Source organism: Plantibacter sp. Mn2098 (assembly GCF_049319745.1).
Lineage (GTDB): Bacteria > Actinomycetota > Actinomycetes > Actinomycetales > Microbacteriaceae > Plantibacter.
This window is the reverse complement of sequence record NZ_JBMOUH010000003.1, coordinates 226,223-341,565: the sequence shown is the minus strand read 5'-3', so window position 1 is coordinate 341,565 and position 115,343 is coordinate 226,223. Positions and strand designations below refer to the sequence as shown.

Sequence of the window (115,343 nt, the reverse complement as noted above, 5' to 3'; positions counted from 1 at the left end):
CCTCGCCATGCGCGAAAGAAGGAGACACCATGTCACTCGACTACCTCAAGGCCCAGATCAGCACCGTCCGTCAGGAAGCGGCACGCGCACAGACCTTCCACTCCGAGGAAGCCCAGCGCATCAGTCGCGACCCCAACTTCACAGATGCGTACAAGGACGAACTGACGAAGACCAACACGGAGACGGCAAAGACCAAGCTGCGGGATCTCCGCGAGAAGGAGAAGGCGCTTGTCGCCGACAAGGCCAAAGAGATCGAGAAGGCCCTCGACGCGAAGGCCGGCCACACTGGATCCGACATCATCGCGTTCCGTGACGCACAAGACCGGGCAGAGAAGATCTCTGACGCAGACGAAGCCGAACGCATCATCGCCCGCGCCCTCCGCAACAACGACGACACCCTCGCATACGCCGTCTTCCGCCGAGCACTCGAAGCGCGATGGGCCAAAGCCGTCAACCTCTTCGCCGACGAGAAGCCCGACGCAACCGAAGCAGCGAAGGACCTCGTCAACATCCGCGAAGAGCAGACCAACAACTTCGAACGAGCCATGCACTACGCCTACTTCGGCTGACACCCCAGCACCGGCGACTCGGGCCGGCACCCTCACACGGTGCCGGCCCTTTCCATATCCACACAGCAAGGACCACATGAACCCACAACGAACGCAGTCGACCAACGAGGGCCTGACCAGCATCGTCACGATCAACGAGCGCACCATCGAACTCCCGGAAGAGGAAGGACGAACACTGTTCCTCGCCGCAGCCGCACTCATCAGCCGACGCGGCGGCCCACTCGTCATCGACAACAACACAACCATCGTCGTGACCGCAGCAACCCAGGTCACCATCAGCATCAGCGGCGGCTTCACCGATCAGTACAACCCACAAGGTGCGCTCGACCAAGCGTTGCGCACACGCAGCGTGCACGTCGTCTGAGCGGGCGCACAGCGGGTGAGCTGTAGGGCATGACGAGCACGACCAAGCAAGTCCTCTCGAGTGCTCGATCGAGGCCCACAACGGACGAATGAGACCCCACCCCGGGGTACCCCCACCCCTCGAATAGATGGACCTCCGGGGCTAGGCGATATCTCTCCCCGTCTTTTTTTTCCACAAACTGAGCCCTCGCAGGGCACAGAAGCATCAGGGCCAAATCCGGTTTCTCCGCGTGGGGGCACCGGGTTTCGGTCGTTTCACGACGCGCTCCGCGTCGACAACTGAACACCAAACTCTCATATCCGGTGGCAGGAACGAGAAGTAGGAATGGCTGATCGGACTGTCAAGGTCACGCTCACCGCGCACGTAGCGCAATACATCGCCGGCATGGAGAAAGCGGCTCAGTCAACCCGTGAGACGGGTACTGAGGCGGAGAAGCTGGCGCAGAAGAAGGACGCGTTCGACATCCTCGGACGATCGCTGCTCACCGTTGGCACCGTTGCAGGCGTCGCCGTCGGTATCGCGGTGGCGAAGTTCGCCGAGTTCGACCAGGCGATGTCGAACGTGCAGGCCGCGACGCAGGAGTCTGCGTCGAACATGGACCTGCTGCGTGCGGCGGCCTTGGATGCGGGTGCATCGACGGTGTTCACGGCTACGGAGGCCGCGAACGCGATCGAGGAGCTCGGGAAGAACGGCCTCACGACGCAGCAGATCCTCTCCGGCGGGCTGAAGGGTGCGCTGTCTCTGGCGTCTGCAGGTCAGTTGGATGTTGCTCGCGCGGCTGAGATCGCATCGGTGTCGATGAAGCAGTTCGGTCTCGCCGGCGGGGACATCCCGCACGTCGCTGACCTGCTCGCTGCCGGTGCCGGTAAGGCTGCTGGTGACGTCGATGATCTCGCTCAGGCGCTTGCTCAGGCGGCTCTTGTGGCGCATCAGACGGGTCTGTCGATCGAGGACACCACTGGCGTGCTTGCTGCGTTCGCCGACCAGGGTCTGATCGGTTCTGACGCTGGTACGTCGTTGAAGACGATGCTGCAGCGCCTGACTCCTCAGTCGAAGGAAGCTGCTGACGAGATCAAACGCCTGAACGTCGAAGCGTATGACGCGAATGGTCAGTTCGTCGGCATCACGACGGTTGCTGGGAAGTATCAGGCGGCTCTGTCGAAGCTGACTCCGGAGCAGCGGAACGCGTCGTTGCAGATCATCTTCGGTTCCGATGCTGTGCGTGCTGCGAGCGTGTTGTACAGCGAGGGTGCTGATGGGATCCAGAAGTACATCGACCAGACGAACGATTCCGGGTACGCGGCCAAGGTCGCAGCGGACCGGCTGAACAACCTTGCCGGCGACGTGGAGAAGCTTGGCGGATCCTTCGACACTGTCCTGATCAAGAGTGGCAGTGCGGCCAACGACATGCTTCGCGGGATGGTCCAGGCCGTTACTGCCGTGGTCGACGCATACGGGAATCTGCCCGGGCCGGTGCAGGGCGCGGTTCTGGGAATTGGCGGCGTCGTCGCTGCGACAGCACTCGCTGGCGGCACCTTCCTCACCATGGTGCCCAAGGTCGCCGAGTTCCGTCTCGCGCTGGAAGAGCTCGGGCCGAGGGCGCAGGCAACAGGGCGCATCATCGGCGGGGTTTCGAAGGCCCTCGGTGCTGTCGCTACCGTCTCCACCGCGATCGTTCTCCTCGATGCGTGGCAGACGGCTGTAGAGAGCGCCGCTGTCTCGTCGGAAGAACTCGCGAACGCGCTCACGACGTCGACCAGCGCGGCCGATGTGTTCGCGAAGACCTTGACCAATAAGGGCTCCGCCGCGATGCCGGACTACAAGCCGTTCATCGAGGACATGGGACGACTCAAGGATGTCCTCGCCGAGAGCGCCCACTACAGCAAGGACTTCTTCGGCGAGGCTCTCAAGACGCTCGACCCGATGGTGAACGAGCTCGATGACTTCGCCGACGGCTGGGGAAAGCTCGGCAAGGAGATGGCAGCACTCGCAGGCTCGGGAGGCATGCCGACCGTCGCCGCGAACCTCAGCCGGATCAAGGAGGAAGGGAAGCTCACGCGAGACGAGCTCTACCAGCTGATTTCCGAATCGCCGGAACTGCTCGCAGCGCTCACCGCTCAGGCCACGAGCGCGGGACTTGCCGCGGACAAGAACAACATCCTCGCGATCGCACTCGGGAAGCTTGGACCGGCCGCTGAGGCGCCGAAGAAGTCTCTGGAGGAGATCGCGGGGGTGGCGGTTGATACGAACGAGGCGATCGACGAACTGGCGAAGCAGATCCGCGGTTTCGGGTCCGCTCAGTTCGATGTCGAGAAGTCCACGAACTCGTTCTATGACTCGCTCGACGCGCTCAAGGCGCTGATGGATGAGGGCGGCGGAAGTCTCAACCAGCTCACCGATCAGGGCCGCAGCACCAGCGATGCCATGCTCGCTGTGGCGTCCTCAGCGAACGATTCCGCCGGCGCGATTGCTGCAGTGGGTGGCTCGACGGAAGCGATCGCCGCCCGTCTCAATGAGGGCCGTCAGCGAATCATCGATACTCGGATCGCGCTTGGGGATAGCGCTGAGGCGGCTTCTGCTTACGCCGACCGTCTCATCGCGACGCCCACTGCGATTCAGACGCAAGTCACTCTCCTGGGCGCAGAGGACGCCAAAGCCAAGCTGCAGGACCTGCAGGCCGCCATCGGGAAGTTGCGCGATGTGTTCTTGTCGCTGCCTGTCCTCGGTGGCGGAGGTAGCGGGAGTGGCATGGCGAACGGTGGCACCCTCGACTTCTACGCCGATGGTGGCACTCGTGAGAACCATGTGGCGCAGATCGCGCCGGCTGGTTCGTGGCGGGTGTGGGCTGAACCGGAAACGGGTGGTGAGGCGTACATCCCTTTGTCGCCGTCGAAGCGTGTCCGGTCGTTGAACATCTGGCAGGAGACCGGGCGTCGTCTCGGTGCTCAAGGGTTCGGTTCCGGTGCCGTCGTTTCTGCTCCCCAGTACGCCAGCTCGTCGATGGCTCAGACGATCAACGTCTCTCCGACGATGGGCGACCGCCCGATCATGATGGACGGGAAGTTGTTCGGTGTTATGCGACAGATGGCGAACGGTGAAGCACAGATTGTCGTCCACGACGCCCTGAGTGCTGAGTCGGATCGCTCCCGCGCGGGCTCACGACGGATCTAGCGCTCAGCCCCGTCTGGGCTCACCTTCGGGTGAGTTCAGACGGGGCTGAAGCCTGACGGAAATTAGAGAGCAGATATGGATGACCGACTTATTTCGCCAAATCACATGTAGGTTTCTTCTCATGCCTAAAGACCCGACTAACGTCATCGTAGATTCCCTGACACTTCGCTTCGTTGGGAAAGGAGAGGACGGTTCCGACCTTCACGAGCTTCGCGCGTCTCACGTCGCTGAGGTTCTGCAGGGACTCGTGGGGCTAGCGAGCGATTTCGACAAAGCGGGCGTGTTCAATGACGAGGGGCCGGCGAATTCCGAGGTGCTCGTAAGACCGGCTCAAGAGGGATCGTTCCTCATGGAAGTTGTCCGGGTCGTTCAGGAGAACTGGGAGCTTGCTGCTGCTGTCGGTACTGGCCTCGGCGTACCGTCCCTTGCTCAGGTGATCTGGTGGTCCACCAAGTCTGCCCGCGCCGAAGTGCAAAACTTCGACCACCTGGCAAATGGCAATGTCAAGGTGACTTGGCAAGACAACAGCGCTGAGGAAATTCCAGTTGAGGCGTGGGACGAGCTACAGAAGCGCGACCGACGTCGTAAGAAGCAGCTGCGACAGATCATGGCGCCTCTCAGCGACTCACGAGTAACATCGCTGGACGTTGCGAGCGCGCCGACAGCGGCAGAACCGGACAAAGAGCTGTTCGTTCTTTCGCGGCCCGATTATGATGCGGTGAAACCAGATGACGACATCGACGAGAAGTCGGATACCGTCGACATCGAGGCTCAGATGTCAGCGATCGATTTTGATGACTCCACGCGGTGGAGAGTCAAGACGAAGAGCGGTACCCGAGCGGCGACCGTCGAAGACAAGGCGTTCCTCGCCCGCGTTGCAGGGGGACTTGCTATCCGCAAGGGTGATATTTTCAAACTGAAGATTCGCATCGACACGACCATCAAGAACGGCCAAAAGCGGACCACATGGACAGTGCTCCGCGTGGAGGATCACAGGAGGGCAGCGGGTGACGACGACTAACAGACACCACTCGCGCCGCCGGTTAGACGTAGCCAGCCTCCTGCTCTGCCTCTCAGGTGTGCTCTCTGGCGCCCTCTGCTATTGGCTCGTCACTCACCATGGAGTGAGTGTTTTGATCCTCGTTCCCTCCATCGTGGCTGCCACTATCGGTGCAACCCACCTCACCAAGCACGAAGCAAACCGCCACTGACCTGCCCTCAGCCCCTCTTCATCCTTCACGGGATGAAGAGGGGCTGTTTCGTCATTCCAGTCACCGGTTCTTGGGTGGTTCGGCGGTCCGTCGACCAGTCCGCTCTGCGGTACGTCGTACAGCACAACGTGTCGGCTTCTTCCAGCGACGGCTTCGACCCCATGAGGACTCGTTTCCCCGGGTCGAGGTCCCACGATAGAACGAAGTACACATCCTGTCCGCGTCGATCCTTGCGCCGTTCGATGATCGCCTTCGGCAGCACCGGGTCACCACGCATCACCAACCACGTGTTGACGTCGAAGCGAATAGGTCTCGGCTTGCTCACGGTAAGAGGCTAGTTAGTAGCTCCGACTTGCGTGTGTTCACACTATTGAGCGAGGACAGCTACCTCCCGAAAATCGTGGTGCACCTGCAACGGTTGGTCTCAGCCGAAGCCGCAAACCATCTCGATGGTCTGACTGAATTCGTTGAGAGCCGCCTCGCTCCCGAAAAGATCGGCCGGCCACATATGAGGTTCTTCCAATCCGATTCCAACGACGACTCATCAACCGTTGACGTGACCGACGCCGAGCTCGCAAACAGCTACATCTACGGCTACGCAGTCAAGGAGGACGAAGCCCACCGTGAGCTCATCCGGCTCCTGGGCGCGAATTCGCTGCCGACTCGCCTAGCAATTCTTTCGCAGGTGTCGTACCTAATGCAGACGGTGTTCGTTGTGCGAAAGCAGGTCGAGATGATGGCGGACAGCGCCGGCGTGGCCGTGACGGTCGAACATTAGATTGACGTTACGCGAGCTCGACGTGTGCGTTACCTCGAATACGACTGGCGCACTTGAGGTAACGCGGCAGAGGAACCAGCTCAACAGCAATCACCGCGGCCAGCGGCTACTTATTCGGGGATGACGCTCGGCTCAACGACGGGGGGGACTGCGGGCAAGTCGAGCTCGAGATTCATCGCTCCGGCCTGCGCGAGGAGGGCTTGGCGGCATAGGTCGTACAAAAGCTCTGCCCCCACCTCTTCAACCCAGCGGACGACGTTCGCCTCGCTTAGAGTTCCTTCTGGATAGCGATCCTTTTCGGGCAAGAAGGCAACTCCGAGCCCCTGCGCCCGTCCGCCGCGATTCTTCACGACCAGTCGCGCAAGCACCAATGCAGACCCGCGCTTGCTGTTCACCGTCACGAACGAGCGCCATTCCAGCGTTTCGTCGTCAACCTCTTGCTGGATTGCTTGGACGTCGATCCGACGAAGCTGCAAGTCGAACGAGATGTTCGTCATCCGAGTCTGGCCAATTCCGCGGCGTCTGTCTCGATGTCGGTCGCCTCGCCCTCGTCCCAAATCTGCTCCGCGAGGTGACTGACGTCATATGCTTCCACCGCGAAGTACGTCGACAGACGTGGCGTCACGCGGTAGGAAATGAGGGTGTCCATAGCAATAGAAAGATGCCTCAGCTCCGTGAGGTTCAGGTTCACCGAGCCCTCGAGGATGCTAGCGAGAGAATCGCTGTCGATGCCCATCTTGCGCGCTACCGCATCGATCTGGAGCCCAGAGACGTCGAAAGCGCGCCGGAGCGAGGCGAACAAGCCACGCTGCGCATTCAAGATGGAGTCCGCCGCGTAGCTCTTGCGTGCCGCGCCGTCGCTAACCGGCCCAAGCCACTGCTCAAGATCTGTCATGTGCGTGCCCTCCTCTTGGGCGAATATAGCAGGTGGTCATGACCAGGTGCCCGCACAAGCGCTACACCTCCTGCCAGACTTCCGCCCTGTCCGAAGCCTCCACAATGGCAGCATTCTGCTCAGCTGCGTCGTCTGGACCGTTGGGCTTGGTAGCCAAGTGGAGCGCGAGGAGCGAGGCGATCGGCAGGACAGGCTCAGCGAAGTACAGCCGCACGAGCCTCATGGTCTTGCCGAACACGGTCCCCGGCGCGGCTTCCATGAGGGGACGCAACTCAATGATGTGATCACGGAGCTCCATTACCTTCGCCTCCGGGTTCTTGCCTCCGAAGTTCAGCGTCCCGCACTGTGCGGACCACAGCAGGCCACGCAACTGAGCCCAATAGTCCTGGTGCTCGGTCTCAGTCATCTCAGGGTCGAGGTCGTTGTCGTGCATCAACTTTGCTTCTGCTCGAAACTCGGGCACCGAGAAATCCCATGTGTTGTGTTCGACCTCTTGGTCGTCGCTCATCCCGCACTGGCATCGGTGTCCGGTGGGCAAAGCAGCTCGGAACATCCACACTCCCGTCGCCAAATTTTCCCCAGTGTAGCTGTTGACTCGGCAATGACAGGGCACCATAGGTAGAGAAGAGGTTTTAATTAGCACTTGACAGGGACGAGCATCGCGACCTCTTTTTTGCCGGCCGATTCGAGCAGCCGCCGTTTGGCCGCTTCCCGGCTGTCTTGCGCCTGCGAGCGGAGCACCGCTGCGACGGGCGTGCCGCGTTCGAGCGCTCCGATGACCTGATCGGCGCATCTGGTGACCGGTACGCACGAGAGTCGTGCGTCCAGCGCTCGGAGCGCCACGGTGAAGGGCACACCCGTACGGACTTCGGCCGTCAACGTGCGGAACTCCCCACTCAGTTCGCCGCCTGCGATCCGGGAGACCCTGGCGATCGCATCGGTGATCGCCTCCCCCGCTGCGAGGCTGAGGCTCAAGAACTCGAGGATCGTGGGCAGTTCGTCCTCGACGCGGCGGATGCGCCGACGTGCGGCCTGTTGCAGCAGCTGGTCGCGCACGGCGACCCCGCAGACGGCGGCGACGATCGGCACCACAGCGGCGAGCGCCACGGGCAGCGTTCCGGCGAGGTACCCGCCGATTGTTCCCCCGGCGCCGATGACGAAACCGACGAGCCCGCAGCAGAGTTGCACAAGACGATACCGGCCGATGTCCGGCGTTCCCGCCTGCCCCAGCCGGAGCGCGAGCACAGCCGGGTTGCCGAACATCGCGCTCAGCAGCCGCCCGAGGCGGACGACCCCCGGAGACAGCAGGATGCCGAGCACTGGCAGCGGGTCGGCCGTGCGCTTCCGCGCGTGGGATCGTGCGGCAGCCGAGACGTCCACGAGATGCGGGCACACTCTGTCGATCAACCGAGGCGTCCGCAGCGGCGGCACAAGATGGGCCAGCGACCACAGTCCCAACCCGAGCAGTGCGCCGAGGCAGAGCGCCCAGCCGGAGAGGTCGCTCATCGGAACCACCGGCGTTCGGTGTCGAGACGGCCGACGCGGAGCATGATCCGGTAGGCGAACACCGACACCACCGCACCGGACACGATGAGCACAACGCCCGGCTGCGAGTTGTACGCCTCGGCCGTCTCGGGACGGGAGGCCAGGAGGAGCAGGATGATCCACGATGACGCGACGCCGAGCCGCGCAGCATTCCGCACCCACGACTGCCGCGCCTCCGCCTCGGCACGGACCGCCGCGTCATCACGCAGGTGGGCTGCGAGTGCTTGCAGGACGGCCGGCAGATCGGTGCCGCCCACATCGCGAGCCATCCGCAGCGTCTCGATGATGCGATCGGCCACGGGATCGGCGAGCGCGTGCTTCAAGGAATCGAGACTGGAGGCGAAGTTGCCGGTGGTCCGGCTCTCGACGACGAAGGCGGTGAAGGCGGGTCGCAGCACGATCGGCCCGACGCTCGCGAGGGTCGCGACGCTGTCCGGCAGCGCGAGTCCGGACCGGACGCCGGACACGAGGTGGTCGACGACGTCGGGCCACAACGTCCGCTGCATCCGGCGTCGGGCGACGGCGCGTGAGCGCAGCATCGCGATGGGCGCGAGCAACCCGGCGATGCCGACCGTGCACGTCAACGGCATGACCTGACACGCTCCGTGCGCCGCGCCAGCTGCGAGCACGGCCCCGAGCACGCTCACGGCGAGGAACGGCGCCCAGAAGCGGTCGGGCAGACCGGCGAGCTGCATCGTCTCACGGAGGGCCGCGATCGGGCCGAACCGCTCCACAATGCCGCGGATGCCGGTGGTTCGCGGCCACAGCCAGTGGCTGGCGACGAGGAGGACGCCGGCCGCGAAGACGGCGGAGACGATGGCGGTCAACGCGCCGCCCACCCGAGGAGAGCGGCAAGGTCGATGCCGACGGCCCGGTACTTGTCATCGCGGATCGGGTGCCGGCCGGTGGCGACGAGTTCACCGTCCCGTCGTTCGAACAGGGTCGAGGTCTCGATGAGCGTGCCGGTGGTCGTGCCGCTCACGGCGAGGACTTCGACGATCTGGCGCCTGCCGGTGCTGGCGAGTTCGCAGTGCACCACGAGGTCGATGCAGCTCGCGACCGTGGGAAGCACAAACGCGGAATCGATGTTGCGGCCGGCGAGCAACGGCAGCGTGCAGAGCTTCGTGAGGGCGTCCCGACCGGTGTTCGCATGGATGCTGCACATGCCGGGAAGCCCGCTGTTCAACGCGATGAGGAGGTCGAGGCTCTCGGCTTCCCGCACCTCCCCCACGACGATGCGGTCCGGCCGCATCCGCAGGGCTTCCTTGATGAGTCTGCGGAGCGTGATCTCCCCCGTTCCCTCAAGGCTCGGTTGTCTGCACTGCAGCGCAACGACGTCGCGATTCGGCGGGGCGAGTTCGAAGGTCTCCTCGACGGTCACAATGCGTGCGGCGGGTGGCGCGCTCGCGATGAGCGCGTTGAGCAGTGTGGTCTTCCCGGCCTGGGTGGCGCCGGAGACGAGGATGTTCGCACCCGCCAGGACGCTCGGGCGCAGGAAGTCCGCGGCGTCATAGCTGAGGGATCCGGCGGCCACGAGATGCCCGAGGTCCCGCACCCGGGCGGAGAACTTGCGAATGTTGACGGAAACATGCCGTCTTGTGACGTCCGGAATCGCGACGTGCAGCCGCGAACCGTCCGGGAGAGAGGCATCCACGAATGGGCTGGAGAGGTCGACACGACGACCCGTGGACTGCAGCATCCGTTCCACCAGATCCCGGACGGCGGTCTCGGTCAGCACCGTCTCGGTGAGTTCCGGGATACCGCCGCGGGCCACGAACACCCTCGTCGGCTCGTTGATCCAGATCTCCTCGATCGACGGATCATCCAAGTACCCCTGCAACGCCCCGAACCCGGCCACCGATGCCAGCACCTCGGACGCCAGCCCCGCTTCATCCGCAACGAGCGGACCCGAACCGCTCATCGCCCGCTCGTTGTAGCGTCGCACCTCATCGATCACGATGCGCCCGACGGCGCCATGAGCGTCGTGCGCGCCGCCGCCCGTCCGCCCGCCGGCCACACCCAGCGCATCGTTCCCCGACCGCACCCGCTCACGAACCCGACCCGTGATGTACTCCGCTGCAGAATCCATCCGAGCAGCATGCAGGAACCAGCCACTCCCCCGTCAAAGTTGTCCACAGGTGCTGGGAGCGGCGGTTTTGTGCACAATTCTCACGCGCCCGCATCGACGCGCTCTGAGCCTGCCTACGCTCGGGCCATGACATCTCAGGCATTGGCACGCTGGGGCACCGCTCGACGGGCGGCGCTCGACCGGCTCGAACGGGTCCACGCTGTGGTCACCGGCGGCCTCGCCGGGCGTCCACACGACGTGACGGAGCTCAATCACGCACTGTTCCTTCGCCTCGCGGCCGAGATTCAGGGCTTTTGTCGCGACATTCACGATGAAGCGTGCGATGTGATCTGCGCTCCACGGCACGTGCCGAACACCGATGTCAGGGCTGCGTTGAAGGCCCGGCTTGTCGCCGGTCGGAAGCTCGACACCGGTAACGCCGGTCCCGGGAACATCGGCAGCGACTGGGGGCGGTTCGGGATGACCTTGTGGCCGGGCTTGGCCGCAGCATATCCGGGGGTGCGCGGAGCCACGGATTGGAACGCACGACTCGAGTGGCTCAACACAGCTCGAAACGGGATCGCTCATAACGACCCGGCGAGGATCGCCGCGGCTCACGGAGAACACTCGCTGACGATGCACACGTTCCGTGTGACGCGTCGCCGACTGGACAGATTCACTTCTGCGCTCGACGCTGTAACAGAGGCATACTTGATGACAACGTTGAGCATCGCATCGTGGACACGAGGAGGAGCCGATGACGATCAAGCATCCTGAAGCGACCGAGTCCGTTGTCGCTGCACGGCGCGGAGAGTTAAAGCCCGGCGACCGCGTCACCGTGACGTTCGGTCGGCGCGACGCAAGTGGCATCGTCCTGTACAAGACGATCACCGGTAGCTACAACGTCAGTGTCACCGTCGAAGGCGCCGACGAGCCGATCACCACCGTCCACACCCGCGACGAGATTCGCGCCGCATAGCGTGACGACGTGAACGACTCGATCGAGGACGCACTCGCCGAGGTGCCGGAGCCGCAACGGGACGCGCTGCTGCGCGTCATCGGCATCGCCAGGGGCATCGCACCGGACGCCGTCGATGGCGTGAGCTACGGGATGCCGGCCCTCAAACTCCACGGCCGACCACTGATCGGCGTCGCCGCCACCGCGAAGCACCTGTCGGTGTTCCCGTTCTCGCCGGCGGTCGTGGAAGCCGTCGCCGACCGCCTCGCCGGCTACTCGCTCTCGAAGGGCACCATCCGCTTCACCGTGGACACGCCGCTTCCGGAGGACGTCATCAAAACGATCGTGCGGACCCGACTCGCCGAACTGGGCTGAGCCGACGCCGACGAACCGGACCGGCCGATACCGCCGGCCGACCCAGCCGATCCGGCGTCCGCTCCGAACTCCAGACATGACCAGCAGCCCGCACACCCCGACGACGAACCACCCCAGGCTCCACCTGCGCCTGCGCCGGGCGGCGATGGCCGTCGTCGCCGCGACGATGCTCGGCGTCGGGCTGGCGGGGTGCACCACGGCGACGTCCTCCGCGATCCCCATCGGCTCGAATCGCGAAACGCCGCTCGTCGCGTTCTACGGCGACTCGTACACACTCGGCACCGGTGCGAGTTCGCCGGCGAAACGCTGGTCGACCATCATCTGCGAGGAACGCGGTTGGGAGGAGTTCAACCCCAGCGTGAACGGGCTCGGATTCGTCAACAACCGCAACGGTTCCGGCCCAGGCAGCGGAGACCTCCCCTCGCTCATCATCAACGAGCAGCCCGACATCGTGTTCATCACGATGGGCCTCAACGACAACTTCAGCTACGACTTCGCCGCTGCGAGCATCCACGCCCAGATCAACACCGATCTCACTCGGCTGCACAAGGCGCTCCCCCACGCCCGCTTCATCGTGGTCGAACCGTTCTGGTACACCGACGAACGCCCGGCATCGCTGCAGGTCATCATCGGCTGGGTGGCGGACGCCGCGAAGGACATCGGAGCCGACACGATCCCGGGAGCCTCGCACTGGATCGAGGGACACCCGGAATGGATGGCGGACGACGGGCTGCATCCGAACGACGCCGGCTACGCGCACATGGCCTTGGAGATGGATGCGGCATTGAAGACGCTCGGACTGTGACCGCCGCGCGCGCCACGGATCAGGCGCAGATCAGGCTCGGATCGGGCACGGACTGACCGTCTCCGGGCCCAACTCAAGGGTCGCCGACGAGCGCGATGACCGGACCTGGGTGGATTCGACCGGCCGCTTCGACGTGCCCTACAGTACCGTTCATGGCAATGATTCTCAATAAGGCGATGATCCCCCTCGTCGCCTCCGCTCTTGTGCTCACCGCGTGCGCATCTCCGGCGGCCGGCACATCCTCCCCTTCAGCGGCAGCAGCGCACATCGACAGCTGCGGCATCACCCTCGACGTCACCACTCCGCCGACCCGAGCCATCACGATGGACCAGGGCGCCACCGAGATGCTCCTCGCCCTCGGCCTCCGCGACCGCATGATCGGCACCGCCTACCGGACCGATGTGATCGGCGCCGAATTCGCCGACGACTACAAGCAGGTGCCGGTGCTCTCGCCCCAGTACCCGACGACCGAGCAGGTCCGCGAGCAGAACCCGGACCTCGTCTACTCGATGCGGTCCTCGGCGTTCGGCCCAGATGCGGCCGGGAGCCGCAAGGACCTCGTCGCCCTGGGCGTGCCCGCCTACCTGTCGTCGAACGACTGCGAAGACCAGTCGCTCATCGCACCGGCCGGCTTCGACCAGATCAGCCACGAGATCACCGAGCTGGCGACAATCTTCGGTGTCCAGGAGCGCGGCGCCGCGCTCGTCGCGAAGCAGCAGCAGGTCCTCGACGACCTCGCCGCCGCGAAACCGCTGCCCAAGGCGCCCTCCATCGTGTGGCTCTACTCCACGATCAACGGCTCCCCCATCGTCGCGGGCTCGACCGGACTCGCGAACGTCATGACGACCCTCGCCGGCGGCACGAACGCGTTCTCCGATCTGAAGAGTCAATGGAGCGAAGTGAGTTGGGACGACATCGCCCAGCGCAACCCCGACGTCCTCGTGATCGCCGATTCGACACGAGGCATCGCCGGCGACAGCGCAGCGGACAAGCGCGCGTTCCTGACCTCCGACGCCGTCACCTCGAAGATGAGCGCGGTGCTCGACGACCGCATCATCCCGCTTCCGGCGACCGAACTGGATCCGTCCGTCCGCAGCATCCAAGCGCTCCAGCAGCTCTCGACGAGCCTGCACGCCTTCGCGGGAGCACAGCAGTGAGCGGCGCATCGAACACCACGGCCGGCGGAGCAGCACCGTCCACGTCCGAGCTGGCACAGCCATCACTCGTCACGCGCAGCAGGGACCTCCTGACCGCGTGGGATGCGCAACAGGCGGCGTACATCACCGGCCGCGAGGCGCGTTTTACGATGATGCTCGACATCCTCGAACACGTCCTCCCGCCCGACGGCGTCGTCCTCGACCTCGCGTGCGGCCCCGGCTCCATCACGGCCCGGGTCCTGGACCGGTTCCCCGACGTCACCTGCATCGCCGCCGACTACGACCCGGTGCTCCTCGAACTCGGCCGGAACGCCCTGGCACACCACGGCGACCGCGTCCGGTTCGTCGACGTCGACCTGTGGGACGCGGAGTGGACCTCAGCGCTCGGCGATGCGCGGCCCGACGCCGTCCTCAGCTCGACCGCACTGCACTGGCTCCCGGCCGATGTCCTGGCGCGTGTGTACGGCGACCTCGCCGCGACCGTCGCACCGGGCGGAGTTGTGCTGAACGCCGACCACTTGCGACACCTCGACGGTCGACCGCTCTTCGAGGAGCTGAGCCGCCTGGACGACGAACGAACCCAGCAGCGCGATCGCGCGGCCGGCGCGAAGGACTGGGACGGCTGGTGGGCCGACGTGACCTCCGTCGCCGAGTACGCGGCCCTCGCGGTGGAACGGGACCGTCGCTTCGCGCACCGTCCGCCGAACCCGGAGCTGAGCCTCACGTTCCACGTCGAGGCCCTGCGCATGGCGGGCTTCGCAGAAGCGGGCCCCGTCTGGCAGCACTTCGATGATTACATCGTCCTCGCTCGCCGCTGAGGCCAGAGCGACGTCTCCCGGTCCGCCCGTCTCCACGGTGGCGGGCCGGGAGGCTTCTGGTGAGCACCTGGGCGGTCGCGGTCGGCCGCAGAGGCTGCGTCGGCGCACGGACCGCGTCGGAGGCGCTTGGCTCCCCCTCGCCCTCGTCGCCCTCGTGCTCCTGGTCGCATTCGCCGCGGTCACGATCGGCGGCACGGTGACGCCAGCGCAGACGCTCAGCTCCATCGCCGGCCACCTCGGCCTCCCGGTCGCACCGCTCTCCCGCCTGACGGATTCGATCGTGTGGGAGCTCCGACTCCCGCGTGTGCTGCTCGCCGCGATCGCCGGCGCCGGACTCGCCTGCTGCGGCCTCGTCCTGCAGGCCGTCACCCGCAACGCCCTGGCGGAACCGTATCTGCTGGGCATCTCCTCCGGCGCCTCGACGGGAGCGGTCGTTGTGCTCGTCCTGGGCCTCGGCGGCGGCGCGATCTCACTCGCCGGCGGCGCGCTCGTGGGAGGCCTGGCGGCCTTCGCACTCGTGTTCGGGCTGATGGGCGGCCGATCCGCCGGCGCCGGGCGGATCGTGCTGGTCGGCGTTGTGGTCGGCCAGTTCTGCTCGGCCGTGACCTCCCTCATCCTCATGGCGTGGGGAGACGCGGATTCCACGCGCGGACTCACGTACTGGCTGCTCGGCTCGCTCGCCGCCGCCAGGTGGTCATCGGTCCTCCTGTGCGCTGTGGTGGTCGGCATCGTGATCATCGTCCTGCAGTCACGGGCGTCCTCGCTCGACGCCTTCGCGTTCGGACGCGATGCGGCAGCATCCCTCGGTGTCGATGTCGGCACCACCAGGATCGTGGTCCTCGTCTGTGCGGCGCTCGCGACGGCGGCGATCGTCTCATCGGTTGGCGCCATCGGCTTCGTCGGGCTCATCGTCCCGCACGCGGCCCGCCTCCTCGTCGGCGGAGCGCATCGGGTCCTCGTCCCGACGTCGGCACTCGCCGGCGCCGTGTTCCTGATGCTCGCCGATGCGGTCGGTCGGCTCCTCTTCGCGCCGCAGCAGATCCCGGCGGGTGTCATCACGGCGCTGCTCGGCGTCCCCGTGTTCATCATGATCCTGAGCAGAAGGGAGCGGGCGTGAACGCAGCGCACCTCACTGCGACGGGCGTCGGCGTCGCCATCGAGGGCCGCCCCATTGTGCAGCAGGTCGACCTCGATGCGGAACCTGGATGCACCGTGGGCATCATCGGTCCGAATGGCTCCGGCAAGTCGACCCTCCTCCGCGTCCTCGCCGGGCTCACGACACCGACGACCGGGCGGGTCCGACTCGACGGGCGAACGGTCGGCGGAGGAGGCGGGCTCGGGCGACGCGACGTCGCCAGACGGCTGGCCTACGTCGAGCAGTCCGCCGACACGGACGTCGACCTGCGGGTCGAGGAGGTCGTCGCCCTCGGCCGGCTGCCGTTCCGCCCGCGGATGGCCGGACCGACCGCTGACGACACCGACCGATGCTCCGCAGCACTCGCGCAGGTCGGCCTGGCCGGATTCGAGCACCGCCGCTGGCGATCGCTGTCGGGTGGTGAACGCCAGCGGGTCCAACTGGCCAGGGCGTTCGCGCAGGATCCGGCCGCGATCCTCCTCGACGAACCGACCAACCATCTCGACCTGCATCATCGCTTCCTCCTGATGGACCTCCTCCGCGAGTGCGGCGCGACGGTCGTCATCGTCCTGCACGAGCTCGACGCAGCCGCCAGGCACTGCGACGACCTCGTGCTCCTGGACGGCGGACGCGTCGTTGGCGCCGGGAGCCCGGGCGACGTGCTCACCGCTGAGAGCATCGAGCGCGTCTTCCGGGTGCGCGCCGAAGTCGACCGACGCCCGGACGGACTCGCCCTCCGCTTCCTCGGCAGGTCGGGCGCCTGAACGCAAACCGCTCGGATTCCGGCTAGCGTGGCGCATGTGATCGATCTCCAACGCATCCCCGTGAGCTCCCCGGCCGGCGTGGCCGTCTTCCGCACCGTCCTCGGGCACGGACCGATCGCGCGCGTCGACATCGCGAGGCGCACCGGGTTGTCGCAAGCGGCCGTCACCAAGGCCGTCACGCCGCTGCTCGCAGCCGGGTACCTCGCCGAGTCCGGCGGCGGCCGGCAGGAGAACGTCGTCGGGCGGCCCGTGAATCCGCTCGTCGTGCGGAGCGAGCGGGCCAACATCGTCGGCGTCAAGATCACCGCCGACCGCATCTACGGCGTACTGACGGATCTCACCGCAGGGACGATCGCGGCGGCCTCGGCCGTGAGCGCATCGCTGTCGGTCGAGGACGTCGTCGACACGATCACGGCCCTGGTCGACGAGCTCGCGCAGGCGGTGCCCGCCGCAGAGATCGCCGGCGTCGGGGTGAGCGCCTCCGGCGACGTCGACTCGGCGCACGGGGTCGTGCGGGACTCTCCGAGGACCACCTGGCACCACGTGCCGCTGCAAGCCCTGCTCGAGGAACGCCTCGACCTGCCGGTCGTCGTCGACAACGACGTGCGCGCACTCGCGCGAGCCGAGCAGGTGTTCGGGCTCGGTGTCGGCTCCTCGTCCTTCGCCCTCGTGACGATCGGTTCCGGGATCGGCTGCGGTCTCTACGTCAACGGCGACCTCGTCGAAGGGGCGAACGGGGTGTCCGGTGAGATCGGTCATCTCCCTCTCGCTTCAGGCGGTCTCGTCTGCAGCTGCGGCCGTCGTGGCTGCGTCGAGACCGTCGCGTCGTCGTCCGCCATCCTCGAACGTGTGCGTCGCGGCACCGGCCGTCCGGATCTCACGCTCGCCGAGGCGTTCGCCCTCGCCCACGCCGGTGATGAGGTCGCGACCGCGGCGTTCGCGGCCGCCGGCGACGTCATCGGCGCCGCCCTCGCCGTGCTCGTGAACCTCATCGGTCCGGAGATGGTCATCATCGCGGGCGAGGGAGTCGCGGAATTCGACCTGTACAGCGACCGCATCAGGCGCACCTTCGCCGAGCACGCCTTCGGCGCAGCGGCCGACTGCGAGATCGTGCTCCGTTCGCACACCTTCGACGATTGGGCGAGGGGTGCGGCCGTGAGCGTCATCCGCCAGATCGCGTCGGGTGGTCGGGCGGACCGGACGGACGAGAGTTGACGACATGATCGACGGATACGCAGCAGCCCAGGTCCGAGCAGCAGAAGCGCCGCTCATCGCGGCCGGAGTGCCGCTTATGCAGCGCGCGGCGGCCGGGCTCGCCGTCGAACTGCGTGAGCTCCTCGTCAAACGGCTGCGCGATCGGGATGCGGCGGACGGCGATTCCGGCCGCATCGTGCTCCTGGTCGGCTCTGGCGACAACGGCGGCGATGCGCTCTACGCCGGGGCTACCCTCGCGTCGGGCGGCGCCGAGGTGATCGTCGTCCGCACGAGTGCGAGGGTCCACGCAGACGCGCTCTCGGCCGCGCTTTCAGCCGGCGCACGTCAAGCGGCCGGCGCTCCAGCCGACCCGGAGGTCGCGCTGGCGGCAACGACGGGCGCCGACATCGTGGTCGACGGCATCATCGGCACCGGGACCAGTCCGGACCCGACACTGCGCGGAGCCGCGCGCGAGATCGTCGAGGCACTCCTGCCCGTCGTCCAGTCGCCGCACGGTCCGCTCGTCGTCGCCGTCGACCTGCCGAGCGGGATCGACGCCGACGAGGGCACGGTCCCCGACGGCGCCGTCCTGCCGGCCGAGGTCACGGTGACGTTCGGCGCGGTCAAGGCCGGCCTGCTCATCCCGCCTGGCGCGGGCTTCGCCGGGGACGTGCGGCTCGTCGACATCGGGCTCGGCCCATCGCTCGCAGACGTCGAGCCCCTCGTGCGCGTCGCCCGCGAGCTCTGATCGGGCGACGCGCGACACCGGCCTCTGGCGGCCGACAGCGGCCGCCGACGCTCAGACGGACGCGGCCGTCCCAACGAGCGCGTGGCTCGCGAGCGATTCGAGCGCCAGAAGGCCGTCACGCGACAGCACGGACTCCAGGTGTCCCTGGACCGATGCGAAGCCATTGCCGCGCGTCGCGAACACGTCTCCGGTGGCGGCGTCGAGCGCGAACTCGACCGGGCGCGCCAGATCGGCGCCTCCGTCGACACCGGCGTCGACACGCGCCGTGAAGGTGTTGTAGAAGCCGATGAGCGTCGGCTCGCCGAACAGGTCCACCTCCAGTTGCAGCCCCTGACGCGGTGCACCGAGCGGCACGATCGGGAGTCCCAACTGGTGCGCAAGGACCTGGTGGCTGAGACAGACGGCGAGCAGCGGGCTCCCCGCGCCGAGACGGGCCGCCACGATCTCCTGCATCCGGGCGATGCGCGGCTCTGCGAGATCCAGCGGGTCGCCCGGGCCCGGCCCTGCGACGAGGAGGTCGACGTCGTTGTGCTCGACCGCGGCCGCCGACCACGGCACCACGTCGACGCTCATCCCGAAGTGGCGCAACTGGTGGGCGAGCATCGCCGTGAACTCGTCTTCGGCGTCGATGATGCGCGCCGTGCGTCCCGCGAGCGCGCCGCTCGGCGCCGGGTGCTGCGGCTGCAGCCAGAACTGGGCGAGCCGGGCGTTCCGCGCGTTGAGCGCCTCGGCGACGCCGTCCTGCGCGGCGAGTTCGATCGCCTCACCGGCCGGCTGCGACGCGATCACGCCGAGTGCAGTCAGGATGCCTGATGCCTTCGCGGCCGTCTCCGCAACCTCCGACACCGGGTCGGAGTGGCGTACGAGGGTCGCGCCGGACGGCACCCGGACCTGCCCCTCCCCGTCGATGTACGCCGTGCGGATCAGGATCGGCGCGTCCAGTTCATATGCGCCATCGGCACTCGGGGTGAACCGGGCGAGGACGCCGGAGTAGTACCCGCGGGCGCCGCGTTCGTGCCTCGCGATGACCGAGCACGCGTTCTGCATCGGCGACCCGGTGACGGTCGGTGCGAACATCGTCAGGCGGAGCACCTCCCGGACGTCGAGGTCGCTCGTGCCCGCGAGCAGGTACTCGGTGTGCGTGAGCCGCGACATCTGGGCCAGGAACGGGCCGAGGATGCGACCGCCGGATGAGCACACGCGACTCATCATCTTCATCTCCTCGTCGACGACCATAAAGAGTTCCTCGGTCTCCTTCACGTCATCGAGGAACGCGCGGAAGGCGTCGGCGGTGAGTCCGGAGGCCGGGTGCCGGTAGGTGCCGCTGATCGGGTTCATGGTGACGGTGCGCTCACCGGAGTCCGCGTCGACGGCGACGCCGACGTGACGCTCCGGCGTCGCCCCGGCCATCGACACGTCCGGCGTGTGCACGGCGAAGGTCCAATACGCGCCTGACTCCCCGACGAGCAAGGCCCGCAACCAGGACAGCACAGCGGTCGATGCCTGCACACCGGCCACGGCCCGGTACTCGCGTCGGATGACGAAGTTCGCGCCCTCTCCTCGACCGATCTCATCGCGGATCACGGTGCGCACGATGTCGGCGTACTCCTCGTCCGAGACGTCGAACGCGCCGTCCGCGAGCGGCACCGGGGCGTCCGGAAGCGATGCGACGACCTGTTCGAGCGGCAGCACCTCGCGCTCACGCACGATGAGGCAGCGCAGCGGGGCGCCGTCGTCGATCGCGGCGAAGCCGCGCTCGCGCACCTGGCGGTAGGGGACGATCGTGAGGATCTCAGGGCGCTCGGGGTCGCCCTCGGCGCCGAGCGGGATGTCGGCCAGCCGATCGACGTCGACGACGTCACCCGAGAGGATGTCGACCGTCGCGCTCGCCTGCCGACGGATGATCGCGAACGGCACGTCCTCGCCGCCGACGATGCGCTGAAGGAGGCCGGACACCGCGACACCCTGATCCGGGGTGCCTGGCGCCGAAGTCTGCTGCGCTGACGAGATCTGCATGATTGGTCCTCTGGGTGTGGACCGCCGCCGCACGGCCGCCGAACGCGAAACGACCACCCTGCGGGGCGGTCGTTTCGTCGTGTGGGTACGAGCGATGTCCGCCTAGGAGGCGGGCCACCAGCTTCGGACGCACGGGGTTTGCATGGCGATGATCCTACACGGAAGCGCCGCCCGACCGCACGTCGTCCGGCGACGCCGCGTTACCAACCGAGCCTGGGAAGAACCTTACGAAGCTCAGGGAATCCTCAATGCGTGTGGGGTGCGCTCCCGTAGACTGATGCCACCCGCGGGAGTGGTGGAATTGGCAGACACGCAGGATTTAGGTTCCTGTGCTTTCGAGCGTGAGGGTTCAAGTCCCTTCTCCCGTACGTGAGCGACACTGTTCACCGTTCGTCGCGGACGCCTGACCTCCAGCAGGCCGATGCCGGCCGAGATCCGATCCACCTCGGCCGACCGACCTCCACGGCCCACCCGTCGGGCCCATCGAACTTCAGGAGCAGCAGCCAATGGTCCACACCGCACTCATCCCGTGGCTCGACCCGGAGGGCATCATCACGTCCGTCGGGCCGTGGGCGCTCGTCGTCGTCTGCGCGATCGTCTTCGCCGAGACCGGTCTCCTCGTCGGCTTCCTCCTCCCGGGCGACACCCTGCTCGTCATCACCGGACTGCTCACCTTCGGGCCGAACGCCATCATCCACATCGACATCTGGTGGGTCTGCCTGGCAATCGGTTTCGCGGCGTTCCTGGGCGGTGAGGTCGGCTATCTGATCGGACACAAACTCGGACCGAGGGTGTTCGAGAAGAAGGAATCGGGACTCTTCAGCATCAAGAACGTCGAGCGGACGAACGCGTTCTTCGAACGCTTCGGCGCCCTCGCCGTCATCCTGGCCCGCTTCGTGCCGATCGTGCGCACCTTCGCACCGGTCGCCGCCGGCATCGGCCACATGAACTACAAGAAGTACTCGCTCTACAACCTCATCGGCGCACTCATCTGGGGTGCCGGTCTGACGTTCTTCGGCTACCTCCTCGGGTACATCCCGCCGGTCGCCACGTTTGTGCAGAACTACATCGACGTCATCCTCATCGGCGCCGTCGTCGTCACCCTCATCCCGACGATCTGGCACTACATCCAGTCCACTCGGAAGGCGAAGCAGCTCCAGGGCAGCGTCACCGACGAGGAGCGTCAGGCCGCTGCGGCCAAGCTCGCGAACGAGGACGTCTTCGGCAAGCGCGACGCCGACAACGCCTAACCCCACACCCGCCGAGTCCTCCGTCCTGAGGAGTGGCTCGTCGCCGAGAGCGTTCTGCTGCCGGCCACGAGTTCTCCTCGGAACGGAGGGCTTCGTCGTTAAGCGTGGTGGGTGTCCTCGTGCGCTGCGTGCTCTTCGGGCTCCAGTTGGAACGTCGAGTGCTCGACGTCGAAGTGGTCGTGGAGGCACGAACCGAGCCGATCCAACAGGGCGCCGGTCGCCCCGTCCTCGAACACGCGCTTCTCGACGACCACATGAGCCGAGAAGACCGGGTGGCCGGAGGTGATCTGCCAGACGTGCACGTCGTGGACGGCCACGACCCCCTCGGTCCCGAGGAGGTGCTCGCGGATCTCCTTGACGTCCGTGTCGGCCGGTGCGGACTCGCTGAGCACCCGGACGACGTCCCGCAGCAACGACAGCGCGCGCGGCACGATCATGGCGGCGATGGCGAGCGAGGCGATCGCGTCGGCCTGGACGAATCCGGTCGCCATGATGACCACGGCTGCGATGATGACGGCGATCGAGCCGAGCATGTCGCCGAGCACCTCGAGGTAGGCGCCGCGCATGTTGATCGACGTCCCCTTGCCGCCGCGGAGCACGAGCAGTGCGCAGACGTTCGCGACGAGGCCGATGATCGCGACCACGAGCATCGTGCCGCTCTGCACCTCCGCCTCACTCGGCGTGATGAGTCGCGAGATGCCCTCGACGAGCACCGAGATGGCGACGGCCACGAGGATGAGGCCGTTGATCAGTGCTCCGAACACCTCGGCCCGCTGGTACCCGAACGTCTGGCGGTCGGTGGCCGGGCGTGCTGCGACGATCGTGGCGACGAGTGCGATCACGAGACCGGTGAGATCCGAGAACATGTGGCCGGCGTCGGCCAGCAGCGAAAGCGATCCGCTGAGCCAGGCGCCGACGAGTTCGACGATGAGTACCGTCCCGATGATCGCGATGGCGATCGTCAATCTGGTGCGGTTCGCTTGGTTGGTGTGTGCGTGATCGTGTGCCATGTCACTCTCACCGTACGAGGATCGCCCGGGGCACGCCAGGGGGTCGGGCAAGATAGGAATGATGCGCATGATCAACAAGGATCCGCATCCGCCCCCACCCCGAATCCCTTTGGAGGAATCACGGCATGCGCGTACTCGGAATGATCTCCGGCACGTCCCACGACGGCATCGATGCGGCGATCGTCGACTTCGAGCTGGTCGACGGCCGGCTGACCGGCACGGTCGAGTTCACCGACAGCACGCCATACCCGGAGGAGCTCCGCTCACGCCTCGTCGCAGCGCTCCCGCCCGCGCCGACGACGTTCGCGGAGGTCTGCGAACTGGACACGCTCATCGGCCAGGCGTTCGCGGCAGCGGCAGCCGACGCGATCGAGGCGGCCGGTCAGGTCGATCTCGTCACCACCCACGGGCAGACCGTCTTCCACTGGGTCGACGGCGGACACGCCAAGGGCACGCTCCAGATCGGTCAGCCGGCTTGGATCGCGGAGCGCACGGGCACGGTTGTCCTGTCGGATGTCCGGATCCGTGACATCACCGCCGGCGGCCACGGCGCGCCGCTCATCTCCTACATGGACAAACTGCTGCTCGCCGACGTGGACGGCACTCCGGCCGCGCTCAACCTCGGCGGCATCTCGAACATCACGATCGTCTCCCCCGACCGCGACCTCCAGGCGTACGACATCGGACCGGCCAACGCCCTCATCGACTCGGTCATCGTCTCGGCCGGCCTCAATGACCTCGGCTACGACGAGAACGGACGGATCGCCGCATCCGGCACGATCGACGAGGCGCTGCTCGCGGTGCTGCTCGCGGATCCGTACTACGCCGTCAGCGCTCCGAAGAGCACCGGCAAGGAACACTTCCACGGCACGTACATCACGGATGCGATCGCCGCCTCCGGCTCCACGCCGGCACCTGCCGACCTCGTGGCGACCCTCACCGAGCTGACCGTGCGAACGGTCGCGGCCGATGTCACAGCGGCGGGGGTGACCACCCTGGTCGTCTCCGGCGGCGGCTGCCGCAATCCGCTGCTCCTCGGCGGTCTGCGGTCGGCTCTGCCGGACGTGGACGTGGTCCTGTCGGATTCGTTCGGAGCGCCGGCAGACGACAAGGAGGCCATCGCGTTCGCACTCATCGGGTGGTGCTCCGCCCACGGACTCGCCGGAACGACGCCGGTCGGCACCGGCGCGCGGGAACCACGCATCCTCGGCACGTTCACACCGGGTTCAGGGCCGCTCACGCTGCCGACACCGCTCATCGAGCAGCCGCGATCCCTGTCGCTGCAGACGCGCGACTGACCGTCGACGCACAACGGGAACGGCGCCGGATCACTCCGGCGCCGTTCCCGTTGCAGCGCTCGCGCTCGATGCGGTGCGACCGCGTCGGGCACTCAGTTCAGCAGGGCTCTGCTCAGAGGAGCTTGCGCAACACCGGGACGAGATCGGCGAACGCGAGCGCCCGGTGGCTGACCTCGTTCTTCTCCTCCGGGGAGAGTTCGGCCGCCGTCCTGGTGTCCCCAGCAGGCACGAAGATCGGGTCGTAGCCGAAACCGTCCGCTCCCCTGGGCTCCGTTGTGAGGTCGCCGCGCCACTCGCCGATCGAGACGTGCTCGAATCCGCCGTCACCAGGGACGACGAGCGCGATGTGGCTGGAGAACATCGCACCGCGGTGCTCTGCGTGCACGTCGGTCAGCTGGTCGAGCAGGAGCGCGAGGTTCGCCGCGGCATCGTGCTGCGAACCGGCCCACCGCGCCGAGAAGATGCCCGGAGCGCCGCCGAGGATGTCGACGCTCAGCCCGGAGTCGTCCGCGAGGGCGATCTTCCCGGTGTGCTCGGCAGCAACCCGCGCCTTGATGAACGCGTTTTCGGTGAACGTCGTGCCGTCCTCGACCGGCTCCGGCCCGTCGTAGGCGACGACCACGAGGCCGGGGACGTCGCGCGAGAGCAACCGCTGGAACTCATCGACCTTGTGCTGGTTGTGCGTCGCCAGCACGACCTCGAGCGTCATCGGGCGCCGAGCGCCGAGCGCTGGATGTCCGCGAGCGATGCCGCGCCGCCGACCGCGAGGTCGAGCAGTGAGTTCAGCTCGTCGCGGTCGAACGGCGCACCCTCCGCCGTGCCCTGCACCTCGACGAACGCGCCACGACCGGTCACGACGACGTTCATGTCGGTCTCGGCGCGCACGTCCTCGACGTATGCCAGATCGAGCATGGGCACGCCGTCGATGATGCCGACCGAGACCGCGGAGACGCTGTCCGTCAGCGGCGTGGCCTTCTGCGCGATGAACTTCTGCTCACGAGCCCACTCGATCGCGTCCGCGAGGGCGACGTACGCTCCCGTGATCGCCGCCGTGCGGGTGCCGCCGTCGGCCTGGAGGACATCGCAGTCGATCACGATGGTGTTCTCACCGAGCGCCTTCGTGTCGATGATCGCACGCAGGCTCCGTCCGACGAGGCGCGAGATCTCGTGGGTGCGCCCTCCGACACGTCCCTTGACCGACTCGCGATCCATCCGCTCGTTCGTGGATCGAGGCAGCATCGAGTACTCGGCCGTGACCCAGCCGGTGCCCTTGCCCTTGAGCCAGCGCGGGACGCCGTTGGTGAACGACGCCGTGCACAGCACCTTGGTCCGGCCGTAGGAGATGAGCGCCGATCCCTCGGCCTGGTCGCTCCATCCGCGCTCGATCGTGATCTCGCGCAGCTGGTCGTTCGTGCGCCCGTCGGCGCGCAGGGTGTCGGTCATGGTCACTCCTCAGTGATCGTGGATGGCAGTTCGATGACGCCCGTCTGTACGAGCGAAACGGCTTGGATCTCGCGGCCCATGAGCCGGTTGGCGAGACTGATGAAGTCCTCGGCACTCGTGCCGGTGGCCTCGTAGCTGTGCGAGGGCGACAGCGGCGAGGTGCGGAGCAGGTCGCGCGTCACGAGCGTGCGGTAGACGTCGTTCGCGGTCTCGGTGTCGCTTGAGACGAGGGAGACGTCCGGGCCGAGCACGTAGCTGATCGCGCCCTTCAGGAAGGGGTAGTGGGTGCAGCCGAGGACCACGGTGTCGACGCCGGCGTGGCGCAGCGGTGCGAGGTATTCCTCTGCCGAGGCGAGGAGATCGCTCCCCGTGGTGATCCCGGCTTCGACGAACTCGACGAATCGCGGGCACGCCTGACCGTAGACCGTGAGGTCCGGGTGCACCTCGAACATGTCCTGGTAGGCGCGGGAGTTGATCGTCCCGACAGTGCCGATGACGCCGATGCGGCCGTTGCGGGTGCTCCTGATGGCCGTGCGGACGGCGGGCTGGATGACCTCCACCACGGGCACGGAGTAGCGCTCGCGTGCATCGCGCAGCATCGCGGCGGATGCCGTGTTGCAGGCGATCACGAGCATCTTGACGCCCTGGTCGACGAGGGAGTCGAGGACTTCCAGCGAGTACCGCCGGACGTCTGCGATGGGTTTGGGGCCGTACGGCGAGTGCGCGGTGTCGCCGATGTAGATGGTGGATTCTCCGGGCAACTGGTCGTTGATCGCGCGCGCAACGGTGAGCCCGCCGACGCCGGAGTCGAAGATGCCGATGGGTGCGTCGTTCACGATGTCCAAGCCTACCCTCGCAACCCGATCGTCCGGTTTCTGGCACGGCAGGGTCGCCTTGGCGGGGGCCGACGATAGGCTGACGGGGTGCACGAGTCATCAGCTCTCCTCACCGACCGATACGAACTCACCATGCTCGACGCCGCTCTGGCGCGGGGCACGGCGGATCGCGAGTGCCTCTTCGAACTCTTCGCCAGACGCCTCTCCGGCGGTCGGCGGTACGGGGTCGTCGCCGGCACGGGACGGTTCCTGGAACTCCTCAAACACTTCCGCTTCGGCGATGCTGAACTCGATTGGCTGCGCGAGGAGCGGGTCGTCAGCCAGACTGCGCTGGACTGGCTCGCGAACTACCGGTTCTCCGGCTCGATCTGGGGGTACCAGGAGGGCGAGGTCTTCTTCCCCGGCTCCCCCATCCTGGTGGTGGAAGGCACGTTCGCCGAAGCCGTCATTCTCGAAACCCTCGCCCTCAGCGTCTTCAACTACGACAGCGCCGTTGCGACCGCCGCCGCCCGCATGACCTCCGCCGCCGGGACCCGCCCACTCGCCGAGATGGGTTCCAGGCGGACGGGGGAACGTTCGGCCGTCGCCGCTGCACGCGCCGCGTTCATCGCCGGCTTCAGCGCCACCTCCAACCTCGAGGCCGGCCGCACCTGGGGCATCCCGACCATGGGGACCGCGGCGCACTCGTTCACGCTCCTGCACGACACCGAGGCCGATGCGTTCCGCGCGCAGATCGACTCGATGGGCGCTGGCACCACGCTGCTCGTCGACACCTACGACATCGATGCGGCGGTCCGCCTCGGCGTCGAGCTGGCCGGTCCTGAGCTGGGCGCCGTCCGGATCGACTCAGGCGACCTGCCGATCGTGGTGGCCGAGGTCCGCTCCCTGCTCGATTCGCTCGGCGCGGTGAACACCAAGATCACGGTCACGAACGACCTGGACGAGCATGCGGTCGCCGCCCTCGCGGCGTCGCCCGTCGACTCCTACGGCGTCGGGACCTCCGTCGTCACGGGGTCCGGCTCGCCCGCCATGGGCATGGTCTACAAGCTCGTCGCGCATCGAGGCGACGACGGCGAATGGGTCAGCGTCGCCAAGAAGTCGGCCAAGAAAGCCACGGTCGGCGGGCGGAAGAGCGCTGCACGGGCGTACGACCGGCACGGCGTGGCCCGCGAAGAACGGGTGTACCTGGGCGACGGCCCCGGCGGCGCACCCGAGACGGCGAGCGACGGCGCCACGGAGCGCCGTCTGGTCGTGCCGCTCGTCGAGGGCGGCGAGATCAACGAACGCTACCTCGGTCAGGCAGGCACCCTGCTCGCGCGAGAGCATCGTGCAGCATCGGTGGCCGAGCTGCCGCCCCGCGCGGTCAGCCTCACGCGCGGCGATCCGGTCATCCCGACGGTCTACCTGGAGTCCTGAACGCGACGACCTCCGTGTGTGGAGGAGACGAGGCATCGATGCCAGTCGTCTCCGCCGCACACGGAGGTCGTGCGCCTGACGAGGGGTGCTCGATCAGTCGCGCAGGAGCTTCTCGTAGATCTCCTTGCACTGCGGGCACACCGGGAACTTCTCCGGGTCGCGACCCGGCGTCCACTTCTTGCCGCACAGCGCCTTGACGGGCTTGCCGCTCAGCGCGGACTCGAGAATCTTCTCCTTCTTGACGTAGTGGGAGAAGCGCTCGTGGTCGCCCGGCTCGATGCTCTCGTTCTCGAGCAGCTCCTGGAGCTCGCGGTCGAGGGTCGCTGTTCCGCCGCCTGTGGGGATCGGTCCTGGTTCGCTGATGCTCATGCTGTGGTCCACCATGCCTCCATGGTACCGCCGACGAGCGCTCCGCCTCCCGTGAGCGCAACCCGAGGGCAGGGCGTCAGGGCGAGCCGGCAGAGCAGGGCGTCAGTGCGCCGTGGCGAAACCGACGATCTCCGGCCCGCGCCGATCGAACACACGACCGCCGGCCAGTACACCGACGACCAGCACGATCACACCGACGCCGGCACCGGCGACGAGCGACGCGATGTGCCAGTTCGGGTTGCCGGCGAGGCCGAGCCCGGCGAACACCACGGCCGGAATCGTGAAGACGATGGAGCCCAGCAGGCTGAACAGCTGCACGACGGCACCGGTTCCGCCCGACGCCTGCGGCTGCACGAACGCGCTGTCGCCCGGCAGGCTGGTCGGGTACGGGAACATCGCCGAGGTGAAGCTCGAGATGCCCACGCCCGCGAACAGCAGGCTCGTGCTCACCCCGATCATCGACGGCAGTGCATCCCAATCGCCGAAGAAGAGGATGCTGACCGTCGAGCCGATGATGATCAGCGGGATGCCGACGAGCAGGACGGGGAAGAGACGTCCGATGCGGTCAGCGGTGCCCTTCACGCCCGTAGCGACATGCAACCAGATGGCGGTCGAGTCGGAGGCCAGGTCGTTGTGGATGGCCCAGCCGAGGAAGACGCACATCACGGGCAGTGGCAGGAGCGCGAGCACATTCGTGGGCACACCGGCGAAGGCGAGCGGCACGAACATCAGGAACGGCGCGATGGGGATCATGATGAGCGAGACGAGGTAGCGGGGGTCCCGCAACCAGTACGTCACGCTCCGGGCCGAGATCGCACCGGCCGGACGGCCGGGCAGGACGTCGAACCAGCCGAGTCCGCCGTACTCCTTCGAGACGCCGGCCCGCTCCTGGGTGACGAGCATCCTGGCGACGATCCACTCCCAGAGCAGCCACAGCAGTCCCAGCGTCACCAGCACGAGCAGGAGCTTCACGAATGCGGCCCCGACGTTGCCGACGGCCGCGTCTCCCGGGAAGGACCAGACCGCGCCGAGCGGCGTCCAACTGAGCACGTCCGCGATGCGGGCGAGGACGGCGAACCCGTCACGCTGCCAGTTCACAGTCGTGAGGGCGACGATCGCCGGGCTCACCGCGACGAGCAGCACGATGCCGACGACGCCGACGGCTTCCTTGGCACGCCTCGTGGACAGCAGGACGGCGGCGAGCGACGTGGTCACTCTTGCGAGCAGGACACACGTCGCGACCGCCAGGATCGCGGAGATCACGGCGAGGATCACCGGCAGGGCGCCTCTGGACCACGTGACGACGGTCATCACGCTGAGGACGGCGAGGACGATCGACGGCACACCGATGAGCGCCGCGGCGAAGAGCCCGGCCGAGAGTGTGCGGTTCTTCAGCCCGAACAGGGAGAACGACCGAGGGTCGAGCTGATCGTCGACACCGAAGATCAACGGGAGCACGAGGAAACCGAGCACCACGAGCGAACCGCCGACGACCATCGTGTTCCTGGCGATCTCATCGTTGACGAGGCGCAGCGCAACGAGGCCGGTGCCCGCGAGCACGATGACCCACAGGCCGGCCACCACCGCGAGCACCAGGCCGACGACCTGCCACGCACTCCGGCGGAAGGTGTTCAGCGTGAGCTGCAGTTTCAGTCGGAGAAGCTGTGCAACCATTCCATTCCTTCTGCCGACTTGCGGCCACCGGCGAGTTCCACGAACCGCTCTTCGAGCGTCCCGGATCCGCGGACGTCGTCCACGGATCCCGAAGCGAGCACCTTGCCCTGAACGATGATGGCGACGTGGTCGCACACCCTCTGGATGAAGTCCATCCCGTGGCTCGACAGCACGACGGTGCCGCCGTTCGCCACGTACTTCTGCAGGATCTCGATGACGTTCGCCGCGGACACGGGGTCGACGGATTCGAACGGCTCGTCGAGGATGAGCAGGCGCGGCGAGTGGATGAGGGCCGCGGCGAGCGCGATCTTCTTGGTCATGCCGGCCGAGTAGTCGGTCACAAGACGGCCGAGGGCGTCATCGAGCCCGAACGCGGTCGCGAGGTCGTTGGTCCGCGAGCGGACGGTGGCCGGGTCGAGTCCGCGCAGCACGCCGGAGTAGTAGAGGAGCTGGTTGCCCGTCAGGCGGTCGAAGAGGCGCAACCGGTCCGGGAGAACGCCGATCGAGCGCTTCGCGGCCTCCGGCTCCTGCCAGACGTCGATCCCCTGGACCGTGATCGAGCCGGCGTCCGGACGCAGCAGGCCCGTCACCATGGACAGCGTTGTGGTCTTTCCTGCGCCGTTCGGGCCGACGATGCCGTAGAACGAACCGCGACGGACTTCGAGGTCGATGCCGTCCACGGCGCGCGTCTCGCCGAACTGCTTGACGAGGCCGGTGAGCGAGAGGACGACCGGGGCTTCCCCGGTGTTCTCGGTCTGCGCTGCCGACGGTGCGGCGCCCGGTTCGCGTTCGATCACGGGTTCGGGGGAACGGGTGGACGCCGGACGCCGGACTGGGCGAGCCTTCGGCTTCGTCGGTGCGGCGGGAGCTTCGGGTGTGGCTTCGACGGATGCCGATGCCTCCCCCGGCGCCTCCTCCGGCGCCTCTGCCTCGTCAACCGGTTCGGCCGATGCGGGTGCGGCGGGGGCCTCAACGACGGCGTCTGCCACGACGGGTGCTTCGGCGGCGACGGCCTCGTCGACGACAGCATCGGTCGTCGCCGTTCCGGTCGATGCCGCAGCAACGGTATCGACCGTTGGCGTCTCGGACGCCGACGTCGTGGCGGTGGGCTCTTCCGTCGCGGGCGCGCGCACCTCGTCGAGGACTGCCGCGTTGGCTGCTGCGACGTCGACCTTCTTGGTGGTGCGCGGCGTCGCCGGATGCTTCGCCGGCGTCCGCGGCGCTGCCTTCGTCGCTCCGGTCCCGCTCGATGCGGTCTTGGATGCGGCCGCCTTGCTCGCGGCCGTGGTCCGAGCGGTGGTCGTCTTCGCCGTCGTGGTGCGCGGGGTCGTGGTGCGCGCACGCGATGCCGTGGTCTTTGGGGTGGTCTCACCGCTTGCCGCTGCGGCGTCGTCACCGGCGGGTTTCGCGGCCGCCCGGCTGCGCGTCGCAGCCGGCTTCGCCGCGGTCGACTTGGCTGCAGTGCTCTTCGACGCGGCCGTCTTGGAGGCAGCCGTGGTCTTCGCTGCGGCCGCCGTCTTGGGAACAGCAGCCGACTTCGCCGGGGTCTTCGCGGCTGTCGTGCGTGTCGTCGTCCGCTTCACCGGGGTCTTGGCCGTCGGCGCGCTCGAAGCTGCGCCTGTCGAGCCGCCCGTCGAGGCAGCATCATCCGCACCATCCTGCGCAGCGGTCTGCGAAGTGGTGCGAGAGGCTGTGGTCGCACGCGGAGTGCGCGGACTCGTCGGCTTCTTGTCAGCTGGGTCTGGCGGAGTCGCGGAAGTCACCAAGCAAACCTACCAAGAAGCGCTGACGATGCCGACAGAAGTGACCGCGGATGGCGAAACCGAAGCTGTGTAAACGCCGGGTGCCCGATCACGAATGCACAACAGACGCTGTGAACTCACGATTTCCACGGCACACCCCGGCTAGCCTGGATTCTGGCATAACGGAGTGTCTTTCTACATACGTCTTGGTTAAGCGCTGGTGAACTCCCACTGAGGGGCGTTCCGATGTGCTTCCATACTTTCAAGAGGAGAACATCGTGACCACGCAGGTAGTGATCCTTGCCGCAGGCATGGGCAGCCGTCTCGGCCGCTCGCTCCCCAAGCCGCTCACCGAGCTGAGCGATGGCCGCACCATCATGCAGCAGCAGTTCGACAACATCCACCACGCGTTCGGTTCGAGCGCCAAGGTCACGATCGTCGTCGGCTACAAGCTCGAGCACATCATCGAAGCCTTCCCGGACGCATCGTTCGTCTACAACGAGCAGTACGACCAGACCAACACCTCCAAGTCGCTCATGCGCGCCCTCGCGGCATCCCAGGGCGGCGGCGTCCTGTGGATGAACGGCGACGTCGTCTTCGACCCCCGCGTCCTCGACCGCGCAGCGGCCATGATCGCCAAGGACCAGTCCTTCGTCACCGTCAACACCTCCAAGGTGTCGGATGAAGAGGTCAAGTACACCACGAGCGCCGAGGGCTACATCAAGGAGCTCTCCAAGACCGTCGTCGGCGGACTCGGCGAGGCCGTCGGCATCAACTACATCTCCTCCGCGGACAAGGCCATGCTGCACCGCTACCTCACCAAGGTCGGCGACCAGGACTACTTCGAGCGCGGCATCGAGCTCGCCATCGAGAACGAGGGCCTGCTCGTGGAGCCGGTCGACATCTCCGATCTGTACGCCGTCGAAGTCGACTTCGCCGAGGACCTCGTCCGCGCGAACCTCTTCGTCTGATCGATACTCGCCTCCCGTTCGCGGGTCACGGACCGCGCGCGGCCGTGAATGCGATTATGTTTATCCCGTGAGTTCATCTGCCGACGTGCGACCCCGGATGTCGCCGGCCGGACGATACCGCCACGCACTGTGGCTCCTGACCAAGCGCGATCTCCGTGTGCGGTACTCCACCAGTGCACTCGGATACGTGTGGTCGATCCTCGACCCGCTGCTGATGAGCGGCATCTACTGGTTCGTGTTCACCCAGGTCTTCAAGCGCAATGTGGGCGAGAACCCCTACATCGTGTTTCTGCTGGCCGCCCTCCTACCCTGGATGTGGTTCAGCGGGGCGGTGTCGGACAGCACGCGCGCGTTCATTCGTGAAGCGAAGCTCGTCCGTTCGACCACGATCCCCCGCACCATCTGGGTCAACCGGATCGTGCTGTCGAAGGGGATCGAGTTCGTCGCGGCACTGCCCGTCCTGGCGCTCTTCGCGATCATCGGCGGCGCGCATCTGACGGGTTATGCCGTCCTGTTCCCCGTCGCGATCCTGATGCAGGTCGTCCTCACGATGGGCGTCGGCCTGCTCGTCGCCCCGCTCGTGGTGTTCTTCCGCGATCTCGAGCGCGCGGTCAAGCTGCTCATGCGCTTCCTGTTCTACGCATCCCCCATCATCTACAGCGCGAGGGACCTGCCGAGCGGTTTCCACGTCATCGGCGCTTTCAACCCGCTGTCCGGCATCTTCAGCCTCTACCGGTCCGCGTTCTTCGAGAAGGAACTCAACTGGGGTCTCGTCGGCGTCTCGGCCGGGATGACCGCCCTCATCTTCTGCATCGGTCTGACCGTGTTCCGTCGGTGCGAGCGTTCCGTGCTGAAGGAGATCTGATGACGAACCGCAATCCGACCACCGCGACGATCGGCACCACGGTCGCGCCGGCCATCCGCGTGGACGGCGTCGGCATCCGGTTCCGCCGCAATCGCGGCGGACGACGCAGCTTCAAGGACCTGTTCGCCTCCCGCGACCGCCGCTCGCGGCCGGGAGAGTTCTGGCCGCTGCGCAACGTGTCGTTCACCGTGCAGCCAGGCGAGTCGATCGGCGTCGTCGGCCGCAACGGCCAGGGCAAATCCACCCTCCTGAAGCTCGTGGCCGGCGTGGTCCTGCCCGACGAGGGAAGTGTGAAGGTCAACGGCGGCGTCGCCCCCCTCATCGAGATCACCGGCGGATTCGTCAACGACCTGACCGTGCGGGACAACGTCTACCTGACCGCAGGCCTGCACGGCATGACGAAGCGGCAGATCGATGCGCGCTTCGACGAGATCATCGACTTCGCCGAGATCGGCGACTTCATCGACACGCCGTACAAGCACCTGTCGAGCGGTATGAAGGTGCGCATCGCGTTCTCCGTGATCGCACAGCTCGAAGAGCCGGTCGTCCTCGTGGACGAGGTCCTGGCCGTCGGCGACCGCGCCTTCCGGGAGAAGTGCTATCGCCGCATCGAGCAGATGCTCGACGGCGGACGCACTCTGTTCTTCGTCTCGCACAACGAGAAGGACCTGCGTCGCTTCTGCAGCCGCGGCCTCTACCTCGACAAGGGCAAGCTCGTCCTGGACGCCTCCATCGAGGACGTGCTCGACCAGTACAACGCCGACTACAACAACGGCTGAGGCGGCGGCGAACCGGTATCGCCGGTACCGAACAGCTGAGCATCGGCCGGACTCCCGGGTCGCGGACGTAGACTGTCTGCGATTCCAGGAGGTGGCCGGTATGTCCGATCCACGTGAGGGTGCCCGCCGGGTCGATCCCGGTCGGACCCAGCAACCGCAGTTCCGCGAGCCGGGCTGGCTGCGCGCCCTCGACCGGGTGCTGTGGGTGCAACGGCCGGTCGTGGTCGCCCACATCAGGGCGATCCGACGTGCGCACCCGAACGCGAATGCCGATCAACTCATCCGGATGCTCGAACGTCGCTACCTCGCGACGGTGACCACCACGGGTGCCGCTGTCGGTGCAACCGCGGTCATCCCCGCCGTCGGGACCGCGACGACCCTCGCGCTCTCCGGGGTGGAGACCGCCGGCTTCCTCGAAGCGACGGCCCTGTTCGCGCAGTCCGTCACCGAGGTCCACGGCATCGCCCTGGCCGACCCTGTGCGCTCCCGCGCGCTCGTGATGACGATGATGCTCGGCAAGGCAGGTACGGACCTCTTGCGGAACCTCGGGACGCAGGCACTCGGGCAGGGTGCGCCGCGGAAGGTGTTCTGGGGCGAGATGATCGCGCAGAACGTGCCGCAGGTGCTGATGGGGCCGGTGGCGGATCAGCTCCGCATCCGTTTTGTGAAGCACTTCGCGGCCAGCGGCAGTGCGGGCTTCATCGGGAAGGCGCTCCCGTTCGGTGTCGGAGCGGCCGTCGGCGGCATCGGCAACCACGTCCTCGGGCGTCAGGTCGTCCGGGCGGCCCGCGAGGCGTTCGGTCCCCCGCCGTTCGTCGTCCCGCTGGATCTGGAGCCGCGCATGCGCATCGTCGCCCCGAAGAAGTCCATGCGCGAGCTGCGCGACCAGGTCCTGCGTCGCGGCCGGAAGCCGGTCGAGGCGCCCATCGATCCTCCCGTCGACCAGTAGCCGCGACGCGGGCGCGGGCACAGAGCCGACGGAAAGCAAACGCTCAGCTTCACCAGATAACGTCCAGTCGGTGCAGCTCAGGTTCCCACGTCGGCAGGTCCGACTCCCAGATGGCCACCACTTCGCCGTGACCTGGGGCATCCCAGACGACTTCGGCGGCATGACCAACGCGATGCTGCATCGCTCGCGTGCGTTCGTCCGGCTGGGCGGTGCACTCGTCGACATCCTGACGTTCGACACCCGCCCCGACTACCCGCACCTCGAAGCCGAGCTGCGCAAGCAGGGGCAGCTCATCGACGGCATGCGTCTCGTGAACCTGTGGGACTGGCTGCGCCAGAACCCACTCCCTGGCGGCTCCTACAAACCGCTCGTCCACCCCTTCACCCCCATGGAGGCGACCGAACCGTCGAAGACGCGCGAGCGCAACGGCGTGGTCCTCACCAGGACGAGGTACGCGGACGACGGCACGACCGTGCTCCAGATCGACCACTACCGGGTCGACGGCACCCTGCTCCTGAGCGACCGCCGCGACGTCACCCGCCGAGGGAGCCTGGGTGGCCGCTCGGTCGTCCTCTGCGACCCGACCGGCGCTCCGGTGCGCTCCTGGCGCGGCATCTGGCAGTTGTACCGCGCATGGCTCGATGCGCTCACGGGCGGCGAGCAGAGCTGGATGATCGTCGACAGTAAGACCATCGCGACGTTTATGCTGACCTACCGACGCAGGAGCGTCGTCACCGCGCACGTGGTGCACGCCTCGCACCTGAGCGGGACGGAACGCCCGCACGGCACCCTTCGGGAGACGCGTCGGGCGGTCTTCGAACAGCTGGACAAGTACGACGTGGTCGTGGTCCTGAGCGAGCGCCAACGGCAGGACGTCGAAGCCCTCCTCGGCAAGCACAAGAACGTCAGGGTGGTCCCGAACTCCCGCGATCTCCCCGAGCTGGCGGCCGACGCGACGCCGCGCACGCAGAACCGGGGCATCTTCCTCGGCTCGCTGACCGCCAGGAAGCGTCCGGAGCACGCGCTCCGCGCGATCGTCGCGAGCCGGAACGACGGCATGTCCCCCGCCACCCTCGACGTCTACGGCACCGGCGAGTTGCAGGGTTCGGCCGAACGCCTCATCGCGGAAGCCGGGGCCGGCGAGTACATCCGCCTGCACGGCCACGACCCGCACGCACGCGACCGTCTCGCCGAAGCGTCCTTCCTCCTGATGACGTCGACGTCGGAGGGCTTCCCGCTCGTCCTCGTCGAGTCGCTCGCCGCCGCGTGCCTGCCCATCGTCTACGACGTCCCATACGGCCCGGCCGACATCGTGCGCGACGGCTGGAACGGTTTCCTCGTCCCACCCGGCGACGAGCAGGCGCTGCAGGCAGCCGTCCAGCGTCTCCTCGCCCTTCCGCCTGCTGAGATCGAACGTATGCGCACGAACGCGAGAGCATCCGCGGAGCGGTTCGACGACGACGCGGTCACACGCGACTGGTCCTCGGAGCTGCGCCTCGCGGCCAAGCGCAAACGGCGGCGTCCGAGCCTGCGCCGGTAGTCCGGCGGCGACAGGCTGGCGCACCGTCAAGCCGACGCCGCGTCGGGCTTGCGTGGCGTCGGGCTCAGCGGTCAGCCGAGCTCCCGACGAGCATCGATCCGCTCTCCGGGCGCACGTCCTGCGCAACGGCGTCCGCCTGCTTCTGAGCGGCCCTTCCCCGGATCTGGTCGAGGCGTGCAGTGGCGGCAGCACCGAGCCACTTCGCGATGCGGTGGGACGGACGCTCCACAACAGCATGGAACCCCGCAGCGACCGCGACGCTGAGCGGAATACCGACGACGCCGACGAGCCACCAACGGTCGTCACCGAACGCGAAGGCGAGTGTGGCGAGGATCGGCGCGTGCACGAGGTACAGGCTGAACGACACCTTGCCGAGCCACTGCGGCCACGACCATTCGAGCATTCTCGCGGCGCTCGAGCAGCCGATCGAGAGCAGGATGAGGCCCGCCGCCCCCGCTCCCGAGAGCCCCCACAGCGCGCTGCTGCCGATCGAACCGGACGGGACGACGGGGCGGGCGATCCAACTCGCGACCAGCAGGAGCGATGAGAGGACGGCCACCCCGCTCCACAACCACGGTCGCGGACGGGCCGACCAGGCACGGATGTCGTCGAGGCGGACCGCCATGAGCGATCCGAGCAGGAACGCCGGAAGGTACACGAGCGCTTCGTTCCCGATCACCCGGCCGACGACCATCGCGACGATGCACAGCACGGCCGCGGCCCACGCCCATCGGCGAACGAGGACGACGATCGCGACGCCGATGGGCAGCAACGCCGAGAAAATGAGCTCCCAGCGCAGCGACCAGAGCGTGTTGACGATGTTGTAGCTGGCGGGGGTGAGCGTCGCTTCACGCAGGAATGCGAGCGGTGTGACCGTTGTGGCGTTCGCGTCGGCGATCCAGGCGCCGGAGGTGACACTCGACGGATCGCGTTCGAACACGATGATGAGCAGCGTTGCGAACACGAGCGCACCCCACACGGGCAGATACAGGCGCACGAACCGAGACAGGAGGAACCCGGTCCAATCCGTGCCGCCCCGCAGCAGCGGAAGGGCGACGACGAGGCCGCTCAGCACGAAGAACACCTGGACGGCCTCTGTGCCGGCGAACGCCAGCTTGAGTGGTGTCTCTGTCGCGATCGTCCACGCCGCAGCGGACGTGCCGGAGTGCGTGAAGGGCCTTGCGAGGAGCGACACGTGGTACAGGACGACCACAAGGGCTGCGACTCCGCGCATGCCGTCGAGGGCGCGCAGGCGACCGGTGGGGACTGGACTCATCGTCCACACGCTACCCAGTCAGCCTGGACGAACCCTCCGTAGCCGCCCCGCACATGGGGGGCTTGCGCTCAGCTGTCCTCGTCTGATTCGTCTTCGTGGTCGTGCCCGGGAGCGGCGTCGTCCGCGTGGATGACCGCGAATCGCTGCCACTCGTCCATAAGCGTCTGCACGGCGCCGTGGAACCGCGCTGTCGCTGCACCGGGGGTGGTGTCGCCGAAGTAGTGGCGCACCCAGTGCTGCAGTCGCGCGACCGTCTCGGGGTCCTTGAGCAGGCGGTCCGTCGCAGGCACGATGTCGGCGACCTCACCGGCATCGAGCCACTCGCACGCGGAGAGGTAGCCTGCCGTGTCGACCTCGGCCTTCTGGTTGACCGGCCTCGTGATCATCAGCGGCTTCCCGCTCGCGAGACGGTCGTAGACCATGGCCGAGATGTCGACGATGGCCGCATCGGCGGCGGCGAGCTGCCAGCCGAGCTCTGAACCGGTGTCGTGCACGTGCTGCGCGGTCGGGTCTGCCCGGTTCGCCGCGTGCAGCATCGAGACGATGGTGCGGTTCGCCGCAGCGTACGCGGGGTCGAGCACACCGCTGCGCGGGTGCGGCCGGTAGATCACCCGGTGACGGCCGGACGCGATGAGGCCTTCGACGATGCCGACTCCGTGCGAGGCGATCGAACCGTAGGCGGCCGCGGGGCGGTCACCCTCCCAGGTCGGTGCGTACAGGACGACCGTGCGCTCGTCCGGCGTGTACGGCAGATCGCCGGAGTAGTGATCCGCCTGCGGACGGCCGATCTGGATGGCACGCTTGTCGAAGTCGTAGTCCCACAGCACCCGATCGAGCCGTTCGCGCGCGGCGTCGCCGGCGATGAGACTGTAGTCGTAGGCCTTGAACTGGTTCGTGGCCATGTACATCTTGTCGCTCTCACCATGGTTGATGAAGACGTGCCACCGTGAGCCGTACCGGAACATCTGGAAGTTCTTCGCGTTCTGGTTCACGTAGAACACGATGCGGATGTCCTGCTCGTCGAGCGTGCGTTCGAGCGCCGCGACCGTCCTGACGTAGGCGGTCGGGATCGGGGACTCCTCGAAGAGTTCCGTGGCTGCGGTCGCCCCACGACTCAGGATGACGACGGGCCACGTCTTCGAGAGCTCCTCGAGCGGCTTGTACCACTGTCGGATCTGATACAGGTTCACGGCGCCGTCCGCGAAGTACACGGCGATCTTGAACCGACCCTTGGGGATCGCGGGGGCCGCAGCGATCTTCTGCGCCAGCACACCCCGCGCCTTGCGATTCGCAAACAGGTCCTTGGCGAGCGAGAAGGCCCGCCGTCCGTCTTTCAGTATTCCCATGTCAGTCCCAGCACCCGTACAGCGTAGCCGCGCCACATCACGGTCCGATCACGCCCGGTCGTGCATGCCCTGTGCACACGCACGCGACTGCCCTCAGATGACGGGTGGTCTGCCCGCGCGCGTCATCCGCCACACGGTTCGCCAGCGCATCGGACGACGACCGCCCGGCGATGTGCGCCATCCCTCGCGCCAGCCGCCGAACCACGGACGCAGCGCTTCTGGCTTCCGCCACCAGCGGAGGATCTGCACCCCGGTCCAGGATCCGACGTAGATCGGGACGAGCAGCAGCGGCAGGTTGCGTTTCGCAAGCCACACGCGGTTGCGGGCGTTGAGGCGGTAGTACTCGCGATGGCGGGTGGGCTCGGTCGCCGGGTGGTCCGCCTCGAGCTCGCCGTCGTACCAGGCGTAGCGACCCTGATCCCAGACCCGCCACACGAGTTCGATGCCCTCGTGGGCGTAGAAGAACGGGTCGGCCCAGCCGTCGACGGCGTCGAACACGGACCTCGGCAGCAGCACGGCGGCTTCCAGACACGAGAACACGACGCTCGAGACGGTGGCGTCCTTGTCCTTGGTCCGCGGCACCCATCTGGACGGCGCCGGCTTCCCGGTCGGGTCCGCGAGCCGGGGCTGGAGCAGGCCGATCATCGGGTCGGCGTCGAGTCGACCGATCGCATCCAGCAGGAAGGTGTCGCTCGGCAGGAACGCGTCGTCGTCGAGGAAGAAGATGAACTCGCCCTCGACCAGCGCCGCGCCGCGGTTGCGTCCAGCCGGGATGCCGAGATTCTCTCGCAGTCCGAGTCCACGGACGCCCTCCGGCAGCCCGTCAGGCTCCCAGCCGTTGCCGACGACGACCACGTCGAGCGAAACCCCCTGCTGTGCGAGCAGGCTGCGCAGCCCGTGGTCGAGTTCGGTCGGTCGTGTGCCCTGCGTGAGCACAACGGCGCCGACCGTCCTGAGCCCTGCATCCAGCTCGGCCATCCGCCGCTACGCCTTCAACCGCTGCGACGTCATGATCGCGACGAAGTGCCCGATGAGCGTCACGAACGCGAGCGGGACCAGGATCAGGATCGTCCATCTCGCCGCCTCGACATCACCGATGAACAGTCCGACGACCGCGCCGACGAAGATCACCATCGTCAACTCGACGGAGTGGAGCAACCGGTGGAACGGCAGGAACTTGGCGATGCGCCTTGCGAACTGGAGGACGCCGGGTCGAGGCGCGGACTCGGCCTCGGAGTACGTGAGCTTCGGGGCGCCGTAATTGGCCCTGGCGACCCTGACCATGTCATTGAGCGCCTTGTTGAGCACGATGAGGAGCGCGAGCAGCAGTCCGAGGCTCGTCCAGCCGAAGTCCTCCGGAGCGCTCACCGGCCACCCTGCCGCGCGGATGCCGAGGGCGATCGCGACGAGCGACTCGGTCGAGTAGTGGCCGACCGCATCGAGGAACGCACCGGCGGGGCTCGACGTCCGCCGCCATCTGGCGACCTCGCCGTCGCAGCAGTCGACGAGCATCTGCGTCTGGCCGAGCACCAGGGCGAGCGCAGCTCCCCCGATGCCGGGGATGAGCAGGGCGGCTGCCGTCGCCCAACCCGTCAGGATCATCAGTCCCGTGACACCGTTCGCGCTGATGCTCGTGCGGAGCAGCAGCCAGGTGACGTAGGGCGAGAGGTCGCGCAGGTACAGGTTCGCGGTCCAGTGTTCCGCGTTGCGCCTCGCCCGGACCTCCGGCGGCTGGGCGACCGCGCGGAGCTCGGCGAGTGTGCGCGGGCGCGCCGGACGGTCAGGGAGCTGCTCGGACACCGGTGGGCCCTCCACGTTGGTTCTTCAATGCGGAGATGCTCCGCGCGAGCGTGAGATAGCCGAGGATGAACCCGACACCCCAGCAGAAATGGATGCACGGGAGCACAACGAGCATCCACAGACTCGTTTTCAGCCCGTCCCTGCCGGTCACGATGATGCTCGCGAGCACCACGATGAGCGCGTACAGGACCGGTGCGGCAAAGCCGATCAGGAGCCACGGCGCGGCACCGACGGCCGATTGGACGAGTCCGCCGATGCCGAGCAGGGTGCCGATCGTGACACCGAGGACGAGCACGGGCGGGACGAAGTAGCGGAGGGTGCCCCTCGTCGGGAAGCTCCGGCTGAGTTCTCCTCGCCAGAGCCCCGTGGAGAAGAACTGCCGCGCGAGGGCGCCGATGGTGCGACGCGGGCGGTAGACGACGCGCAGCGCGGGCGTGAACCACACCAGTCCGCCGGCCTGCTTGATCCGGCGGTTGAGCTCCCAGTCCTGGCCGCGCTTGACCCGCTCGTCGAACATGCCGACGCGACGGAGCATCTCCCGACGGAAGACGCCCAGGTACACGGTGTCCGCCGGGCCCTCGCTGCCTCCGACGTGGTGCGGGGTGCCGCCGAGGCCGACACGTGATCCGTAGGCGCGGGCGACGGCCTTCTCGAAACTCGTCCTGCCCTGCGCATCCATGATGCCGCCGACGTTGTCGGCTCCGGTGCGGAGCATCGCCTCGACCGCAGCGCTCACGTAGTCGGACGGAAGCTCGGAGTGCGCGTCGACCCGCACCACGATCGGATACGTGGACGCGGAGATGGCGAGGTTCAGACCGGCCGGCGTCGTGCCGGCACGATTCTCGATCACCCGGATGCGGCGATCCGCTTTGGCGAGTTCTTCGACGAGTTCGTTGGTCCCGTCGATGCTCGGTCCGACGGCGATCGTGACTTCGAACGGCCCCTCGTAGTCCTGTGCGAGCAGGCTGTGCACGGCGGCCCTGACGTGGGTCACATCGTTCAGGACCGGCATCACATAAGAGACACCGGGCACCGATCGGTCGTCAGCCCCGGTCCTGTCGTTTGCCATGCAGTTTCACTCCGTGAATCGTTCGGTCGAGCCTAGCAGCCGGCCCCTTCGAGACGGATGGGCGCTGCACCCTGGTGGGCACCGCTCCCGGAACTCACAGCGGCGCCCGCGCGGGACTCCGCGCGGGCGCCGTCAGTGTGGTGCTGGCGATGGTTCAGTTTAGACCTGGAGCGTTCCCAGGGTGACGTCGACCGTCTTCGTCTCGCCGCCGCGGACGAAGGTGACCTTCGCCGTCGCGCCGCCCGCGAGCGCACGGACCTGAGCGGTCAGGTCGTTCGCGCCGTGGATGGGGACACCGTTGAAGTCGGTCACGATGTCGCCGGACTGGAGGCCGGCTGCCTCGGCCGCGCCGTTCGCCGTCGGCTTGTCGATGAGCGCACCCGCGACCTTCGAGGACGGGTCGCTCGACGAGTCCTTCACCGTGGCGCCGAGGAGACCGTGGGTGGCCTTGCCGTCCTTGATGATCTCGTCTGCGACGCGCTTGGCGATGTTCGACGGGATCGCGAAGCCGACGCCGATGCTGCCGCCCTGCGAGGAGCCGTTGCTGCTGCTGCCCGCACTCGCGATGGCGACGTTCACACCGATGAGCTTGCCCTTGTCGTCGAGCAGCGCGCCACCCGAGTTGCCCGGGTTGATGGCGGCGTCCGTCTGGATGACGGCGATCGAGATCGACCCGTTGTTCTGGGTCTGCGGCTGCTGCTGCTGGCCGGGGACGTCGAAGTTCCAGAGGTCGAACGGGTTCTGCCCGTCGGAGCCTCCGGACTGGCCGTCCTGCGACTTCGTGTCCGGCACGGCGGAGGAGGCCACCGTGATGCTGCGGTTCAGCGCGCTCACGATGCCGTCGGTGACCGTCCCGGAAAGGCCGAGCGGTGCACCGATCGCCACGGCGGTGTCGCCGACGTTGAGCTTGTCGGAGTTGGCGAACTCCATCGGGGTGAGCCCGGACGCGTCCTGCAGCTTGATGACCGCGAGGTCGTAGATCGGGTCGGTGCCGACGATCTTCGCCTGGTAGATGTTGCCGCTCGCGTCGGTGACCTGGATGGTCGGGTTCGCGATCTGGCCGTCGAGCGTCACGACGTGCGTGTTCGTGAGAATGTAACCGTCATCGCTCAGGACGATGCCGGAACCGGTCCCGGCGCTCTGTCCGGACTGCACGGCGATCGTGACGACGCTGGGGCCTGCCGTCGCAGCGATCGCGGTGGTCAGGTTGACGTTGTTGCTGTCGTTGATCGTGAAGCTCTTCGAGCCGGACGAGTCCGACACGTTGGACTTGTTGGCGTTCGTGACCCAGAGCGTCGCGCCTGCGCCGGACGCACCACCGATGAGGGCGCCGACGGCGAGCATGGCCACCATGCCGGCCAGGCCACGGTTGGACTTCGACTTCGCCGGGCCGGGAGGCGTCTGCGACGGCTGCTGAGCGTACGGGTTGGCGCCGGGCTGCTGAGCCTGGTGGGTCGTTCCGAACGCTGACGGGACGCCCTGCTGGGCGCCGGCGTAGTTCGGCGTGTGCTGAGGCTTCTGGACGCCGGGCTGCTGGGCGTACTGACCCGGCTGGTAGGCGCCGTGCTGCTGCGCACCGGCCTGCTGGGCGCCGGGGTGCTGAACACCCGGCTGCTGCGCGCCCGGCTGGGACGGCGGGTAGAAGCGCGGAGCGTCCTGAGCGGGAGCCTGCTGAGCGGGAGCCTGGCCGGGAGCCTGGTATGCGCCGTAGGGCGACTGCTGGGCCGGGGGCTGGTATGCCGGCGGCTGCTGCGGCGCCGCGTAGCTCGCCGTCGGCTGCCCGTTCGGCACCTCGTGGCCGAGCACCTCGGTCGTGTTCTCGCTCGAGGACGCTGCCTCGCCCGCCTGCGCCTGTGGCGTCGGCGTCTGTGCTGCTGGCGTCTGTGCTGCCGGAGTCTGTGCTGCTGGCGTCTGTGCTGCTGGCGTCTGTGCCGCTGAAGTCTGTGCGACCGGGGCTGCCGCCGCCGGGGTGTGCGCCTCTGGAGCCTGCGTCTGCTCTGCCGCTGCGCCCGCGTCTTCGCGTGCCGCTGCTGCGGCCTGACCGTCGTTCGGCACAGCGCCCTCCGCTGGGGAGGCTGCAGGCTGGTCGGCAGGCTGGTCGGCTGGCTGCTGTCCGTTGGTGTTGTCGGTCATGGTGGTTCTGCTCCTTCCAAGCAGAGTCAGCTTCCCGTGCCAAGCTGTGTGTTTCATTTGGGCAGGCTGAACGTCGCCTTCGGTTTCCCCGTCTTACCTCCCCGACGCGATGCCGCCCGTCCGCGTGCCACCATTGTCCGAGCACGTCCAGCGTGCGCAGAGGGAGGAACCGATGACCGTCGACGGACCGTGGAGACGAGCAGCCGCAGGAGCAGGACTCGTCGACGGGGCGGGAGAGATCCGACCGACGATCTTCACCGAGATGAGTGCGCTCGCCACCCGCACCGGCGCGATCAATCTCGGGCAGGGGTTCCCGGACGAGGACGGCCCGGCGGAGGTCCTCGCGGAGGCCGTCGCCGCCATCCGCCGCGGGGTGAACCAGTACCCGCCCGGCCTCGGCTTCCCGGATCTGCGCCTCGCGATCAGCGAGCACCAGAACCGGTTCTACGGGCTGACGCCGGACCCCGACCGCGAGGTCCTCGTGACCGCCGGGGCGACGGAGGCGCTCGCCGCGACCCTGCTCGCGCTCGTCTCCCCCGGCGACGAGATCCTCACGTTCGAGCCCTTCTACGATGCGTACGGCGGGCTCATCGGCCTCGCGGGCGGCGAGCACCGCACCGTCAAGCTCCGTGCTCCTGCATTCCAACCGGATCACGATGAGCTGCGGGCGGCCGTTTCCGACCGGACCAGGGTCATCCTCGTCAACAACCCGCACAACCCGACCGGCGCGGTGTTCGATCTGGCGACGCTCGAACTCATCGTCGACCTCGCCACGAAGCACAACGCGATCATCGTCACCGACGAGGTCTACGAGCACCTGACGTTCGGCGTTCGGCACATCCCCATCGCGACCCTGCCGGGTGCAGCAGAGCGGACGGTCACGATCTCCTCCGGTGGAAAGACGTTCAACACGACCGGGTGGAAGATCGGCTGGCTGACCGCTCGCCCCGACCTCGTTTCGGCCATCACCACGGTCAAGCAGTTCCTCACCTATGTCAATGGTGCGCCGTTCCAGCCCGCGACCGCCGTTGGCCTCCGACTGCCGGATTCCTACTTCTCCGGCATCGCGGCCGGTCTCGAAGCGAAACGAGACATCCTCCGGACGGGTCTCGATGCTGCCGGTTTCCGTACATCGACCCCGGACGGCACGTATTTCATCGTCGCCGATGCCGCAGCGCTCGGCGCGACGGACTCGGCCGACTTCTGCCGACGCCTGCCCGAACTCGCCGGAGTCGTCGCCGTTCCGCTCACGGCGTTCTGCTCGGACCCGAAAGATCCGGAGTACGCATCGCTCGTCCGGTTCGCGTTCTGCAAGCGCGATGAGGTCCTACACGAGGCCGCAGCGCGCCTCTCCGCCATCACACCGATCAGCTGAGCGACACCGGCTCCACTCGATAGCGGCGGAGGTCGAGCGCCGGGTTGACCGCCCGGACGTCGGAGATGCGCTGCTTCGACAGCTGCGCGACGACGACGCCGGCCTCTTCGCCGAGCCCGGCCAGTTGCACCCCCATCGGGTCGACGATCATGCTCGCCCCCACCCCGACCGGCGGCGTGTGATCGGCCGCGAGCACGTAGACGGTGTTCTCGACGGCGCGCGCCGTCACCAGGGTGCGCCAGTGGTGCTCCTTGAGCGGCCCTCGGACCCACTCGGCCGGCACCATGACCACGTCGGCACCGGCATCGGCGAGCACCCTCGTGGACTCGGGGAACCGGAGGTCGTAACAGGTCTGCAAGCCGAACCGCAGACCGTCGACCACAAACGTCTCCGGCCGAGCGGTCTCCCCCGGCACGACCCAGTCGGATTCGCGCTGCCCGAACGCGTCGTACAGGTGCACCTTGCGATAGCGCGCAACGACGCCCTCCCCTGGCGCGACCGCGACGAGCGTGTTCGAGAACCGTTCGGGCACCGGGGTCGTCTCGACCAGCCCGACCACGATGTGCAGCCCGGTCTCATCGGCGAGCGCCTCGATGCCGCGCACGAAGGAACCGTCCACCGGCTGCGCGTGCTCGGCGAAGGACGGGCCGAGTTCAGCGGTGAAGTAGGAGGAGTACTCGGGCAGCACCAGCAGCGATGCACCGAGCGCGGCCGCGCGCCTGGCGAACCCGCCGATCGTCTCGAGATTGACACCGACATCGGTCCCTGGCGCGAACTGGGCGACCGCAGCGCCGAGAGTCGTCGACCCGGTGGCGGCTCCGGCATCGCTCGCATCGATCCGGTTCTGGGCGGCGTCGTGAGGCATGCGCCAAGCCTACGCGTGGCGAACGGACGACGGGCGCCTCGCAGAATCGCGAGGCGCCCGTCGATCACAGCTGCGTCGATCAGCTCGTGAGCGAATCCACGTACTCCTGGTTGTCCGCGATCCACTGCTCGACGATCGGTCCGTAGTCCTTCGAATCACCCTCGTTGAACATCGCGTTCTCAAGCGAGAAGAGCTTGTCGGAGTCGAACGAGAAGTTCTTGAACCACGTCGTCAGCTGCGGGTAGTCCTCGTCGAAACCGGTCCGGCTGAAACTGTGGATGCCTTCAGCGTCTCCGAGCGCACCCTTGGGGTCCTTCAGGTCGCGGATCGGGAACGCGTCATACGCCCAGTGCGGACGCCACAGCGTGACGACCACGTTCTCGCCGGCCTTCGTCGCAGCCTTGAGCTCGGACAGCATCGCGGGAGTGCCCGAGGTCAGGAAGTCGAACTTCTCCAGGCCGTACTCCGGGATCACCTTGTCCTGCGTCGCCTCGGTCAGCCCTGCCCCCGGGTCGATGCCGATCAGGCGGGAGCCGAAGGCCGCCGCGTTGTCCTTGAGCTCGTCGAGCGAGGTGATGGGGGCATCCTCGTTGACCGCGATCGTGAGCTTCGCGTCGTTGTTCCACGCACCGAGGTCCTCGACCGTGTCGCCGAACTTCTCGATGTACGTCTTGTGCGTCGTCGGGAGCCACACGTCGAGCGTGAGGTCGTAGTCCCCGGTGCTCAGCCCGGAGAAGACCGGAGCAGGCTCAGCCTCTTCGAGCGTCACGTCGTAGCCCTCCTTCGTCAGGACGGCCTTCCAGAGTTCCGATGCGGCGATGCCTTCGTCCCAGCCGCTGAAGACCGCGATCGTCACGGCCTTCTTGTCGCCGTTGTCGAGGGTTTCGGCGGGCGCCGCCGCGCAACCGGAGATCGCGAGCGTTGCCGCGATCCCTCCGGCCAGTGCTGCAGCGCGGAGCAGGCTGCGGGTGCGTGTGCTGTGCTTCATCTGTGTTTCCTTTCGGCCGGTGCTGGCACCGGCATTGGGGTCGTGTCAGGTGAACGGGTGTGACCGGCGGCTGATCAGACGGGCTGCGGCGAGCGCTGCTCTGCCGCGGGCGCCGTGGCCTGGCCGGCTGCGCCATCTGGGGTCTGGGTTGCAGCATTGCCGGTCGACGGGTCGAGCGGTTCCTGGGTTGCGACGACCGGCTTGGCGCGCTTGCGGCGTTTCCGTCCGCCGCCGATGGAGGAGGTGAGCCGGTCCAGGAAGATCGCCAGGATCACCACGGACAGTCCGGCCTCCGAGCCGAGTTCGATGTCGATGCGCGAGAGGCTCTTCACCACCTCGCCGCCGAGCCCTCCCGCCCCGACCATGCCAGAGATGACGACCATCGAGAGCGAGAGCATGATGACCTGGTTGATCCCGGCGGAGATGCTCGGCATCGCGAGCGGCACCTGGATCTGACGGAGGATGCGCCAGGAGGACGCACCGAAGGCGTTTCCGGCTTCGACGACCTCTCGGTCGACGTTGCGGATGCCGAGCTCCGTGAGACGGACGCCCGGCGCCATCGCGAACACGATGGTCGCGACGATGCCCGGGACCACTCCGACGCGGAACAGGATGATAGCGGGGATGAGGTACACGAACGCCGGCATCGTCTGCATGAAGTCGAGGATCGGCCTGATGATCGTCGATGCGACCTTCGAGCGGGCGGCCAGGATGCCGAGCGGAACGCTCAGCACGATCGCGATGACGCTCGCGACGATGACGAGCGCGAGGGTGTCCATCGCGTTGTCCCACTGTTCGACGCCGACGATGACGAGCAGTCCGACCACCGTTCCGAGGCCGAACACCCAACCGCGAAGCATCCAGCCGAGGGCTGCCGCGATGAGGATGATCGCCCAGAAGGGCGGAGCTGTGAGGACCGTGTCGATGCCCGTGTACATGCCCTGGAACACGGCGCGGATGATGTCGAACACCGGGCGGAGCACATCGGTGATGACGTCGACGAACCCGGCGACCCACTCGCCGATCGGCGGACGGAGGATAGGGTCGTACCAGTTGGCGTCCTGGGCGGTGCGGGCTGCTGCGAGAGCGAGTGCGAGGCTCATCGGAGACTCCCTTCCTGTGCGTCGACCGGGATCTGCTTGCCCGTATAGCCGGGCTCTTCGAGCGTCGAACGGAGTGTTGCGGTGATGAGTTCCACCGGCACGGTCGCCGGCGGTTCGACGAGGCTGATCTCATCGGTGTTGGTCGTGACGTTGCCGACGGCGGCGAGCAGCGTGACGCGCGGGACCACACCGAGGAGGCGGTTGCGGTCGTCCACGACGGCCACCGGGAGCGAGCTCTCGACGGCCGACTCGAACAGCTCGACGAGCTGGGTGTCGCCCGTGACCGTCGCCGGGTCGGCGATGATGACGCTCGCGAGCTCACGCTCCCCCGCACGCACCTGTCGGAGCACGTCCTTGTCACGGACGACGCCGAGCAGCTGACGGCCGGGGCCGACGACGAACGCCGCGGAGGTCTGCAGGTCTCGCATGATGCGCAGCGCAGCACGGGGGCCGGCCGATGCAGACACGACGGACCGCGCCGGCTCCATCACCCCGGCCGCCGTGAGGACGCGCGCCCGGTCGACGTCCTGGACGAACTGGGCGACGTAGTCGTTCGCCGGGTCGGTCAGGATGTCGTTCGGCGTGCCGACCTGGACGATGCGGCCGTCGCGCATCACGGCGATCCGGTCGCCGAGGAACATCGCCTCGTTGAGGTCGTGGGTGATGAAGATGATGGTCTTCCCGAGCTCCGCCTGCAGTTCGACGAGCTGCTCCTGCATCTCGCGCCTGATGAGCGGGTCGAGGGCGGAGAACGCCTCGTCCATCAGCAGGATGTCGGTGTCGGCGGCGAGCGCACGGGCGAGCCCGACGCGCTGCTGCATCCCACCGGAGAGTTCGCCTGGGAGCTTGTCCTCCCAACCGGCCAGCCCGACGCGGTCGATGACGAGCTGTGCGCGCTTGCGTCGTTCGTCCGCCGGGACACCGGTGACTTCGAGGCCGTAGGCGGCGTTCTCGAGCACGGTGCGGTGCGGCAACAGCGCAAAGTGCTGGAAGACCATGGAGATGTTCTCCTGGCGGACCGACCTGAGCGTCTTGGCGGGAACGCCCGTGATGGGCTTCCCGTTGATCGTGACGTCCCCGGCCGTGGGCTCGAGGAGCCCGTTGAGCATACGGATGAGGGTGGATTTGCCTGAACCGGACAACCCCATCACCACGAAGATCTCGCCGGCCTTCACCTCGAACGAGGCGTCGATGACGGCGGCGGTACCGGTGGTTCCGAGGTCGCTGCGTGCGACTCCGGTCTGGAGGCGTTTCACCGCTTCCCTGGGTTTGCGGCCGAAGACTTTGTAGAGTCCTCGGGCGGCGACTGCGATGGTTTCGGTCATGTCACTCCTGGTGACGGCACGCCGAAGGCGCGCGCGTCTTCCCTGTCTCGTGGTCAGGCCGGGTCGAATCAGCTCAGATCTGCCCCGCAGACACTCTGGACATCCAGGGCGCAGGCTCAGATCGCGCAGGGCCAGACGGGCCACCGCGTGCGTTCGACCGTACGTTCGTCCCGCCGTCGCATGGCGACAGGGAGACGATCGCGGACTCGATGATCAGCCCATTCGGGCCGCCAACAACGCTAACGAGCGAGCGTGGCCGTGGCGAATCGAGAATCCCCCATTTGGTGGACAGCACGCGCGCACTCAGAGCGGAAACCGTGCCTGACCTGGTGTTCACCACAGCCCGCTTCGTTACCTGTTCGTGACCTTTGGTCGAGGATGCGCACGAGCAGTTCTTCTGCTACGGGAAACGCGCTACTCCCCGGTCCCGACGACGGGCCCACGATGGTGGTGGTCGAACACGACGCTCGTGCGCGTGGACGCCACGGCCGGGTCGGCGGAGAGATGGTCCACGACGAAGTCGCGGATGTGCGCACTGTCCCTGGCCGCCACATGGATGATGAAATCTTCCGAGCCGCCGAGGAAGAACAGCTGCACCACTTCGGGGAGCTGCCTGATCGACTCGCTGAACTCCGCGATGCGCTGCCGTGCGCCGGCACGGATGTTGACACTGATGAGCGCCTCCAATCCGAGTCCGATCGCCGCAGGGTCCACACTCGCCTGGAACCCCGTGATGACCCCGCGGTCCACAAGCGACTTCACGCGCGCGATGCACGTCGACGGCGCGATACCGACGAGCTCCGCCATCCTGGCGTTGGTCGTCCGGGCGTTCTCCTGCAGGATGCGCAGGAGGGCGAGATCGATGTCGTCGAGCTCGTCGCGGTGGTGCAGATTGTTCGGCATGGCCCTCCCCTCAGCGATGGTTGATGCGGCTTGTGGCAAGTTTGCCACTGATTTCCGCAGAATCAGCAGCACTTCGCGCGGGAGATCGCAGAAACCTCACAATGGAACGGTAATCGGAACGCAACGCTGCGTCGACGACGCGCAACGAGAGGACCCCAGATGCGTGTCGGCATCCCCACCGAGATCAAGAACAACGAGAACCGGGTCGCAGCGACCCCGACCGGTGTGCACGAACTCGTGCGGCGCGGTCACGAGGTCCTCGTCCAACGCGGTGCAGGCATCGGCTCCGGCAATGCCGACGACGCGTACCGCGAAGCGGGCGCCCGCATCGTCGAAACCGCCGACGAGGTGTGGGAGGCGGCGGATCTGCTCCTGAAGGTGAAGGAGCCGGTCGCGGCCGAGTACCACCGCCTCCGCGCTGGCCAGACGCTCTTCACGTACCTGCATCTCGCCGCATCGCGCGCGTGCACCGACGCGCTGCTCGACGCACGCACCACGGCGATCGCCTACGAGACCGTACAGCTGCCGGACCGCTCGCTCCCCCTCCTCCAACCGATGAGCGAGGTCGCCGGACGGCTCGCGACTCAGGTCGGCGCCTACCATCTGATGCGCGCGGCCGGCGGTCGGGGCATCCTGATGGGCGGCGTGCCTGGGACGCCGAAGGCGAAGGTCGTGGTGATCGGCGGCGGCGTCGCCGGGGAGCACGCCGCCGCGAACGCGCTGGGGATGCAGGCGTCCGTGACGATCGTCGACATCTCCATCCCCCGCCTGCGTCAACTCGAAGCCCAGATCGGCGGCACGATCCAGACGCGGCCGTCGTCCGCGTACGAGATCGCCGAGTTGCTTCGGGACGCGGATCTCGTCATCGGATCGGTCCTCATCCCGGGCGAGCAGGCGCCGAAACTCGTCACCGATGCGATGGTCGCGACGATGAAGCCCGGCTCTGTGCTCGTCGACATCGCGATCGACCAGGGCGGCTGCTTCGAGGGCTCACACCCGACGACCCACGACGATCCGACGTTCCGGGTGCACAACAGCCTCTACTACTGCGTCGCGAACATGCCGGGCGCGGTGCCGGAGACGTCCACCCGCGCGTTGACGAACGCGACCCTCCCCTACGTGCTCGCACTGGCCGACAAAGGCTGGCGCCGCGCGACCGCCGAGGATCCGGCCCTCGCCGCCGGGGTGAATGTCCACAACGGCGCCATCGTGAATCCCGGCGTCGCCGCCGCATTCGGTCTGCCGGTCGTGGACCTCGAAACGGCGGCGTCGATCTCGCTGTAGCCGCACGAGGATCAGCCGATCTCATCGGCGAGGCCCGGCCACCACGGCCCGCACATGGTGATGCGGCACGGGGCTCCTCCCGTACCGCATCAACACCCCCGGAGAATCACCCGACCGGTACGGTCTCTCAGCCGCCTTCGGTCTCTCCGCAGGTAGCCTGACACGCGCCGTGTCGTTGCAGAAAGGGCTTGCGCTCGTGAGCCGGACGACCTACTCGACGGGCCCGTCGGTCGGCGGCGCAGGCACCGACGGCGTCGAATCGGCCGCTGCTGCGCGAGGCCTGCGACGCGGGTGGATCGTCTCACCGCGTTCGAGCATCGCGACATACTCGTCGATCTTCCGGGCGAGTGTGTCGGCCCGCTTGACGTTGCCCAGACGGAAGACGATCGCGTACCGATTGGTCTTGTCGAGGGCCGCGAACGCCGCCTCTGCCACCGGGTTCTCCGCCAGGGCCGCCACCAACGCAGCCGGAGGTTCTGCCGAGCTCGGCGGCGCGTAGGCAGCCTCCCACCGACCGTCAGCTTTGGCCCGTTCGACCTCGGCGAGGCCGGTCGGCGTCATCCGCCCCTCGGCGACGAGCCGCGCGACCCGATCCTGGTTGATCTTCGACCAGATGCTGCGCTTCGATCGGCGGCTGAACCGCTGGAGCGAGAAGTGATCGTCGTACCTGACCTTGTGGCTGTCGATCCAGCCGAAGCAGAGCGCCACGTCGACCGCTTCCCCGTAGGTCACGGTCGCTCGTGGCGAGCCCTTCTTCGCAAGTGCCAGCCACACTTCATCGGCGCTCGACTCGTGTTCTTCGAGCCAACGCCGCCATGCCGCGTCGTCGTCGAAGAAGACCGGCACCCTGACCGGCGGACCTGATGGATCACTCATGTGCACCATCCTGGTCCGCCGGTCTGACACTGTCGAGCCGCACACCCCGGTCGACCGGCTGACGCTGCCGAGTCGGCTAGGCCTGCCGACCACCGGAACCGACACCGTCGGCGAGCCGGTCATCGACGATCTCGTCATCGACGGCCGCAGCCAGCACCTCGTCGGTCGTGTCGGCGGCGACCGGCGCGAGCACCGTCGAGACACCGTCGATGTCGAGCGACTCCGGCAGGGCGTCACGCTCGATCGTGGTCGCCAACGGCTTCTCCTGCACGAACAGCAGCAGGATGACGGCGATGACCACAAGCGGGACCATGTACAGGAACACGGGCGTCAGGGCGTCGTTGTAGCTGGAGATCACGATGTCGCGAACCGGCTTCGGCAGCGCACGGACCGCCGCAGGAGTGAAGGAGTTCGTGTCGGCCCCCGCCCCACCGGCCGCAGCCGGGAGACGCGTTCCGAGGAGGTCGGTGAGCTTCGCGACGAACAGGCTGCCGACGATCGCGGAGCCGAGCGAGGCACCGATCTGACGGAAGTAGTTGTTCGAAGCTGTCGCCGTGCCGACCTGGGACACGGGGAACGAGTTCTGCACGATCAGGATGAGGATCTGCATGCTCATGCCGAGGCCGAGGCCCATCACGGCGAGGAAGGTGCAGAGGATCCAGATCGGCAGCTCAGGCGTCATCGTGGACAGCAGCACGAGCGCGACGGCCACAATGGTCGTGCCGACGATCGGCATCCACTTGTAGCGGCCCGTCTTGGAGACCAGCTGACCGGTGACGATTGAACTGATGAGCAGCGCGGCCATCATCGGGATCATCAGGAAGCCGGCCTCGGTCGCGTTGACCCCGGTCACCATCTGCAGGTACGTCGGCAGGTAGGCGAGGGCGCCGAACATCGCGATGCCGGTGATGAGACCGGCGATCGTCGTCAGGTTGAAGTTGCGATCGCGGAACAGCGTGAGCGGCATGATCGGCTCTGCCGCCGTCCGCTCCACCAGGACGAACGCAACGGCTGCGACGATCGTCGCCGCGATGAGCGCGATGATCGTGATCGAGTCCCAGGCGTAGGTGCTGCCGCCCCAGGTGGTGACGAGGACGAGACCGGTCGATGCGAGCGCGAGCAGGCCCATGCCGGCGAAGTCGAGCTTCGGACGGTCGTGCTCTACCTTCGGCAGACGGAGGAAGAACGCGGCCGATGCGATCGCCAGGATGCCGAGCGGGATGTTCATCCAGAACGCCCAACGCCAGCCGATGCCCTCGGTGAACCAGCCGCCGAGGAGCGGACCGGCGACGGAGGACAGCGCGAACACACCGCCCATGATGCCCATGTACCGACCGCGCTCACGGGCGGGGACCACGTCGGCGATGATCGCCTGCGAGAGGATCATGAGTCCTCCGCCACCGAGCCCCTGGATGGCGCGGCCGATGATGAGCCAGGTCATGTCCTGAGCCATGCCACCGACGATCGAACCGACGATGAAGAGCGAGATCGCGCCGATGAACAGACCCTTGCGACCGATGAGGTCACCGAGCTTGCCGTACACGGGCAGCATGATCGTGGACGCAAGGATGTAGGCCGTTGTGACCCACAGCATGTGGTCGACGCCGTTCAGCTCGCCGACGATGGTCGGGAGCGCCGTGGAGAAGATCGTCTGGTCGAGCGATGCGAGCAGCATCGTCACCATGAGGCCTGCGAAGATCAGCAGGATGTGACGTTTTGAGCCGTTTGCAGCGCGTGCAGGCTCACTGGATGCGGGTGCCGTGGCTACGGCACCCGTGGAGGTGTTGGTCATCGAAGTCTTTCGCTTGTTGATCTGACGAGTGCGATGGTTCGCTGCTCGAATCGGTGGGAGTCGTCTGAGCCGTCGTCCACGAGCCACTCCCTCGCCACAACACGCATGGCGCTGAAGCAGAACCCGAGGATCACTTCGGCTGTCGCTCGATCGATCTCCGGGAGGCCGGGGGTCGGTGCGCGGCGCGCGAGGAGTTCGTACGCGGCCGTGATCAGCTGTTCGTTCACCCGGTTCATCTGGGCGAGCTGGCGGCTGATGAGTTGTGGGTACCGCTGCAGGATCTCCACTCGGTTCCGGTGGGCGGCCGTGTCACTGATGGCCGGACCGAACACGGCGAAGAGGAGTCCGACGACGGCTTCGATCGGATCGGCACCGTCGTATTTCGCGGAGTGTTCGCACAGCAGCTCGTCATCGATCTCGATCGGCTGGGTGCCGAGGATCGCGTCTTCCTTGCTGTCGAAGTAGTTGAAGAAGGTGCGGGACGAGACGCCGGCCCGATCACTGATCGCGTCGATCGTCGCATTCTCGATGCCGTCGTCGAGCGCGAGACGCACGGCGGCCTCTTCGAGTCTCCGCCTCGTCTCGATGCGCTTGCGGTCACGGAGACCGAGTTCGCCCGTCGCCTGGCTGGCGTCGTCTGGGCAGGTGGTTGACATGCGTCAATTATTGCAGTCTTCGCATTTTTGCACAAATGCATTTTTGCACGAATGCAGCTTTTTCTCAGCCTGGCGCCGCTGCTCCAGAGAAGGACATCCGCGCGGCAGAAGGACGCTTCCGCGCAAAACGTCCTTCTGTCGCGCGTTTCGCCTTCTGCGAGGCGGTGCGGGACGGCGGCGTTGCGCCACAGTGACGACAGAGCGATGCGACGGCACTCATGGCATGGCGCTCTTGGCGCGGGACGGCACTCACCGCACGATGCTGCACAACGAAAAAATCCCGCCCCTCGAAAGGGACGGGATTTTCTCTTCTGTTGCAGGGGCAGGATTTGAACCTACGACCTCTGGGTTATGAGCCCAGCGAGCTACCGAACTGCTCCACCCTGCGTCACAAGAGAAAGACTATCACGCAGGTTCGAAGCACGCGAATCGAGCGCCCCCAACCGTTCACCTCGGGCGTGTCGCCATCGAGCACAACTCCTTCAATTCGACCGTCGGATTCTGCACAACCCCGGATTTCCGGGGTTGTCGCACGGCAGGCGTCGCGATGTGAAGGAGTTGTGCTCGACCGGAGCCACGGGTGGAGGTGAATCGGCGGTTACAGGATGGCGATGGCCTTGATGGCGCGACGCTCGTCCATGGCGCGATAGCCCTCGGGGATTCCGGCCAGATCGGTCGTGAAGTCGAACACGGGACCCGGATCGACGACGCCGGCCAGCACGTCCGCGAGCAACTCCGGCAGGTAGGCGCGCGCCGGCGCCACTCCCCCGCGCAGCCCGATGTTGCGGTCGAACATGTCACGGATCGGCAACTCGACACCGTGCGGGACGCCGACGAATCCGACGGTCGACCCCGGTCGCGCGATGGCGAACGCCGTCGACATCGCCTGCCCGGTGCCGACGCACTCCAGCGCGGCGTCCACGCCGACGCCGCCGGTCAGTTCGAGGACCTCCGCCACGCCTTCGTCACCGCGGGCCGCCACGATGTGCGTGGCGCCGAACTCCCGCGCCACCGCCTGCCGTTCCGGGTGGCGGCTGAGCGCGATGATCCGCGATGCGCCGAGCCGCTTCGCTGCGAGCACCCCAGACAGTCCGACGGCGCCGTCCCCGACGACGGCAACGGTGGATCCGGCGACGACGCCGGCGGAGACCGCGGCGTGATGTCCCGTCCCGAACACGTCCGACAGCGCGAGGAGCGACGGCAGACGATCGTCGGACGGACGGCCACCCGGCACGACGACGAGCGTCGCGTCGGCGAACGGCACCCGCACGAATTCGCCCTGCCCGCCGTCGTTGCCGCCTGCACCCCAGATCCCGCCGTGCGCGCAGACGCTCGTCATCCCGACGGCGCAGTCCGGGCACGTCCCGTCGTTGTAGGTGAACGGCGCGATGACGAAGTCGCCGACGGAGAGCGATGAGACACTCGTACCCACCTGCTCGACCGTTCCGATGAACTCGTGGCCGATGGGGCTCCCCGCGTGGCGGGGCGTCTCACCGCGGTACGGCCAGAGGTCGCTCCCGCAGACACACGTCGCCGCGACGCGGACGATGACGTCGGTGTCGTCGACGAGGACCGGGTCTGGCCGCTCGGCGAGTTCGACGTCGTACGCCGCGTTGAATCGGATGGCTTTCATCGGGTGTCTCCCTGGGTCGTGCGAGCGCGGCGGATCACCGCGGCTCGACCATCATGCCCCTTTGACCGCCACGATCGACAGCGCCAACGGCAACCACCTGGCATCGTCGGCCCAACCCCACATGCCCTCACCGACCGGCACGAGCGATCCGAACATCTTCCACGGCACCTCGTAGTGCTCCCGCAACGCGTCGACCGCAAGACCGGTGTCCCGGAGCGCTCCGAAGGTCTCGGAGACGGGGTGCATCCACTCCCAGGTCGTCGCGTTCTCGAGCGCAGCGTCAGGATCCGCGTAGTCGCTCGGATCGGTGATCACGTCAGGCGCCTGATTGCCGTAGGGATAGGCGAACTCCGGCAGCTCGACCGACGTCTCGACACCGGTGGCCGTCTCGGTGCGTTCGACGGATCCTCCCTCGAACACGTACGCGCTCGGGTGCCCGTCGGCGAAGTACAACCGGCCGCCCGGCTTGAGGTACCACTCGATGATGCGGGCCCACTCCGCGACGTCCGGCAACCACCCGATGGTCCCCCACGTGACGTAGACGAGGTCGAAGGACTCCGGTTCGGGGAGGATGTGCCTCGCGTCGTAGACGTTCGCCTCGATGAAGCGCGCCCGATGCGACAGGTCCAGTTCCTTGGCGAGCGTCCTGGCCTGCACGACCGCCTCGTGCGAGAAGTCGATGCCGACGACGGTCGCCCCGCGTTGCGCGAGCACAAGCGTGTCGGCGCCGAAGTGGCACTGGAGGTGCAGGATGCGCACGCCGTCCAGCTGTCCGGCGAGGCCTGCGCCATCGCCGCCGCCATCGCCGCCACCATCATCGTCGCGGTCCGCGCCGCCCGATCCGCCCATCGGGAACAGCTCCGCGAGTTCCGCTTCCTCGATCCGGTTGAGCCGACCGCGACCGGCGCGCAACGCCGTCAGGTCGTAGGTGTCGCTTCCGAGGTGCACGGAGACGCGTTCGTCCCAGTTGGCGCGGTTGCGGTCGAGCCACTCGCCCTCGTGGCGGTCGATCGCGTCGGATCCCGGGCCGGACCGGGTGTGCGGGGCCGTGGCCCGTTCGTCTGACATGGCGTCGTTCCTTCGTGTCTGGTCCCGTCGACCGTGTCGGTGCGGGGATACGACGACGGTCGCACCCGAATCGAGTGCGACCGTCATCCGATCATTCGTGGCTCGGTGGCGTCAACCGTTGATGAGCGCCAGAGCCGAGGCGAGAGCCGAGTTGAGCTTCGTGTCGGCTGCGCCGTACGCCGCCCAGTCGCCGCTCTTCATCGCCGCGTCCTTGTCGAGCATGGCCTGCTTCGCGTCGTTGAGCAACGAGCGGAGCTCAGCATCCTTGGTCGGGTCGCCCGTGGTCGGCGTGGTCGATCCACCCGTCCCGTTGTCGGTCCCCGTGCCGGTGCCAGGGGTCGAGCCCGCATCGCCAGGCACGTTGCCGTCGCCGGCGCTCGCACCGGAGTCGCCGCCGAAGAGGACGTCGAGCGCCTCGTCGAGGGTGTTCTCGAACGCGATCTTGTCACCGAACGCGACCAGGACCTTCTGCAGCAGCGGGAACGCCGTGTCACCCGTGGACTGGACGTACACCGGCTGGACGTAGAGCAGACCGCCACCGACCGGCAGGGTCAGCAGGTTGCCGTTCAGCACGTCCGTCTGGCCCTGCTTCAGGATGTTGATCTGGCTGGAGACGCTCGGGTCGGAGTTGAACGCGTTCTGCACCTGACCAGGGCCGGGCACGGTGTCGTCCTTCGGCAGCGTCAGGAGTCTGAGCTTGCCGTACTCGTCGCTGCGCTTCCCGGCTTCTGAGCCGGCATTGGCATCGACCGCGAGATAGCCGGTCAACACGTTGCGCGACTTGTCACCGCCCTGGCGAGGGATGTACGTGGAGTACAGGGAGAACGACGGGGCAGCCTGACCGGGCAGCTGCATGGTCAGGTAGTACGGCGGCTGGAACTTCTTCTCCGTCGCCGTGGACTGCGGGTCGTTCGGCGTGACCCACGCGTCCTCGCTCGAGTAGAACGAGCCGGCGTTCGTCACGTGGTACTGGCCGAGGATGGCCCGCTGCACCTTGAACAGGTCGGCCGGGTAACGGACGTGGCTCATGAGCTGTCCGGACATGGCCGACATGGGCTTCACCGTGGAGGGGAAGATCTTCTGCCAGGTCTTCAGGATGGGGTCGTGGTCGTCCCAGCTGTAGAGCGTGACCTTGCCGTCGTACGCGTCGACCGTCGCCTTGACGGAGTTGCGCATGTAGTTGACGTCGTCGAGCGCGTAGTTCTGCACTGGCGTGACCGAGTCGGAGATCGTGTCGGACAGGCTCACGGTCTTCGAGTACGGGTAGTCGGCGCTCGTGGTGTAGCCGTCGACGATCCACACGATCCGTCCGTCGACGACCGACGGGTATGGCGCGGAGTCGAGCGTCAGGTACGGGGCGACCTTCTCGACGCGGGTCAGCGGGTCGCGGTCGTAGAGGATCTGCGATTTGTCGTTGACCGAGTCGGACAGGAAGATCTGCTCGGACTGGAACTTGAGCGCGTAGACGAGCTTCTTGAACACGTTGTCGAGCTTCGGTCCGCCGTCGCCGTCGAACGTCGTGTAGGTCTGCGACTCGCCCTGCGTGCCGGACGGGTAGTCCAGCTCGACGGGCTTCGTGCCCTTCGGAGCTCCGACGATGGAGTACTTCGGCGACTGCTCACCGAAGTAGACCCGGGGCTCGAAGGTGCCGAGCGCGCCGGAGGTCGGGATGCCGGACTCGAAGAAGACCGGCTCGCCGGAGGCCGAGCGCTGGTTGCCGTAGGCGGCGACGAGGCCGTACCCGTGGGTGTACACGACCGTGTTGTTGACCCACGACTGCGAGCTGCCGAGGCCGGCGACGTTCAGTTCGCGGACCGCGACGACGGCGTCCTGCGTCTTGCCGTCGATCTCGTAGCGGTCGACGGAGAGCTGCTTGTTGAACGAGTAGAACTGCTTGAACTGCTCGAGCTGCGCAACCGAGTCGCTGACGAGCGCCGGGTCGATGATGCGGATGTTCGCGGTGGTCTCCGCGTCCTTCCGGAGCGCTCCGGGGGCCGCGGTCGTGGTGGCGTTGTACTCCTCTTCCTGCACACCGGAGAGACCGTACGCGTCACGCGTCATGTCGATGTTGCGCTGGATGTATTGCGTTTCGAGGCTCTTGGCGTTCGGCTCGACCTGGAACCGCTGCACGATCCACGGGTAGAGGCTGCCGACGAGGAGCGACGCGACGATGAGGAGCGCGGTTCCGATGAGCGGGAGGCGCCAGCGACCGGTGAAGGCCGTGATGATGAAGAGCACTGCGACGAGGAGCGCGATGCCGGCGAGGATCACTCGACCGGGGATCGTGGCGTTGACGTCCGTGTACGAGGCGCCCGTGATGAGCGTCCCGGTGTCGGTCAGCGTCGTGTATTGGTCGAGCCAGAGGCTCACGCCCTGCAGCAGCAGGTAGAGCGCAGCCATGATCGAGATCTGGACGCGTGCGGCCATCGAGATCCACACTTCGCGGCTGACGACGCGGATGCCGCCGTACAGGTAGGCGACGACGACGGTGGCGATGAGGCCGATCAGGATGACGGCGGAGGCGAAGGCGACGACGGCCCGGAAGAACGGGAGGTCGAAGAGGTAGAACGACACGTCGAGGTGGAACTGCGGGTCCTTCTCACCGGAGGGGACGCCGTTCAGCCACAGGAGCGCGAGCTGCCAGCGCGATGCGGCCGCGACGCCGCCGAACAGGCCGAACAGCGCCGGGATGCCGTAGGTGGCGAGGCGGCGGAGCGGCTCGACGACCTGCTGGTAGCGGTCCACCTGCGAGCTGAGCTTCGCGTAGACCGGTCGGAGCCGGTAGGCGATCTCGATGGCGCCCCACACGGGGAGAGCCATGCCCAGGAACCCGATGAGGAACATCGAGATGGCGGCGATCCACTGCGTCGTGAGCACGCCTGTGTAGCCGAGCTGGTCGAACCAGAGGAAATCGGAGTAGAACCCTGCGAAGACGAAGAACGCGATGAGCAACGCTGCGATGATGGCAACGGTGATCGCGATTGGGGCGCGTCTGCGCGGCGTGGACAGGGGCTTCTCTGCTGCGGATGTCACGTAAGGCCTCTTCAGTTAGCGGTCGTCTGTCCATCCTAGGTCGAGTGGGCTGAGAGAGCGCCGAACAGCTTGTGCGCCCCCTTCCCCGTCCAAGGCGTCGCTGCTACCCTTGCCGCCGGTTCGCGGCGATCGAGCGGTCAGTTGGCCTCACAGGTGGGCAGTTTGCTCGTGTCAGCGTGGTCCGCGATCGCCTTCAACGCGGTGAGGGAGTCGGTGAGCGTCCCGACCGCGAACACCTTGAGGCCGGACGGGATATGCCCGACGACCTCGTTGCAGTTCGAGGCCGGGGCGAGGAACCAGTCGGCTCCGGCAGCCTTCGCGCCGTACAGCTTCTGGCGGATGCCGCCGATCGCGCCGACGGTCCCCTTCGCGTCGATCGTGCCGGTGCCCGCGATGTGCTCGCCGCCGGTCAGCTCCCCTGGCGTGAGCTTGTCGATCATGCCGAGTGCGAACATCATGCCGGCGCTCGGGCCCCCGACGTTGTCGAGCTGGATGGAGATGTCGATCGGGAAGTCGTAGTTGATGGCGGTCCCGATGCCGAGGATGGCGCTCGTGGTCCCGTCGGACGCCGTCGCCGTCGTCGGGGTGACCTCGACGGTCTGGGCCGTCTTGTCACGCACGATGTCGATCGAGGCCGCCTTGTCGGTGCCGTTGGCCTTGATGGCGTTGCGCAGGTCGTCGAGGCCGGTGACGGTCGTCCCGTTGACTGAGACGATCTCGTCCTTCTCCTTGAGCGTGCCTTCGGCTGGCGACCCCTTCGCGACCTGGGCGACGGCGACGTGCTCCGGCACCGTGTATCCGAGCTGGCGGAGCGCTGCGGCGACGGAGTCCTGCTGCGAGTCGACCATCAGCGCCGCGTTCTGCTGGTCGCGCTGCTCGCTCGTGACGCCAGGCGGGAAGTAGACGTCCATGGGGACGACGGCCCGGCTGGAGTCGAACCACGCCGACACCACGTCCAACCAGCCGGGGCTGCGCTGCGGGCTGCCGACGATCTGCACCGTCAGCATGTCGAGCGCACCACTCGTCTTGTACGTCTCCGCGTCGTGCACCTCGATGAGCGGGACCTTCTTGTCGTCCTTGTTGTCGACCGTGCCGAGCACGTTGAAGACCGGCCCCGGCTGTTCGATGACATACGGCGCAGGCACGACGGCGAGGACGCCGAGGACGACGAGCGAGAGGACGAGTGCGATCCAACCGAATCGACCCCGTCGACGACGGGGTCGGGAGGTGGGCGATGTTGCCGACAACTGAGGGTTCTGGGCATCGTCGGCAAAGAGCGACATGCGTTCCTTTCGGGACTGTTCGCGGTGGGCTGAAACCCGACCAACCATACCCCGGCCAATGTCCAGCGAGGTGCGACTAGCGTAGACAGAGCAGCTAGGAGCTATCTGAGAGGCGGCTGACGTGCCAGACGAACCCGACAAGAGTCCGGAGGACGAGTTCCGCGACATGCTGCGTGAACTGATGTCCGGGAACGGCTCCTTCGACGCGAGCCAATTGGCCGGCGCAGCCGGTCTGCCCAGCGACCCGGCGAGCCTCGCAGCGCTGATGGCGCAGCTCCAGGGCGCCATCCAGTCCGGCGACGGCGGCATCAACTGGGACCTCGCCCTCCAGCAGGCGAAAACGATCTCAGCGGACGGAGCGGAGGACACCTCCCCCGCCCGCCGCGAGCAGCTCGAGCAGGCGTTCCACATCGCATCGCTGTGGCTTGCAGACGTGACTTACGTCGCGGAGCTGTCGAGCGAACCGCAGCTGTTCACCCGCTCCCGCTGGGCGACGAAGACCATGCCGGTCTGGACGCAGCTCGCCGAGCCGGTCGCGACGAGCATCGCGAACGCCCTCACCGACGTCCTGAGCGAACGCGCTCCGGAAGAACTGCGCGGCATGATCGCCAACGCCGGCGCGCTTGTGCGCGGGGTCGGCGGAACGCTCTTCGCGCTCCAGCTCGGCCAGGTCGTCGGACAGCTCGCCCGTGAGGTCGTCTCCGGCGGCGACGTCGGCATCCCGCTCCTCGACGAGAACGAAGCGGCCCTCGTGCCGCAGAACGTCGCAGAGTTCGGCGACGGCCTCGACATCTCGGACGACCAGATCCAGATCTACCTCGCCGTGCGCGAATTGGCGCACGCGCGTCTGTTCCGCCACGCGAAGTGGTTGCGTCTGCACCTCATCTCCTCCATCACGGAGTTCGCGCGCGGCATCCGCATCGACACCGACCGGCTGGAAGAGCTCGCGGAGAGCTTCGACCCGTCGAACCCGGAAGAGCTGCGCGACGCGATGGTGAGCGGTTCACTCATCCCGCCCCGCACGGAGTCGCAGGAGGCAAGCCTCGCCCGCCTCGAAACGACCCTCGCACTCATCGAGGGCTGGGTCGACGTCGTGACCGCCGCTGCGACAGTCCGGTTGCCGAAGTCCGCCGCCATCGCCGAGACCGTCCGCCGCCGGCGCGCCGCAGGCGGCCCGGCCGAGCAGGCCCTCGGAGCCCTCGTCGGCCTCGAACTCCGGCCGCGCCGTCTCCGTGAGGCAGCCGCCATGTGGCAGCAGGTCAGCGATGCGGTCGGCCCGGAGCAGCGTGACACCCTCTGGTCCCACCCCGATCTCGTCCCGACGGGCGAGGACGTCGACGACCCGCAGGCGCTCGTTGCGCGGATGGAAGCCGTGTCACGCGGTGAGCAGCCCGTGCAGGACGAGATGGACCTCGCCCTCGAGGACCTCTTGCGCGGCGCGAGCTCCGGAGCCGACGATGCTGCCACGGGCGGCGGAGACGAAACCGGAACCGACCAGGCCGGCGAGCGCCGCCCGGACGAGAACGGCACCGACGGCCCTCCCGTCTGATCCAACCAACCCGTCTGAGTCTCGATCGCTCCCGCCTGTGGACAACTTCCACGGGGCAGGGGGCGATCAGGCCATGATCGGGTGATGTTGCTGCAGATCTCCCCCAACACCCCCGTCGTGTGGCGTACGCCGCGAAGCCTGCAGTTCGGCGTCGACGAGGCGATCGTGGTCCTCGACGACGTCGACACGGACACCGAACGCATCGTCGCCGCACTGCAACGCGGCGTCGACAGCCGATATGCGGATCGCCTCGCGACGGTTGTCGGGGCGCCGGAGCAGACGGTGCGGTCTCTCGTCGATGCGCTGGGACCCGTCATCGAACGTCGGCCGTCGGCCGGGGAGCGACCGACGCCGCCAGAACGGCACGGGCAGCACGGGCACCCCGAACAGGCAGAGCGAGCAGGACGGCTCGACCGACCGTTGCGGGTGGCCGTCGACGGCGACGGGCCGACCGCCGGCCGTCTCCGCACCCTGCTCGCGCCGCACGCCGACATCGTGCCCGTCGGCAGCGCGGTCGTGGATCTCGCGGTCGTCTGCGCGCACTACGTCATCCACCCGCAGCGGTACGCCAGATGGCTGCGCGACGACGTCCGTCATCTCCCGGTGGTCTTCGGCGACCGCTTCGCGCGCATCGGCCCGCTCGTCGTCCCAGGCATCGGACCATGCCTCTATTGCCTCGATCAGGCGAGAACCGACGCCGATCCCGCGTGGCCGGCCATCGCCTCGCAGCTCCTGACCCGCGAGTCGCCGATCGAGCGTCCGCTGCTGAGCGCGGAGTGCGCGACGAGGACCGCGCGGCTCGTACTGGCCCCGGCTGCGATCACAACAGGAGCCGAACACGAGCGTCAGATCCTGATCGATGCCACGAGCGGCGAGGTCACGCGCCTCGTCGTCCGGCCACACCCCCGGTGCGCATGCCGATCTCTGCCAGGAACCGCGACGGGTCCCGACGCCCGCCCCGAGACTGCGCCTCTGACCAGGACAGGCTGAGGCGCTCCCTGGCCCTCGTGATCCCGACGTAGAGGAGCCGGCGCTCCTCGTCCGCCTGGTCGAAGGTCTTCGCGTAGGTGATCGGCAGATACCCCTCTGACAGTCCGATGAGGTGCACTGCGTCCCATTCGAGGCCCTTGGCGGAGTGCAAGGTTGCGAGGGTCACGGCGGCGACGGTCGGCTCGTGCTGCGCGGCCTGGCGGATGAGCAGTTCGTCCGTGAACGCGCGGAACGTGGTGTCCGGCGCCGCCTGATCGACGAGACCCATGATCGCGTTGAGCGACTCCCAGCGATCACGGACCGCGCCGCCGGACTCTGGCGGATCCTGGCTCCACCCGAGGGAGCGCAGCACGTCGCTGACCGACTTGAAGAGCGGTTCACCGCTGATCGAGACGGAGGCCGCCCGGAGCTGCATGAGCGCCTGACGCACCTCGGGCAGCTCGAAGAACCGCTTCGAGCCGTGCATCACGTACGGGATGCCGGCCTCGGTGAACGCCGTCTCGAGCGCTGCGGCCTGCACGTTGATGCGGTACAGGACCGCGATCTCGGAGTGGGCGACGCCGGCGGCGAGCTGATCGAGGATGAGCGATGCGACCCCGCGGGCCTCGGAGAGCTCGTTCGGGTACGAGCGGAGCTCGACCGTGCGTTCGTCGACCGCCGCAGCCGTGCTTTCCTCTGATCGAACGGGCGTGAGCTGCAATGCGCCAGGGCGCCCGCGCATCAGGGCGTTCGCCGCTCCGACGACGGGGGCCGTCGAGCGGTAGTTGCGTTCGAGGCGCACGACGGTGGCGTCGCTGTATCGGTTCGGGAAGTCCAGCAGGTAGTCGGCACGGGCACCGGCGAAGGAGTAGATGGTCTGGCTGGCGTCACCGACGACGCACACGTCGCGTCGGCCGCCCAACCAGAGTTCGAGGAGGCGGTGCTGCAGCGGCGAGACGTCCTGGAACTCGTCGACGACGAAGAACCGGTACTGCTCGTGCACCTGCATCGCGACCGACGGCTCGGCCTCGATCATGCCGGCGCACGCGAGCAGGACGTCTTCGAAGTCGATGCGCCTCCGCTCGTCCTTCAGCTGCTCGTAGGCCTCCTGGAGCTCGATGAGCTGGCCGATCTCCAGTTGTTGCACCGCCGGACGCCCGGCGGCCGCGTACTGGTCGAGGGTCAGACCGGAGACCTTCCGCCACTCGATCTCCGCCGCGACGTCCCGCAGGGTAGCCGTGTCGACCCGCAGCTTGAGCCGTTCCGCGGCATGACCGAGCACACGCCCCTTGCTCTCGATGAGTCCGGGGACCTGCCCGCCGACCACCTGCGGCCAGAAGTAGTTGAGTTGGGACAGCGCCGACGCGTGGAACGTCCTCGCGGAGACGCCCTCCGCCCCGAGCGCACGCAGCCGACCGCGGAGTTCCGCCGCCGAGCGGTTCGTGAACGTCAACGCCATGACCCGCGACGCCGTGTACGTGCCGGTTGCGACTCCGTACGCGATGCGGTGCGTAATGGCGCGGGTCTTGCCGGTTCCCGCGCCGGCCAGCATGCACACCGGGCCGCGCAGGGCCTCGGCCGCAACGGCCTGATCCGGATCGAGTCCGGCCAGGAGTTCAGCCGGAGTGGTCATCGGTCCCAGGTTCCGGAGCGCCAGTCGTCGATGACCGCCCGTGCGATGGACGATGGGCCGGGCAGGATGACACCGCTGCTCGGGTCGTCGAGCTCGTCCTTGGTGAACCAGCGCAGGTCGAGGATCTCCTCGCCGTCCGGGACGAGCGCTTCCGGGTCCTGCTCCTCGCTCAGCTGCGCGACGAAGCCCAGCATGAGCGAGCGCGGGAACGGCCACGGCTGCGAACCGAGGTACACCGGTGACGTGACCCGCATGCCGGACTCCTCGAAGACCTCGCGCACGACCGCCTGTTCGAGCGACTCCCCCGCATCCACGTACCCGGCGAGGAGGGAGAACCGGTTGTGCTCCCACATCGCGTTCGAACCGAGCAGGAGTCGCCCACGACGGTCGACGACCGCGACGATGACCGCCGGGTCCATCCGCGGGAACAGGTCGCTGTTGTCCACCGGACAGTGCCTGGCCCAGCCGGCGTTCCGGATGCTCGTCCGGGCGCCGCACTTGGGGCAGAAGCGCTCTGCACGGTGCCAGTTCGCGATGGCGAGCGCCGTGGCGAAGACGCCGACGTCGCGATCCGGCAGGAGGTGGCCGCTGCGGCGAAGATCTGCCCACCGTTCGTCGCTCGGCTCGCCGAACACCGCTGCGGCGTCCTCCGGTGCGATCTGCCACAGCAGGATGCCGGTGCCTGCTGGTTGTCCCGGCTCGTCGGTGACCGTGCGCCCCAGATACACGAGGAGCTCCGGCTCCGGCAGACCGCGGGTCGGCACGAGGTCGAGGGCCCCGTCGACCACAAGCGCCTTGCGATCACTCAGCACGAGCGCGCGGACGCTCGGATCCGCACGCAGCTCGGCGAGGAGCTCCGGGCGTGCACGGGCATCGCCGTCGCGATCGAGTCCACCCCTCGCCAGGGGAAGGCCGGCGAGTGCGCGAACCTGAATCGTCATGGACAACCTCTCCGAGGGCGTGGCGAGCCGAGACTCGCGGGACCGGCCCGTACCCTGGGTGTTATGGCCAGATCCCATCTCACTCTAGCCGCGTTGGCGACCTCGGCCGTGGCCGGACTCGAGCTCTCCCACTCCGCATCGCACACCACGGGCGGCGAGGGGAATTTCGATTCCGCACGCCTGCGCGCGGGCGACGGACGCGAGTACCTCATCCGCGTCCCCGCGTCACAGCAGGCGGAGACCGAGCAGTCCGCCGACATCATCGCGTTGCGGTCGCTGACGAATGGGATCAGGAGCCGGCTGCCGTTCGACGCTCCGGCGTACGTCGGCCAGACGCCCCTCGACGGCACCAGGGCCGTCGTGTTCGAATTCGTCGACGGGTTCCCGCTCGACGCAGCGACCCTCGGCCACGACGAGGTCCTCGACGACTCCGTCGGGCGCGCCATCGCGGCCATCCACTCCTTGCCGACCGCGTTCGTCGCCGAGGCAGGACTCCCCGTCCTCACGGCCGAGGACCTCCGCTCAGACGCCCGCCGCATCGTCACACGCGCGACGCAGACGCGCCTGCTGCCCACGGCCGTCCGCGAACGTTGGCAGCGCGCCGTCGACGACCCTGCACTCTGGCACTTCCAGCCGACGGTCATCCACGGATCCCTCGCGGCAGACCGCATCCTCGTGACCACACGCGACGGGCGCACGGTCGTCAGCGGCGTGATCGAGTGGGGATCGCTCCGCGTCGGCGACCCCGCGCTCGACCTCCATTGGATCGCGAGCCTCGGCGAGTCGGGCGAGCAGACCATCTCCACCTACGCATCGGCGTGCAGCCGCAACCCGGACGGGCTCGTGAGCGTCCGTGCGAGGCTCTACGGGGAGCTGGAGATCGCACGTTGGCTGCTGCACGGGCACGACCTGCACGACCAGGGAATCATCGACGACGCCGTCTCGATGCTCGACGGCCTCGTCGACAACGTCCTCGGCCACGTCACCGACTCGCTGTCCGGCCAGACCGGCCCGGTGCTCGGCGTCGGCGAGGTCGAATCGCTGCTCGACCAGACCCCCATCGCCTCCGCGAGCCCCGGCATCGCGATGCAGACCGACACTTACGACCGGTCCGAACTGGAGCGAGCGCTCGGCAAGGACGACACCGCCCACCGCCGCGCGTTCGCCGACGATGACGACGACTCCGAGGGGGACGACCGCTCATCAGACGACGATGCGGACGACCCATCGGAGCGGGACGGCGCCGATCAGGACCAGCAGGAGACGGGTCAGTTCGATCTCTGGGGCACCGACTCTGCCACACGACCCATCGATCCGGCCCAGTCGGACAAGAGTTCCTCCTCCGAGTAGAGGCGCTCCGGCCGCAGCTGGACGTCGTGCGTCACGTAGTAGAGCACCGCGTCGATGAGGTCAGGGTCGATGCCCCGATGGTGGGCGTATGCCAGGCGGTACAGCGCGAGCTGGTAGAAGGCGTTGCGGCGTGACTCCTCCGAGTCCGGGACGGCGCCCGTCTTCCAGTCGACGATCTCGTATCGTCCGTCGCGTTCGAAGACGGCGTCGAGCTTGCAGATGACGACCCGCCCGGTGTCCCCGAGCGGCACATGGATCTCTGTCTCGACCTCGACCGGCCTGATGCCGGCCCACTCCGAGGCGAGGAACGCCGCGGCGATGTCCTCGAACGGGGTGCCTTCCGCCTGGTCCGCCGTCAGCGGGACGCCGACTCCTGCACCGCCGCCGCCTCCGCCGACATCGCTGTCGTCGTCTTCATCCGAGAACGCCTCCCAGGGCAACGGTTCCACGAGGTCCTGCAGACCGTGCATGCCGTAGTACTCCTCCACCCAGGAGTGGAACATGGTGCCGAGCCTCGTCTGACGGAACGGGCGTTGCGGCACCGGTCGGCGCAGCCGTTCGAGCACGGCCTCCGGGTCCGTCACGAACTCCTTGAATCGCGATGCCTGCACACGCGTCGGCAGTTCGACCGGCGGTGCCGGCTGCTGGATGCGGCGTTGCTCCTCCAGGAGGAGGGCGAGGTCACGGTCGAGCGCTCCGAGTTCCGTGACCACCGTTCCCTGCCGCAGTGCGGTGCGCGCGTGTTCGACCGCCGCCGCCGCGCGTTCGACGGCCACCCGCCGGGAGCCGAGCGGATCCATCGGCCACTGCAGGACGCTCGTGGCATCGTCGATGGGGTTCTCCTCGTGTTCCGGGTACTCCGGCAACTCGCCGATCAGACCGACCTCCGCGAGCTCCTGCAGATATGGACTCGGCTTCCGCGGTGTCTTGCCGGTGGACCAGAACGAGCCGGTCAGGAGCAGTTCGAACCTCGCCCGCGTCACCGCGACATACGCGAGCCGACGTTCCTCATCGAGCGACCGGTCGCGGAGCGCCTGCTTGAAGTCCGGCAGCAGGTGGTCGAACTCCTGTTGGCTCTCGACGCCCTGCCAGGCCAGACGCGGGAGTTCGGAGGCGTCTCCGCGGAAGTCGTACGGGAGCTTGCCGAGCGAGACCCAGCCGAGGCCGTCGCGCGGGGCGGCCGGGAGCTCGCCGGCGACGAGTCGTGGGACGGCGACGTGGTCCCACTCGAGTCCCTTCGATCCGTGGACCGTGAGCAGCTGGACGGCGCCGTGGTCCGGTGCCTCGGTGGCGGGAGCCATGTTGTCGCGTTGCAGCGCACGGTCGATCCAGGACAGGAAGCTGCCGAGCGTCGCGTCCTCGTCGCTCGCGAGGAATGCGGTCAGCTGGTCGTGGAATGCGTGCAGATTCGCTTCCGCGCGTGCGGTGCTGCCACCGGATTCGTTCGCCATGACCTCGATGTCGAGGCGGAGTTCACGTTCGATCATGCGCACGAGGTCTGGCAGGCCGCTGCCTGCGCGGCGTCGGAGGCTCGCGAGCACGGCCCCCGCTTCTTTGAGCCGGGAGAAGCCCTCCTCGGAGAACCGTTCCGTGAGCGAGTCAGGCAACCGGGCGCCCGCCAGGAAATCGAGCCCGTCGATGACGGAGCGGCCGTCGTCGTCCGCGACGGATTCCCGGAGCCTGCCGGCCAGTGCTGCATCGTATCGGCCGGTCTTCCAGTCGACGGCCTGCAGATACCTGGCAACCTCCATAAGCTGCCCCAGGTCACGGACGCCGATGCGCCACCTCGGCCCTGCGAGCAGCCGGATGAGCGACGACCCGGCGCTCGGGTCGTGGACCACCCGGAGCGCCGCGACGACGTCGACCACTTCCGGTGTGGAGAGGAGGCCGCCGAGACCGAGGATGTGGTGCGGGACGCCCCGCTCCTCGAGCGCAGCAGCGAACGCCTGCATGGGACGACGGGCTCGGAACAGGATGGCGGCCGTGCTCGACGGATCGCCGCCCCTGGTGTGGAGCAATCGGTCGGCGAACCACTCCGCGACGAGCGCCGCTTCAGCTCCGATCGTCTCCACGAACGCGGACTCGACGCGGCCGGCGCCTGCGCCAGGGCGGGCTTCGAGGTCGAGCACGGCGACGGCGGACGTCGGAGCCGCCGCTGCGGCAGTGGCGTCCGGCTCCCGCGGAGCCTCCTCGTCCGTCCGACTCGCCGACTGCAACGGTCGGACGAGGACGTTGGCGGCATCGAGGATGGCCTGGTCGTTGCGCCAACTGGTGGAGAGGTTGTACCCCGTTGCCGGCGCCGTGCGGCCGAAGTCGTCCGAGAACCTCGCCAGGTTCGCCGCGCTGGCGCCGCGCCAACCGTAGATCGACTGGTGCGGGTCGCCGACGGCCATCACGGCATGGTCGGCGAACAGGGTGGAGAGCAGCCGCGTCTGCACGACCGAGGTGTCCTGATACTCGTCGAGGAGCACTGCCCGGTACCTGGAGCGCTGTGCAGCGACGACCCGGTCCGAGCGTTCGCACGCGTCGAGCGCGAGCGCGACCTGGTCGGAGAACTCGACGAGCCCCTGCCGTCGCTTCTCGTCCGCGTAACGCTCCGCCAGCTCGATGAGCACCGGCAGTGCGCCGATGACGTTCACGGCGCTGTCGACGCTCGCGTAGTTCGACGCCTTCCTGGCGCTCCCGGTCGGGAGGTTCGCGAGCCGGATGAATCGTTCCGCGAAGTCGGAGACCTGCTGCGTGGTCCCCTCGATCTCGGCCAGCTCGTGACTCAGCTCCAGGACGATCTCGGTCACCGTGTCGACCCGTTTGCCGAGTGCGGCGATCCGGTCGTCGCCGTACTTCACCACGATCCTCCTCGCGAGTCGCCAGGCGGACGCCTCCGACAGCAGGACGGATTCCGGCTCGCGCCCGACGAGGAGCGCGTTGTCGCGGAAGAGCGCGTTGGCGAAGGAGTTGTAGGTGGACACGTTCGGCCGGTCGAAGAGCTCGTCCTCTGTTGCCTCGAGGATGCCGACGGATCGAAGCTTCTCCACCCGCTTCCCGATGCGCTGCCCGAGCTCTCCGGCGGCCTTCCTCGTAAAGGTCAGCCCGAGGATCTCACCGACCGTCACCTCCCGGTTGGCGAGGAGCCAGACGACCCTGGAGGCCATGGTCTCGGTCTTGCCGCTGCCGGCGCCCGCCACCACAAGGACGGGTGAGAGCGGCGCCTCGATGACGGCGATCTGCTGATCCGTTGGCCGCGGCAAATCCAGCGAAGTTGCGAGCTCGATCGCAGAATACGCGCTCATGAACTCACCGCCCCGACCACGTGGATGGAGCATTCGCCGAAGGAGTACGCGCCGTAGCAATGTGTGCCGATGTGCGCCTCGAAGACGGCGCTGGCCATCCCGATGGCGTCGCGACGGACGCGTTCACGGAACGCCTCCAAACCCTCCTCGTCGAGCGGAGGCTGCTGTGGTTCGTGGAACGGCTTCGTCTTGCTGCGCTTCGCGACGACGATGAGCTTCGCACCGGCGGGCACCAGTCCTTCCGTTCCGGGGATGAGTCCCTCTGCGAGCGCCAACTGGTAGGCGCCGAGTTGGGCGAGGTCGGCGACGTCGCGATCAGAGGTCGGTGCGCTCGTTCCGGTCTTGAGATCCGCGATCACCACCCGGTCCGGGCTTCCCGCCGCGCCGCGTCTGTGTTCGACGCGGTCCACCGAGCCGTTCAGCACAGCACGTCCACCGGTGTGCTCCGAGCCGGGCTCCTCTGAATCCGGCGCAGCGACGGCTTCCGCCGACGGATCGAGCGGGATCTGCAACGTGAAGCGGCTCTCCCGTCCGATGGCCGTGACGCCGTCGCGTTCAGCGGCGCGGAGGTAGTCCGAGAGGCTCGCCACCATCTCCTTGGCGCGCGCCCTGGTGGCGATGCCGTCCCAGCGCGCCTCGAAGCGGAGTTCGCCCCAGCGAGCGTCGACGGCTGCCCAGAGCGCGGCCTCGTCGGAGGATTCCGCGTCTTCGAGGGCCTTGTGGATGATCGTGCCGAGGCCGGAGGCTGCGTTGCCGGACCCGCCGCCCAGTTGGTCGATGACCCACTTGAGCGGGCATTCCTCGAAAGCCTCCATCCGCGACGGCGAGATGGGCAGGTCCTCGACGTCCACATCTCGCAGCGGCGCCTCTGTGCTCGGAGCGGCGATGCCGTACCACTCGGACGGGGCTGCACCCGGCACGCCCTCTGCGGCGAGGATCGCGAGGGCGGCGGCAGCTGCATCGCGGTCGGGCTGGGTGATGTTCCTCCGGCGGTCGGTGAGGGTGCGCCGGAGCGTGCCGACCAGACCGCGCAGCGACAGCGGCGGCAGCCCGGCACGATCCTGGTCCGGCTCGGGGAGGAGGCTGAAGAAGGTGCTGGGCTGCTGTTCCTCGTCATCCACGGCGACGATGAGCAGCGCGGCGGCCGGCCGCGAGACCGATTGGGCGAAGAGCCGGAGTTCGTCGTGCAGGACGGCTCGTCTGGCGTCGTTCGTGGCCGTCGGCGTCCCCTCCAGCACGTCGACGAGTTCGGCGGACCCGAGCAGCGTGTCGCGAACCCGCAGGTTCGGCCACACGCCGTCCTGCAGCCCGGCGATCACGAGCGTGTCGACCTCGATGCCGATCATGCTCGCCGGAGTGCCGATGGTGACGGCCTGGCGGAGACCCTTCGGGGCGAGCGAGTCGTCGGTCACCTCCTGCTCCAGCAGTCGATCGAGGAAAACTGAGGACGGGGTGTCCGGCTCGGTCTCGACGAAGGTGCGGGCGCTGTCGGCGAGTTGGGTGATGGCGTCGAGGTTGCGGTTCGCCTCCTCCGCGATCTGGCCGACGCCCCTGGACTGGGCAACCCACAGCCGCTCCAGGCCGCTCCGGGACCACAGGCCCCACACGAGCTCCTCCACCGAAGCGCCGGCTGCGGCCTCCGCAGCGGCGGCGGCGATGCTCGCGGCGAGCGCGTGGGCCTTGGCAGCTGCCGGGGTGTCGAGCACGGCGAGCGTGCCCGGTACGGTGAACGCCTCGACCAGGAGGTCGTCCGCGCTTCGATCCGCGCCGTGGGCGAGTTCCTCGTGCCGCAGTGCGGCTCGGAGCCGTCGGACGCCGATCGCGTCCATGCCCCCGAGGCTGCCCTGCAGCAGATCGACGACCGTCTCGGAGTCGACGTCGATCCGGCCGAGGGCCACGCCGATCGACATCAGGATGGAACGGACGATCCGTTGGTCGCGCAGCGGTTCGCCCCGTGTGGACGCGCTCGTGGGCACTTCGAGGGCCGCGAGGCCCCGTTCGAGCGCAGGGACCAGGCCGCCGTTGCGCACCGCGACCGCCATGTCGGTCCAGGCGACGCCGCCCAGGACGTGACGCTCTCGCAGGAAGCGGGCGACCACGGCGATCTGTTCGGCGGACGAGCCGACGAGCACCGTCTGGGCCGTGGTGCCCTCACGCGGATCGACCGGGGCGGTGCGCCGATGGAAGCCGGCTCCGGCGGTGCCGATGCGACGGGTGACCGCCTCGACGACGCCGCGCAGGCGTTCATCGCCGCGGTGCACGGTGTCGAGCGCCAGGGTCTCGACCGGCGTTCCCAGGTACTCGCGGAAGCGACCGAGCGCGTCGGCGCGCGCCCCGTGGAACGCGCCGGTCGTGATGTCCGGGTCTCCGAAGGCGACGATGGCGATGCCCCGCGCCGCGAGCGCCCGCAACAGCGTGAGCACGCCGAAGGTGCACTCCTGCGCATCGTCGACGAAGACGACCTTGAGCGAGGCGAACGCATCGTCCGGACGCGCCGGCTCGTCGAGCAGCCGCACGGCGGCGGCGAGCGCCGACGCCGGTGTGAGGTGCCCGCGCCAGTCGTCGCCGACATAACCGCGGATGAAGGCGGAGGCGGCGATCCACTCCTGACGCCCGTGCAACACCCCGAGGCGATGCAGCTCGTCCGGAGCGACCCCGTGCTCGACGCACCGCTCCATGAGGTTGCGCAGCTCCGTGCGGAATCCGCGCAGGCGCCTGACCTCCGGACCGAGCTCGGCCGGCCAGTCGTCCACACTGGATTCCTCGTCTCCCAGGAGTCGATCCGCGATGGTCTGGTCCTGCTCGCCGCCCGTGAGCAGCCGCGGCCGGCTGCCGGCGGAGAACCCCCCGGAAGCGGCGATCACCTGCATGGCCACCGAGACGGCGGTGCGTGCAAGCGCCCCGGGCGTCACCTGCGCGACGCGGCGCTCCAAGCGGTCCCGGAGGACCTGGGCCGCCGTTCGGGAGGCGGCGATGACGAGGACCTCGTCCGTTCCGTACCCTCTGTTATGGACGCGTTCAGCGACGGCTTCGACGAGCGTGTGCGTCTTGCCTGACCCCGGAGCGCCGAGGACCGCGGCAGAGACGCCGTCCGGGAGGTCGAGCACGGCGCGCTGTGCCACATCGAGGCCCGCCGTCTGCTCCAGGAGGCCGGTCGTGCCGACGGCGAGTTCTGCGTCGGGGATCGTCATGGTTCGCACCATACCCGAGGCGTCCGACACCGGGAGGACGCCGCGTCGGCCCGCCGCTGTTCGCTCACAGCTACCGTGGATCGGCCTCGGCGACCGGGCAATCTCCCGTAGTCTTGCCGTACGCAATCGAAAGGCACCCAAGGTGGAAATTCGCATCGGTATCCTGAACAGCCCCCGCGAGATCGGCTTCGAGACATCGCAAGCCGCCTCCGAGATCGAAGCAGCCGTCGCGGCCGCTCTCGAAGCGGACGCCAAGCTGCTGTCGCTCACCGACAGCAAGGGGAACCGCTACATCGTCCCCGCCGCCGGCATCGCGTACGTCGAGATCGGCAGCGAAGAGTCCCGTCGCGTCGGTTTCGTCGGCTAATCGCCGTGGAACTCCTCTTCGTTGCGCTCGGCGCCGCCATCGTCGGCCTCGCCGTCCGCTACCTGCTCCCCCACCGCGACCAGCACGGCGCGGCACTCGTGCCCGCCATCGCCACCGTGGTCTCCGCGGTCGTCTGGGTCGTGCTCACCTGGGCGGGTCTCGCCTGGGACGGCGGGTGGATCTGGGCCATCACGTTCATCGTGACCGCTGTCGCGGCGGTTGCAGCCGACCTGGTCCTCGGTCGCGTCCGCACCACGAAGGACGAAGAACTCTTCGAGCGTCTGCAGCGCACGCCGGTCGTCGCCTGACACCTCGCACGCAGAACGGCCGATCACTCCGGATTCCCGGTGGTGATCGGCCGTTCTCGTTGTGAGGGCGGAGTGCTGAGCCGGATCTGCGTGGCCTCGTCGCTCGGCACGATCACGCAGCGAGATCGCTCACGCGGATCCTTCAGGCGGTGAGGCCGAGTGCATCCATCCTGCGGGTGTGGTTGGCGATGAGCTCCGTGTAGACGGGCTCGACCCGGGAGTCGTCCGGGAGCACGCGGCTCTCGGTGGAGAGCGCCGAGCGGGCGACGAGCATCGTGTCGCCGAGCAGTCGCCTCCCCCACATCGCGAGCGACGAGCCGCGCTTCGGGTCGGCGGCGATGGCGCGCTGCAGGATGCCGACGATGGGGTCCTCCCCCGGCGTCGGCGCGACGATGGGCGCGAGTTCGCGCGCGTCCGCCGCATCGACGCCGGTCGCGACCTCGGCGAAGAACTCGTCGAGGAATCCACGCGTGACGTACACGCCGAGGAGCAGCTGTCCCCAGTCCTCGCCCCGCACGATGGCCTGGAAGTCGTCCCGCTGGGCGGCGAACGGTTCCAGGAACGGTTCGGTGTCGTCGTGGCGGCGACGGATCGCGGCGACGAGATCGCGATACTTCACGAGGGTCGCAGCAGCAGAGCCCGCGAGTGTCTCCCGATCGGCCTCGGTCGGCGCACCCTCGACCGCCGCCGTGAGTGTCAGGAAGAAGCCGAGCTGCAACTGGGCGACCTGACCGAGGAACTCGTCCGTGCTCGGCGCGAGCTCGTGGAGGTCGACCTTGGTCGTCGAAACGGCGTCCCCGCGCGAACGGAGACGGGGCACTTCCGTGCCGGGACGACGCCGACGGCGCCCAAACAAAACAGCCACGGCCCCAGCCTAGTCGTCGGTCTTCACACCGCGGAGCGGCGCCGGATCAGCGCGCCAAGCGCCTGATCAGGGGGTCACAGGTAGACTTGACCCGTCCCGGCGCTGGATCGGGGCCCTACACCTGTGTGCAATCGAAGGTGTAGAACCACAATCGCACTGACAGGTACATACGTGACTTTCCGTGATCTCGGGGTCGACCAGGACATCGTCGACGCCCTCGCCGCCAAAGGCATTCTCGAACCATTCCCCATCCAGGAGCAGACGATTCCGCTCGGCATCGCCGGCCAGGACATCATCGGCCAGGCAAAGACCGGCACCGGAAAGACCTTCGGTTTCGGCATCCCGATCGTGCAGCGCCTCGGACTGGACCCCGCCCCGGGCGTGAAGGTCCTTGTCGTCGTCCCCACGCGCGAACTCGCCGTGCAGGTCTCCGAAGACATCGAGATCCTCATCTCGAACCGCTCCACCACGCTCGTCTCCATCTACGGCGGCAAGGCCTACGAGGGTCAGATCGAGCAGCTCAAGGCCGGCGCGCAGATCGTCGTCGGCACCCCCGGCCGCCTCATCGACCTCAACAACCAGCGTCTGCTCGATCTGTCGAACATCGAAGAGATGGTGCTCGACGAGGCGGACAAGATGCTCGACCTCGGCTTCCTCGCCGACATCGAGAAGCTCTTCTCGAAGACGCCGGCCGGCCGCCACACGATGCTCTTCTCCGCCACGATGCCCGGCCCGATCGTCGCGCTCGCCCGCCGCTTTATGTCGAAGCCGATCCACATCCGCGCGACGGACCCGGACGAGGGCCTCACGCAGGCGAACATCAAGCACCTCATCTACCGCGCGCACTCGCTCGACAAGGACGAGGTCATCGCCCGCATCCTGCAGGCCGAGGGTCGCGGCAAGACCGTCGTCTTCACCCGCACGAAGCGTGCGGCCGCGAAGCTCGTCGAGGAGCTGGGCGACCGCGGGTTCAACGCCGCAGCCGTCCACGGCGACTTGAACCAGGAGCAGCGCGAGCGCGCCATGGCCGCGTTCAAGGCCGGCAAGAAGGACGTGCTCATCGCGACCGACGTCGCCGCCCGCGGCATCGACGTCGACGACGTGACCCACGTCATCAACCACACGATCCCCGAGGACGAGAAGACCTACCTGCACCGCGTCGGCCGCACCGGCCGCGCCGGTAAGACGGGCATCGCCGTCACCTTCGTCGACTGGGACGACCTGCACAAGTGGGCGCTCATCAACAAGGCGCTCGAGTTCGGTCAGCCGGAGCCCACCGAGACGTACTCGTCGAGTCCGCACCTCTTCACCGACCTCGACATCCCAGCCGGGACGAAGGGCCGCTTGAAGCCGGCGAAGCCCGTCGAGGCCGCACCGCGCCGCGAATCCGGTTCAGCCGGTGGCGACGGCCGCTCCTCGTCCCGTTCGGCCGGCGCACGCAGCCGGACACGCACCCGCGGCCAGGGTCAGACGGGCTCGACGGACGCCGTCGAGCGCTCCGAGCCCGCCGCCGGCACGCACGACGGCCAGGGGCCGCAGCACCGCGACGGCAACAGCGCACCGCGCCGTCGCAACCGCACGCGTCGTGCGGCGCCGCAGACGCCCAGCGCCTGATCAACAGCATCACCGAAGCGCGTTCCCGGGTTCCGGGGGCGCGCTTCGTCGTTGCACCGGGCGGCAGCAGGCCGCAGAGTGCAAGCGCAGCGCGCAGACCGGACGTGCAGGCCAGCGGCCGGTCGCCGAGGACCAAACGTTACCGGCCGACGACCCCGCTCGGAACGATCGGGCTCGAGCCGGTCGCCTCGCGAACGATGCGCTCCACGACTTCCATCGACGTCGTGTTCTCGCCGAGGCGGTTGGGCTTGCCCGTGCCGTGGTAATCGCTCGAACCGGTGACCGCGAGGCCGAGTTCGGCAGCGATCCGACGCACGACGACCTTGCCCTCCTCCGTGTTCTCACGATGGTCGATCTCGAGGCCGAACAGGCCGGCGTCGGTGAGCGTCTTGAAGTATGCCTCCGGGAGCATACGATCCCTGCCGGCAGGAACGGGGTGGGCGATCACGGGGATGCCACCCGCCGCACGGACCATCTTGACCGCGGTGAGCGGATCAGGCGCGTAGTGCGGCGCGTAGTAGCCATTGCGCGGATGCAGGATGCCGTCGAACGCCTCACTGCGGGTGCGTACGATGCCGAGCGCGACGAGGGCGTCCGCGATGTGAGGCCGTCCGACCGTCGCGCCCTCCGTGGTCTGCGCGAGCACGTCGGCCCAGGACAGCGGGTAGTCGGAGCCGATCCGGGCGACGATGCCCTCTGCGCGCCGCAGCCTGGACTCGCGGATCTTGGCGGTCTCCTTGACCAGGTCGCCGTTCAGCGGGTCGACGAGGTAGGCGAGCAGGTGCACGCTCCGCCACTCGTACTTGGTGCTGAGCTCCATCCCGGGGATGAGGGTGATGCCCTGACGCTGCGCCTCCGCGCCGGCCTCCGCCCAACCTGCGGTGGAGTCGTGGTCGGTCATCGCGATGGTGCCGAGACCGGCCGCTGCAGCGGCTCGCATCAGCTGTGTCGGGGTCTCCGTGCCGTCGGACACGCTGGAGTGGGTGTGGAGGTCGGCCGGCCCCTGCATGCCGATGGGGGCCTGAGTTCCACGAGTGTTCACCACGTCTCCACACTAGTCTCCGGTGAACCGCGCGGCGTACTCCCAGGGGTCCGACCTACGCTGGCGAGGATGTGGAAGACGCTGGGAGCCATCGTCACGGTCGCCATCGCGATCGTGCTCGCTGTGGCAGCCTGGCCCCAGTTCTTCGGACTCCAGCAGGCGATCGGCCCGGCGCAGATCGTGTCGCTGCGAGGTGCGGCGGTCGCGTTGGCGCTCGTCCTGGCCGTCCTGCTCTGCCTGCTCGCGATCGGCCGGCCGCTCCGGGTGCTGTCGCTCTCCGTCGCAGCCCTGCTCGTCGGCTTCGCGGCGGCCGGTGGTGTGATCGTCATCCAGCGCGGCATCGATGCCGACACGCCCCGAGCCATGGCCGGCACGGATGAGCCGTCCTCCATCACCGTCCTGACCTGGAACACCCGGGGCGATTCGGTCTCGGCCAACACCGTCGCGGCGGTCGCCGTCCGCTACGGAGCCGATGTACTCGCCCTGCCTGAGACGACGGCCGCGGCCGCGACGAAGATCGCCGCGGCCATGACGGCGTCTGCTCGCCCGATGATCGCGCACACCGTGTCGTTCGACGACGGACGGGCCAGCCACTCGACGAGCCTCCTCGTCAGCACGGGCCTCGGCGCCTACTCCGTGACCTCGCCGGCGACGCCCGGCGGCGGTGCGAACACGACCGACGTCCCGACCGTCGTCGCCATCCCGGAGCACGGGGACGGACCGACCATCGTCGCCGTCCATGCGACGGCTCCTGTGCCGGCGCGCATGGACATGTGGCGGTCGGATCTGCAGTGGCTCGCGAGCCTGTGCGCTCAGGGGCACGGCGACAGCGGTCACGGAAACACGATCCTCGCCGGCGACTTCAACGCGACGATCGACAGCATGTGGAGCCTGCGCACACCGACCGGCCAGCTCGGCGACTGCGCAGACGCGGCCCTCGCGAACGAGGTCGCCGGGATCGGCACCTGGCCGACGATCCTCCCCGCCGTGCTCGGGGCCCCCATCGACCACGTGATGTCCACACCGGACTGGACGGCGTCGAACACCCACGTGCTCACGGGATACGACGACGACGGAAGCGACCATCGCCCCGTCGTCGCAACGCTCGTCCCGAGCAGCGCCGGGTAGGAGCCAGCTGCACCGCTGTACCGCCACACGGCGAGTGCCGCGCGCCGCCCCGGCGCAAGCCCGCCGTGCACCAGCGCACGGCACTGCACCCGGTGCGACAATGGAGGCATGGCGAACAACGCAGACACCTCAGCAGAGACGACGGCCCCCACGACGGAGTCGTCGGAGCACACCACCCAGAACCCGGTCCAGACGGAAGCGACCTCGAACCGGGCGGCCGCCTGGTCCGACGGCTTCCGTGCCTTCATCGGCACCGGCTGGGCGGACCGCGAGGAGGTCCTGCCGCCGGCGCGTGACATCGCACCGCTCACGGCAGCACGTCGGGCGGCGCTCTCCGCACAGTTCCCCGGCAAGCGCCTCGTCCTGCCGGCCGGCCCCATGAAGCAGCGCTCCAACGACACCGACTACCTGTACCGCGCGCACTCGGCGTTCTCCTACCTGACCGGGTGGGGCTCGGAGACGGAGCCGGACAGCATCCTCGTGTTCGAACCGGCCGGCGACGCCCACGAGGTGACGCTGCACTTCCGCGAGCGCGCGGGCCGCGACACCGACGAGTTCTACACGAACGCGGCCATCGGCGAGTTCTGGATCGGAGCCCGCCCATCGCTCGCCCAGGTCGCAGCCGACCTCGGCATCGAGACGGCTCACCTCGACAGCTTCTCCGCGACCTCCGACGACCTCGTCCTCGACCAGGACGACGCGCTCACGGCCGCCGTGTCCACGATGCGGCTCATCAAGGACGAGTACGAGATCGCGCAGATGCGTCTCGCCGTCGAGGCGACGGCGCGCGGATTCGACGACATCGTCGCCGACCTGCCCCGCATCGCAGCCCACCACCGCGGCGAGCGCCTCGTCGAGGGCATCTTCTACGGCCGCGCCCGCGCCGACGGCAACGGTGTCGGCTACGAGACCATCGCCGCATCCGGCCCGCACGCCTGCATCCTGCACTGGACGCGCAACGACGGCCCCGTCGTCCCCGGCGACCTCATCCTGATCGACGCCGGTGTCGAGGTCGACAGCTACTACACGGCGGACATCACGAGGACCCTGCCCGTGACGGGCGAGTTCACCGAGGTGCAGCGCCGCGTCTACGAGGCGGTCCGTGAGGCTGCCGACGCGGCGTTCGCCATCGTGAAGCCCGGCATCCGCTTCCGTGAGGTGCACGCGACGGCCATGGCCGTCATCGCGAAGAAGACCGCCGAGTGGGGCCTGCTGCCCGTCACTGCTGAGGAAGCGCTCGAAGCGGACAACCAGCAGCACCGCCGCTACATGGTGCACGGCACGAGCCACCACCTCGGCATCGACGTCCACGACTGCGCGCAGGCACGCCGCGAGATGTACTACGACGGCGTCGTCGAGCCGGGCATGGTGTTCACGATCGAGCCTGGCCTGTACTTCCAGCCCGACGACCTGACCGTCCCGGCCGAGTACCGCGGCATCGGCGTGCGGATCGAGGACGACATCCTCGTGACCGAGACCGGTGCCGAGAACCTGTCCGCCGGCATCCCGCGGACGGCGGACGAGGTCGAGGCCTGGCTGAAGCGCTAAAGCGCTGAGACGCTGAGGCGCTGACCCTCGGCGCACAGACGAAGGAGGCGGCGGAACCCTGTGGTTCCGCCGCCTCCTTCGTCGTCGGTGCCGTGGTGGGCGTCCCTCTGGTTGGAAGCCGTGCGCAGCCTACGGCTGGGACGAACCCGACCCGGCGCTCTCCAGCAGATTGCGAGCCCGATTGGCGAGTTCCGGGCCGACGATGACCTCATAGGTGGAGGCGACCACGAGCGTCGCCGAGGTGTAGTCGCGCCGACGACGCGTGACCGAGTAGGACACGATGCCGAACAGCATGCCGAACGCGGCACCCATCAGCACGGCGGCGCCGACCAGGACGATCTCGGTGGTCGGGTTGAAGATGATGAGCACGAGGCCGAGGAACAGACCGAGCCAGGCGCCGCTGATGGCGCCGGCGCCGGCCGCGCGCCCGTAGCTGAGCTTGCCGGTCACGCGCTCGACACTCTTCAGGTCCGAGCCGATGATCGACACCTCTCGGACCGGGAAGTCCGCGTGGGCGAGCGAGGCGACTGCGGCCTGCGCGGCCTCGTACGAGCCGAAGCTCGCCACCGACTCGCCGCGCGGGATGCCCGCGAAGGCCGGAGGGGTCCGCCTGTTGAACATGCGTGGATCACTCATGCTCCAATCCTCTCACTTCCCGGTCTCGCGCCATCCAGGCGTCCGGAGCCGCTGTCGTGGAAGCGACGCCGCCGCCCGGCGAGTAGATTGGATACGTGAGTGCTACCAGAGTGTTCGTCGCCAGGCTCGCCGGGTGCACCGTCTTCGACCCCGCGGGCGACCGCGTCGGCAAGGTGCGAGACGTTCTGGTGGTCTACCGGAATGCGAAACCGCCGCGGGTCGTCGGACTCATCGTCGAAATCCCGGGGAAGCGCCGCGTCTTCGTGTCCATCGGACGCGTGACCAGCATCGGCGCCGGCCAGATCATCACCACGGGCCTCATCAACGTGCGCCGCTTCGAGCAGCGCGGCGGAGAGGTGCGTGTGATCGCGGAGCTCTTCGGCCGCCGAGTCGTGTTCCGCAACGGCAGCGGCGCTGCGACCATCGAGGACGTCGCGATCGAGGAGCACGGACCTGGCGAGTGGGAGGTCAACCAGCTGTTCGTCCGCCGCCCCAAGACGAGCGCGGCGCTCTTCGCGAAGGGGACGACGACGTTCGCCTCCTGGTCGGAGATCCGCGAGGAGCAGGAGGTCGGTGAGGCGCAGTCGGCCGAGCAGCTCATCGCCACGTACTCGGACCTCAAGCCCGCGGACCTCGCGAGCACACTCCTCGACCTGCCGCAGGACCGCATGATCGAGGTCGCGGGAGAGCTCCCGGACGACCGCCTCGCCGACGTTCTCGAGGAGATGCCGGAAAGCGATCAGGTCCACATCCTCGCCCAGCTCGACGACGACCGCGCAGCTGACGTCCTGGACCAGATGCAGCCGGACGACGCGGCGGACCTCATCGCACAGCTCCCGGAGGATCGCGGTGAGCACCTCCTGGAGCTGATGGAGCCGGAAGAGGCCGAAGACGTCCGGATGCTCTTGAAGTTCGACCCGGAGACCGCCGGCGGCCTGATGACGACCGAGCCCATCATCCTGTCAGCCGACGCCACCGTCGCCGAGGCGCTCGCCTCCATCCGACGCTCCGAACTGGCTCCTGCCCTCGCCGCGGGCGTCTGCATCACCCTGCCGCCGTACGAGTCCCCCACGGGACGATTCCTCGGCATGGTGCACTTCCAGCGGATGCTCCGCTACCCGCCGCACGAACGCCTCGGCACCCTGCTCGACCAGAGCCTCGACCCGGCGCGCGTGGACACCTCCGCCGCCGAGGTGTCGCGCATCCTCGCGAGCTACAACCTCGTCCAGGTGCCGGTCGTCGACGAAGCGCATCGACTCCTCGGGGTGGTGACGATCGACGACGTCCTCGACTACCTGTTGCCGGATGACTGGCGAAGTATCGATGAGAACGATGAACAGGTAGCGAATTCACCGCAGAGGAGGACGGGACATGGCACGAGGTAACCGCGCAGAAGTCCGACTCGACGCGCCGAAAGGCCTCCGCGGCAGTGTGCGTTCCGGCCGTTCACGCGGCTCGGACGACCGGTTCGGTCGATTCACCGAGTGGATCGCGCGAGCGATGGGCACCCCGTGGTTCCTGCTCGGGCTCACCCTCTTCGTCATCGCCTGGATGGCGTGGAACACCTACGGCCCCGTGCCCTTGCGGTTCGACTCCGTCGACCTCGGGTTCATCGCGCTGACGCTCGTGCTCTCCCTGCAGGCCTCGTACGCCGCACCGCTCATCCTGCTCGCGCAGAACCGTCAGGACGACCGCGACCGTGTGCACATCGAGCAGGACCGTCAGCGTGCGGAACGGAACCTGGCTGACACCGAGTACCTGGCGCGTGAGGTCGTGGCACTGCGGTTGTCGCTCAAGGACATGGCGTCGAAGGACTTCATCCGCGCCGAGCTGCGCTCCCTCCTGGAGGAGCTGGAACGCGATCGCGCTGAGGAGGCGCCCGGCTCGGAGGAGCGGAGTGCCTGAGCAGACGCTCGCCGACCACGTCCGTGCCTCGCTCGCGCGCGTCATCGATCCGGAGATCCGTCGCCCCATCACGGAGCTCGACATGGTCGGCGATGTGCGGGTCGACGCCGCCGGTCACGCGGACGTCGTGGTCAAGCTCACGATCGTCGGCTGCCCTGCTGCCAGGACGATCGAACGCGACGTCCGCGAGGCGACCGAGGCGACGCCCGGCGTGACCACGGCCGACATCGACGTCCAGGTGATGACCGTCGCGGAACGCACGGCGCTCACCGAGAAGCTCCGGGGCGGGCGGGCGGCCAGGTCCGTGCAGTTCGGCGCGGATTCCCTCACCCGCGTGTACGCGATCACGAGTGGCAAGGGCGGCGTCGGGAAGTCGACCATCACCGCGAACCTCGCTGTCGCCCTCGCGGCCAAGGGGCTGCGGGTCGGCCTGGTCGATGCCGATGTCCACGGATTCTCGATCCCTGGCCTGCTCGGACTCGCGGAGCACGGCGCCACGACCAAGCCGACGCAGGTGGACGACATGATCCTCCCGCCGGTGGCCCACGACGTGAAGGTCATCTCGATCGGGATGTTCCTCGACCCGTCGGCCGGTGGCGCGTCCGGCGCCGTTGCGTGGCGCGGACCGATGCTGCACCGCACCATCCAGCAGTTCCTGACCGATGTCTACTTCGGCGACCTCGACGTGCTCCTCCTCGACCTCCCCCCGGGGACCGGTGATGTCGCCATCTCGGTCGGTCAGCTCCTGCCGACGGCGGAGATCATCGTCGTGACCACTCCGCAGCGTGCAGCCGCCGAGGTCGCAGAGCGCAGCGGGGTCGTCGCGAGGCAGACCGGTCAACGGGTCTTCGGCGTCATCGAGAACATGGCCGGGATGGTGCAGCCGGACGGCTCCACCCTGTCGCTGTTCGGCGAGGGCGGCGGTCAGGAAGTCGCCGACCGATTGTCGGTCGGCCAGGAACAGGCCGTTCCGCTGCTCGCTTCCGTGCCGCTCAGCATCGGCCTCCGCTCCGGCGGCGATGACGGTGTGCCTGTTGTGCTCGCGCACCCGGAGGATCCGGCCGCCGCCGCCATCCTGCACGTCGCAGAGCAGTTGGCAACGCGCAAGCGCGGGCTCGCCGGGCGCAAGCTCGGCGTCTCCACCCGCTGAGACCTGCTCCGCCGGATCAGGGCTCGACGAGGCGCGCGACGAGTTCGACGAGGAGCCGCTCGGCGACGCTCGACGGCACGGCTTCGATGAGCGCGAGCAGCGGGGCCATCTCGGCCGGCATCGCTCCCCCGGCGCCGACGCCGAGTCGTTCGAGCAGTCCCCACGCGGTCTCGCTGTCCAATCGTTCCGGCAGCCCAGTCGTCCCGAGCGACCCGGTCAGTGCCGCGAGCACCGCCGCCGGATCGACCGCCGGGATGCCGCGGACGGCGTCCGCCGCGGACCCAAGCGCCTGCCCGAGCGGCTCGAGCACACGTTCGGTCACTGGCGTCACGGTGAGGTGCGTCGTGTGCGGCAGTCTCGTCCCGTCGCGTTGGACCAGCCCAGGCTGGGCCTGGATGAGCCATCCAGCCTGTTTCACCCGATCCGCCCAGTGATGCGGATCGACCCGGCGGTCAGGGGACACGGACTCGTCGGTGCACACGGCGAAGAGCGGACCGGTCGGGTCGCCGAACACCCGGAGGCCTTCGATGCCGGACACGAGGGTGACGAGCGCGTCCGTCGCCCGGTGGGCCTTCGCGACGAGCGATGCGTAGCCGTCGTCCCCGAGCGCCTGGATGATCGCCCAGGCGGCCGCGAGCGCACCGGCGGATTTCGAGCCGAGCAGCGTCGGGTTGACCACGGGATAGCCTGGCCAGTCCGACAGCGCGAAGTACTGGTGCCGTTGGCGGTCGCGCCCGCGTTGCAGCAGCACCGAGACGCCCTTCGGCGCGTACCCGTACTTGTGCACATCGGCCGAGATGCTCGTCACGCCCGGCACCGAGAAGTCCCACGGCGGCAGCGCCCGCCCACCATCGCCAGAACCCTGCCACCAGGGCAGCGCGAAGCCGCCGATGCACGCGTCGACATGCAGCGCGATCCCCCGCGCCGCGCACTCCGCTGCGACCGCCTCGACCGGGTCCAGGACCGCGAACGGATAACTCGGGGCCGACAGCACCACCAGGGCGACGCGATCCGACAGGTGCGCGATGACGTCCTCCGGCGCCGGTCTGCCCGTCATCTGATCGACCGGCACAACGACGAGTTCCAGCTCGAAGGCCGCTGCCGCCTTGTGGAACGCGGCGTGCACGGTCGACGGGGCCACGAGCATCGGAGCACCCTCGCCGCCCGCGGCGCGCCAGGCGTCGCGCGCCGTCTTGACCGCGAGGAGGCAGCTCTCCGTGCCACCGCTCGTCACCGACCCGACCACGGTGTCGTCAGGGCGCTGTCCCCCACCCGCCTGCCCGTGCAGCATCCCCCGCACGAAGGCGACGATGTCCCGCTCCATCGCGGCGACCGATGGGAACGTCGTCGGGTCGAGCCCGTTCACCGACTGCACGGCCCGCATCGCCGCCGCCGCGAGCTCGTCGATCTCCACGAGCCCTGGGTCGTACACGTAGGAGAGCACGTGCCCGCCGTGCGTCGGAGCATCGTGCGCTCGCAGCGCCTCCAGCTCGGCGAGGATCTCAGCTGGTGGGCGTTGGAACATCGATGTCGTCCTTTCGCAGACGGTAGCGGGAGAGACTCGCGAGGCTCGCCACGACGATGACGGCCGGCAGGATGCTGAAGGACACGATGATGCCGGACACGGCCTCCGGAGACTGCACAACGACCGTCCCGCTCGATCGGACGAGGTAGCCGGTCGCCGCCAGCACAATCGTGAGGAGGGTCGCTCCGAGCGCCATGCCCGTCGTCTCCCCCGCCGTCCACACCCCGCCGAAGATTCCGGCGGAGCCGTCTCCGTTGCGCGCGGCATCGTGCGTGATCACGTCAGGCAGCATCGCCATCGGCAACGACTGCATCCCGGCGTAACACGCGCCGGCCAGACCGACCGAGACGTAGACCCATCCGCCCGGCGCCCAGAGCATGCCCGTGAGCGAGAGCGCTGCGATCGCGAACACGGCGCTCGCGATGAAGAACCCGCGCTCCTTGCCGATGCGCCTCGCGATCGCTCCCCACACCGGCGCGAAGACGAACGCCGGCGCGATGAGCGCGAGGAAGAGCAGCGTCACGGCGTCCTCGGAGTGCAGCACCCACGTCGCGACGTAATTCGCCGCCGCAAGCATCAGCCCGGTCGCGAGGCCCTGCAGGAGGAACGTCAGCAGGAGCGCACGGAACGGCTGGCTCCGTCGCAGGACCGCGAACGCCGTGCGGTAGTGGTCGGCGATCCGGCCCTTCGGAACCGGCGCCTGGGCCGTCTGGGGCTGTGGGGCGACCTGAACGATGCCGCGAGGAGCAACCGTCGCCGAGACGACCATTCCGCCGCCGATCACGACCCCGGCGACGAGCGCCATAAGCGCGTACCCCTGCGAGGCGTCGCCACCGGCGCTGCGGAGCAACGGCCCGCCCGCGCCGAACAGCAGGATCGCGAACGTCAGCACGACCACGCGCCAGGTGAGCAGCCTCGTCCGCGCATCGTAGTCCTGCACGAGCTCGGCCGGCAGGGCGATGTACGGCACCTGGAAGAGGCTGAACGCCGTGGCGCTCGCGACGAACGCGATGAGGACCCACACCGCCGCGAGCCAGGGAGCGGTCCCGGGCGGGACGAGGAAGGTCAGCAGGAAGAACACGGGCAGGGAGAGGCCGCCGATGAGCATCAACCGACGCCGGGAGCCGGTGCGCGCCAGGCTGCGGTCGCTCGTCGCGCCGATCACGGGGTCAATGAGCACGTCCCAGACCTTCGCGACCGTGACCACGAGTCCGGCGAGCAGCGCGCTCACACCGAGCGAGTCGGTGAGGTAGTACACGAGCACGAGCCCGGGAAGTGTCCCGAATCCGCCCGTGCCGATCGAACCGATGGCGTATCGCGCCATGATCCCGCCCGGGATCCTCGTGTGTACGGGGATCGTGCCCGGCGTCCGCTCCGTCGCGTCCATGAACGCAGTGTAGCGGGGCGGCTACCGCCTGTGTCTAGGTGGCTTCGCCGTCGTACGGCGGCAGGATGGTCTCGCCGGCCGCGATGCGCTTGCGGCGTTCCGATCCGTGGTTCGCTGCCGGATCCGCGACCGGGACCGGGACGGCTGACGCCGCCATGGCGGCTGCGACGATCGAGGCCGGGCCGGCACCGGCCGGCGCTGCATCCACGGGAACCGGTTCGGCGTCCACGGCCGCCGTCACCGCGGGGGCGGGCGAATCGTCGAGCAATGCCTCGCGGATGATGCGGCGCGGGTCGTACTGACGCGGGTCGAGCTTCTTCCAGTCGACCTCGTCGAACTCCGGACCCATCTCCTCGCGCATACGGTCCTTGGCACCCGTCGCCATGTCGCGGACCGTCCGCACGAGGCGGCCCAGCTGAGCCGCGTAGTGCGGAAGTCTGTCCGGACCCAGCAGGAACACCGCGATGACCCCAATGATGAGGAGTTTGTCGAAGGTCAGACCGAACACGAGATCAGACTACCGCGCGAGCCTCGCGAAGAAGCAACCTTCCTGCCCCTACGCTGTGAGACGGAGGAACAAGAAACCGTGTCTGAACAAGATCTCAACTGGAAGTACGTGGGCGACATCGTCGTGGAGAACGACGTCGTGATGTCCGCGCGCGCCCATGCGCACGAACTCGGCGTCGAGCCGGTGTCCGCGGCCGTCGGTGCCCAGTCAGCCGTTGTGGCCGCTGCGACTCGCGCGGAGCACATCGTGGAGATCGGCACGGGCACCGGCGTGTCCGGCCTCTGGCTCCTGCGCGGCGCGACGAACGCGATCCTCACCTCCATCGACACGGAGATCGTGCACCAGCAGCACGCGAAGACGGCGTTCACCGAAGCCGGCATCGCCCCCAATCGCATCCGTCTCATCACGGGGCGCGCGCTCGACGTGCTGCCGCGGATGAACGAGAACTCCTACGACCTCGTGTTCGTCGATGCGGACGCCGGCTCGGTCATCGAGTACGTCGAGCACGGCCTGCGCCTGGCGCGTCCGGGCGGAACGGTCCTCGTCCCGCACGCCCTCTGGCGGGGACGCGTCGCCGATCCGGGCAAGCGCGACGACACGACGGTCCTGTTCCGCACGCTCGTGCAGACGATCTCCGCATCCGAAGCCGTGATCAGCGCGCTCTCGCCCGTCGGCGACGGCCTGCTGCAGATCACCAAGCTCGGCGTCTGACCCACCCCGAACTCTTCACAATTCCGGAACTCTCACGGCCGAACAGCCGAAGTAAACGCTTACCGCGCGCGGCAAGCGGATTCCTGCGCCGAAGTTCCGGAATTGCGAACAGCACAACGGCGGTGGAACCGGTGTGCGGCCCACGCCGAGACGTGGACCACACCGGTCAGTGACGTGGACGGGGCTGAATCAGCTCCCGGCCACCACACCTGCGAGTGCATCGTGGAGTTCCTTCGCCTCGGCGTCGTTCACCGACACCACCAGACGTCCGCCGCCCTCAAGCGGCACTCGCACGATGATGAGCCGACCCTCCTTCACGGCCTCCATTGGCCCGTCTCCGGTGCGTGGCTTCATTGCTGCCATGCGAGTCCCCTCTCATATTGTGATTGCTTCCCATTATCCTGCATCGGAGGGCGTGACAATAATCGATGACGCGGCGCGGCAGATCCCCGCACCCTACGGAATCGTCCAATACGCGTTCGCGAGCCCGTACATCACGTACAGCCAGAGCCACTGCAACGCGAGGCTCACGAGCACGACCGCGACGCGGTACGCCCGGTTCCGTGGCACCGCGAGCGCCCCCAACGCCGGGAACACGGGCACGAGCAATCGGAACACGCTCGTCTGCGGGAAGAACACCGCGAGCAGGTACAGCAGATAGCTGGCGATCCAGAACCGCAGGTCGGAGCCGAGTTTCCTGGCCGGTCTGGAGCAGAGGAACACAACGGAGCCGAGGATGAACAGGGCGACGACGATGTACCCGGCCGGCACCCCGAACCAGAACGCGCCGGCCTGGAACCACGCGGTGAACGGCACGAGCGGTTGGACGCCGATGAACGCGGCCCGCCAGGAGAGCTCCGTCTGCAGGTACGCATCGTGGGTCCCGGTCGCGATGCCGGCGATGACCATCCAGGCGAAACCGCACACCGTGGCGACCAACCCGGCCGACAGCACGAGCACGACCTGCCTGGGCGGGAAGGGATCCGTGCGCCGCTTGACGATGCGAGCGATGAAGTGCAGCCCGAGGAGCAGCGCGAACGCCAACACGCCCGGCCTCGTGAACGCCATGACCGGGATGACCACGATGAGCCAGCCGTACCGCCGGCGCACGAGCAGGAGCAGGGCGAGCGTCAGCAGCAGCATAAACAGCGCCTCGGCGTATGCCAGCTGGAAGAGCGGGCTCAGCGGCGCGACGCACAACAGCACAACCGCGAACATGGCCGTGCTCCCGTGGAACCGGGTGCGCATGAGCTTGTAGAAGAGCAGGGCCGTGCCGAGGCCGGCGAGGATCGACAGCAGCACCGCTGTGGCGGGCCACGGCAGGAACGTGACGATCGACAGTCCCTTGGCGATGCCTGGGTACACGGGGAGGAACGCCCACGCGTTCTCCGTGATGTGACCGGTCGCATCGAGCGGGAGCTGCGAGGGGTACCCATAGGTGGCGATCCACCAGTACCACTGGCCGTCCCAGCCGGTGGCGAGTGTGCCGATGTCGGGGAAGGCGCCGAACCTCGACCCGGTCCCCTGCAGGAAACTCACGCCGACGAGCATCGCCGTCGTGATGAGCCTGGACAGTCCGTAAACGATCGCGACCCGACCCCACCAGGGCAGGCGGAGCCAGCGGCGCGCTACCGCTGTGCCCTGGGGATCGTCCGGTTCGTCGGGCCGGTCCTCACCGAGCTCGTCGACCTGTGGACGCTCAGCGCGCACCCGGACCGCTCAACCAGTTGCGGAGGCCCGTCTCGCACGCGGTGATCTGTGCGGTCGCGACGCGTTCGTCGTCGGCGTGGGCCTTGATCGGATCGCCTGGGCCGTAGTTGACGGCCGGGACGCCGAGCGCGGAGAACCTGGCGACGTCCGTCCAGCCGTACTTGGGCTTCGCCTCGCCGCCGACGGCCGCGAGGAAATCCAGGGCGATCGGCGCATCGAGTCCTGGCCTGGCGCCCTCGGCGAGGTCGACGACGGTGACCTCGAACCCGCTGAACAGCTCCTCGAGATGCGCGACGGCCTCCGCACCGGAACGGCTGGGGGCGAAGCGGTAGTTGACGTGCACCATGACCTCGTCCGGGATGACGTTGCCGGCCACCCCGCCGGTGATGCCGACCGCGTTGAGGCCCTCACGGTAGACGAGGCCGTCGACCTCGACCTCACGGGCCTCGTACGCCGCAAGCGTGTCGAGGACCGGTGCGATGGCGTGGATGGCGTTCACACCGACCCAGCTCCGTGCGGAGTGGGCCCTGGTTCCGTATGCGCGGACCTCGACGCGGAGGGTGCCGTTGCAGCCGCCCTCGACGCCGGCGTTGCTCGGTTCCCCCAGGATGGCGAAGTCGCCGGCGAACAGCTCAGGACGGTTGCGGGCGAGCCGCCCGAGGCCGTTCTTGTCCGAGGAGACCTCCTCGCCGTCGTACCACATCCACGTCACGTCGACGATGGGGTCGGTCAGCTCGGCAGCGAGCTTCAGCTGCACGGCGACACCCGCCTTCATGTCGACCGTCCCGCGCCCCCACAGGTGCTCTTCGCCGTTGTACTCCTCGAAGTGCGTCGGCAGGTTGTCGTTCACGGGGACGGTGTCGATGTGTCCGGCGATGATCGCGCGCTGCGCACGACCGAGGTTCGTCGATGCGACGATCGTGTCGCCGTCCCGGTGGATCTCCAGGTGGTCGAATCCGCCGAGCGCTGCCTCGATGGCATCCGCCAGAGGCGTCTCGTTGCCGGACACCGACTCGATGTCGCACAGTCGCCTCGTCAGGTCGATGGACGATGCGGACAGGTCGAGCGCAGGGAGATCGGCTGGCATGGCTCAAGTGTATTCGCCGCTACCCTGGGATCATGACCGCTGCGCCCTCCGAAACCACTCGTCCGACGCATGCCTGGGGATACGGGCTCGCGACCGTCGCAAGCGATGGGACCGTGCTCGACACCTGGTATCCAGAGCCACAGCTCGGCACCATTCCCGCCGACCGCGACCGCTGGATCGCCCCGGCCGAACTCGAAGCCCTCGCGACCGACGACGCCCGCCGTGCCGTCCGCATCGACATCGTCACCGTCGAGATCGACCTCGAGCAGGGCCCGACGTCCACCTCGGACGCCTACCTGCGACTGCACCTGCTGAGCCACTTGCTCGTCGCCCCGAACACCATCAATCTCGACGGCATCTTCGGCCACCTCCCGAACGTGGTGTGGACGAACGCCGGCCCGGTGCTGCCTGCCGACTTCTCCCGCCTGCGCCCCGCGCTCCTGCGCCACGGCATCCACGCGACGGGCATCGACAAGTTCCCACGCCTGCTCGACTACATCACACCGGACAAGGTCCGCATCGCCGACGCCTCCCGCGTCCGCCTCGGCGCACACCTCGCACCGGGCACCACGGTCATGCACGAGGGCTTTGTGAACTTCAACGCCGGCACGCTCGGCTCCTCCATGGTGGAGGGCCGGATCTCGCAGGGCGTCGTCGTCGATGACGGCAGTGACATCGGCGGCGGCGCATCCATCATGGGCACGCTCTCCGGCGGCGGCACCCAGCGGGTGTCGATCGGCAAGCGCGCGCTGCTCGGCGCCAACTCCGGCATCGGCATCTCGATCGGTGACGACTCCGTCGTCGAGGCCGGCCTGTACGTGACGGCAGGGACGAAGGTCGTGCTGGCCGGGGCTGCTGCCCGCACCGATGGCGCCCCGCAGACGGTCAAGGCCGTCGAGTTGTCGGGTGTGCCCAACCTGCTGTTCCGCCGCAACTCGCTGACGGGCGCGGTTGAGGTCCTCCCCCGTTCCGGCTCCGGTGTGGAGCTGAACGCGGCATTGCACGCCTGAGGCTTCGCCCTTCGCCCTTCGCCCTTCGACAAGCTCAGGGACCGGACACCCCGGTCGCTGAGCTTGTCGAAGCGCGCCCCAGCCGGCAGCCTCTTCGCCAGGCTCAGGGACCGGACACCCCGGTCGCTGAGCTTGTCGAAGCGCACCACACTCAACCCCGTCGCGGACGTGAACGGCTGAGCCCCGGGAGCTCCTCCACTCGCCCTTCGATCAACGCAAGCTTCTTCGCCCGACTCCACCCCTGGATCTGCTTCTCGAGCCGGAACGCGTCGTCGACCCGTTCGAGCTCGGCGCTCCAGGCGAGCACGACCGGCAGGCGCTTCGCCGTGTAGTTCGCTCCGTCGCCGTGGTTGTGCTGCGCGAGCCGACGCTCGAGGTCGAGGGAACTCCCGGTGTAGTAGCTGCCGTCGGCGCACTTCAGGATGTAGACGAAAGCCATGTGTACAGCATCGTCTGCGCTGGTCCCGATCGGGCGGTTATCCACAGGCTGATCTGCCCTTCGACAAGCTCAGGGACCGGAGGAGACGCTCTGCGAAACCTCAACACCCGGAGGAGGCGGTCTGCGAAACGTCATCGCCCGGTCGCTGAGCTTGTCGAAGCGCGCACCACGGCCAACAGGCCCTTCGACAAGCTCAGGGACCGGAGGAGGCGGTCTGCGAAACGTCAACACCCGGTCGCTGAGCTTGTCGAAGCGCGCGCCGCAGAGCTTGACCCTTCGACAGGCTCAGGGACCGGACACCGACCGGACGCGAACGGCCCCGCAGTCCGAAGACTGCGGGGCCGTTCCGTGCTCCCGACGACTAGCGCGTGGGGAACTGACGCTCAACGGATCCCGTGTACAACTGCTGCGGGCGGCCGATCTTCGTCTGCGGGTCGAGGTTCATCTCACGCCAGTGGGCGATCCAGCCGGGCAGGCGCCCGATCGCGAACAGCACCGTGAACATGCGCGTCGGGAAGCCCATCGCCTTGTAGATGACACCCGTGTAGAAGTCGACGTTCGGGTAGAGCCTGCGCTCCTTGAAGTAGTCGTCCTCGAGCGCGATCTGCTCGAGCTCCTGTGCCAGATCGAGCAGCGGGTCCTGCACGCCGAGGGCCGCGAGGACCTCGCCGGCGCTCTCCTTGACGAGCTTGGCGCGCGGGTCGTAGTTCTTGTAGACGCGGTGTCCGAAGCCCATGAGCTTCACGCCGTCTTCCTTGTTCTTCACGCGGTCGACGAAGCGCTGCACGCCCTCGCCGGACTCCTGGATGCGGCCAAGCATCTGCAGGACGGCCTCGTTTGCGCCACCGTGGAGCGGGCCTGACAGCGCGTTGATGCCGGCCGAAACCGATGCGTACAGGTTGGCGCCCGTGGACCCGACGAGGCGGACCGTCGATGTGGACGCGTTCTGCTCGTGGTCCTCGTGGAGGATGAGCAGGAGGTCGAGCGCCTTCGAGAGGACCGGGTCGATCTCGTACGGCTCTGCGAGGTTGCCGAAGTTGAGCTTCAGGAAGTTGTCGACGAAGCTCAGCGAGTTGTCGGGGTACAGGAACGCCTGGCCGACCGACTTCTTGTGCGCGTACGCGGCGATGACCGGGAGCTTCGCGAGCATCCGCACCGTGGTGAGGTCGACGTGCGCCGGGTCGTGCGGGTCGGTGTCGGACTCGTAGTACGTGGACATCGCCTGCAGGGCGCTCGACAGCACGGCCATCGGGTGCGCCGTGTGCGGCAGCGCGGAGAAGAAGCGCTTGAGGTCCTCGTGCAGGAGCGTGTGACGGCGGATCTGCTCGTCGAAGGCGCCGAGCTCGTCCGACGTCGGCAGTTCGCCGTGGATGAGCAGCCAGGCGACCTCGAGGAACGTCGAGCCCTTCGCGAGCTGCTCGATGGGGTATCCGCGGTAGCGCAGGATGCCCTGATCGCCGTCGATGTAGGTGATGGCGGACTTGGTGGCCGCCGTGTTCACGAATCCGTAGTCGAGGGTGGTGAGCCCCGTCTGCCTCGTCAACGAGGAGATGTCGATGCTGGATGCGCCTTGGGTACTGCTGTGGATCGGGAAATCTGCGGTTCCCCCCGGGTAGCTCAGGGTGACCTTCTGCGTCTCGGTGGAAGCCTGGTTCTCGACGTCGCCCACGGCGCCTCCTCATATCTTCGTGCGATAGGGACTACGGCCACACCACCGTGTGCGACGGCGTTGCCTCCTACAGCCTAAACCGCTTCCGGTCCTACTGCTGTTTCCCACAGCAATCGGCCGACTCGGTTGGAGCTAACCTCGAACCTCGGAGAATTCTGCCAGCCGACGGGCCGCAGCATCGATCCGTTCGTCGGTCGCGGTGAGCGACAGCCGCACATGCTGCGGGTAGGCGTCGCCGTAGAACGGGCCAGGGCCGGCCAGGATGCCGATGCTCGCGAGTCGCTCGATGCTCTCCCAGGCGTCGCGCCCCTCCGTCACCCAGAGATACAGGCCCGCTTCGCTGCGATCGACGCGGAATCCGGCCGCGCGCACGGCAGGCAGCAGCACTTCGCGACGGCGTCGGTACCGCTCTTTCTGCTCGGCGACGTGCGCGTCGTCGCCGAGGGCGACGACCATCGCGGCCTGCAACGGGGCAGGCAGCATCAGCCCCGCGTGCTTGCGGACGGTGACGAGCCTGGCGATGAGCGCGGCATCGCCACCGACGAACGCCGCACGGTAGCCGGCGAGGTTGGACTGCTTGCTGAGCGAGTAGATCGCGAGGACGCCCGTGGGGTCGCCGCCGGTCACGCGGGGGTCGAGGACCGACGGGACGGCGGTGTGCGCCCACTCCTCGTCCCAGCCGAGCTCCGCGTAGCATTCGTCGCCGACGATGACCGCGCCGAGTTCTCTGGCGCGGCCGACAGCTGCGCGCAGCTCCTCGACGCCGAGCACCCGGCCGTCGGGGTTGCCGGGCGAGTTCAGCCACACGAGCTTCGTGGTGGACGGCCACTCCGCCGGGTCGTCGGAGGCGAAGGGCGTCGCCCCGGCGATGGCGGCGCCGACGGCGTACGTCGGGTACGCGGCGACGGGGTGCACGACCGTGTCGCCCTCGCCGAGACCGAGCAGGAACGCGAGCAGTGCGACGAGTTCCTTCGAACCGATCGTGGGCAGCACGGCGTCCGGAGTGAGCCCGGAGACGCCGCGGCGGCGCGCGAACCAGTCGACGATCGCCGCGCGGAGCGCCGGTGTGCCGATCGTCGTCGGGTAGGCGTGCGCGTCGGTCGCCTCGGCGAGCGCAGCCCGGATGATCTCGGGCGTCTCATCGACCGGCGAGCCGATCGACAGGTCCACGATGCCGTCGGCGTGTGCACGCGCCTGCTCGGCGAACGGGACCATCAGGTCCCACGGGTAGTCGGGCAGCGGCTGCAGCGCCACGCGTCAGCCGTTGACCTGGGGAGGCAGTGCAGCGATGACCGGGTGGTCGGACTTGATGACGCCGACCTTGGCTGCGCCGCCCGGGGAGCCGATCTCGTCGAAGAACTCGACGTTGGCCTTGTAGTAGTCGGCCCACTCTTCCGGGAGGTCGTCCTCGTAGTAGATCGCCTCGACCGGGCAGACCGGTTCGCACGCACCGCAGTCGACGCATTCGTCCGGGTGGATGTAGAGCGAACGTTCACCCTCGTAGATGCAGTCGACAGGACATTCGTCGATGCAGGCGCGGTCTTTGACGTCCACGCACGGCAGGGCGATCACATAGGTCACAGGTCTCGGGATCCTTTCACGAACACTGGTCTGCCAAGTCTACGCCCGGTCGGCGGGCGGAATCTCCGCCGCAGCGACCACCGGGTGCGTTCCGCCGACCGAGTGACGGCCGTTGCCGCTCCCCGTCCGCTGGGGCAGTTTCGGCCAGGCGAGGACGAGCACGGCGATGAACGATGGCGCGATCGTCCAGATGAGCCCGGCGACACCCTGTGGGATGAGGACGGATCCGCCGGTGCTCGGCAGGGTGAAGATGCCGATGGAGATGAGCATGCCGAGCGCTGCAGCTGCGACCGGGAGCCGGTCGTCGAGCACGATGCGCAGCCCGAGGAAGAGCAGCGTGACGCCGACCACGGCCAGCAGGAGTCCGGCCGGCACTGGCACGCCGAACAGGAGCGGCTGCCACCCGTGCGCGACCGTGCCGATGCAGCCGTACACGATGCCGATGAGCAGGGCGAGGACGATGCTCGCGATGCGGGACCCCATCGTCACCTCGCGGGGCTCGTCGTCCGCGCTCCGCTGATCGCTCCACTGCGACTCTGGCGACAGGAACTCCGGGGCACTGTACACGTCAGGGGACGGATTCGCTTCCGGGGTCAGCCCCGCGAACGGCTGGGTGAACGCGCCGGTCCCCTGCGGGGAGACCGCCTCACCCGGCGCAGCGGCGGGCAGCGTCGGCTGCGCGCCGGCGGCCGGCGCCAACTCGCCGTAACGCGGCAGCTGGGCCGCCTGCGGCTGGTCGCTCCGACGCTCTGCATCCTGGGGGTCCGTCATGCGCCGATTGTAACTGGACAGCTTTCGAAGCAGCAGGTAGTGTCAGATCGATAAGGCAAGCCTTACCAATCTTGCAGTTCTTTTTTGCGCTCGACCTGCGAACCGCGGCGAGCAACCCCCACCCAGCAGCGACGGCCACCCATTGGCGACCGGCACTCGAACACGCCAGAAGGTCACACCACTGTGCTCGCAAACTACCTGATCGGACTCCGGGAAGGCCTCGAAGCCGGCCTCATCGTCGGCATCCTCGTCGCCTACCTCAACAAGCTCGGTCGGCGCGACGTCCTCCCCCGCCTGTGGATCGGCATCGCGATCGCGATCCTCGTCTCCCTCGGCACCGGCGCGATCCTCACCTGGGGCCCGTACGGGCTGAGTTTCCAGGCCCAGGAGATCCTCGGCGGATCGCTCTCGATCCTCGCCGTCGGGCTCGTCACCTGGATGATCTTCTGGATGGGGCGCAACGCCCGCGAGCTGAAGCACGATCTGCACTCCCGACTCGATGCAGCCGTCGCCGGCACCGCCATCGGCATCGTGATCCTCGGCTTCGTGAGCGTCGGACGCGAAGGCATCGAGACTGCGCTCTTCATCTGGGCGAGCGTCAACTCCGGACAGGACGCGGCCCTCGGCACGGTCGGCGCCTTCCTCGGCATCCTGACGTCCGTCGTCATCTCGTACCTGATCTACCGCGGATTCGTGCGCATCAACCTCGGCACCTTCTTCACCTGGACCGGGCTCTTCCTGATCCTCGTGGCGGCCGGCGTCCTCGCGTACGGCATCGGCGACCTCCAGGAGGCCGGTGTGATTCCGGGCGGCACCCACGCCGCATTCAACCTCAGCCACATCATCCCGCCGACGAGCTGGTACGGAACGGTGCTGGCCGGCGTCTTCAACTTCACCCCGGCGCCGACCTGGGCGCAGTTCATCGCGTGGCTCGTCTACCTCATCGTCACGCTCCTGTGCTTCATCCGGACCGTCGGTGGCAAGCGCCGGACGACGCAGCAACGCGCGGAAGCCGTCGAATCGCCCGTGAGCTGATCCACGGTGCGAGCCACCGCCCGCAGCGCAGGGGCCCAGCCGACACGGCAACACGTCCGGCGGCACAACGAGCAGCCCCAGCACCAGCAGCACAGCACCTCACCCGCCACACGACCGCCCTCACACCACCAGCACCCACAACAGGAGCATCCATGCAGAAACGTGTACTGACCGGCCTCGCCGGCGCCGGCGTCCTCGCCATCGCGCTGACCGGTTGCGTCCCCAACAACGCGGGCGGCGACGCACTGACCGTCGCCATCACCGACACGACGTGCGCCGTCTCGGCCGCGACGGCGACGGCCGGCGCAGTGACCTTCACGGCCAGCAACACCGGCACCGATGTCAACGAGTTCGAGATCCTCGCCGAGGACAAGCTCCGCATCGTCGGCGAGAAGGAGAACATCACTCCCGGTCAGACCGTGTCCTACGTCGCACAGCTCCAGCCCGGGACCTACTACACGGCGTGCAAGTTCCAGCTCGTCGGCGCTCCGATCGGCCTCGCCAAGTTCACGGTCACCGGCAAGGAGGCGGCCGTCTCCGCCGACGACAAGAAACTCACGGACCAGGCCGTCACGAACTACATCGCCTACATCAAGTCGCAGGTCGCCGAACTCCTGCCGCAGGTCAAGGCGTTCACCGACGCCTACGCCGCCGGCGACGACGACACCGCCCGCAAGCTCTTCCCGACCACCCGCGCCTTCTACGAGCGCATCGAGCCGACCGCAGAGGCCTTCGGCGACCTCGACCCGAAGATCGACTACCGCGAGGTGGACGCCGTCGCCGAGGGCCTGTCCTGGACCGGATTCCACCGCATCGAGAAGGACCTGTGGGCCCCGGCGCCAGACGCACTCAACTCCGACGGAACGAGCGCGACGCTCAACTGGGCGCCGTCGACCCCCGCAGAACGCAAGACGTACGCGGACGGCCTCGTGAAGGACACCCAGACGCTCTTCGACCTCGTGTCGAAGTCCGACTTCAGCGTGAGCATCGGCGACATCAGCAACGGCGCCATCGGCCTCCTCGACGAGGTCGCGACCAGCAAGATCACCGGCGAAGAGGACTGGTGGTCCCACACGGACCTCTACGACTTCGCCGCGAACGTGCAGGGCGCCGAGGTCGCATTCGGCAACGTCAAGGACATCGCGTCCGGCAAGGGCGCGGAGGGCAAGAAGCTCGTCGGCGACATCGACACCGAGTTCACGGCCCTCCAGAGCCTCCTCGCCAAGTACGGCAGCCTCGACTCCGGGTTCGTCTCCTACGACCAGGTCACGGAGGCGCAGCGCAAGGAGCTGTCCGATCAGGTGAACGCCCTGGCCGAGCCGCTCTCGCAGCTCACGCACACCGTGCTGGGCGTCGCGAAGTAATCAGGTGAACACACGATCGGGCGGGTTCGGAGTAACCGGGAACCCGCCCGGTCGCGGTTCAGCGCATCCACAACAGTCCCACAGCGAGACCGGAATAGCATGGAGCCGATGAGCGAGCAGCACGATGACGCACCCGGGACGACCGGGGTGACCGGGTCATCCACGGCACCGGGAACGCCAGAACCCACGAGCGCCGCTCCCGATGGTGCCGGTACGACGCCTGCGCCACAGAAGCGCTCGCTCTCGCGCCGGGCGCTGTTCGGGCTGGCCGGAGCCGGTGCGGCCGGCCTCGCCATCGGCGGCGGCGCCGGAGCCGCCATCGCAACGGCCGTCACCGGCGGGGCGAGCGGCATTCCCACCGGCACCGTCTACCCGTTCTCAGGCGCCCACCAGAGCGGCATCACCACGCCGGCCCAGGACCGACTCCACTTCGCGGCGTACGACGTCGCAGAGCGCACCACACGCGCCGAGCTGATCGAACTGCTGCAGGACTGGTCCTTCGCCGCCGAACGGATGACGCGCGGACTCGAGGTCAGCGAGTCCGGCGCCGTCAACGGCTCACCGCTCGCCCCGCCGGACGACACGGGAGAGGCGCTCGGGCTTCCGCCGAGCGGACTCACGATCACGATCGGCTTCGGCCCGACGCTCTTCCAGACCGAGGACGGCGTCGACCGCTTCGGCATCGCCGACCGACGCCCGGAATCCCTCGCCCCGCTCCCCCGGTTCACCGGCGACAATCTGCAGCCGGGCTTCGTCGGGGGCGACCTCTGCATCCAGGCGTGCGCAGACGACCCGCAGGTGGCCGTGCACGCCATCCGGAACCTCAGCCGCATCGCCTTCGGTCGCGCATCGATCCGGTGGTCCCAGCTCGGCTTCGGCCGGACGTCCTCCACCTCCACCTCCCAGGTGACGCCGCGCAACCTGTTCGGGTTCAAGGACGGAACGGCCAACATCAAGTCCGAGGAGACCACAACGGTCGACGGAGCGGTGTGGGTGCACCCGAAGGACGGCAGCGACTGGCTCGCCGGCGGTTCCTACCTCGTGGTGCGGAAGATCCGGATGATCATCGAGACCTGGGACCGGACGCAGCTGGAGGAGCAGGAGCGCGTGATCGGTCGGAGCAAGGGCGCCGGCGCTCCGCTGTCCGGCGGGACCGAGTTCACGGAGCCCGACTTCGCGACGAAGGGGCCGACGGGCAAGCCACTCATCGACAAGGACGCCCACGTCCGGCTGGCCCACTCGTCGGTGACGGGCGGCGCGAAGCTGCTTCGTCGCGGGTACAACTTCGTGGACGGCAACGACGAGCTCGGCCGGCTGAACGCCGGGCTGTTCTTCATCTCGTATCAGCGGTCGCCGCAGCAGTTCATCGACATCCAGCGCTCGCTCTCCGTCGATGCGCTCAACGAGTACATCAAGCACGTCGGCTCCGGCATCTTCGCCGTTCCGCCCGGCGCGTCGAAGAACGGCTACGTCGGAGAGACGCTCTTCTCCTGAGCGGTCAGCCGTCGGTCCGGGCGTGCGCAATTCAGGAGCGTCCCGGCGTGTTGACCCGCGCTCGGCGTGATCCGGGCGCGACTCGCCGAGACGATCCTGAATTGCGAACCGAATCACGGTCGACGGGCAATCACCTCTGATGCGCTGCGTGAGTGGCCGACGCGACGGATCAGCGCGGGGCCACCGTGTAGATGACGGTTTCAGCGGTGACGACGAGCTTGATGTCGTAGACGGGCGATGAGAGCGTCACCAGTGATCCTTCACCGGCCGACGCCTCAGCATCGACCGTGAACCCGGCGGCCACAAGCGCATCCTTCGCCGCCGTGCCGGTATTCGGCGCCTGAACGGTCACGATCCAGGTCTTCGTGCCGTTCACCGTGGAGCCGATGCCCGTCGTCTGCCCGTCGATCACCGGGACCTCGTCCTTCGGGAAGTCCGCAGGCAGCCCCTGCTCGAGTCCGACATCGAGCTTCCCGCCCGATGCGTCGGTGATCGCCTGCTCGACCCCGCTCTTCACCCCCGATTCGATGGCGCTGCAACCGGTCAGGACCGGAGCGATCAGAAGAGCGGCGGACAGGGTTAGGATCACAGAGCGTCGCATGGCCCCAGGGTATCCTGCGCCAGCCCGCAACTCCTGAGCGGCCGCAGTCGGGTTCGTCCTCCGACGCAGACCCCGCCCCCGACTCCGACGGCTGTTCGCAATTCAGGAGCACCCTCGGCGTGTCGCGCTCAAGCGCTAATTTCGGGGCCGACACGCCGAGGCGCTCCTGAATTGCGAACGGGATGGGACGGCACGGGGTGGGATGGGATGGGAACGACGATGCCCGCCCTCCGGAACGGAGGACGGGCATCGATCAGCGCGGGAAGAGCGGAGACTACTCCGACTGCTTCTTCAGACGCGAGGTGTTGCGCGCGCGGGCCTGAGCATCGAGCTCGACCTTGCGGATGCGGACGTGATCCGGCGTGACCTCGACGCACTCGTCCTCACGGGCGAATTCGAGGCTCTCCTCGAGCGTCAGCACGCGCGGCGGCGTCATCGACTCGAAGTTGTCGGCGGAGGACTGACGCATGTTGGTCAGCTTCTTCTCCTTGGTGATGTTGACGTCCATGTCCTCGTTGCGCGAGTTCTCGCCGATGACCATGCCCTCGTAGACCTCTTCCGTGGGCTGCACGAAGAAGGACATGCGCTCCTGCAGAGCGATGATGGCGAACGGCGTGACCACACCGGAGCGGTCGGCCACGATCGAGCCGTTGTTGCGCGTGACGATCGAACCGGCCCACTCGCCGTACCCGTGGGACAGCGCGTTGGCGATACCCGTGCCGCGCGTAGCGGTCAGGAACTCGGAGCGGAAGCCGATGAGACCACGCGACGGAACGATGAATTCCATACGGACCCAGCCGGTGCCGTGGTTCGACATGCCCTCCATACGGCCCTTGCGAGCTGCGAGGAGCTGCGTGATGGCGCCCAGGTGCTCCTCGGGAGCGTCGATCGTGAGGTGCTCGTACGGCTCGTGGACCTTGCCGTCGATGCGCTTCGTGACCACCTGCGGCTTGCCGACGGTGAGCTCGTAGCCCTCACGACGCATCTGCTCGACGAGGATGGCGAGCGCGAGCTCTCCACGACCCTGGACCTCCCACGCGTCCGGACGACCGATGTCGAGGACCTTGAGCGACACGTTACCGATGAGCTCGCGGTCGAGACGGTCCTTGACCATCCGAGCGGTGAGCTTGTGGCCCTTGACCTTGCCCATAAGCGGCGAGGTGTTGGTGCCGATCGTCATCGAGATGGCGGGGTCGTCGACCGTGATGGCGGGGAGGGCGCGGACGTCCTCCGGGTCTGCCAGCGTGTCGCCGATCATGATGTCCGCGAAACCGGCGACGGCGACGATGTCACCCGGGCCGGCGCTCTCGGCCGGGTAGCGGTCGAGGGCCTTCGTGATCATGAGCTCGGTGACGCGCACGTTGTGGACGTCGCCGTCGTGGCGGACCCAAGCGACCGTCTGGCCCTTCTTGAGCGTGCCGTTGAAGATGCGGAGCAGCGCGAGGCGGCCGAGGAAGGGCGATGCGTCGAGGTTGGTGACGTGCGCCTGCAGCGGGTGCTCGTCGTCGTACTGCGGAGCCGGGATGTGCTCGAGGATCGCTTCGAAGAGCGGCTCGAGGTCCTCGTTGTCCGGCAGTTCGCCGTTCTCGGGCTTGTTGGAGGATGCACGGCCGGCCTTGCCGGACGCGTAGACGACGGGCACGTCGAGGACGGCGTCGAGGTCGAGGTCTGGGACCTCGTCAGCCATGTCGCTCGCCAGACCGATGAGCAGGTCCTGGCTCTCGACGACGACCTCGTCGATGCGCGCATCCGGGCGGTCGGTCTTGTTGACCAGGAGGATGACGGGGAGCTTGGCTTCGAGGGCCTTGCGGAGCACGAAGCGCGTCTGCGGGAGCGGGCCCTCCGACGCGTCGACGAGCAGGACGACGCCGTCGACCATGGACAGGCCGCGCTCGACCTCTCCACCGAAGTCGGCGTGGCCGGGGGTGTCGATCACGTTGATCGTGATGGGGCCCTCGGTGGCGTGCTTGCCCTTGTACGAGATCGCCGTGTTCTTGGCGAGGATCGTGATGCCCTTTTCGCGCTCGAGCTCGTTCGAGTCCATGGCGCGTTCTTCGAGGTGGGCGTGTTCTGCGAATGAGTTGGTCTGCCGCAGCATGGCGTCGACGAGGGTGGTCTTACCGTGGTCAACGTGGGCCACGATCGCGACGTTGCGCAGATCGGTACGAGTGGCGAGCGCCATAAAGCGTTGGCTTCCTTCGGTGTCTTTGGGTTTCGGCTAGATGTAGCCGACGGACCATCATACCCCAGGCTTGCTGCACACCCTCTGAACGGGACGTGGATGGGCGGTGACGGGCGCCGACCGATGCCGCCTCCTCCCCCGGGACGGCGACGGCCGCGAGTGGAGGGATCCACCCGCGGCCGCCGGAACGTCGACCGGTTGTTACTTCTTCCAGCCCACGTTCTTCCAGATGACCGTCTCGAACTGCGACGGGCCGTAGTTCACGAGGCCCTTCTTGACGCCGTAGACGAAGGGCTCCGGGTACAGCGGGAGCGTGGTCGCCAGTCCGACGAGCTTCTGGTCGATCTGCTTCGCGAGGTCGAGCCGTGACGCGGGGTCGAGGTCGGCGTTCGCCTTGTCGAAGTCCTCACCGAGGCTGTCGTTCGTGACACCGGGGAAGTTCTGTCCGGAGTCGGCCGGGTAGAAGATCGACTTCGTGCTCGAGATCGGGAAGGGCGTGCCCTGCCAGGCGAAGAACGTCGCGTCGAAGTCGCGCGTCGACGTCGTGATGTACTTCGTGAAGAAGTCATCGGACGGGACGGTGTCGATCTTGACGTCGAAGCCGGTCTCCTTGGCCTGAGCCTGGACCTGCTGCGCGACCTCTGCCGAGTTCGGGTTGTCGGAGGGGATGACGAAGCGCACGCTGAGCTTCTTGCCGTCCTTCTCACGTGTTCCGCTGCCGGTCCAGCCGGCGTCGTCGAGGAGCTTCTTGGCACCGTCGACGTCGTAGCCGAGCACCTTCGTCGCGTCGTCCTCGTAACCGGCCTGGCCTGGCTGGAAGATGAGGTTGTCGAGCAGGGTGACGGGGGCCTCGACGCCGGACAGGCGCGCCTGGGCGATCACCTGACGGTTGAGCGACTTCGCGAAGGCCTGACGGACCTTCTCGTCCTTGAAGACGTCGCTAGTTCCGTTGAGGGTGATGTGACGGTAGCTGGGGCTCAGCGAGCGCTCGATCTCCGCATCGCTCCGCTTCTGAGCCGTGGCGTAGTTGTCGGCGTTCAGGTACAGGTTGATGAGGTCGAGTTCGTTGTTCGCGAACGCCTGGGCCAGACCGGAGCGGGACACAGCCTTGAAGATGATCTTCTCGAGCTTGGGCTCGTCGCCCCACCACTTCGGGTTGCGCTCGAAGGTGACGACCTGGCCGGTCGCGTCGATGTTGCTGACGATGAAGGGGCCGCCGGAAACGAGCGTCGTGCCGTCGGCCGCGTACGGACCGGTCGCCCACAGCTTGTTGAACGAGTCGGGCGTCGCACCGAGCCACTTGGGCCAGATGTTGCCGAGGATGGACGGCCAGTCGGCGTTCTTCTTGCCGAAGGTGATGAGGACGTCCTGCGGGTTGTCGCCGGCCGTGATGGAGGAGATGTCCTCCCAGACGTTCGTGGCGATCGGCGCGTACGCAGCGTCCTTGCCGTTGAGCGACTGCCAGGTGGAGATGAAGTCGTCAGCGCTCATCGGCGTGCCGTCCGACCACACCGCCTTGGGGTTGATCTTGACCTCGACGACCTGCGGGTCGTCGCTCTTCAGGGCGACGGAGTCCGCGTAGTCCTTGTTGGCCTCCCAGGTGCCGTCCTCCTTGATGTTGACGTAGGCGGCCGTGTAGATGTTCGTCAGGAACTGGTCGTCGACCGTTCCGGAGTCGAGGTTGTTGAGGTTCCAGTTCGCGGGGATCGCGTCGACGGCGAGCGTGAGCGTCCCGCCATCGGCGATGTCGCCGCGGTCGGCCGTGGTCCAGCCGGTGCTCGGCAGCGCCGGGCCGGATGTCGAGGAGCCGCCGCTGGGTCCGCCGCCGCCCGTGCACGCCGTCAGCGCGAGCGCGACGATCGAGACACTGGCGAGGATCAACCCGCGTTTCTTGTGGGAACTCATAGAGGTCCACCCTTTCGTGACATCGGAATGCGCCGCGTATCTGCCGAGACTCAAGCAACATACGTGGCGCAAGTGCAATGTTCACCATCCTGCACCCGGATGTCCACCACACCCCAATGGGTGTCGGATCGTTACCGATTCGATTTCTGTTCGAAACGCGACGATGCGCGTGCGCGGATCACTCCGCACACGCGCATCGGCCTCTTCTCGTGTCAAACGGCTACTTCGCCCAGCCCACCCGAGTCCAGTCGATCGATTCGAACTGTGCAGGCCCGTAATTGACGAGTCCCGACTTCACGCCGTACGTGAACGGCACCGGGAACAGCGGCAGCGTCCCGGCGAGTGCGACCACGCGCTCGTCGATCTGCTGCACGATCTCCAGGCGCTTCGCCGGGTCGAGTTCTGCGTTGGCCTGCTTCCACAATCCGGCGAGCGCGTCATCGGTCACGCCGGGGTAGTTCTGGCCGGCATCCGCCGGCGAGAAGAGCGATTCGGCGTCCGAGATCGGGAACGCCGTACCCTGCCAGTTGAACGGCGCGGCATCGAAGTCCCGTGCTTCCGCGTTGATGTACTTCGTGAAGAAGTCATCGCTCGGGACGGAGTCGATGACGACCTCGAATCCGGCTTCCTTCGCCTGCGCCTGAACCTGCTGCGCCGTCTCCGAACTCACCGGATTGGCGGAGGGGATGACGAATCTGACCGACAGCTTCGCACCATCCTTGGCGCGGACGCCGTCCTTCCCCGGCTTCCACCCGGCGTCGTCGAGCAGTTTCTTGGCTCCGTCGAGATCGTATCCGAGCACCGTGGAGGCGTCGTCGGTGTACCCGTCCTGGCCGGGCAGGAGGATGAGGTTGTCGAGCAGCTGGATGGGCGCGTCGATGCCGCCGAGCCTCGCCTCCGCGAGGACCTGCCGGTTGAGGGACTTCGCGAACGCCTGCCGCACCGCCTGGTCACTGAACACCGCCGAACGCCCATTGAGCGTGATGTGGCTCCACACGGTGCCGAGCGATCGCTGGATCTCGGCATCGGCCCTGCCCTTGGCCGTCGTGTAGTTGTCAGTGGTGGTGCCGATGTTCATCACATCGATCTCCTGGTTGGCGAACGCCTGCGAGAGTCCGGCGCGCGACACCTGTTTGAAGATGATCGAGTCGAGTTTCGGCGTGTCGCCCCACCATGCAGGGTTGCGCTCGAACGTGACGACCGCGCCGGTCTGGTCGATCGTGGAGGCGATGAACGGCCCACCGGAGACGAGTGTCGTGCCGTCCGCGGCGAACGGACCGGCAGCCCAGAGGGTGTTGAAGTGCTCGGGCGTGTCTCCCAACCAGGCCGGCCAGATGTTGCTCAGCATGGACGGCCAGTCGGCGTTGACGTCGGCGAACGTGATGACCACGTCCTGAGCGCTCTGCCCCGCCGTGATGGACTCGACGTCCTTCCAGAGATTCGTGGAGGTGGGCGAGTACGCCTCGTCCGTGCCGTTCAGGGATCGCCAGGTCGAGACGAAGTCGTCGACGCTCATGGGGGTGCCGTCCGACCACACCGCCTTCGGGTTGATCTTCACCTCGACGACCTGCGGGTCCTCGCTCACGAGCTCCACCGATTCGGCGAAGTCCGGGTCCGCAGCCCAGGATCCGTCCTCCCCGATCGTCACATAGGTGGCGGAGTAGAGGTTGGTGAGGAACTGGTCGTCGACCGTTCCGGCGTCGAGATGGCGGACGTTCCAGTTGGCCGGCAGCGAGTCGATAGCGAGGGTGAGCGTGCCGCCGTCGGTGACGGCGTCCGGCTCCGCTGCCGTCCACCCCGTCCCGGCGAGGTGCGCGCCGCCCGTGGTCGCGTCGCCGTCTGGCTGCGGGCCGCCTGTGCACCCCGTGGCCAGGAGTGCTGCGAGGACGAGGCCGGTCGTGCCGGCCGCGATTCGCCTGTGTTGTGTGAATCCCATCGAACATGTTCCTTTCGTCGGGCATCTCCGTACTATGCTGTGTAAACATGAGGCACAGATACTTTAGACATCATCGCATTGCGCGATGTCGACGCGTTCGGATCGCGGCCGGATCGTTACTTTCCAGGCGTTCAGCCACAACATGCCCGAAACATACGTTTCGTTTCCTTGTGCTCGTCCCCGTTTTCCGTTTCCGACGATCGTGGGGTTACAGTGTCTCCACCCGCACAACGGGAGCCCCGATGTGGGGACAACGACGTTCCACATCCCAATACCGCAAGGCTGGTACATGATCGGATTCATAGCTCGGCGCTTGGTGAACTACGTGTTCCTTAGTGCGATCGCCACGATGCTGGGGTACGTGCTCGTGAGCGCGACGCTCAAGCCGGGAGCCCGCTTCCTCGGGAAGAACCCACCCGTTCCACAGGCATCCATCGACGCAGCCCTCGACAAGATGGGGGTGAACCCGGACGTCCCCATCCTCGAACGGCTGTGGCACTGGCTCACCGAACTCGTCACGACCGGCTCGCTCGGCATCAGCACACGCGGCACGCAGGTCACCGCCGACATCTTCGAACGCGCAGGCACGAGCCTCCGACTGCTCATCATCGGGACCATCCTGGGAGCCGTCATCGGCGTCGCACTCGGCGTCTGGGGCGCCGTCCGCCAGTACAAGGTCAGCGACCAGACCATCACGTACGCGTCGTTCGCCATCCTCGCGACGCCCGTCTTCGTCCTCGGCATCCTGCTGATGATCGGCGCGACGTCGTTCAACCAGGCCGTCGGCACGAACGTCATCAACTTCACCGGCGAATACACCGCCGGGTTGCAGGGCGGGTTCTGGACGCAATTGGGCGATCGGCTCATCCACCTCCTGCTGCCGACCATCACCCTGACGGTCGGAGCGGTCGCCACCTACTCGCGGTACCAGCGCAGCGCCATGCTCGACGTGATGTCGGCCGACTACATCAGGACGGCCAGGTCCAAGGGCCGCCGCAGGGGCTCGGCCATCGTGCGCCACGGCGTGCGCGTCGCCCTCATCCCGATGTCCACGTTCTTCGCGTACTCGTTCGGCCTCATCCTGGTCGGCGCGACCGTCACCGAGAACGTCTTCAGCTGGCACGGCATGGGCGAGTACCTGCTCACGAGCGTGTCGAACGCGGACATCAACGCCGCGACGGGAACCATCCTCTTCACCGCGATCCTCGTCCTCATCGCCGGAACGTTGTCCGACGTCATCTACGCAGCCCTCGACCCGAGAGTGAGGGTCTGACATGGCCATGACCGATCCGACAACCACCACCGTCGGCGACACCGTCATCCTCCGCGACGAACCACCGACGCAACCGGCCAGGTCGCGCTCCCGCGGCAGCATGATCTTCCGCAAGGTCATCGCCACGAATCGAGCGCGCATCGGTGGCGGCGTGCTGCTGTTCATCATCCTGTGGGCGTTCATCGGCCCGCTCCTGTATCCATGGTCGTTCACGGACCAGGACGGCCTCGCGTTCAGCCAGCCACCGTCGCTCGACCACTGGTTCGGGACCAACAACATCGGCCAGGACGTCTACGCGCAGACGCTCGTCGGGCTGCAGAAGTCGCTCGTCATCGGTCTCATCGTCGGACCGGCCGCCGCGCTCATCGCCGGCCTGGTCGGCGCGGTCGCCGGGTACCTGGGCGGCGTGTGGGACAAGGCGATCATCTGGGTCATCGACCTGCTCCTCGTCATCCCGAGCTTCTACCTCATCGTGCTGCTCAGCCCCGTGTTCCGATCGCTGTCGTGGCTCGCGCTCGTGGTCTTCCTCGCCCTGTTCGGCTGGATGGTGCTCGCACGCGTCATCCGCGGCCAGACCATGTCGCTGCGCGAACGCGAGTACGTCAAGGCGGCCAGGTTCATGGGGGTCCCCGGATTCACGATCGTGCGCCGCCACATCCTGCCGAACGTCGCATCCCTCCTGATCATCGATGCGACACTCGGCATCGGGGCCGCGATCCTCTCCGAGACCACGCTGAGCTTCTTCGGCTTCGGCGTCCAGGCGCCTGACGTGTCACTCGGCACCCTGCTCGCGCTCGGCAGCACGGCGGCGGTCACCAGACCGTGGCTGTTCGTGTTCCCCGCCGGCATCCTCATCATCACCGTGCTCGCGTCCAGCCTCCTCGGCGACGCGCTCAGGGACGCGATCGACCCGACCTCAGGAGCCAACCGTGACTGACCCCATCGCCTCACCCCCGCTCCTGTCGGTCCGCGACCTGAGCGTCACCTTCCCCAATGGCGGGAACCCGGTGCACGCCGTCCGCGGCGTCTCCTACGACGTCGCGAGGGGCGAGTTCCTCGGCATCGTCGGCGAGTCCGGCTCCGGCAAGAGCGTCTCGTCCATGGCGGTCATGGGCCTGCTCCCCACCAATGCCGTCATCGAGGGCAGCATCCGCTTCAACGGCCAGGAGCTCCTCGGACAGGACGACCGGGAGCTGTCCAAGGTTCGCGGCAGCGAGATCGCGATGATCTTCCAGGACCCGCTGTCCGCGCTCACCCCCGTGTACACGATCGGGCAGCAGATCGCGGAGGGCTTGCGTCTGCACGATGCGAAGCTCACCCAGCGTGCAGCCGAGGTGCGAGCGATCGAGTTGTTGCGCGTCGTCGGCATCCCCAACCCGGAGCGGCGGGCGAAGGCGTTCCCGCACGAGTTCTCCGGCGGAATGCGGCAACGGGCCATGATCGCCATCGCGATCGCCAACGACCCGCAGCTCATCATCGCCGACGAGCCGACCACGGCACTCGACGTCACGATCCAGGCGCAGATCCTCGAGGTGCTGCAGGAGGCCAAGGACATCACCGGTGCTGCCGTGGTGCTCATCACGCACGACCTCGGCGTCGTCGCAGGCAATGCCGACCGCGTCGCCGTGATGTACGCGGGCCGGATCGTCGAGTCTGCTCCGGTGCTCCCGCTCTTCCGTGAGCCGATGATGCCGTACACGATCGGGCTGCTGCGCTCCATGCCCAACATGGCGGTGTCCCAGCAGGACCGTCTCGTCCCGCTCGAGGGGCGTCCGCCGCTGCTCACCCAGGTGCCGACGGGGTGCCCGTTCGCGCCGCGCTGCCCCGCCGCCGTCGCAGCGTGCCTCGACGGGGAGCCGCCGCTCGCGCGTGTCCACGACGCCCAGGACTCGAACCGGCTCGCGGCGTGCATCCGCGCCGACGAGATCGCAGACGGCGAGCTCCTCCGCGGCGAGATCTTCCCGCGGCCGGAACCGGTGCCGGCCGATGAGGTCGCCGAGGTGGAGCCGGTCACCGTACTCGACGTCCGCAATATGAAGCGCGCGTTCCCGCTGACGAAGGGGACCGTGTTCCGTCGCGTCATCGGCACGGTGAAGGCCGTCGACGGCGTCTCGTTCACGGTCGACCGGGGTCGGACCCTCGGCCTCGTCGGCGAATCCGGTTGTGGCAAGACGACCACGATCATGGAGATCCTCGAACTCGCCGGCGCCCAGTCCGGCAGCATCCGGGTGAACGGCGTGGACACCTCCACGCTCAACAAGCGCGACCGCCGCAAGATGCGCGGCGACATCCAGGTCGTCTTCCAGGACCCGATGGCATCCCTCGATCCCCGCATGACGATCGAGGACATCATCGGCGAGCCGCTCACGGTCCTCGGGACGTCGAAGGCGGACATCCGTCGCAAGGTGTCCGACATGCTCGAACTCGTCGGGCTCGAACCGAGCTACGCCGACCGCTACCCGCACGAGTTCTCCGGCGGCCAGCGCCAGCGCATCGGCATCGCCCGCGCACTCGTGGTGGAACCGAAGATCCTCGTGCTCGACGAACCGGTCTCCGCGCTCGACGTCTCGGTGCAGGCCGGTGTCATCAACCTGCTCGAAGATCTCAAGGAACGCCTCGGGCTCTCCTATCTCTTCGTCGCACACGACCTCGCCGTCGTGCGGCACATCGCCGATGACGTCGCGGTGATGTACCTCGGGCGGATCGTGGAGTACGGACCGTCACAGGAGATCTTCGAGCGACCGAAGCACCCGTACACCCAGGCGCTGCTGTCGGCCGTGCCTGTGCCTGATCCGGAGATCGAGAACAGCCGCAAGCGGATCCTGCTGAACGGCGACCTCCCCTCCCCCAGCGACGAGATCACCGGATGTAACTTCCGCACCAGGTGCCCGCTCTACCAGCTCATGCCCGCCGACAAGCGGGCGATCTGCGAGCAGGACGACCCGGTCGAGCGTCCCGTGGACGGGCGACTCGTCGCCTGCCATCACGCGGAGAGCGACCGGCTGGTTCCCGCCTGAACCCTGCCGGACACAGTCAGCGGGACAGCTGATCCTGACCGAGCGGAGGGTCAGGCATCGCGCCTCACGGGCGCCCTGAGAGGATGGTCGGTGTGAATGACGCATCGAATACCCAGAATCGACGAGTGACGCTCCGTTCAACCGGCGGGTACTGGATCCTCGCGGTGACCGCTGCGCTCATCGTGTTCTTCATCATCGATGCCGTCTCCCGCGGTGCCTGGACCTTCGCGCTGCTCGCCCTGCCGTGGGAGCTTCTCGCCGTGTGGGTCGTGTACGTCGTCCTCGTGCGCCCGTGCATCATCATCGAGCCGACCAAGTTGAGCCTCGTGAACGTGGGCCGGGTGCACGAGATCCCGTGGGGTCGCATCCGCGAGGTCGCCTCCCGCTATCAGCTGGTCATCGAGCTCACCGACGGGCGGAGGATCGTCAGCTGGGGTGCACCGACCACCGGGCTCGACCGCCCCTCCATCATGGGCGACCGCTCCGGGCGGCAGGGAGTCGACTACCAGGATCGTGCGCAGGGCGTGCGGCGTCCCGGCCGCGCGGACGGCGCCGGTCCGAACGCGAACCGCCTCGTCGAGGAGGCCCACGAGCGGTGGGCGCGTGTTGATGTCGACGGTCCGACGACGGTCACGTCCCGGCTCGACGTGCCGGCCGTCGCCGTTGCACTCGCACTCGTCGCCTGGGGCATCGCCTCGGCGCTCCTCGGCTGATCAGGGTCCCACCGGCCAGACGCGTGCATCGACGCGTCGCGGAGAGGTCCTGGCCGAATGAGCCGGACGAGCCGGGCAAACGAACAAACGGGCAAACGAAAGAGCCGCGCTGTGTCTCCACAGCGCGGCTCTTCGTTCTGTTCAGCTCGTGCAGTGCGTACTACAGGCCCAACTCGATGCCGGCGCCCGGGATCGCGTCGAGCAGTTCACGCGTGTACTGCTGCTGCGGGTTCTCGAACACGGAATCGGTTGTGGACGCTTCCACGATCCGGCCCTTCTGCATCACGGCGACGTTGTCCGCGATCACCCGGACGACCGCGAGGTCGTGGGTGATGAAGAGGTACGTCAGCTGCAGTTCAGACTGGAGGTCGGCGAGCAGCTGCAGGATCTGCGCCTGCACCAGCACGTCGAGCGCTGACACGGCCTCATCGAGGACCACGATCTCCGGCTTCAACGCGAGCGCACGCGCGATCGCGATGCGCTGACGCTGGCCGCCGGAGAGCTCGTTCGGGTATCGGGTGCTGACCGTCTGGGGCAGCGACACCTGATCGAGCAACTCCAGCACACGCGCACGGCGAGACGCCCGGTCGCCGACACCGTGGGTGACGAGCGGCTCCGCGATCGTGTTGCCGATGTTGCGCAGCGGGTCGAGCGAACCGTACGGGTCCTGGAACACAGGCTGCATCTTCCGGCGCAGCGCGAGCAGGCCCTTGCGGTCGAGCCCTTCCATCTCCCGTCCACCGATCCGGATCTTGCCGGAGGTGGCCGTCTCCAGCTGGAGCAGGAGCTTCGCGACCGTCGACTTGCCGGAACCGGACTCGCCGACGAGCGCCATCGTGGTGCCCCTCGGGATCTGGAAGGACACGCCGTCGACGGCCTTCAGCTCCCCGGAGTCGCCCTTCTGACCACGGATCTTGTAGATCTTCGTCAGATCCTGCACAACGATCGCCGGCTCTTCGTTCGCAAGGCCGGAGTGCGCCTCGGCGCGGGCCTCGGCTGCGGCGATCAGGTCGACGCCCTCCGTGGCCTTCGTCGCCTCGTACGTGAGCGTCTCCAGCGGCGCGGACGCCGACTGGATGCGACGCGATGCGAGGCTCGGGGCCGCCGCGACGAGACGCTGCGTGTACGGGTGCACCGGGTTCTGCAGGATCTCGACCGACGGACCGGCCTCGACGATCTGCCCCTTGTACATCACGATCAGGTTGTCGGCGCGTTCAGCGGCGAGCCCCAGGTCGTGGGTGATGAAGAGCAGCGCCGTGTTGCTGTCGCGCGTGAGCGTCTCGAGGTGGTCGAGGATCTTCCGTTGCACGGTCACGTCGAGCGCCGAGGTCGGCTCGTCGGCGATGAGCAGCTTCGGGCTCGACGACAGACCGATGCCGATCAGCACGCGCTGGCGCATGCCGCCCGAGAACTGGTGC

General features: G+C 67.8%; 101 protein-coding genes and 2 tRNA genes (1 of these 103 cut by a window edge). 46 read left to right on the top strand and 57 right to left on the bottom strand.

Annotated elements, in window-relative coordinates; all coding sequences use genetic code 11:
* Positions 1–29 precede the first annotated feature (29 nt).
* The 4 genes from ACL9RL_RS07080 to ACL9RL_RS07065 all read left to right on the top strand — a co-directional run bounded on the left by ACL9RL_RS07080 (position 30) and on the right by ACL9RL_RS07065 (position 5,125).
* Positions 30–569, top strand: coding sequence for a hypothetical protein (locus tag ACL9RL_RS07080; protein ID WP_422779508.1), 540 nt, complete (start codon positions 30–32; stop codon positions 567–569).
* A 76-nt stretch (positions 570–645) separates the two neighbouring features.
* Positions 646–933: a hypothetical protein gene (locus tag ACL9RL_RS07075; protein ID WP_422779507.1), complete on the top strand. Its 288-nt coding sequence runs from the start codon at positions 646–648 to the stop codon at positions 931–933.
* A 324-nt stretch (positions 934–1,257) separates the two neighbouring features.
* Complete coding sequence (locus ACL9RL_RS07070) at positions 1,258–4,104, top strand: phage tail tape measure protein (protein WP_422779506.1); 2,847 nt, start codon at positions 1,258–1,260, stop codon at positions 4,102–4,104.
* Between the two features lie 121 nt (positions 4,105–4,225).
* Positions 4,226–5,125, top strand: coding sequence for a hypothetical protein (locus tag ACL9RL_RS07065; RefSeq protein WP_422779505.1), 900 nt, complete (start codon positions 4,226–4,228; stop codon positions 5,123–5,125).
* A 215-nt stretch (positions 5,126–5,340) separates the two neighbouring features.
* Here ACL9RL_RS07065 and ACL9RL_RS07060 read toward each other — a convergent pair whose 3' ends face one another.
* Positions 5,341–5,640: a hypothetical protein gene (locus ACL9RL_RS07060; RefSeq protein WP_422779504.1), complete on the bottom strand. Its 300-nt coding sequence runs from the start codon at positions 5,638–5,640 to the stop codon at positions 5,341–5,343.
* A gap of 45 nt (positions 5,641–5,685) precedes the next feature.
* Between ACL9RL_RS07060 and ACL9RL_RS07055 the strand changes: the two genes are divergently transcribed.
* The gene (locus ACL9RL_RS07055) at positions 5,686–6,093 is read left to right on the top strand and encodes a hypothetical protein (RefSeq protein WP_422779503.1); all 408 of its coding nucleotides are present in this window, start codon (positions 5,686–5,688) and stop codon (positions 6,091–6,093) included.
* A 110-nt stretch (positions 6,094–6,203) separates the two neighbouring features.
* Here the strand turns inward: ACL9RL_RS07055 and ACL9RL_RS07050 are convergent, their stop codons facing one another.
* The 6 genes from ACL9RL_RS07050 to ACL9RL_RS07025 form a co-directional block, all read right to left on the bottom strand.
* A complete protein-coding gene (locus ACL9RL_RS07050; protein ID WP_422779502.1) occupies positions 6,204–6,590 on the bottom strand; it encodes a hypothetical protein in 387 nt (128 codons plus the stop codon).
* Positions 6,587–6,988 carry a hypothetical protein gene (locus tag ACL9RL_RS07045; RefSeq protein WP_422779501.1) on the bottom strand — a complete coding sequence of 134 codons (402 nt, stop codon included), beginning with the start codon at positions 6,986–6,988 and terminating at the stop codon, positions 6,587–6,589. Before ACL9RL_RS07045 ends, ACL9RL_RS07050 begins: the two co-directional genes overlap by 4 nt.
* 61 nt (positions 6,989–7,049) lie before the next feature.
* On the bottom strand, positions 7,050–7,496 hold the full coding sequence (locus ACL9RL_RS07040) for a hypothetical protein (RefSeq protein ID WP_422779500.1): 447 nt from the start codon (positions 7,494–7,496) through the stop codon (positions 7,050–7,052).
* Positions 7,497–7,624: 128 nt separating this feature from the next.
* Positions 7,625–8,494, bottom strand: coding sequence for a type II secretion system F family protein (locus ACL9RL_RS07035; protein ID WP_422779499.1), 870 nt, complete (start codon positions 8,492–8,494; stop codon positions 7,625–7,627).
* On the bottom strand, positions 8,491–9,360 hold the full coding sequence (locus ACL9RL_RS07030) for a type II secretion system F family protein (RefSeq protein ID WP_422779498.1): 870 nt from the start codon (positions 9,358–9,360) through the stop codon (positions 8,491–8,493). Before ACL9RL_RS07030 ends, ACL9RL_RS07035 begins: the two co-directional genes overlap by 4 nt.
* Positions 9,357–10,622, bottom strand: coding sequence for a CpaF family protein (locus ACL9RL_RS07025; RefSeq protein WP_422779497.1), 1,266 nt, complete (start codon positions 10,620–10,622; stop codon positions 9,357–9,359). The genes ACL9RL_RS07030 and ACL9RL_RS07025 overlap by 4 nt, the downstream gene beginning before the upstream one ends.
* Positions 10,623–10,748: 126 nt before the next feature.
* Here ACL9RL_RS07025 and ACL9RL_RS07020 point away from each other — a divergent pair, with 126 nt between their 5' ends.
* The 10 genes from ACL9RL_RS07020 (at position 10,749) to ACL9RL_RS06975 (ending at position 18,555) form a co-directional block, all read left to right on the top strand.
* On the top strand, positions 10,749–11,378 hold the full coding sequence (locus tag ACL9RL_RS07020) for a hypothetical protein (RefSeq protein WP_422779496.1): 630 nt from the start codon (positions 10,749–10,751) through the stop codon (positions 11,376–11,378).
* Positions 11,359–11,580: a hypothetical protein gene (locus ACL9RL_RS07015; protein WP_422779495.1), complete on the top strand. Its 222-nt coding sequence runs from the start codon at positions 11,359–11,361 to the stop codon at positions 11,578–11,580. Before ACL9RL_RS07020 ends, ACL9RL_RS07015 begins: the two co-directional genes overlap by 20 nt.
* 9 nt (positions 11,581–11,589) lie before the next feature.
* Positions 11,590–11,934 carry an iron chaperone gene (locus ACL9RL_RS07010; protein WP_422779494.1) on the top strand — a complete coding sequence of 115 codons (345 nt, stop codon included), beginning with the start codon at positions 11,590–11,592 and terminating at the stop codon, positions 11,932–11,934.
* Between the two features lie 76 nt (positions 11,935–12,010).
* Entirely contained in the window at positions 12,011–12,739 is a 729-nt protein-coding gene (locus ACL9RL_RS07005; protein WP_422779493.1) for an SGNH/GDSL hydrolase family protein, read from the top strand.
* Between the two features lie 152 nt (positions 12,740–12,891).
* A complete protein-coding gene (locus ACL9RL_RS07000) occupies positions 12,892–13,896 on the top strand; it encodes an ABC transporter substrate-binding protein (protein WP_422779492.1) in 1,005 nt (334 codons plus the stop codon).
* On the top strand, positions 13,893–14,714 hold the full coding sequence (locus ACL9RL_RS06995; protein WP_422779491.1) for a class I SAM-dependent methyltransferase: 822 nt from the start codon (positions 13,893–13,895) through the stop codon (positions 14,712–14,714). The genes ACL9RL_RS07000 and ACL9RL_RS06995 overlap by 4 nt, the downstream gene beginning before the upstream one ends.
* Positions 14,686–15,831 carry a FecCD family ABC transporter permease gene (locus tag ACL9RL_RS06990; protein ID WP_422779490.1) on the top strand — a complete coding sequence of 382 codons (1,146 nt, stop codon included), beginning with the start codon at positions 14,686–14,688 and terminating at the stop codon, positions 15,829–15,831. The genes ACL9RL_RS06995 and ACL9RL_RS06990 overlap by 29 nt, the downstream gene beginning before the upstream one ends.
* Entirely contained in the window at positions 15,828–16,613 is a 786-nt protein-coding gene (locus ACL9RL_RS06985) for an ABC transporter ATP-binding protein (RefSeq protein ID WP_422779489.1), read from the top strand. Before ACL9RL_RS06990 ends, ACL9RL_RS06985 begins: the two co-directional genes overlap by 4 nt.
* 36 nt (positions 16,614–16,649) lie before the next feature.
* Positions 16,650–17,828 carry an ROK family protein gene (locus tag ACL9RL_RS06980; protein WP_422779488.1) on the top strand — a complete coding sequence of 393 codons (1,179 nt, stop codon included), beginning with the start codon at positions 16,650–16,652 and terminating at the stop codon, positions 17,826–17,828.
* 4 nt (positions 17,829–17,832) lie between these two features.
* Positions 17,833–18,555 (top strand): NAD(P)H-hydrate epimerase, encoded by a 723-nt coding sequence (locus ACL9RL_RS06975; RefSeq protein ID WP_422779487.1) that lies wholly within the window; start codon positions 17,833–17,835, stop codon positions 18,553–18,555.
* A gap of 51 nt (positions 18,556–18,606) precedes the next feature.
* On the opposite strand, the gene ACL9RL_RS06970 is transcribed toward ACL9RL_RS06975, so the two are convergent.
* Entirely contained in the window at positions 18,607–20,571 is a 1,965-nt protein-coding gene (locus ACL9RL_RS06970) for an anthranilate synthase family protein (protein WP_422779486.1), read from the bottom strand.
* A 286-nt stretch (positions 20,572–20,857) separates the two neighbouring features.
* Here ACL9RL_RS06970 and ACL9RL_RS06965 point away from each other — a divergent pair.
* Positions 20,858–20,939 (top strand) — tRNA-Leu (locus ACL9RL_RS06965).
* 138 nt (positions 20,940–21,077) lie between these two features.
* Positions 21,078–21,821 carry a DedA family protein gene (locus ACL9RL_RS06960; protein ID WP_422779485.1) on the top strand — a complete coding sequence of 248 codons (744 nt, stop codon included), beginning with the start codon at positions 21,078–21,080 and terminating at the stop codon, positions 21,819–21,821.
* Positions 21,822–21,919: 98 nt separating this feature from the next.
* Here ACL9RL_RS06960 and ACL9RL_RS06955 read toward each other — a convergent pair whose 3' ends face one another.
* Positions 21,920–22,831 (bottom strand): cation diffusion facilitator family transporter, encoded by a 912-nt coding sequence (locus ACL9RL_RS06955; RefSeq protein ID WP_422779484.1) that lies wholly within the window; start codon positions 22,829–22,831, stop codon positions 21,920–21,922.
* 125 nt (positions 22,832–22,956) lie between these two features.
* Here ACL9RL_RS06955 and ACL9RL_RS06950 point away from each other — a divergent pair, with 125 nt between their 5' ends.
* A complete protein-coding gene (locus ACL9RL_RS06950) occupies positions 22,957–24,129 on the top strand; it encodes an anhydro-N-acetylmuramic acid kinase (protein WP_422779483.1) in 1,173 nt (390 codons plus the stop codon).
* Positions 24,130–24,241: 112 nt separating this feature from the next.
* Here the strand turns inward: ACL9RL_RS06950 and rdgB are convergent, their stop codons facing one another.
* The 3 genes from rdgB to murI are packed head-to-tail and all read right to left on the bottom strand — an operon-like array spanning position 24,242 to position 26,408.
* On the bottom strand, positions 24,242–24,838 hold the full coding sequence (gene rdgB, locus ACL9RL_RS06945; protein ID WP_422779482.1) for an RdgB/HAM1 family non-canonical purine NTP pyrophosphatase: 597 nt from the start codon (positions 24,836–24,838) through the stop codon (positions 24,242–24,244).
* Entirely contained in the window at positions 24,835–25,572 is a 738-nt protein-coding gene (gene rph, locus ACL9RL_RS06940; protein ID WP_422779481.1) for a ribonuclease PH, read from the bottom strand. The genes rdgB and rph overlap by 4 nt, the downstream gene beginning before the upstream one ends.
* Positions 25,573–25,574: 2 nt before the next feature.
* On the bottom strand, positions 25,575–26,408 hold the full coding sequence (gene murI / locus ACL9RL_RS06935; RefSeq protein ID WP_422779480.1) for a glutamate racemase: 834 nt from the start codon (positions 26,406–26,408) through the stop codon (positions 25,575–25,577).
* Between the two features lie 87 nt (positions 26,409–26,495).
* On the opposite strand from murI, the gene ACL9RL_RS06930 reads away from it, so the two are divergent.
* On the top strand, positions 26,496–27,824 hold the full coding sequence (locus ACL9RL_RS06930) for a nicotinate phosphoribosyltransferase (RefSeq protein ID WP_422779479.1): 1,329 nt from the start codon (positions 26,496–26,498) through the stop codon (positions 27,822–27,824).
* A gap of 93 nt (positions 27,825–27,917) precedes the next feature.
* Here the strand turns inward: ACL9RL_RS06930 and ACL9RL_RS06925 are convergent, their stop codons facing one another.
* From ACL9RL_RS06925 to ACL9RL_RS06915, 3 genes are all read right to left on the bottom strand, one after another.
* Positions 27,918–28,208, bottom strand: a complete 291-nt coding sequence (locus tag ACL9RL_RS06925; protein ID WP_422779478.1) for a DUF3039 domain-containing protein — start codon at positions 28,206–28,208, stop codon at positions 27,918–27,920.
* 87 nt (positions 28,209–28,295) lie between these two features.
* Positions 28,296–29,867, bottom strand: a complete 1,572-nt coding sequence (locus ACL9RL_RS06920) for a hypothetical protein (RefSeq protein WP_422779477.1) — start codon at positions 29,865–29,867, stop codon at positions 28,296–28,298.
* The gene (locus tag ACL9RL_RS06915; RefSeq protein WP_422779476.1) at positions 29,843–31,630 is read right to left on the bottom strand and encodes an ATP-binding cassette domain-containing protein; all 1,788 of its coding nucleotides are present in this window, start codon (positions 31,628–31,630) and stop codon (positions 29,843–29,845) included. Before ACL9RL_RS06915 ends, ACL9RL_RS06920 begins: the two co-directional genes overlap by 25 nt.
* 257 nt (positions 31,631–31,887) lie before the next feature.
* Here ACL9RL_RS06915 and ACL9RL_RS06910 point away from each other — a divergent pair, with 257 nt between their 5' ends.
* The 5 genes from ACL9RL_RS06910 (at position 31,888) to ACL9RL_RS06890 (ending at position 36,713) form a co-directional block, all read left to right on the top strand.
* On the top strand, positions 31,888–32,580 hold the full coding sequence (locus tag ACL9RL_RS06910; RefSeq protein ID WP_422779475.1) for an NTP transferase domain-containing protein: 693 nt from the start codon (positions 31,888–31,890) through the stop codon (positions 32,578–32,580).
* A 97-nt stretch (positions 32,581–32,677) separates the two neighbouring features.
* Positions 32,678–33,445: an ABC transporter permease gene (locus tag ACL9RL_RS06905; protein WP_422779579.1), complete on the top strand. Its 768-nt coding sequence runs from the start codon at positions 32,678–32,680 to the stop codon at positions 33,443–33,445.
* Positions 33,445–34,224 carry an ABC transporter ATP-binding protein gene (locus ACL9RL_RS06900; RefSeq protein WP_422779474.1) on the top strand — a complete coding sequence of 260 codons (780 nt, stop codon included), beginning with the start codon at positions 33,445–33,447 and terminating at the stop codon, positions 34,222–34,224. Before ACL9RL_RS06905 ends, ACL9RL_RS06900 begins: the two co-directional genes overlap by 1 nt.
* Positions 34,225–34,324: 100 nt before the next feature.
* Positions 34,325–35,173 (top strand): hypothetical protein, encoded by an 849-nt coding sequence (locus ACL9RL_RS06895; RefSeq protein ID WP_422779473.1) that lies wholly within the window; start codon positions 34,325–34,327, stop codon positions 35,171–35,173.
* A 127-nt stretch (positions 35,174–35,300) separates the two neighbouring features.
* Entirely contained in the window at positions 35,301–36,713 is a 1,413-nt protein-coding gene (locus ACL9RL_RS06890) for a glycosyltransferase (protein WP_422779472.1), read from the top strand.
* A gap of 64 nt (positions 36,714–36,777) precedes the next feature.
* Here the strand turns inward: ACL9RL_RS06890 and ACL9RL_RS06885 are convergent, their stop codons facing one another.
* The 6 genes from ACL9RL_RS06885 to ACL9RL_RS06860 form a co-directional block, all read right to left on the bottom strand.
* Positions 36,778–37,989, bottom strand: coding sequence for an acyltransferase family protein (locus ACL9RL_RS06885; RefSeq protein ID WP_422779471.1), 1,212 nt, complete (start codon positions 37,987–37,989; stop codon positions 36,778–36,780).
* 68 nt (positions 37,990–38,057) lie between these two features.
* Positions 38,058–39,335 (bottom strand): hypothetical protein, encoded by a 1,278-nt coding sequence (locus tag ACL9RL_RS06880; protein ID WP_422779470.1) that lies wholly within the window; start codon positions 39,333–39,335, stop codon positions 38,058–38,060.
* A gap of 93 nt (positions 39,336–39,428) precedes the next feature.
* Entirely contained in the window at positions 39,429–40,313 is an 885-nt protein-coding gene (locus ACL9RL_RS06875) for a glycosyltransferase family 2 protein (protein WP_422779469.1), read from the bottom strand.
* Positions 40,314–40,319: 6 nt separating this feature from the next.
* Complete coding sequence (locus ACL9RL_RS06870; RefSeq protein ID WP_422779468.1) at positions 40,320–41,135, bottom strand: CDP-alcohol phosphatidyltransferase family protein; 816 nt, start codon at positions 41,133–41,135, stop codon at positions 40,320–40,322.
* Positions 41,116–42,204, bottom strand: coding sequence for a glycosyltransferase family 2 protein (locus tag ACL9RL_RS06865; RefSeq protein ID WP_422779467.1), 1,089 nt, complete (start codon positions 42,202–42,204; stop codon positions 41,116–41,118). Before ACL9RL_RS06865 ends, ACL9RL_RS06870 begins: the two co-directional genes overlap by 20 nt.
* 159 nt (positions 42,205–42,363) lie before the next feature.
* Positions 42,364–44,337: a trypsin-like peptidase domain-containing protein gene (locus ACL9RL_RS06860; RefSeq protein WP_422779466.1), complete on the bottom strand. Its 1,974-nt coding sequence runs from the start codon at positions 44,335–44,337 to the stop codon at positions 42,364–42,366.
* A gap of 172 nt (positions 44,338–44,509) precedes the next feature.
* Here ACL9RL_RS06860 and ACL9RL_RS06855 point away from each other — a divergent pair, with 172 nt between their 5' ends.
* The gene (locus ACL9RL_RS06855; protein WP_422779465.1) at positions 44,510–45,712 is read left to right on the top strand and encodes an aminotransferase class I/II-fold pyridoxal phosphate-dependent enzyme; all 1,203 of its coding nucleotides are present in this window, start codon (positions 44,510–44,512) and stop codon (positions 45,710–45,712) included.
* Here the strand turns inward: ACL9RL_RS06855 and ACL9RL_RS06850 are convergent.
* The 5 genes from ACL9RL_RS06850 to ACL9RL_RS06830 form a co-directional block, all read right to left on the bottom strand.
* On the bottom strand, positions 45,705–46,577 hold the full coding sequence (locus ACL9RL_RS06850; protein ID WP_422779464.1) for a carbon-nitrogen hydrolase family protein: 873 nt from the start codon (positions 46,575–46,577) through the stop codon (positions 45,705–45,707). The genes ACL9RL_RS06855 and ACL9RL_RS06850 overlap by 8 nt on opposite strands.
* Before the next feature lie 79 nt (positions 46,578–46,656).
* Positions 46,657–47,565 carry a glycine betaine ABC transporter substrate-binding protein gene (locus ACL9RL_RS06845; protein WP_422779463.1) on the bottom strand — a complete coding sequence of 303 codons (909 nt, stop codon included), beginning with the start codon at positions 47,563–47,565 and terminating at the stop codon, positions 46,657–46,659.
* Between the two features lie 74 nt (positions 47,566–47,639).
* Positions 47,640–48,668, bottom strand: coding sequence for an ABC transporter permease (locus ACL9RL_RS06840; RefSeq protein ID WP_422779462.1), 1,029 nt, complete (start codon positions 48,666–48,668; stop codon positions 47,640–47,642).
* Entirely contained in the window at positions 48,665–49,993 is a 1,329-nt protein-coding gene (locus ACL9RL_RS06835) for a quaternary amine ABC transporter ATP-binding protein (protein ID WP_422779461.1), read from the bottom strand. The genes ACL9RL_RS06840 and ACL9RL_RS06835 overlap by 4 nt, the downstream gene beginning before the upstream one ends.
* Positions 49,994–50,407: 414 nt before the next feature.
* Positions 50,408–50,896, bottom strand: a complete 489-nt coding sequence (locus ACL9RL_RS06830) for an Lrp/AsnC family transcriptional regulator (RefSeq protein WP_422779460.1) — start codon at positions 50,894–50,896, stop codon at positions 50,408–50,410.
* 159 nt (positions 50,897–51,055) lie between these two features.
* On the opposite strand from ACL9RL_RS06830, the gene ald reads away from it, so the two are divergent.
* A complete protein-coding gene (gene ald, locus ACL9RL_RS06825) occupies positions 51,056–52,180 on the top strand; it encodes an alanine dehydrogenase (RefSeq protein WP_422779459.1) in 1,125 nt (374 codons plus the stop codon).
* 210 nt (positions 52,181–52,390) lie between these two features.
* Here the strand turns inward: ald and ACL9RL_RS06820 are convergent, their stop codons facing one another.
* The 8 genes from ACL9RL_RS06820 to ACL9RL_RS06785 form a co-directional block, all read right to left on the bottom strand.
* On the bottom strand, positions 52,391–53,056 hold the full coding sequence (locus ACL9RL_RS06820; protein WP_422779458.1) for a YdeI/OmpD-associated family protein: 666 nt from the start codon (positions 53,054–53,056) through the stop codon (positions 52,391–52,393).
* A gap of 76 nt (positions 53,057–53,132) precedes the next feature.
* Positions 53,133–54,848 (bottom strand): MDR family MFS transporter, encoded by a 1,716-nt coding sequence (locus tag ACL9RL_RS06815; protein WP_422779457.1) that lies wholly within the window; start codon positions 54,846–54,848, stop codon positions 53,133–53,135.
* On the bottom strand, positions 54,845–55,504 hold the full coding sequence (locus tag ACL9RL_RS06810) for a TetR/AcrR family transcriptional regulator (RefSeq protein ID WP_422779456.1): 660 nt from the start codon (positions 55,502–55,504) through the stop codon (positions 54,845–54,847). The genes ACL9RL_RS06815 and ACL9RL_RS06810 overlap by 4 nt, the downstream gene beginning before the upstream one ends.
* A gap of 314 nt (positions 55,505–55,818) precedes the next feature.
* Positions 55,819–55,892: transfer RNA gene (locus ACL9RL_RS06805), tRNA-Met, on the bottom strand.
* A gap of 210 nt (positions 55,893–56,102) precedes the next feature.
* Positions 56,103–57,137, bottom strand: coding sequence for a zinc-dependent alcohol dehydrogenase family protein (locus tag ACL9RL_RS06800; protein WP_422779455.1), 1,035 nt, complete (start codon positions 57,135–57,137; stop codon positions 56,103–56,105).
* 51 nt (positions 57,138–57,188) lie between these two features.
* Positions 57,189–58,205 (bottom strand): class I SAM-dependent methyltransferase, encoded by a 1,017-nt coding sequence (locus ACL9RL_RS06795; RefSeq protein ID WP_422779454.1) that lies wholly within the window; start codon positions 58,203–58,205, stop codon positions 57,189–57,191.
* 111 nt (positions 58,206–58,316) lie between these two features.
* Positions 58,317–61,238, bottom strand: a complete 2,922-nt coding sequence (locus ACL9RL_RS06790; RefSeq protein WP_422779453.1) for a UPF0182 family protein — start codon at positions 61,236–61,238, stop codon at positions 58,317–58,319.
* Between the two features lie 137 nt (positions 61,239–61,375).
* Positions 61,376–62,521 (bottom strand): YlbL family protein, encoded by a 1,146-nt coding sequence (locus ACL9RL_RS06785; RefSeq protein WP_422779452.1) that lies wholly within the window; start codon positions 62,519–62,521, stop codon positions 61,376–61,378.
* 121 nt (positions 62,522–62,642) lie between these two features.
* On the opposite strand from ACL9RL_RS06785, the gene ACL9RL_RS06780 reads away from it, so the two are divergent.
* Together ACL9RL_RS06780 and ACL9RL_RS06775 are read left to right on the top strand one after the other, a co-directional pair.
* Positions 62,643–64,070, top strand: a complete 1,428-nt coding sequence (locus tag ACL9RL_RS06780) for a zinc-dependent metalloprotease (protein WP_422779451.1) — start codon at positions 62,643–62,645, stop codon at positions 64,068–64,070.
* Positions 64,071–64,154: 84 nt separating this feature from the next.
* Positions 64,155–65,060 (top strand): TOMM precursor leader peptide-binding protein, encoded by a 906-nt coding sequence (locus tag ACL9RL_RS06775; protein WP_422779450.1) that lies wholly within the window; start codon positions 64,155–64,157, stop codon positions 65,058–65,060.
* Here ACL9RL_RS06775 and ACL9RL_RS06770 read toward each other — a convergent pair.
* Both ACL9RL_RS06770 and nudC read right to left on the bottom strand, forming a co-directional pair.
* Positions 64,948–66,672, bottom strand: a complete 1,725-nt coding sequence (locus ACL9RL_RS06770) for an ATP-dependent helicase (RefSeq protein WP_422779449.1) — start codon at positions 66,670–66,672, stop codon at positions 64,948–64,950. The genes ACL9RL_RS06775 and ACL9RL_RS06770 overlap by 113 nt on opposite strands.
* Positions 66,669–67,613, bottom strand: coding sequence for an NAD(+) diphosphatase (gene nudC, locus ACL9RL_RS06765; RefSeq protein ID WP_422779448.1), 945 nt, complete (start codon positions 67,611–67,613; stop codon positions 66,669–66,671). The genes ACL9RL_RS06770 and nudC overlap by 4 nt, the downstream gene beginning before the upstream one ends.
* A 63-nt stretch (positions 67,614–67,676) precedes the next feature.
* On the opposite strand from nudC, the gene ACL9RL_RS06760 reads away from it, so the two are divergent.
* Entirely contained in the window at positions 67,677–68,963 is a 1,287-nt protein-coding gene (locus tag ACL9RL_RS06760; RefSeq protein WP_422779447.1) for a phosphotransferase, read from the top strand.
* Here the strand turns inward: ACL9RL_RS06760 and ACL9RL_RS06755 are convergent.
* Both ACL9RL_RS06755 and ACL9RL_RS06750 read right to left on the bottom strand, forming a co-directional pair.
* A complete protein-coding gene (locus ACL9RL_RS06755) occupies positions 68,882–72,253 on the bottom strand; it encodes a UvrD-helicase domain-containing protein (RefSeq protein ID WP_422779446.1) in 3,372 nt (1,123 codons plus the stop codon). The genes ACL9RL_RS06760 and ACL9RL_RS06755 overlap by 82 nt on opposite strands.
* Positions 72,250–75,444: a PD-(D/E)XK nuclease family protein gene (locus tag ACL9RL_RS06750; RefSeq protein ID WP_422779445.1), complete on the bottom strand. Its 3,195-nt coding sequence runs from the start codon at positions 75,442–75,444 to the stop codon at positions 72,250–72,252. Before ACL9RL_RS06750 ends, ACL9RL_RS06755 begins: the two co-directional genes overlap by 4 nt.
* Positions 75,445–75,586: 142 nt before the next feature.
* On the opposite strand from ACL9RL_RS06750, the gene ACL9RL_RS06745 reads away from it, so the two are divergent.
* Together ACL9RL_RS06745 and ACL9RL_RS06740 are read left to right on the top strand one after the other, a co-directional pair.
* Positions 75,587–75,811 carry a DUF3107 domain-containing protein gene (locus tag ACL9RL_RS06745; RefSeq protein ID WP_422779444.1) on the top strand — a complete coding sequence of 75 codons (225 nt, stop codon included), beginning with the start codon at positions 75,587–75,589 and terminating at the stop codon, positions 75,809–75,811.
* Positions 75,812–75,816: 5 nt separating this feature from the next.
* Positions 75,817–76,119, top strand: a complete 303-nt coding sequence (locus tag ACL9RL_RS06740) for a hypothetical protein (RefSeq protein WP_422779443.1) — start codon at positions 75,817–75,819, stop codon at positions 76,117–76,119.
* Positions 76,120–76,261: 142 nt separating this feature from the next.
* Here the strand turns inward: ACL9RL_RS06740 and ACL9RL_RS06735 are convergent, their stop codons facing one another.
* The gene (locus ACL9RL_RS06735; RefSeq protein ID WP_422779442.1) at positions 76,262–76,984 is read right to left on the bottom strand and encodes a ferritin-like fold-containing protein; all 723 of its coding nucleotides are present in this window, start codon (positions 76,982–76,984) and stop codon (positions 76,262–76,264) included.
* A gap of 171 nt (positions 76,985–77,155) precedes the next feature.
* Here ACL9RL_RS06735 and ACL9RL_RS06730 point away from each other — a divergent pair, with 171 nt between their 5' ends.
* The gene (locus ACL9RL_RS06730) at positions 77,156–78,598 is read left to right on the top strand and encodes a DEAD/DEAH box helicase (RefSeq protein ID WP_422779441.1); all 1,443 of its coding nucleotides are present in this window, start codon (positions 77,156–77,158) and stop codon (positions 78,596–78,598) included.
* A 139-nt stretch (positions 78,599–78,737) separates the two neighbouring features.
* Here the strand turns inward: ACL9RL_RS06730 and ACL9RL_RS06725 are convergent, their stop codons facing one another.
* On the bottom strand, positions 78,738–79,607 hold the full coding sequence (locus ACL9RL_RS06725; protein WP_422779578.1) for a PHP domain-containing protein: 870 nt from the start codon (positions 79,605–79,607) through the stop codon (positions 78,738–78,740).
* Between the two features lie 102 nt (positions 79,608–79,709).
* On the opposite strand from ACL9RL_RS06725, the gene ACL9RL_RS06720 reads away from it, so the two are divergent.
* Positions 79,710–80,768 (top strand): endonuclease/exonuclease/phosphatase family protein, encoded by a 1,059-nt coding sequence (locus tag ACL9RL_RS06720; protein WP_422779440.1) that lies wholly within the window; start codon positions 79,710–79,712, stop codon positions 80,766–80,768.
* A gap of 108 nt (positions 80,769–80,876) precedes the next feature.
* Positions 80,877–82,316 carry an aminopeptidase P family protein gene (locus tag ACL9RL_RS06715; protein WP_422779439.1) on the top strand — a complete coding sequence of 480 codons (1,440 nt, stop codon included), beginning with the start codon at positions 80,877–80,879 and terminating at the stop codon, positions 82,314–82,316.
* Positions 82,317–82,445: 129 nt separating this feature from the next.
* On the opposite strand, the gene ACL9RL_RS06710 is transcribed toward ACL9RL_RS06715, so the two are convergent.
* Complete coding sequence (locus tag ACL9RL_RS06710) at positions 82,446–82,952, bottom strand: general stress protein (RefSeq protein WP_422779438.1); 507 nt, start codon at positions 82,950–82,952, stop codon at positions 82,446–82,448.
* Positions 82,953–83,047: 95 nt separating this feature from the next.
* Between ACL9RL_RS06710 and ACL9RL_RS06705 the strand changes: the two genes are divergently transcribed.
* Genes ACL9RL_RS06705 through ACL9RL_RS06695 form a run of 3 tightly spaced genes read left to right on the top strand, consistent with a single transcriptional unit; the run spans position 83,048 to position 86,007 of the window.
* Positions 83,048–84,337 carry a magnesium transporter MgtE N-terminal domain-containing protein gene (locus ACL9RL_RS06705; protein WP_422779437.1) on the top strand — a complete coding sequence of 430 codons (1,290 nt, stop codon included), beginning with the start codon at positions 83,048–83,050 and terminating at the stop codon, positions 84,335–84,337.
* Positions 84,324–84,857 (top strand): DUF1003 domain-containing protein, encoded by a 534-nt coding sequence (locus ACL9RL_RS06700; protein ID WP_422779436.1) that lies wholly within the window; start codon positions 84,324–84,326, stop codon positions 84,855–84,857. Before ACL9RL_RS06705 ends, ACL9RL_RS06700 begins: the two co-directional genes overlap by 14 nt.
* Positions 84,850–86,007: an Mrp/NBP35 family ATP-binding protein gene (locus tag ACL9RL_RS06695; protein WP_422779435.1), complete on the top strand. Its 1,158-nt coding sequence runs from the start codon at positions 84,850–84,852 to the stop codon at positions 86,005–86,007. Before ACL9RL_RS06700 ends, ACL9RL_RS06695 begins: the two co-directional genes overlap by 8 nt.
* Positions 86,008–86,023: 16 nt before the next feature.
* On the opposite strand, the gene ACL9RL_RS06690 is transcribed toward ACL9RL_RS06695, so the two are convergent.
* From ACL9RL_RS06690 to ACL9RL_RS06680, 3 genes are all read right to left on the bottom strand, one after another.
* Positions 86,024–87,532, bottom strand: a complete 1,509-nt coding sequence (locus tag ACL9RL_RS06690) for a pyridoxal phosphate-dependent decarboxylase family protein (protein WP_422779434.1) — start codon at positions 87,530–87,532, stop codon at positions 86,024–86,026.
* A complete protein-coding gene (locus tag ACL9RL_RS06685) occupies positions 87,510–88,856 on the bottom strand; it encodes an MFS transporter (protein WP_422779577.1) in 1,347 nt (448 codons plus the stop codon). Before ACL9RL_RS06685 ends, ACL9RL_RS06690 begins: the two co-directional genes overlap by 23 nt.
* 97 nt (positions 88,857–88,953) lie before the next feature.
* Positions 88,954–89,427, bottom strand: coding sequence for a twin-arginine translocase TatA/TatE family subunit (locus tag ACL9RL_RS06680; RefSeq protein WP_422779433.1), 474 nt, complete (start codon positions 89,425–89,427; stop codon positions 88,954–88,956).
* A 78-nt stretch (positions 89,428–89,505) separates the two neighbouring features.
* Between ACL9RL_RS06680 and ACL9RL_RS06675 the strand changes: the two genes are divergently transcribed.
* Positions 89,506–90,138, top strand: a complete 633-nt coding sequence (locus ACL9RL_RS06675) for an O-methyltransferase (RefSeq protein WP_422779432.1) — start codon at positions 89,506–89,508, stop codon at positions 90,136–90,138.
* A gap of 189 nt (positions 90,139–90,327) precedes the next feature.
* Here ACL9RL_RS06675 and ACL9RL_RS06670 read toward each other — a convergent pair whose 3' ends face one another.
* From ACL9RL_RS06670 to dapE, 3 genes are all read right to left on the bottom strand, one after another.
* Positions 90,328–90,501 (bottom strand): DUF3117 domain-containing protein, encoded by a 174-nt coding sequence (locus ACL9RL_RS06670; RefSeq protein ID WP_422779431.1) that lies wholly within the window; start codon positions 90,499–90,501, stop codon positions 90,328–90,330.
* Between the two features lie 93 nt (positions 90,502–90,594).
* Positions 90,595–91,848 carry a hypothetical protein gene (locus tag ACL9RL_RS06665; protein WP_422779430.1) on the bottom strand — a complete coding sequence of 418 codons (1,254 nt, stop codon included), beginning with the start codon at positions 91,846–91,848 and terminating at the stop codon, positions 90,595–90,597.
* Positions 91,838–92,935 carry a succinyl-diaminopimelate desuccinylase gene (gene dapE / locus ACL9RL_RS06660; RefSeq protein WP_422779429.1) on the bottom strand — a complete coding sequence of 366 codons (1,098 nt, stop codon included), beginning with the start codon at positions 92,933–92,935 and terminating at the stop codon, positions 91,838–91,840. The genes ACL9RL_RS06665 and dapE overlap by 11 nt, the downstream gene beginning before the upstream one ends.
* A gap of 32 nt (positions 92,936–92,967) precedes the next feature.
* Here dapE and dapD point away from each other — a divergent pair, with 32 nt between their 5' ends.
* Positions 92,968–93,945: a 2,3,4,5-tetrahydropyridine-2,6-dicarboxylate N-succinyltransferase gene (dapD, locus tag ACL9RL_RS06655; protein WP_422779428.1), complete on the top strand. Its 978-nt coding sequence runs from the start codon at positions 92,968–92,970 to the stop codon at positions 93,943–93,945.
* Between the two features lie 151 nt (positions 93,946–94,096).
* On the opposite strand, the gene ACL9RL_RS06650 is transcribed toward dapD, so the two are convergent.
* The 5 genes from ACL9RL_RS06650 to ACL9RL_RS06630 all read right to left on the bottom strand — a co-directional run bounded on the left by ACL9RL_RS06650 (position 94,097) and on the right by ACL9RL_RS06630 (position 98,405).
* On the bottom strand, positions 94,097–94,384 hold the full coding sequence (locus ACL9RL_RS06650) for a GIY-YIG nuclease family protein (RefSeq protein WP_422779427.1): 288 nt from the start codon (positions 94,382–94,384) through the stop codon (positions 94,097–94,099).
* 361 nt (positions 94,385–94,745) lie between these two features.
* Positions 94,746–96,053 carry a citrate synthase gene (locus tag ACL9RL_RS06645; protein ID WP_422779426.1) on the bottom strand — a complete coding sequence of 436 codons (1,308 nt, stop codon included), beginning with the start codon at positions 96,051–96,053 and terminating at the stop codon, positions 94,746–94,748.
* Between the two features lie 132 nt (positions 96,054–96,185).
* Positions 96,186–97,307, bottom strand: a complete 1,122-nt coding sequence (dapC, locus tag ACL9RL_RS06640; RefSeq protein ID WP_422779425.1) for a succinyldiaminopimelate transaminase — start codon at positions 97,305–97,307, stop codon at positions 96,186–96,188.
* 3 nt (positions 97,308–97,310) lie between these two features.
* Positions 97,311–97,634 (bottom strand): ferredoxin, encoded by a 324-nt coding sequence (fdxA, locus tag ACL9RL_RS06635; RefSeq protein ID WP_422779424.1) that lies wholly within the window; start codon positions 97,632–97,634, stop codon positions 97,311–97,313.
* A gap of 39 nt (positions 97,635–97,673) precedes the next feature.
* Entirely contained in the window at positions 97,674–98,405 is a 732-nt protein-coding gene (locus tag ACL9RL_RS06630; RefSeq protein WP_422779423.1) for a DUF6113 family protein, read from the bottom strand.
* Between the two features lie 183 nt (positions 98,406–98,588).
* Here ACL9RL_RS06630 and efeU point away from each other — a divergent pair, with 183 nt between their 5' ends.
* From efeU to efeB, 3 genes are all read left to right on the top strand, one after another.
* Positions 98,589–99,440 (top strand): iron uptake transporter permease EfeU, encoded by an 852-nt coding sequence (efeU, locus tag ACL9RL_RS06625; RefSeq protein WP_422779422.1) that lies wholly within the window; start codon positions 98,589–98,591, stop codon positions 99,438–99,440.
* Positions 99,441–99,592: 152 nt separating this feature from the next.
* A complete protein-coding gene (efeO, locus tag ACL9RL_RS06620) occupies positions 99,593–100,804 on the top strand; it encodes an iron uptake system protein EfeO (RefSeq protein ID WP_422779421.1) in 1,212 nt (403 codons plus the stop codon).
* Between the two features lie 108 nt (positions 100,805–100,912).
* Positions 100,913–102,298: an iron uptake transporter deferrochelatase/peroxidase subunit gene (gene efeB, locus ACL9RL_RS06615; RefSeq protein ID WP_422779420.1), complete on the top strand. Its 1,386-nt coding sequence runs from the start codon at positions 100,913–100,915 to the stop codon at positions 102,296–102,298.
* A 169-nt stretch (positions 102,299–102,467) separates the two neighbouring features.
* Here the strand turns inward: efeB and ACL9RL_RS06610 are convergent, their stop codons facing one another.
* From ACL9RL_RS06610 to ACL9RL_RS06595, 4 genes are all read right to left on the bottom strand, one after another.
* A complete protein-coding gene (locus ACL9RL_RS06610; RefSeq protein WP_422779419.1) occupies positions 102,468–102,899 on the bottom strand; it encodes a hypothetical protein in 432 nt (143 codons plus the stop codon).
* Positions 102,900–103,173: 274 nt separating this feature from the next.
* Positions 103,174–105,081: a translational GTPase TypA gene (gene typA, locus ACL9RL_RS06605; protein WP_422779418.1), complete on the bottom strand. Its 1,908-nt coding sequence runs from the start codon at positions 105,079–105,081 to the stop codon at positions 103,174–103,176.
* 201 nt (positions 105,082–105,282) lie between these two features.
* The gene (locus ACL9RL_RS06600; RefSeq protein WP_422779417.1) at positions 105,283–106,986 is read right to left on the bottom strand and encodes an ABC transporter family substrate-binding protein; all 1,704 of its coding nucleotides are present in this window, start codon (positions 106,984–106,986) and stop codon (positions 105,283–105,285) included.
* A gap of 220 nt (positions 106,987–107,206) precedes the next feature.
* On the bottom strand, positions 107,207–108,922 hold the full coding sequence (locus ACL9RL_RS06595) for an ABC transporter family substrate-binding protein (protein ID WP_422779416.1): 1,716 nt from the start codon (positions 108,920–108,922) through the stop codon (positions 107,207–107,209).
* 289 nt (positions 108,923–109,211) lie between these two features.
* Here ACL9RL_RS06595 and ACL9RL_RS06590 point away from each other — a divergent pair, with 289 nt between their 5' ends.
* From ACL9RL_RS06590 to ACL9RL_RS06575, 4 genes are all read left to right on the top strand, one after another.
* On the top strand, positions 109,212–110,195 hold the full coding sequence (locus ACL9RL_RS06590) for an ABC transporter permease (RefSeq protein WP_422779415.1): 984 nt from the start codon (positions 109,212–109,214) through the stop codon (positions 110,193–110,195).
* A gap of 7 nt (positions 110,196–110,202) precedes the next feature.
* Positions 110,203–111,132 (top strand): ABC transporter permease, encoded by a 930-nt coding sequence (locus ACL9RL_RS06585; protein ID WP_422779414.1) that lies wholly within the window; start codon positions 110,203–110,205, stop codon positions 111,130–111,132.
* The gene (locus tag ACL9RL_RS06580) at positions 111,125–113,212 is read left to right on the top strand and encodes a dipeptide ABC transporter ATP-binding protein (RefSeq protein ID WP_422779413.1); all 2,088 of its coding nucleotides are present in this window, start codon (positions 111,125–111,127) and stop codon (positions 113,210–113,212) included. Before ACL9RL_RS06585 ends, ACL9RL_RS06580 begins: the two co-directional genes overlap by 8 nt.
* A gap of 125 nt (positions 113,213–113,337) precedes the next feature.
* Positions 113,338–113,925, top strand: coding sequence for a hypothetical protein (locus ACL9RL_RS06575; RefSeq protein ID WP_422779412.1), 588 nt, complete (start codon positions 113,338–113,340; stop codon positions 113,923–113,925).
* 160 nt (positions 113,926–114,085) lie between these two features.
* Here ACL9RL_RS06575 and ACL9RL_RS06570 read toward each other — a convergent pair whose 3' ends face one another.
* A protein-coding gene (locus ACL9RL_RS06570; protein ID WP_422779411.1) for a dipeptide ABC transporter ATP-binding protein crosses the window boundary here: on the bottom strand, positions 114,086–115,343 show its 3' portion. The gene runs 494 nt beyond the window's last position; the window shows 1,258 of its 1,752 coding nt (coding positions 495–1,752); the start codon falls outside the window, past its right edge — the gene reads right to left on this strand; it ends in the stop codon at positions 114,086–114,088.

Coding starts and splice junctions, on each gene's coding strand:
- ACL9RL_RS07070 (WP_422779506.1), top strand. CDS start 1,258: ATGGCTGATCGGACTGTCAAGGTCACGCTCACCGCGCACGTAGCGCAA.
- ACL9RL_RS06855 (WP_422779465.1), top strand. CDS start 44,510: ATGACCGTCGACGGACCGTGGAGACGAGCAGCCGCAGGAGCAGGACTC.
- efeO (WP_422779421.1), top strand. CDS start 99,593: ATGCAGAAACGTGTACTGACCGGCCTCGCCGGCGCCGGCGTCCTCGCC.
- ACL9RL_RS06955 (WP_422779484.1), bottom strand. CDS start 22,831: ATGGCACACGATCACGCACACACCAACCAAGCGAACCGCACCAGATTG.
- ACL9RL_RS07040 (WP_422779500.1), bottom strand. CDS start 7,496: ATGAGCGACGACCAAGAGGTCGAACACAACACATGGGATTTCTCGGTG.
- ACL9RL_RS06795 (WP_422779454.1), bottom strand. CDS start 58,205: ATGTCAGACGAACGGGCCACGGCCCCGCACACCCGGTCCGGCCCGGGA.
- ACL9RL_RS06840 (WP_422779462.1), bottom strand. CDS start 48,668: ATGAGCCTCGCACTCGCTCTCGCAGCAGCCCGCACCGCCCAGGACGCC.
- ACL9RL_RS06960 (WP_422779485.1), top strand. CDS start 21,078: ATGGTCCACACCGCACTCATCCCGTGGCTCGACCCGGAGGGCATCATC.
- ACL9RL_RS06630 (WP_422779423.1), bottom strand. CDS start 98,405: ATGACGGACCCCCAGGATGCAGAGCGTCGGAGCGACCAGCCGCAGGCG.
- ACL9RL_RS06900 (WP_422779474.1), top strand. CDS start 33,445: ATGACGAACCGCAATCCGACCACCGCGACGATCGGCACCACGGTCGCG.
- ACL9RL_RS06775 (WP_422779450.1), top strand. CDS start 64,155: ATGTTGCTGCAGATCTCCCCCAACACCCCCGTCGTGTGGCGTACGCCG.
- ACL9RL_RS07015 (WP_422779495.1), top strand. CDS start 11,359: ATGACGATCAAGCATCCTGAAGCGACCGAGTCCGTTGTCGCTGCACGG.
- ACL9RL_RS06905 (WP_422779579.1), top strand. CDS start 32,678: ATGTCGCCGGCCGGACGATACCGCCACGCACTGTGGCTCCTGACCAAG.
- ACL9RL_RS06690 (WP_422779434.1), bottom strand. CDS start 87,532: ATGTTCCAACGCCCACCAGCTGAGATCCTCGCCGAGCTGGAGGCGCTG.
- ACL9RL_RS06850 (WP_422779464.1), bottom strand. CDS start 46,577: ATGCCTCACGACGCCGCCCAGAACCGGATCGATGCGAGCGATGCCGGA.
- ACL9RL_RS07000 (WP_422779492.1), top strand. CDS start 12,892: ATGGCAATGATTCTCAATAAGGCGATGATCCCCCTCGTCGCCTCCGCT.
- ACL9RL_RS06865 (WP_422779467.1), bottom strand. CDS start 42,204: ATGGCAAACGACAGGACCGGGGCTGACGACCGATCGGTGCCCGGTGTC.
- ACL9RL_RS06820 (WP_422779458.1), bottom strand. CDS start 53,056: ATGAGTGATCCATCAGGTCCGCCGGTCAGGGTGCCGGTCTTCTTCGAC.
- ACL9RL_RS06875 (WP_422779469.1), bottom strand. CDS start 40,313: ATGGCCGAGCTGGATGCAGGGCTCAGGACGGTCGGCGCCGTTGTGCTC.
- ACL9RL_RS06830 (WP_422779460.1), bottom strand. CDS start 50,896: ATGCCGAACAATCTGCACCACCGCGACGAGCTCGACGACATCGATCTC.
- typA (WP_422779418.1), bottom strand. CDS start 105,081: ATGGCGCTCGCCACTCGTACCGATCTGCGCAACGTCGCGATCGTGGCC.
- ACL9RL_RS07035 (WP_422779499.1), bottom strand. CDS start 8,494: ATGAGCGACCTCTCCGGCTGGGCGCTCTGCCTCGGCGCACTGCTCGGG.
- efeB (WP_422779420.1), top strand. CDS start 100,913: ATGAGCGAGCAGCACGATGACGCACCCGGGACGACCGGGGTGACCGGG.
- ACL9RL_RS06860 (WP_422779466.1), bottom strand. CDS start 44,337: ATGACCGACAACACCAACGGACAGCAGCCAGCCGACCAGCCTGCCGAC.
- ACL9RL_RS06810 (WP_422779456.1), bottom strand. CDS start 55,504: ATGTCAACCACCTGCCCAGACGACGCCAGCCAGGCGACGGGCGAACTC.
- ACL9RL_RS06800 (WP_422779455.1), bottom strand. CDS start 57,137: ATGAAAGCCATCCGATTCAACGCGGCGTACGACGTCGAACTCGCCGAG.
- ACL9RL_RS06750 (WP_422779445.1), bottom strand. CDS start 75,444: ATGACGATCCCCGACGCAGAACTCGCCGTCGGCACGACCGGCCTCCTG.
- ACL9RL_RS06650 (WP_422779427.1), bottom strand. CDS start 94,384: ATGGCTTTCGTCTACATCCTGAAGTGCGCCGACGGCAGCTACTACACC.
- ACL9RL_RS06975 (WP_422779487.1), top strand. CDS start 17,833: ATGATCGACGGATACGCAGCAGCCCAGGTCCGAGCAGCAGAAGCGCCG.
- ACL9RL_RS07075 (WP_422779507.1), top strand. CDS start 646: ATGAACCCACAACGAACGCAGTCGACCAACGAGGGCCTGACCAGCATC.
- ACL9RL_RS06685 (WP_422779577.1), bottom strand. CDS start 88,856: ATGGCGCGATACGCCATCGGTTCGATCGGCACGGGCGGATTCGGGACA.
- ACL9RL_RS06920 (WP_422779477.1), bottom strand. CDS start 29,867: ATGGTTGCACAGCTTCTCCGACTGAAACTGCAGCTCACGCTGAACACC.
- ACL9RL_RS06880 (WP_422779470.1), bottom strand. CDS start 39,335: ATGGGAATACTGAAAGACGGACGGCGGGCCTTCTCGCTCGCCAAGGAC.
- ACL9RL_RS06590 (WP_422779415.1), top strand. CDS start 109,212: ATGATCGGATTCATAGCTCGGCGCTTGGTGAACTACGTGTTCCTTAGT.
- dapD (WP_422779428.1), top strand. CDS start 92,968: ATGACCGCTGCGCCCTCCGAAACCACTCGTCCGACGCATGCCTGGGGA.
- ACL9RL_RS07065 (WP_422779505.1), top strand. CDS start 4,226: ATGCCTAAAGACCCGACTAACGTCATCGTAGATTCCCTGACACTTCGC.
- ACL9RL_RS07050 (WP_422779502.1), bottom strand. CDS start 6,590: ATGACGAACATCTCGTTCGACTTGCAGCTTCGTCGGATCGACGTCCAA.
- ACL9RL_RS06770 (WP_422779449.1), bottom strand. CDS start 66,672: ATGACCACTCCGGCTGAACTCCTGGCCGGACTCGATCCGGATCAGGCC.
- ACL9RL_RS07080 (WP_422779508.1), top strand. CDS start 30: ATGTCACTCGACTACCTCAAGGCCCAGATCAGCACCGTCCGTCAGGAA.
- ACL9RL_RS06785 (WP_422779452.1), bottom strand. CDS start 62,521: ATGTCGCTCTTTGCCGACGATGCCCAGAACCCTCAGTTGTCGGCAACA.
- ACL9RL_RS06815 (WP_422779457.1), bottom strand. CDS start 54,848: ATGACCAACACCTCCACGGGTGCCGTAGCCACGGCACCCGCATCCAGT.
- ACL9RL_RS06700 (WP_422779436.1), top strand. CDS start 84,324: ATGGCACGAGGTAACCGCGCAGAAGTCCGACTCGACGCGCCGAAAGGC.
- ACL9RL_RS06610 (WP_422779419.1), bottom strand. CDS start 102,899: ATGCGACGCTCTGTGATCCTAACCCTGTCCGCCGCTCTTCTGATCGCT.
- ACL9RL_RS06845 (WP_422779463.1), bottom strand. CDS start 47,565: ATGAAGCACAGCACACGCACCCGCAGCCTGCTCCGCGCTGCAGCACTG.
- ACL9RL_RS06950 (WP_422779483.1), top strand. CDS start 22,957: ATGCGCGTACTCGGAATGATCTCCGGCACGTCCCACGACGGCATCGAT.
- ACL9RL_RS06895 (WP_422779473.1), top strand. CDS start 34,325: ATGTCCGATCCACGTGAGGGTGCCCGCCGGGTCGATCCCGGTCGGACC.
- ACL9RL_RS06970 (WP_422779486.1), bottom strand. CDS start 20,571: ATGCAGATCTCGTCAGCGCAGCAGACTTCGGCGCCAGGCACCCCGGAT.
- ACL9RL_RS06990 (WP_422779490.1), top strand. CDS start 14,686: ATGATTACATCGTCCTCGCTCGCCGCTGAGGCCAGAGCGACGTCTCCC.
- ACL9RL_RS07045 (WP_422779501.1), bottom strand. CDS start 6,988: ATGACAGATCTTGAGCAGTGGCTTGGGCCGGTTAGCGACGGCGCGGCA.
- ACL9RL_RS06595 (WP_422779416.1), bottom strand. CDS start 108,922: ATGGGATTCACACAACACAGGCGAATCGCGGCCGGCACGACCGGCCTC.
- ACL9RL_RS06835 (WP_422779461.1), bottom strand. CDS start 49,993: ATGACCGAAACCATCGCAGTCGCCGCCCGAGGACTCTACAAAGTCTTC.
- ACL9RL_RS06715 (WP_422779439.1), top strand. CDS start 80,877: ATGGCGAACAACGCAGACACCTCAGCAGAGACGACGGCCCCCACGACG.
- ACL9RL_RS06720 (WP_422779440.1), top strand. CDS start 79,710: ATGTGGAAGACGCTGGGAGCCATCGTCACGGTCGCCATCGCGATCGTG.
- ACL9RL_RS06885 (WP_422779471.1), bottom strand. CDS start 37,989: ATGAGTCCAGTCCCCACCGGTCGCCTGCGCGCCCTCGACGGCATGCGC.
- dapE (WP_422779429.1), bottom strand. CDS start 92,935: ATGCCAGCCGATCTCCCTGCGCTCGACCTGTCCGCATCGTCCATCGAC.
- nudC (WP_422779448.1), bottom strand. CDS start 67,613: ATGACGATTCAGGTTCGCGCACTCGCCGGCCTTCCCCTGGCGAGGGGT.
- ACL9RL_RS06710 (WP_422779438.1), bottom strand. CDS start 82,952: ATGAGTGATCCACGCATGTTCAACAGGCGGACCCCTCCGGCCTTCGCG.
- ald (WP_422779459.1), top strand. CDS start 51,056: ATGCGTGTCGGCATCCCCACCGAGATCAAGAACAACGAGAACCGGGTC.
- rph (WP_422779481.1), bottom strand. CDS start 25,572: ATGACCGACACCCTGCGCGCCGACGGGCGCACGAACGACCAGCTGCGC.
- ACL9RL_RS07025 (WP_422779497.1), bottom strand. CDS start 10,622: ATGGATTCTGCAGCGGAGTACATCACGGGTCGGGTTCGTGAGCGGGTG.
- ACL9RL_RS07020 (WP_422779496.1), top strand. CDS start 10,749: ATGACATCTCAGGCATTGGCACGCTGGGGCACCGCTCGACGGGCGGCG.
- ACL9RL_RS06925 (WP_422779478.1), bottom strand. CDS start 28,208: ATGGTGGACCACAGCATGAGCATCAGCGAACCAGGACCGATCCCCACA.
- rdgB (WP_422779482.1), bottom strand. CDS start 24,838: ATGACGCTCGAGGTCGTGCTGGCGACGCACAACCAGCACAAGGTCGAT.
- ACL9RL_RS07005 (WP_422779493.1), top strand. CDS start 12,011: ATGACCAGCAGCCCGCACACCCCGACGACGAACCACCCCAGGCTCCAC.
- ACL9RL_RS06760 (WP_422779447.1), top strand. CDS start 67,677: ATGGCCAGATCCCATCTCACTCTAGCCGCGTTGGCGACCTCGGCCGTG.
- ACL9RL_RS06725 (WP_422779578.1), bottom strand. CDS start 79,607: ATGCAGGGGCCGGCCGACCTCCACACCCACTCCAGCGTGTCCGACGGC.
- ACL9RL_RS06600 (WP_422779417.1), bottom strand. CDS start 106,986: ATGAGTTCCCACAAGAAACGCGGGTTGATCCTCGCCAGTGTCTCGATC.
- ACL9RL_RS06670 (WP_422779431.1), bottom strand. CDS start 90,501: ATGGCAGCAATGAAGCCACGCACCGGAGACGGGCCAATGGAGGCCGTG.
- ACL9RL_RS06755 (WP_422779446.1), bottom strand. CDS start 72,253: ATGAGCGCGTATTCTGCGATCGAGCTCGCAACTTCGCTGGATTTGCCG.
- ACL9RL_RS06585 (WP_422779414.1), top strand. CDS start 110,203: ATGACCGATCCGACAACCACCACCGTCGGCGACACCGTCATCCTCCGC.